Annotated in this window: 96 protein-coding genes, 3 tRNA genes and 1 pseudogene (1 of these 100 running past the window's edge); 58 read left to right on the plus strand and 42 right to left on the minus strand. The window is 70.1% G+C overall.

Going from position 1 to position 115343, the window contains the following annotated elements:
- Positions 1–1409 (minus strand): type I polyketide synthase (locus D457_RS32610; RefSeq protein WP_204367456.1); only part of this gene is annotated, 1409 nt, incomplete at its 3' end.
- A gap of 152 nt (positions 1410–1561) precedes the next feature.
- On the minus strand, positions 1562–2881 hold the full coding sequence (locus D457_RS32615; RefSeq protein WP_039831321.1) for an FAD-dependent oxidoreductase: 1320 nt from the start codon (positions 2879–2881) through the stop codon (positions 1562–1564).
- A 257-nt stretch (positions 2882–3138) separates the two neighbouring features.
- Here D457_RS32615 and D457_RS0115210 point away from each other — a divergent pair, with 257 nt between their 5' ends.
- Entirely contained in the window at positions 3139–4716 is a 1578-nt protein-coding gene (locus D457_RS0115210) for an aspartate aminotransferase family protein (RefSeq protein WP_017581527.1), read from the plus strand.
- A 255-nt stretch (positions 4717–4971) separates the two neighbouring features.
- On the opposite strand, the gene D457_RS0115215 is transcribed toward D457_RS0115210, so the two are convergent.
- Positions 4972–5742 carry an SDR family NAD(P)-dependent oxidoreductase gene (locus D457_RS0115215; RefSeq protein WP_017581528.1) on the minus strand — a complete coding sequence of 257 codons (771 nt, stop codon included), beginning with the start codon at positions 5740–5742 and terminating at the stop codon, positions 4972–4974.
- Positions 5743–5822: 80 nt separating this feature from the next.
- Positions 5823–6047 (minus strand): hypothetical protein, encoded by a 225-nt coding sequence (locus D457_RS0115220; protein ID WP_026116677.1) that lies wholly within the window; start codon positions 6045–6047, stop codon positions 5823–5825.
- A gap of 80 nt (positions 6048–6127) precedes the next feature.
- Between D457_RS0115220 and D457_RS34800 the strand changes: the two genes are divergently transcribed.
- Positions 6128–6628, plus strand: a complete 501-nt coding sequence (locus tag D457_RS34800) for a 3-deoxy-7-phosphoheptulonate synthase (RefSeq protein ID WP_239646117.1) — start codon at positions 6128–6130, stop codon at positions 6626–6628.
- Positions 6629–6722: 94 nt separating this feature from the next.
- On the opposite strand, the gene D457_RS0115230 is transcribed toward D457_RS34800, so the two are convergent.
- From D457_RS0115230 to D457_RS0115240, 3 genes are all read right to left on the minus strand, one after another.
- Positions 6723–6797 (minus strand) — tRNA-Cys (locus D457_RS0115230).
- Between the two features lie 47 nt (positions 6798–6844).
- Positions 6845–6917, minus strand: a tRNA-Gly gene (locus D457_RS0115235).
- 161 nt (positions 6918–7078) lie between these two features.
- Positions 7079–7510 (minus strand): roadblock/LC7 domain-containing protein, encoded by a 432-nt coding sequence (locus D457_RS0115240; RefSeq protein ID WP_017581531.1) that lies wholly within the window; start codon positions 7508–7510, stop codon positions 7079–7081.
- A gap of 399 nt (positions 7511–7909) precedes the next feature.
- On the opposite strand from D457_RS0115240, the gene D457_RS0115245 reads away from it, so the two are divergent.
- Complete coding sequence (locus tag D457_RS0115245) at positions 7910–8752, plus strand: aminotransferase class IV (RefSeq protein WP_017581532.1); 843 nt, start codon at positions 7910–7912, stop codon at positions 8750–8752.
- A 188-nt stretch (positions 8753–8940) separates the two neighbouring features.
- On the opposite strand, the gene D457_RS0115250 is transcribed toward D457_RS0115245, so the two are convergent.
- Positions 8941–9363: an SsgA family sporulation/cell division regulator gene (locus tag D457_RS0115250; protein WP_017581533.1), complete on the minus strand. Its 423-nt coding sequence runs from the start codon at positions 9361–9363 to the stop codon at positions 8941–8943.
- A gap of 480 nt (positions 9364–9843) precedes the next feature.
- Here D457_RS0115250 and D457_RS0115255 point away from each other — a divergent pair.
- A tRNA-Val gene (locus D457_RS0115255) sits at positions 9844–9917 on the plus strand.
- Positions 9918–10123: 206 nt separating this feature from the next.
- Here D457_RS0115255 and D457_RS0115260 read toward each other — a convergent pair.
- Positions 10124–10456 (minus strand): PGPGW domain-containing protein, encoded by a 333-nt coding sequence (locus D457_RS0115260; protein ID WP_017581534.1) that lies wholly within the window; start codon positions 10454–10456, stop codon positions 10124–10126.
- 602 nt (positions 10457–11058) lie between these two features.
- On the opposite strand from D457_RS0115260, the gene thrS reads away from it, so the two are divergent.
- Complete coding sequence (gene thrS, locus D457_RS0115265) at positions 11059–13035, plus strand: threonine--tRNA ligase (protein ID WP_017581535.1); 1977 nt, start codon at positions 11059–11061, stop codon at positions 13033–13035.
- Between the two features lie 93 nt (positions 13036–13128).
- Here the strand turns inward: thrS and D457_RS36465 are convergent, their stop codons facing one another.
- The 8 genes from D457_RS36465 to D457_RS0115305 all read right to left on the minus strand — a co-directional run bounded on the left by D457_RS36465 (position 13129) and on the right by D457_RS0115305 (position 21491).
- A complete protein-coding gene (locus D457_RS36465; protein ID WP_017581536.1) occupies positions 13129–13287 on the minus strand; it encodes a hypothetical protein in 159 nt (52 codons plus the stop codon).
- A 143-nt stretch (positions 13288–13430) separates the two neighbouring features.
- Positions 13431–14120, minus strand: coding sequence for a hypothetical protein (locus D457_RS0115275; protein WP_017581537.1), 690 nt, complete (start codon positions 14118–14120; stop codon positions 13431–13433).
- 355 nt (positions 14121–14475) lie between these two features.
- Positions 14476–15420 carry a serine/threonine-protein kinase gene (locus D457_RS0115280; protein ID WP_017581538.1) on the minus strand — a complete coding sequence of 315 codons (945 nt, stop codon included), beginning with the start codon at positions 15418–15420 and terminating at the stop codon, positions 14476–14478.
- 294 nt (positions 15421–15714) lie between these two features.
- A complete protein-coding gene (locus D457_RS32620; protein ID WP_017581540.1) occupies positions 15715–15984 on the minus strand; it encodes a PIN domain-containing protein in 270 nt (89 codons plus the stop codon).
- Positions 15985–16110: 126 nt separating this feature from the next.
- Positions 16111–16374: a type II toxin-antitoxin system Phd/YefM family antitoxin gene (locus tag D457_RS0115290; RefSeq protein WP_017581541.1), complete on the minus strand. Its 264-nt coding sequence runs from the start codon at positions 16372–16374 to the stop codon at positions 16111–16113.
- A 134-nt stretch (positions 16375–16508) separates the two neighbouring features.
- On the minus strand, positions 16509–17666 hold the full coding sequence (locus D457_RS0115295) for an acyl-CoA dehydrogenase family protein (protein WP_017581542.1): 1158 nt from the start codon (positions 17664–17666) through the stop codon (positions 16509–16511).
- Complete coding sequence (locus D457_RS0115300; RefSeq protein ID WP_394297047.1) at positions 17663–19873, minus strand: ATP-binding protein; 2211 nt, start codon at positions 19871–19873, stop codon at positions 17663–17665. Before D457_RS0115300 ends, D457_RS0115295 begins: the two co-directional genes overlap by 4 nt.
- Before the next feature lie 7 nt (positions 19874–19880).
- Positions 19881–21491 carry a carboxyl transferase domain-containing protein gene (locus D457_RS0115305; RefSeq protein WP_017581544.1) on the minus strand — a complete coding sequence of 537 codons (1611 nt, stop codon included), beginning with the start codon at positions 21489–21491 and terminating at the stop codon, positions 19881–19883.
- Between the two features lie 148 nt (positions 21492–21639).
- Between D457_RS0115305 and D457_RS32625 the strand changes: the two genes are divergently transcribed.
- Positions 21640–22323 (plus strand): SACE_7040 family transcriptional regulator, encoded by a 684-nt coding sequence (locus D457_RS32625; RefSeq protein ID WP_083926771.1) that lies wholly within the window; start codon positions 21640–21642, stop codon positions 22321–22323.
- A gap of 65 nt (positions 22324–22388) precedes the next feature.
- Positions 22389–23855, plus strand: a complete 1467-nt coding sequence (locus D457_RS0115315) for a catalase (protein ID WP_017581546.1) — start codon at positions 22389–22391, stop codon at positions 23853–23855.
- Positions 23856–23947: 92 nt separating this feature from the next.
- Here D457_RS0115315 and D457_RS0115320 read toward each other — a convergent pair whose 3' ends face one another.
- The gene (locus tag D457_RS0115320; protein WP_017581547.1) at positions 23948–24415 is read right to left on the minus strand and encodes a hypothetical protein; all 468 of its coding nucleotides are present in this window, start codon (positions 24413–24415) and stop codon (positions 23948–23950) included.
- A 303-nt stretch (positions 24416–24718) separates the two neighbouring features.
- Here D457_RS0115320 and D457_RS0115325 point away from each other — a divergent pair, with 303 nt between their 5' ends.
- Complete coding sequence (locus D457_RS0115325) at positions 24719–26095, plus strand: NAD(P)/FAD-dependent oxidoreductase (RefSeq protein WP_039831322.1); 1377 nt, start codon at positions 24719–24721, stop codon at positions 26093–26095.
- Here the strand turns inward: D457_RS0115325 and D457_RS32630 are convergent.
- Both D457_RS32630 and D457_RS0115335 read right to left on the minus strand, forming a co-directional pair.
- Positions 26080–26862, minus strand: coding sequence for a hypothetical protein (locus D457_RS32630; protein WP_017581549.1), 783 nt, complete (start codon positions 26860–26862; stop codon positions 26080–26082). The two genes, D457_RS0115325 and D457_RS32630, sit on opposite strands and share 16 nt — an antisense overlap.
- Before the next feature lie 127 nt (positions 26863–26989).
- Positions 26990–27280 (minus strand): metal-sensitive transcriptional regulator, encoded by a 291-nt coding sequence (locus D457_RS0115335; RefSeq protein WP_017581550.1) that lies wholly within the window; start codon positions 27278–27280, stop codon positions 26990–26992.
- Between the two features lie 1811 nt (positions 27281–29091).
- Here D457_RS0115335 and D457_RS36185 point away from each other — a divergent pair.
- From D457_RS36185 to D457_RS0115375, 6 genes are all read left to right on the plus strand, one after another.
- Entirely contained in the window at positions 29092–29280 is a 189-nt protein-coding gene (locus tag D457_RS36185; protein ID WP_160167405.1) for an LPXTG cell wall anchor domain-containing protein, read from the plus strand.
- A 61-nt stretch (positions 29281–29341) separates the two neighbouring features.
- Positions 29342–29587 (plus strand): DUF2630 family protein, encoded by a 246-nt coding sequence (locus D457_RS0115355; protein WP_017581553.1) that lies wholly within the window; start codon positions 29342–29344, stop codon positions 29585–29587.
- 125 nt (positions 29588–29712) lie between these two features.
- Positions 29713–30489 carry a DUF4126 domain-containing protein gene (locus D457_RS32640; RefSeq protein WP_017581554.1) on the plus strand — a complete coding sequence of 259 codons (777 nt, stop codon included), beginning with the start codon at positions 29713–29715 and terminating at the stop codon, positions 30487–30489.
- 204 nt (positions 30490–30693) lie between these two features.
- Entirely contained in the window at positions 30694–31371 is a 678-nt protein-coding gene (locus D457_RS0115365; protein WP_017581555.1) for an HAD family hydrolase, read from the plus strand.
- Between the two features lie 246 nt (positions 31372–31617).
- Positions 31618–33618, plus strand: coding sequence for an acetoacetate--CoA ligase (locus D457_RS0115370; protein ID WP_017581556.1), 2001 nt, complete (start codon positions 31618–31620; stop codon positions 33616–33618).
- Between the two features lie 156 nt (positions 33619–33774).
- Positions 33775–35040, plus strand: a complete 1266-nt coding sequence (locus D457_RS0115375) for a heparan-alpha-glucosaminide N-acetyltransferase domain-containing protein (protein ID WP_017581557.1) — start codon at positions 33775–33777, stop codon at positions 35038–35040.
- Between the two features lie 42 nt (positions 35041–35082).
- On the opposite strand, the gene D457_RS0115380 is transcribed toward D457_RS0115375, so the two are convergent.
- Positions 35083–35775: a hypothetical protein gene (locus D457_RS0115380; protein ID WP_017581558.1), complete on the minus strand. Its 693-nt coding sequence runs from the start codon at positions 35773–35775 to the stop codon at positions 35083–35085.
- 220 nt (positions 35776–35995) lie between these two features.
- On the opposite strand from D457_RS0115380, the gene D457_RS34805 reads away from it, so the two are divergent.
- The 8 genes from D457_RS34805 to D457_RS0115420 all read left to right on the plus strand — a co-directional run bounded on the left by D457_RS34805 (position 35996) and on the right by D457_RS0115420 (position 44334).
- Positions 35996–36547, plus strand: a complete 552-nt coding sequence (locus D457_RS34805) for a barstar family protein (RefSeq protein WP_017581559.1) — start codon at positions 35996–35998, stop codon at positions 36545–36547.
- 348 nt (positions 36548–36895) lie between these two features.
- Entirely contained in the window at positions 36896–37843 is a 948-nt protein-coding gene (gene deoC / locus D457_RS0115390; protein WP_026116679.1) for a deoxyribose-phosphate aldolase, read from the plus strand.
- Between the two features lie 3 nt (positions 37844–37846).
- Complete coding sequence (locus D457_RS0115395; protein ID WP_017581561.1) at positions 37847–39277, plus strand: aldehyde dehydrogenase family protein; 1431 nt, start codon at positions 37847–37849, stop codon at positions 39275–39277.
- Entirely contained in the window at positions 39270–40262 is a 993-nt protein-coding gene (locus D457_RS0115400; RefSeq protein ID WP_017581562.1) for an aldehyde dehydrogenase family protein, read from the plus strand. The genes D457_RS0115395 and D457_RS0115400 overlap by 8 nt, the downstream gene beginning before the upstream one ends.
- Before the next feature lie 66 nt (positions 40263–40328).
- Positions 40329–40994: a GNAT family N-acetyltransferase gene (locus tag D457_RS0115405; protein WP_017581563.1), complete on the plus strand. Its 666-nt coding sequence runs from the start codon at positions 40329–40331 to the stop codon at positions 40992–40994.
- On the plus strand, positions 40991–41665 hold the full coding sequence (locus tag D457_RS0115410; protein WP_017581564.1) for a GNAT family N-acetyltransferase: 675 nt from the start codon (positions 40991–40993) through the stop codon (positions 41663–41665). The genes D457_RS0115405 and D457_RS0115410 overlap by 4 nt, the downstream gene beginning before the upstream one ends.
- Positions 41662–42459 carry a purine-nucleoside phosphorylase gene (locus tag D457_RS0115415; protein ID WP_017581565.1) on the plus strand — a complete coding sequence of 266 codons (798 nt, stop codon included), beginning with the start codon at positions 41662–41664 and terminating at the stop codon, positions 42457–42459. Before D457_RS0115410 ends, D457_RS0115415 begins: the two co-directional genes overlap by 4 nt.
- Positions 42460–42660: 201 nt before the next feature.
- Entirely contained in the window at positions 42661–44334 is a 1674-nt protein-coding gene (locus D457_RS0115420; RefSeq protein WP_017581566.1) for a phospho-sugar mutase, read from the plus strand.
- Between the two features lie 18 nt (positions 44335–44352).
- Here the strand turns inward: D457_RS0115420 and D457_RS0115425 are convergent, their stop codons facing one another.
- Positions 44353–44847 (minus strand): Lrp/AsnC family transcriptional regulator, encoded by a 495-nt coding sequence (locus tag D457_RS0115425; protein WP_017581567.1) that lies wholly within the window; start codon positions 44845–44847, stop codon positions 44353–44355.
- A 704-nt stretch (positions 44848–45551) separates the two neighbouring features.
- Between D457_RS0115425 and D457_RS0115430 the strand changes: the two genes are divergently transcribed.
- The 10 genes from D457_RS0115430 (at position 45552) to D457_RS0115475 (ending at position 56793) form a co-directional block, all read left to right on the plus strand.
- Positions 45552–46589, plus strand: a complete 1038-nt coding sequence (locus D457_RS0115430; protein WP_017581568.1) for a thiamine pyrophosphate-dependent enzyme — start codon at positions 45552–45554, stop codon at positions 46587–46589.
- On the plus strand, positions 46586–47611 hold the full coding sequence (locus tag D457_RS0115435) for an alpha-ketoacid dehydrogenase subunit beta (protein WP_017581569.1): 1026 nt from the start codon (positions 46586–46588) through the stop codon (positions 47609–47611). Before D457_RS0115430 ends, D457_RS0115435 begins: the two co-directional genes overlap by 4 nt.
- 5 nt (positions 47612–47616) lie before the next feature.
- Positions 47617–47961 (plus strand): biotin/lipoyl-containing protein, encoded by a 345-nt coding sequence (locus D457_RS0115440; protein ID WP_017581570.1) that lies wholly within the window; start codon positions 47617–47619, stop codon positions 47959–47961.
- 203 nt (positions 47962–48164) lie between these two features.
- A complete protein-coding gene (locus D457_RS32650; protein ID WP_026116680.1) occupies positions 48165–48908 on the plus strand; it encodes an alpha/beta fold hydrolase in 744 nt (247 codons plus the stop codon).
- 376 nt (positions 48909–49284) lie between these two features.
- On the plus strand, positions 49285–50349 hold the full coding sequence (locus D457_RS0115450) for a BMP family lipoprotein (protein WP_017581572.1): 1065 nt from the start codon (positions 49285–49287) through the stop codon (positions 50347–50349).
- A 185-nt stretch (positions 50350–50534) separates the two neighbouring features.
- Entirely contained in the window at positions 50535–52142 is a 1608-nt protein-coding gene (locus tag D457_RS0115455) for an ABC transporter ATP-binding protein (protein WP_017581573.1), read from the plus strand.
- Positions 52139–53737, plus strand: a complete 1599-nt coding sequence (locus D457_RS0115460; protein ID WP_017581574.1) for an ABC transporter permease — start codon at positions 52139–52141, stop codon at positions 53735–53737. The genes D457_RS0115455 and D457_RS0115460 overlap by 4 nt, the downstream gene beginning before the upstream one ends.
- Positions 53734–54993, plus strand: a complete 1260-nt coding sequence (locus tag D457_RS0115465; protein WP_017581575.1) for an ABC transporter permease — start codon at positions 53734–53736, stop codon at positions 54991–54993. Before D457_RS0115460 ends, D457_RS0115465 begins: the two co-directional genes overlap by 4 nt.
- Positions 54972–55388 carry a cytidine deaminase gene (locus D457_RS0115470; RefSeq protein ID WP_017581576.1) on the plus strand — a complete coding sequence of 139 codons (417 nt, stop codon included), beginning with the start codon at positions 54972–54974 and terminating at the stop codon, positions 55386–55388. Before D457_RS0115465 ends, D457_RS0115470 begins: the two co-directional genes overlap by 22 nt.
- 115 nt (positions 55389–55503) lie before the next feature.
- Complete coding sequence (locus D457_RS0115475) at positions 55504–56793, plus strand: thymidine phosphorylase (RefSeq protein ID WP_017581577.1); 1290 nt, start codon at positions 55504–55506, stop codon at positions 56791–56793.
- A gap of 71 nt (positions 56794–56864) precedes the next feature.
- On the opposite strand, the gene D457_RS0115480 is transcribed toward D457_RS0115475, so the two are convergent.
- Positions 56865–57446: a hypothetical protein gene (locus tag D457_RS0115480; protein ID WP_017581578.1), complete on the minus strand. Its 582-nt coding sequence runs from the start codon at positions 57444–57446 to the stop codon at positions 56865–56867.
- 210 nt (positions 57447–57656) lie between these two features.
- Entirely contained in the window at positions 57657–58139 is a 483-nt protein-coding gene (locus D457_RS0115485) for a hypothetical protein (RefSeq protein WP_017581579.1), read from the minus strand.
- Between the two features lie 142 nt (positions 58140–58281).
- Here D457_RS0115485 and D457_RS32655 point away from each other — a divergent pair, with 142 nt between their 5' ends.
- The 6 genes from D457_RS32655 to D457_RS35360 all read left to right on the plus strand — a co-directional run bounded on the left by D457_RS32655 (position 58282) and on the right by D457_RS35360 (position 66367).
- Positions 58282–60063: an acyclic terpene utilization AtuA family protein gene (locus D457_RS32655; protein WP_039831323.1), complete on the plus strand. Its 1782-nt coding sequence runs from the start codon at positions 58282–58284 to the stop codon at positions 60061–60063.
- Positions 60060–61658, plus strand: coding sequence for an acyl-CoA carboxylase subunit beta (locus D457_RS0115495; RefSeq protein ID WP_017581581.1), 1599 nt, complete (start codon positions 60060–60062; stop codon positions 61656–61658). Before D457_RS32655 ends, D457_RS0115495 begins: the two co-directional genes overlap by 4 nt.
- 16 nt (positions 61659–61674) lie before the next feature.
- On the plus strand, positions 61675–63801 hold the full coding sequence (locus tag D457_RS32660) for an ATP-binding protein (RefSeq protein ID WP_017581582.1): 2127 nt from the start codon (positions 61675–61677) through the stop codon (positions 63799–63801).
- Positions 63798–64970 carry an acyl-CoA dehydrogenase family protein gene (locus tag D457_RS0115505; protein WP_017581583.1) on the plus strand — a complete coding sequence of 391 codons (1173 nt, stop codon included), beginning with the start codon at positions 63798–63800 and terminating at the stop codon, positions 64968–64970. The genes D457_RS32660 and D457_RS0115505 overlap by 4 nt, the downstream gene beginning before the upstream one ends.
- Positions 64971–65007: 37 nt before the next feature.
- Positions 65008–65628, plus strand: a complete 621-nt coding sequence (locus tag D457_RS0115510; protein ID WP_017581584.1) for a TetR/AcrR family transcriptional regulator — start codon at positions 65008–65010, stop codon at positions 65626–65628.
- 163 nt (positions 65629–65791) lie between these two features.
- Complete coding sequence (locus D457_RS35360; RefSeq protein WP_017581585.1) at positions 65792–66367, plus strand: hypothetical protein; 576 nt, start codon at positions 65792–65794, stop codon at positions 66365–66367.
- A 154-nt stretch (positions 66368–66521) separates the two neighbouring features.
- On the opposite strand, the gene D457_RS0115520 is transcribed toward D457_RS35360, so the two are convergent.
- Entirely contained in the window at positions 66522–66734 is a 213-nt protein-coding gene (locus D457_RS0115520; protein WP_017581586.1) for a hypothetical protein, read from the minus strand.
- Between the two features lie 153 nt (positions 66735–66887).
- Between D457_RS0115520 and D457_RS34120 the strand changes: the two genes are divergently transcribed.
- Together D457_RS34120 and D457_RS0115530 are read left to right on the plus strand one after the other, a co-directional pair.
- On the plus strand, positions 66888–67928 hold the full coding sequence (locus D457_RS34120) for a hypothetical protein (RefSeq protein WP_017581587.1): 1041 nt from the start codon (positions 66888–66890) through the stop codon (positions 67926–67928).
- Between the two features lie 5 nt (positions 67929–67933).
- Complete coding sequence (locus D457_RS0115530) at positions 67934–71539, plus strand: CHAT domain-containing protein (RefSeq protein WP_152514250.1); 3606 nt, start codon at positions 67934–67936, stop codon at positions 71537–71539.
- A 13-nt stretch (positions 71540–71552) separates the two neighbouring features.
- Here D457_RS0115530 and D457_RS0115535 read toward each other — a convergent pair whose 3' ends face one another.
- Both D457_RS0115535 and D457_RS0115540 read right to left on the minus strand, forming a co-directional pair.
- A complete protein-coding gene (locus D457_RS0115535; protein WP_017581589.1) occupies positions 71553–71957 on the minus strand; it encodes a hypothetical protein in 405 nt (134 codons plus the stop codon).
- Positions 71958–72018: 61 nt separating this feature from the next.
- On the minus strand, positions 72019–73299 hold the full coding sequence (locus tag D457_RS0115540) for an MFS transporter (protein WP_017581590.1): 1281 nt from the start codon (positions 73297–73299) through the stop codon (positions 72019–72021).
- A gap of 126 nt (positions 73300–73425) precedes the next feature.
- On the opposite strand from D457_RS0115540, the gene D457_RS0115545 reads away from it, so the two are divergent.
- Positions 73426–74169 carry a VOC family protein gene (locus D457_RS0115545; RefSeq protein ID WP_039831343.1) on the plus strand — a complete coding sequence of 248 codons (744 nt, stop codon included), beginning with the start codon at positions 73426–73428 and terminating at the stop codon, positions 74167–74169.
- 9 nt (positions 74170–74178) lie between these two features.
- Here D457_RS0115545 and D457_RS0115550 read toward each other — a convergent pair whose 3' ends face one another.
- From D457_RS0115550 to D457_RS0115560, 3 genes are all read right to left on the minus strand, one after another.
- Positions 74179–74796: a PadR family transcriptional regulator gene (locus D457_RS0115550; protein ID WP_017581592.1), complete on the minus strand. Its 618-nt coding sequence runs from the start codon at positions 74794–74796 to the stop codon at positions 74179–74181.
- Positions 74797–74865: 69 nt separating this feature from the next.
- Positions 74866–76881, minus strand: a complete 2016-nt coding sequence (locus D457_RS0115555) for an acyl-CoA dehydrogenase family protein (RefSeq protein WP_017581593.1) — start codon at positions 76879–76881, stop codon at positions 74866–74868.
- 167 nt (positions 76882–77048) lie between these two features.
- Positions 77049–77324 (minus strand): helix-turn-helix domain-containing protein, encoded by a 276-nt coding sequence (locus tag D457_RS0115560; RefSeq protein WP_017581594.1) that lies wholly within the window; start codon positions 77322–77324, stop codon positions 77049–77051.
- Between the two features lie 79 nt (positions 77325–77403).
- Between D457_RS0115560 and map (D457_RS0115565) the strand changes: the two genes are divergently transcribed.
- On the plus strand, positions 77404–78171 hold the full coding sequence (map, locus tag D457_RS0115565) for a type I methionyl aminopeptidase (protein WP_017581595.1): 768 nt from the start codon (positions 77404–77406) through the stop codon (positions 78169–78171).
- A gap of 240 nt (positions 78172–78411) precedes the next feature.
- Here map (D457_RS0115565) and D457_RS0115570 read toward each other — a convergent pair whose 3' ends face one another.
- The 4 genes from D457_RS0115570 to D457_RS0115585 form a co-directional block, all read right to left on the minus strand.
- Entirely contained in the window at positions 78412–78897 is a 486-nt protein-coding gene (locus tag D457_RS0115570) for an AAA family ATPase (RefSeq protein WP_039831344.1), read from the minus strand.
- 51 nt (positions 78898–78948) lie between these two features.
- The gene (locus D457_RS0115575) at positions 78949–79953 is read right to left on the minus strand and encodes a S66 peptidase family protein (RefSeq protein ID WP_083926781.1); all 1005 of its coding nucleotides are present in this window, start codon (positions 79951–79953) and stop codon (positions 78949–78951) included.
- 54 nt (positions 79954–80007) lie between these two features.
- A complete protein-coding gene (locus D457_RS0115580) occupies positions 80008–81399 on the minus strand; it encodes a M20/M25/M40 family metallo-hydrolase (protein WP_017581598.1) in 1392 nt (463 codons plus the stop codon).
- A 159-nt stretch (positions 81400–81558) separates the two neighbouring features.
- Entirely contained in the window at positions 81559–82392 is an 834-nt protein-coding gene (locus D457_RS0115585; RefSeq protein WP_017581599.1) for a M55 family metallopeptidase, read from the minus strand.
- A gap of 329 nt (positions 82393–82721) precedes the next feature.
- Between D457_RS0115585 and D457_RS37055 the strand changes: the two are divergent.
- Positions 82722–82976 (plus strand): annotated as a pseudogene (locus D457_RS37055) (HNH endonuclease signature motif containing protein); the annotation flags it as partial.
- A 453-nt stretch (positions 82977–83429) separates the two neighbouring features.
- Here D457_RS37055 and D457_RS0115590 read toward each other — a convergent pair.
- Both D457_RS0115590 and map (D457_RS0115595) read right to left on the minus strand, forming a co-directional pair.
- Positions 83430–84242 carry a HEAT repeat domain-containing protein gene (locus D457_RS0115590; RefSeq protein WP_017581600.1) on the minus strand — a complete coding sequence of 271 codons (813 nt, stop codon included), beginning with the start codon at positions 84240–84242 and terminating at the stop codon, positions 83430–83432.
- Between the two features lie 341 nt (positions 84243–84583).
- A complete protein-coding gene (gene map / locus D457_RS0115595; RefSeq protein ID WP_239646119.1) occupies positions 84584–85435 on the minus strand; it encodes a type I methionyl aminopeptidase in 852 nt (283 codons plus the stop codon).
- Positions 85436–85564: 129 nt separating this feature from the next.
- Here map (D457_RS0115595) and D457_RS0115600 point away from each other — a divergent pair, with 129 nt between their 5' ends.
- Positions 85565–85756, plus strand: a complete 192-nt coding sequence (locus D457_RS0115600; protein ID WP_017581602.1) for a hypothetical protein — start codon at positions 85565–85567, stop codon at positions 85754–85756.
- Positions 85757–85902: 146 nt separating this feature from the next.
- Positions 85903–86598: an NADPH-dependent F420 reductase gene (gene npdG, locus D457_RS0115605; protein WP_017581603.1), complete on the plus strand. Its 696-nt coding sequence runs from the start codon at positions 85903–85905 to the stop codon at positions 86596–86598.
- A gap of 110 nt (positions 86599–86708) precedes the next feature.
- On the opposite strand, the gene D457_RS0115610 is transcribed toward npdG, so the two are convergent.
- Positions 86709–87749 (minus strand): LLM class F420-dependent oxidoreductase, encoded by a 1041-nt coding sequence (locus D457_RS0115610; RefSeq protein WP_017581604.1) that lies wholly within the window; start codon positions 87747–87749, stop codon positions 86709–86711.
- A 184-nt stretch (positions 87750–87933) separates the two neighbouring features.
- Here D457_RS0115610 and D457_RS32670 point away from each other — a divergent pair, with 184 nt between their 5' ends.
- Positions 87934–88575 (plus strand): ArsR family transcriptional regulator, encoded by a 642-nt coding sequence (locus D457_RS32670; protein WP_017581605.1) that lies wholly within the window; start codon positions 87934–87936, stop codon positions 88573–88575.
- Positions 88572–89864, plus strand: coding sequence for an MFS transporter (locus D457_RS0115620; protein ID WP_017581606.1), 1293 nt, complete (start codon positions 88572–88574; stop codon positions 89862–89864). Before D457_RS32670 ends, D457_RS0115620 begins: the two co-directional genes overlap by 4 nt.
- Positions 89865–90006: 142 nt before the next feature.
- On the opposite strand, the gene panB is transcribed toward D457_RS0115620, so the two are convergent.
- Positions 90007–90861 (minus strand): 3-methyl-2-oxobutanoate hydroxymethyltransferase, encoded by an 855-nt coding sequence (panB, locus tag D457_RS0115625; protein ID WP_017581607.1) that lies wholly within the window; start codon positions 90859–90861, stop codon positions 90007–90009.
- A 439-nt stretch (positions 90862–91300) separates the two neighbouring features.
- On the opposite strand from panB, the gene D457_RS32675 reads away from it, so the two are divergent.
- From D457_RS32675 to D457_RS0115660, 7 genes are all read left to right on the plus strand, one after another.
- On the plus strand, positions 91301–92995 hold the full coding sequence (locus tag D457_RS32675; protein WP_152514251.1) for an MFS transporter: 1695 nt from the start codon (positions 91301–91303) through the stop codon (positions 92993–92995).
- Positions 92996–93067: 72 nt separating this feature from the next.
- A complete protein-coding gene (locus tag D457_RS0115635) occupies positions 93068–93514 on the plus strand; it encodes an RrF2 family transcriptional regulator (RefSeq protein WP_017581609.1) in 447 nt (148 codons plus the stop codon).
- A gap of 131 nt (positions 93515–93645) precedes the next feature.
- The gene (locus tag D457_RS0115640; RefSeq protein WP_017581610.1) at positions 93646–94842 is read left to right on the plus strand and encodes a globin domain-containing protein; all 1197 of its coding nucleotides are present in this window, start codon (positions 93646–93648) and stop codon (positions 94840–94842) included.
- A gap of 86 nt (positions 94843–94928) precedes the next feature.
- Positions 94929–97892, plus strand: a complete 2964-nt coding sequence (locus D457_RS0115645) for a helix-turn-helix transcriptional regulator (RefSeq protein ID WP_026116682.1) — start codon at positions 94929–94931, stop codon at positions 97890–97892.
- 40 nt (positions 97893–97932) lie between these two features.
- Entirely contained in the window at positions 97933–100869 is a 2937-nt protein-coding gene (locus D457_RS0115650) for a helix-turn-helix transcriptional regulator (protein ID WP_017581612.1), read from the plus strand.
- 104 nt (positions 100870–100973) lie between these two features.
- Positions 100974–103826 carry a helix-turn-helix transcriptional regulator gene (locus D457_RS0115655; RefSeq protein WP_026116683.1) on the plus strand — a complete coding sequence of 951 codons (2853 nt, stop codon included), beginning with the start codon at positions 100974–100976 and terminating at the stop codon, positions 103824–103826.
- 37 nt (positions 103827–103863) lie between these two features.
- Positions 103864–106728: an ATP-binding protein gene (locus tag D457_RS0115660; protein WP_017581614.1), complete on the plus strand. Its 2865-nt coding sequence runs from the start codon at positions 103864–103866 to the stop codon at positions 106726–106728.
- A gap of 67 nt (positions 106729–106795) precedes the next feature.
- Here the strand turns inward: D457_RS0115660 and D457_RS0115665 are convergent, their stop codons facing one another.
- Positions 106796–107374, minus strand: a complete 579-nt coding sequence (locus D457_RS0115665) for a rhodanese-like domain-containing protein (RefSeq protein WP_017581615.1) — start codon at positions 107372–107374, stop codon at positions 106796–106798.
- Positions 107375–107674: 300 nt separating this feature from the next.
- A complete protein-coding gene (glnA, locus tag D457_RS0115670) occupies positions 107675–109036 on the minus strand; it encodes a type I glutamate--ammonia ligase (protein ID WP_026116684.1) in 1362 nt (453 codons plus the stop codon).
- 255 nt (positions 109037–109291) lie between these two features.
- Between glnA and D457_RS0115675 the strand changes: the two genes are divergently transcribed.
- The gene (locus D457_RS0115675; RefSeq protein WP_017581617.1) at positions 109292–111067 is read left to right on the plus strand and encodes an NAD+ synthase; all 1776 of its coding nucleotides are present in this window, start codon (positions 109292–109294) and stop codon (positions 111065–111067) included.
- Between the two features lie 31 nt (positions 111068–111098).
- Here the strand turns inward: D457_RS0115675 and D457_RS0115680 are convergent, their stop codons facing one another.
- Positions 111099–111707 (minus strand): dihydrofolate reductase family protein, encoded by a 609-nt coding sequence (locus tag D457_RS0115680; RefSeq protein ID WP_017581618.1) that lies wholly within the window; start codon positions 111705–111707, stop codon positions 111099–111101.
- Positions 111708–111834: 127 nt separating this feature from the next.
- On the opposite strand from D457_RS0115680, the gene D457_RS0115685 reads away from it, so the two are divergent.
- The 3 genes from D457_RS0115685 (at position 111835) to D457_RS0115695 (ending at position 113830) form a co-directional block, all read left to right on the plus strand.
- A complete protein-coding gene (locus D457_RS0115685; RefSeq protein ID WP_017581619.1) occupies positions 111835–112413 on the plus strand; it encodes a TetR/AcrR family transcriptional regulator in 579 nt (192 codons plus the stop codon).
- Between the two features lie 269 nt (positions 112414–112682).
- Complete coding sequence (locus tag D457_RS34125) at positions 112683–113561, plus strand: DUF4258 domain-containing protein (protein WP_017581620.1); 879 nt, start codon at positions 112683–112685, stop codon at positions 113559–113561.
- A 35-nt stretch (positions 113562–113596) separates the two neighbouring features.
- The gene (locus tag D457_RS0115695) at positions 113597–113830 is read left to right on the plus strand and encodes a DUF2283 domain-containing protein (protein ID WP_039831353.1); all 234 of its coding nucleotides are present in this window, start codon (positions 113597–113599) and stop codon (positions 113828–113830) included.
- A gap of 81 nt (positions 113831–113911) precedes the next feature.
- On the opposite strand, the gene D457_RS0115700 is transcribed toward D457_RS0115695, so the two are convergent.
- Positions 113912–115343, minus strand: partial view of a helix-turn-helix transcriptional regulator gene (locus D457_RS0115700; protein ID WP_017581622.1) — the end only. It continues 1592 nt past the right edge of the window; the window shows 1432 of its 3024 coding nt (coding positions 1593–3024); its start codon lies off the right edge, out of view; it ends in the stop codon at positions 113912–113914.

The following is a 115343-nucleotide window of genomic DNA, read 5'->3' on the forward strand; positions in this document are numbered from 1 at the left end:
GTGGCTTGGGCGCGTAGGGCGTTGTGGGTGTGACCTGACACCACCCACGCCACGGCGGACTCGTCCGGCTGATCTGCTTTGGGCGGCACCTGGCAGTAGGGGGCTTCCTCCAGGACCACGTGGCAGTTGGTCCCACCCATCCCGAAGGAGGAGACACCGGCGACTAGGGGGCGATCGACGTAGGGCCAAGGGCCCGAGTCGGTGCGCACGTTCAGATTCAGGTCGTCCAGCGGGATGCCGGGGTTGGGGGTCTCGAAGTTCAGGCTGGGCGGTAGTTCCCGGTGGTGGAGGCTGAGCAGGACCTTGACCAGACCGGCGATGCCCGCCGCGCCTCCCAGGTGACCGATGTTGGTCTTGACCGAGCCGACGTAGAGCGGTTCGGTGGGGCTGCGCCGTCCCCCGATCGCGGTTCCTAGGGCTGCCGCCTCGATCGGGTCGCCGACCGGGGTTCCCGGCCCGTGGAGCTCGATGTACTGGACCGCCTCCGGGTCCACATCTGCCTGCTCGTGCGCCTGCTTGATCACCTCGGCCTGGGTGTGCTCGCCGGGTGTGGTCAGCCCGTCGGAGGCGCCGTCGTTGTTGACCGCGCTGCCCAGGATCACCCCGTAGATCCGCTTACCTTGGGCGAGTGCCTGGTCCAGGGGCTGGAGGGCCACCACAGCGCCGCCCTCACCCCGCACGAACCCATTGGCCCGGGTGTCGAAGGTGTAGCACCGGCCGTCGGGGGACAGCACGCCGAAGCGCTCCTCCGTGACCTCGCTCTCGGGGATGATGTTGAGGTGGATCCCGGCTGCCAGCGCCAGGGAGGACTCCCCGGACCGCAGGTTGGCGCAGGCCAGGTGCACGGCCACTAGGGACGAGGACTGGGCCGTGTCCACCGTCATGCTCGGTCCGGTCAGCCCCAGATGGTACGACACCCGGTTGGCGATGAGGGCGCGGCTGACGCCGGTCATGCTGTTCCGGTCGATCGCCTCGTCGCCGTGCTGGCCGAGCAGGACCGCGTAGTCGTCGCGAAGCGAGCCGACGAACACCCCGACCTTGGAGTCCTTGAGACTGCCGGGAACGACGGCGGCGTCCTCCAGGGCCTGCCAGGCCAGTTCCAGTATGATCCGCTGCTGCGGGTCCATCGCTGCCGCCTCGCGCGGTGAGATACCGAAGAAGCCGGCGTCGAAGTCGCCGATCCCGTCGATGAAACCGGCCCGGGTCGTGTCCCGGTCCGCGGTGCGCCGATCAGCCGGGGCCTCGGCCACGCCGTGCCGCCCGGAACGGAGCATTTCCCAGAAAGCTCCGGGATCGGAGGCATTGGGAAACCGACAGGAAATTCCGACGACCGCGATCGCCTCGTCGTTCCTGTTCTTCTCGAAGAAGAGGCCTTCGCGGCCGTCCAGAACGCCAGATTCAATCGACACAAGAATCCCCAATGGCAGGAAATTATTTGCTTCGCGAGGCAGGCATATAGGCCCACCGATATCTTCTGCTGTACCTTAGAAAGGGGCAGTAATGCTTCGGTAACCGAGCTTCCCCAACTCCGGGAACGGCTGTTCCGGTCCCTTGAAGCGCGTCAGACGGGTCCGCCGTGGCGTTCGACGGCCGCCATCACCGCGGGCTCCGCCAGGGACTCGAAGGGGACGACCAGCCCGCATGCCCGGATGACTTCCAGAGCCACGTCGGGGTCCTCGGCGGCGGCATCGATCACACGGCGGAAGAACTCGTGCATCCAGAGCACGTCGTCGGTTCGCTCGCCTTCCACTCCCGGGTAACTCAGGTCGGTGACGACGGTCGTGTTCCAGACGCCGTCGACCACGCGTGTGGCCAGATCACGGAAGAAGCCCCGCGGATCCGGGTCCGTGCCGTCCTCCAGGTGCTCACTCAGGAGCTCGACGCCCATCGCCGCTGCCGTCATGCCCTGGCCGTAGCGCGGGTTGGTGCTGCACACGGAGTCACCGAGCACGAGGAACCCCCGGGGGAAGTCCTCCATCAGCTCGTAGCGGCGGCGCAGGTTGGCGGGGAACCCGTACCTGGTCGCCTCGGAGACCGGAGTGGAGCCCTCGATCACCCGGTACACGTCGTCGGCGGGTAGTGACTTGGTGAAGTCCAGCAGCCCCGCCGGGTCGGTCGGGGGGCGGTCGTTCAGGAGCCCGTAGACGGTCAGGAGCGTGTTACCCCCTTCCACCCGCTGGCAGCTCGACCCGCGCGGCACCTCCGGGGTTGCCATCACGTTGATGGAGACGTCACCGTCGAACGCCTCCTCCGGGGCACGGTAGAGGCAGGTGACGTAGTTGACGTCGATCCTGCGTTTCTCCTCCTCCGGCCGGGCGTAACCCAGCTCGCGCAGCCATACCCCGGCCCGTGATGCCCGCCCACTGGCGTCCACGACCAGGTCGGCGCGGATGACCCGCTCCTGGCTCCGGCTCTGGCACACGGCACCGGCGACCCTGCGGTCGGGACCGGACACCAGACTGACGACACTGGTGCCGTCGAGGACCGTGACACCCGGGAGCGCGCGGACCTGCTCGCGGATCAGGGACTCGCGCAGGGGCCGAGTCGCCGGGGCCACGTTCATTCCGGTGTGGACTCTGCGGAGTGTCCGGCCGTTGATGATCCAGCGAGCCTGGGCCCCCGCGTCCCCGAGGGGGGCGCCCGCGGCCACCAGGCGGTTGGCCGTGCCCGGTAGGAGAGTCTCGACGATCTGGTGCCCGCGGGCCAAAAGGTCGTGGGCCTGCCGGTCCTGGGGAGAACCCCGTCGGGGGCCGTTCTCAGCGAGGGAGTCGCGCTCGACCACCGTCACGCGCTCGGCGTGTCGGGCGGCGGCTGCCGCTGTCAGCAGCCCGGCGATTCCCGCGCCCACCACGACGATATGCCTTGCGGGTCGACCACCCATAGTCATCCACTCCTCGTGGGACATGAAGAATTAGGATCTTCTGATGCTCCGAGACAATGATCAGGGAGAAATTACATCCCGGCATCCACTGAATGGCCACAGCGGAATAACTGGGTCCACATTCGGACTTCGTGGCCAGTTACCGGTCGGTGGTCGGTTTCGGGGATGATCTGGAACACCATTCTCTGAGGCGGCCGTCCGCGGCGGGGCGGTTGCCCCAGCGGGCCCGTCGGTCTGTCTCCTGACGAGAGGAAGCGATGAGTCCGACACCCGAGAGAGAACTCGCCGAGCCCTACATGCGCACGATGTTGGCCTCCGCCGGGCTGGACGTGGAGTATGTCCGTGCTGAGGGCGACACCCTGTACCGGTTGGACGACCAGGGAAGGGAGGTACCGGTCACCGACTTCGCCGGGGGCTACGGATCGCTCATCCTCGGGCACAACCCACCAGAGATCACCGACCTGGTCAGGGAGTTGCTGGACCGTCAGGTGCCGGTGTACGCGCAGACCGCTCACCACCCAGTGGCCAACCGGGCCGCCCAGTTGCTCAACGCCGCCATCACGCGCGAGACCGGCAGCGTCGAGCCCTACTTCGCCTTCTTCGCCAGCACCGGCGCCGAAGCTGTGGAGGCCGCCGTCAAGCACGCCGAGTTCGACCGGGCGCGGAAGGTCGCCGCGCTGCGCACCGAGATCGCCGAGCACGTCGACCTCGCGGGCTCCGCGATCGCCGAGGGCGCCACCCTCGGCGCCGCGGAACGCGAGCGCGCGGGGGCCGCTCCCTCCCACACCGCGGAACAGGTACTGAGCGCCCTGGTGGAGCGACTGCGGCGGCACAACGAGCAGGTACTCTCGCGCCCCCCGGCCTACCTCAGCCTGGAGGGGTCCTTCCACGGCAAACTCGTCGGAAGCGTGCAGCTCACCCACAACCACGGGTTCCGCGAGCCCTTCGCCGCCATGGCCGCGCAGGCGCGTTTCGTTCCTTTGAACCAGCCGGACGCCCTCACCAAGGCGGTGGACGAGCTGAGGGCGTGGGTGTGGGACCTGGAGGTCGAGGACGGAGCGATTCGTGTCGTCGAACGGCTCGCCCCGGTATTCGGGGCCTTCCTCTTGGAGCCGATCCAGGGCGAGGGGGGTATCCGCGAGGTCACCCGGGAGTTCGCCGAGCGGGTCCAGGACACCTGCGCGGAGATCGGGTGTCCGATCATCGTGGACGAGGTGCAGAGCGGGATGGGGCGTACCGGCTCCTTCCTGGCCAGCTCCTCCATCGGCCTGCGCGGTGACTACTACACGCTTTCCAAGAGCCTGGGCGGCGGGATTGCCAAATCCTCGGTCATGCTCGTCCGGGAGGAGCTGTACCGCGGCGAGTTCGAGATGCTGCACAGCTCCACCTTCGCCAAGGACGGCATCTCCACACCGATCGCCGTCCGCGTCCTGGAGACGCTGGAAGCGGAGGACGGCGCCGCGTACCGCCGCGCGGCCGAGCGGGGTGAGCGCCTGAAGTCCGTTCTGGAGTCGGTGCGCGCGGACTTCCCCGACGTCGTGGAGGACGTCCGCGGACGTGGCCTGATGCTGGGTCTGGAATTCCGCGACACCTCCGAGTCCCCTTCCGAGGTCTTCCGGTTCCTGGCCGAGGCCGACATCCTGGGGTACGTCCTGTCCGGCTACCTGCTTCGCACCCACGGTGTTCGGGTGCTGCCCACGGCGAGCGCGGTCAACACGCTGCGTTTCGCCCCGTCCATCGGGCTGACGGACGAGGCGATCGGCCAGCTGGAGACGGCGCTGCGCGACGTGGCGCGGATCCTGCGCGACAGGGACGAGCAGGCGCTCACCCCTTGAGAAACCGTTGGGCGCGCGTGAGGTCGCGGTTCGACCGGCAGGGAGATTGCGCACCAGCCAGCCGGAGCTTCTCGTGAGCTCGGTCCGGGATATCGCTGTCGTCCTCGCCTGACCACGCTTACGCCCGGCAGGCATCAGGGGAGGCAGGCAACCGCGGACCCGCCTCGGTGAGAACGGGTGCACATCCCCGAGGCGGGTTCCTGAACAACGGAAGGGGCCGCCGGTCACGGCGGCCCCTCGACGCGGTCTGTCGCCCTAGCGGATCTTCTCGGCGCCGCCGTCGATCAGATAGTCCTGACCGGTGATGAAACTGGCGGCGGGGGAGCCCAGGAAGACGATCAGGTTGGCGACCTCCTGGGGCGTGCCCCAGCGCCCCAGAGTGACGCCCGCCAACAGCGGGAGCCCGTCCAGGAATTCGTTCGCTTCGTTGTCCATGCCGAAGCTGTCGCGCAGCCGGGGCCCGTAATCGTCCCACAGGGGCGTGCGGATGAGCCCGGGGGAGACTGTGTTGACGCGGATGCCGCGTGCGCCGAGCTCGTCGGCCCAGGCCTTGCTCAGGGTGGTCAGCGCGGACTTGGGGGTGCTGTAGAAGGCCGGGCCGGTGTTGGGCCAGCGTGCCACACTGGTCGACACGTTGACGATAGCGCCCCGCAGTCCCTCCTGGAGCTCACGTGTGATGCGCAGCGGCGCGAAGAAGTTCAGGTCAAAGGCTTTCTCCCAGGTGGAGTCCTCGATCTCGCCGGACTTCTCGATCGGGTAGTTCGCCAGGCCGCCCACCGCGTTGACCAGGAGGTCGATCCCGTCGAACTCGGCCTCGACCGCATCCCTTAGGGCCCTCACGCCCTCAGGGGTGGTCAGGTCCGCCTCGACGGTCAGGGCGCCGCTCTCCTTCAGCTGGGCGGAGACGGTCAGGTCCGCGCCCAGGACCCGGGCCCCCTCCTCGACGAGGGTGCGCACCACCGCCCCGCCGATCCCGCCGGAGGCCGCCGTGACCACCGCGGTCTTTCCCGAGAGGCCCAATTCCATGTTCTGTCTCCTTCGACTCTCTACCGTCCTGACATGGGGAGAAGCTATCCTCGGGTGCGCACTGGCCGTCCACTGTCCGCTCACACCGCGGGTCCGCCCGCGCGGATACCCGCGAAAAAGACCGGCGCCCCCGCGACGTAGTACACGGTGCAACCCGCGGCGGTGAACGCCTCCTCATAGTGTTCGCGCTCGATAAGGGTCAGTACGTGCTGATCGGTGAAGCTCCGGATGCCGGAGACGGGTTCGGCGACGGTGTAGTGCACTTCGATCCTGTGCGAGCTGTCAGCCACCACCGCCCTGGACACACGGGAGATGGTCCGCGTGCTCGACGATGGGCCACCTCGGTTGGCTCGCTTCGGACGGTCCCGGGGATGACGACCCGCCGGTGCGGACCGCGCACGAGGCCCTGCTGCTCGACTACGAGATGCCCCTGCTGCGGCGGACCCCGGACGGCAGGCTTCTGCTCTCGTCCACGTACTGGCCGTGGGGCGGTGAGCGCACGGATGACCCGGAGGGAGCGTATATCGCGCTGCTGGGGGCGATCGCCAACCCGGTGGCCTGCAAGGTCGGCCCCTCCACGGGACGTGACGCCCTGCTCAAGCTCTGTGATCGGATCGACCCGGAACGCCGTCCAGGTCGTCTCACCCTCACAGTCCGGCTGGGCGCGGGGCGGGTCATCGACCGGCTACCGACTCTGGTGGAGGCTGTATGGGGAGGGGGCCATCCGCTGGTGCGGATGTGTGACACCGTGCGCGGCACTTGGAGGCGACGCACGGACAGGACGCCGAATGGTTCGCCGACCTTCGCCGCGAGCACGAGGTCACCGGAGAATGCACGTCCTGTTGCGATCTGGGGCTCAACATCGGCCAAGACCTGGACGCCGTGACCGCCTGAAGCCGATCGCATCCGGCCCCGAAGACCGGACGGAGCACAAAAACCACACGTCGGTCAGTGTATGAATCACTTGGTGGCAAGGAAAATGGAGCCGGAGACGGGAATCGAACCCGTGTGCAGGGATTTGCAGTCCCTTGCCTCAACCACTCGGCCACTCCGGCCTACGACAAACACAAGGAGCCTGCGGGCCCATGTTCGCCCTTCTGCGAGCGGACGACGGGATTCGAACCCGCGACCCTCACCTTGGCAAGGTGATGCTCTACCAGCTGAGCCACGTCCGCGCGGCGAGTTCCTGTGTGGCTCCGGTGTTCCCGGCGCCGCGTCCCTCGCTGCGTTAAGAACTCTAGCGGAAGGTTGGGGGAAGTGCGAAATCGGTTGTGTGCGGGGGGCGTGTACGCGCCCTGCCGGGGCAGGCCTGGCCGGCCCGCCGCGGCGACAGGAGCTACTTCTCCACGTGCGCGGGGGTGGACGGCATGTCCGGACGCGGAGGGGCGGACAGGTATTGGCCGACCCGCTCGATCACCTTGTTCATCTCGTAGGCAATCAGGCCCACGTCGCTGTCGGCGTCCGACATCAGGGCCATGCACGCACCCTCGCCGGCGGCGGCGACGAAGAGGAAAGCGCGGTCCATCTCGATGATGCTCTGCCGGATGGTCCCCGCGGAGAACTGCTTGCTCGCTCCTCCCGCGAGGCTGTGCAGACCGGAGGCGATGGCCGACAGGTGCTCGGCGGCGGGGCGGTCGAGTCCGCTGGAGGTGGCCATAAGGAGGCCGTCGGTGGACAGGACGATGGCGTGTTGTGTGCCCGAGGCGCGGGTGAGGAGGTCGTCCAGCAGCCAGCTGAGTTCGCCGCGGGCGGTGCTCGGTGGGGTCATGTCTCTCTTTGCTGTGTCTGGTGTGGTCGTGCGTGGCGGGACACGCGCGCTGCGGGGCGCTTCGCGTGCACCGGACTGCAGAGGCGGCTAGGGGAGGCTGCCACCGGTCCCGCATAAGCGTTGCCCAGATGATAGTCATTCGTAACTTATCTGTCCGGCTTCAGCCATCGACCCCGGGTGGGCCACCCCGGGTGGCCCACGGGTCTGACCAGTGATGACAGGGTCCTGCGCAGAGTTGGAAAACCGGACCAGCGGCCGGTGCCGGACAGGGGACTTGTCAAGGTCTCGCCCCAGCGGTACGGCTGGCTTGTCAGATCTCCAGGCGAGGGGAGGGCCCGAGGTGGGAGGATTCGAGGTGTCACCGGCCCGACCAGGGCCCTTGAGAACTTGGGGGTTGGAATGAGGGTGTGGATCGCCGGCGCCGGTTACGGTCGCGGCGCCGTGCTGGAGGAGAAGGAAGCGCGGATCCCGGTGCTCGACCACGGGATCACTGTGGGGGACGGCGTCTTCGAGACGGTGCGCGCGCAGAACGGCAGGCCGTTCGCGCTCACCCGGCACCTGAAGCGGCTGGCCCGCTCCGCGCGGGGGCTGGGTATGGACGAGCCCGACCTGGAACTGATCGCGGACGGGGTGGCCCAGGCGATCGCGGCCAACCCGGAGCTGACCGACGCCCGCGTGCGCATCACCGTCACGGACGGGGCCGGGCCGCTCGGTTCGGACCGCGGCACGGGTGAGCAGACCGCGATCGTGGCACTGGGCGCCTTCCCCAGCATCGCCCCGGCCACGGACGTGTCCCTGGCTCCCTGGCCGCGCAACGAGTTCGGAGCGCTGGCCGGGCTCAAGACCACCTCTTACGCGGACAACGTGCGCGCCCTGGCCTACGCCCGCGAGCGCGGGGGCAGTGAGGCGATCTTCCGCAACATCAGCGGGAACCTCTGCGAGGGAACCGGGAGCAACATCTTCGTGGTGCTCGACGGCAAACTCCTCACCCCGCCGCTGTCGGCAGGCCCGCTGGCCGGCATCACCCGGGAACTGGTCCTGGAGTGGTTCGGCGGAGAGGAGGAGGACGTTCCGATGGAGCGGCTTCCGGAGATCTCCGAGGCCTTCCTGACCTCCACCGGCCGTGACGTGCAGCCGATCCTCAACATCGACGACCAGCGCGTGTCGGCCGAGGCGGGGCCGATCACGGCGAAGGCGATGGCGGTGTTCGCCGAGCGCTCGGCGGCCGACATCGATCCGTGACGGGTTGACGGCGTACGGGAACACGTGCGGAAGACGACAGGAGAGGGGGACGGCGCCCAGGCGCCGTCCCCCTCTTCGCCTCCTGTGATCCCGCGGCTTCTCGGCTGTGCCCGCTCCTGGGGGAGAGGGGGCGTGTGCCCTCTGGCAGGTGTGTGCTCTTGAGGGCGGCTCAGGAGCGCGCGTGCCCCTCAGGAGTGGAGGTGCTGCTCGATCTCCTCGTCGAGGTCCACGAACTGGGCCTCCTGACCGGCCGGGACGATCTCGTAGGTGCGGTGGAGGAACTCCGCCAGCGGGGAGACCTGGGTGTCGAACTCGGCCTGGCCGAAGGGCGAGGAGAGCGCGATGCTGACCGAACGGTCGCCGCTCTCGTCCTTGGAGGGCCACACGCGGACGTCGCCCTCGCCGACGGGGCGCACGATGCCCACGGTGAGGAGTTCGCGCGCGAAGATCCACTCGACGGGGTTGTCCTCGCCGGTGTGGAACGCGACGCGGATCGCGTACGGGTCGTCAGCGCTGTAGTCGAGTCGTGCGATCAGGGGAACCGCGGTGCGCTCCGGGACCACGAGTCGCAGGCCCAGCTCGGCGGTGGCAGTCGTGTCACTACTGTTCATGTTCGCCAAACCTTTTCTCGTCCGGCCCAGAGTCCTGGGTCGCGGGCCGGGTTGCCGTCTCACTCGCTCCAACGCGGCTGGCCGCGGACTATGACGTGAGTACGGAGAATTTCTTGGTCGGTGGGACCGGAGGTCTCGCTGCCCGCCCAGCGGAGCCAGCGCGCCGCGTCGCAGCACCACGATCCTTCGTCACTGTAATGACCAGGGGAAACCAAAGATTTCCCCATGATGAGTGGCCCGTGTCACGCGGAGGTCAATCCGCGGTCGCTCCGGGAGGGTCCACGGGGGCGGGAACTCCTACTCATTACGGGGATCGTGGCCGGCAAAGGAATCCTGTGGGATCCCGCCGACCGGTAAATGTGACCTCGATCACACAACTCTGGGTTTGCTGGGCGGAGTCGGGTGCGTCGACCACTCTCAAACATGCGCTAGAGTTTTTCTTGTCAGGCCGACGAGGCCGGACGGGGCAGCAGCCCAAAGGGGCGATTAGCTCAGTTGGCTAGAGCGCATCGTTCACACCGATGAGGTCACTGGTTCGAGTCCAGTATCGCCCACATGACAGAGGGACCCACTCCGTATCGCACGGACTGGGTCCCTCTTTTTTGTTTTGGTCCGGTCAGCCCCGGGCAACGTGCGGGTATGCGGCCGGGGCCAGGTTTCGGAGTCGGATCGGAACGGGAAAAGTTCCCGCCCATAATTAGGTCCCCCGGGGCAGCGCCCGGGGGAGCCTCGTGGGAGAGCCCTCATCCCGCGGGGGCGCTCACTCGGTCGGAGTGTCCGGGGGAGGGGGGCCCGAGCCGGAGGCGCGTCCACGGCGTGCGGCCTTGGCGGCCCTGCGCTCGCGGCGGCGCTCCAGGTACTCGTCCTTGGTCTTGACCGCCCACTTCTCGCTCCGGCGCGCCCACACGCGCGCGGGGCGCAGCAGGCGGTGGGCCCAGCGGAACTCGGTGCTGAGGATGAGCAGGCCGAGGAGGACCGAGGCGACCCCGGGGCCGGGAAGGACCATCATGGCGATCCCGGCCAGCACGACGACGGTGCCCACCGTGCCGACCAGGACACGCCAGGGAATGTGCAGGACAGGGTGGGTGTGCATCCGTTTTCTGAACAGGCGGAGCCGTGCGCGCAGGCGCCTCCACCGTCGTACGCGGGCATGGCGAATGGGGGATGTCTCCGGGGCCGGGGGCCCGTTGGGTGGGCTCGGTGACATGCGCTCACAGTATTCGGTCGATGCGACGGATGCTTTCAGGTCGAGATTGATGGGCGTGATCGGATGTCTGCTGATTGTCACTGATCCCGCTGATCTGATCAATGGTTCCCGCAGGGGCTTCGGAGAACCCCCGGAAAAGGTGATGTTCTATGACAGAACCTTCCGGCATCGGTCGGTCCCACCTCTCCAGTGAGCTTCGCGGGTACGACGAAGAACCGGGCGACGATGCTCCCGCGCGGCCGAATCCCCCGGCCGAATCAGGACGGTTCGCCTCGCTGCCTGAAGCCCCGGGGGCGCTGCCACCGCCTCAGGGCCTCTCCCGCGCCGCTCGGGCAGCCCGGTCGCTCCCCTGTGGACAACCAGAAGCACCGCTACCCCGGAGCCGATAGCATCGGGGGAGCGAAACGCCTGGCCTTGAAGTGTCGGCCGCTGGCCCGGCCGTCGGCCGGTTCGCATCCACGACATCGACGTAATCCCTAGGAGTCACCGTGTCCGCCGCGTCTGAGCTGCACATCACCCTCGCCGGAACCCCGCGTGCGGTGGCGGCCACGACTACCGCGGGGCAGGCGCTGGAGGCGGACGGCAGGACCGTGATCGCCGCCCTGGTCAACGGTGAGCCCCGCGACCTGGCCTGGGAGCTCTCCGACGGCGACGCCGTCGAGCCCGTCGCGATCGACTCCGAGGAGGGCCGGGCGATCCTGCGCCACTCCACCGCGCACGTGCTCGCCCAGGCCGTCCAGGAGCTCTTCCCCGAGGCCAAGCTGGGCATCGGCCCGCCCGTCGACAACGGCTTCTACTACGACTTCGACGTCGCCGAGCCCTTCACCCCTGCCGATCTCAAGAGCATCGAGAAGAAGATGCAGCAGATCATCAAGCAGGGGCAGCGCTTCGACCGCCGCGCCGTCTCCGACGACGACGCCCGCGCCGAACTGGCCACCGAGCCCTACAAGCTGGAGCTGATCGGCCTCAAGGGCGGCGCCGCTGAGGCCGCCGAGGGCGCCTCCGCCGAGGTCGGCGCCGGTGAGCTCACCATCTACGACAACATCCACTCCCGCACCGGCGAGCTGTGCTGGAAGGACCTGTGCCGCGGTCCGCACATCCCCACCACCAAGGCGATCCCGGCCTTCAAGCTGATGCGCACCGCCGCCGCCTACTGGCGTGGCAAGGAGACCAACCCGCAGCTCCAGCGCGTCTACGGCACCGCCTGGGAGTCCAAGGACAAGCTCAAGGAGTACCTGGCCTTCCTGGAGGAAGCCGAGAAGCGCGACCACCGCAAGCTCGGCTCCGAGCTGGACCTGTTCTCCATTCCGGACGAGATCGGCTCCGGCCTGGCCGTCTTCCACCCCAGGGGCGGCATCATCCGCCGGGTGATGGAGGACTACTCCCGCAAGCGCCACGAGGAGGGCGGCTACGAGTTCGTCTACTCGCCGCACGCCACCAAGAGCGCCCTGTTCGAGAAGTCGGGGCACCTGGACTGGTACGCGGACGGCATGTACCCCCCCATGCAGCTCGACGGTGGTCAGGACTACTACCTGAAGCCGATGAACTGCCCGATGCACAACCTGATCTTCGACGCGCGCGGGCGCTCCTACCGTGAGCTGCCGCTGCGCATGTTCGAGTTCGGCACCGTGTACCGGTACGAGAAGTCCGGTGTGGTGCACGGCCTGACCCGCGCCCGCGGCTTCACCCAGGACGACGCGCACATCTACTGCACCAAGGAGCAGATGGCGGACGAGCTCGACTCGCTGCTCACCTTCGTGCTGGACCTGCTGCGCGACTACGGCCTGGAGGACTTCTACCTGGAGCTGTCCACCAAGGACCCGGAGAAGTACATCGGCGACGACGCCAACTGGGAGGAGGCCACCGACACCCTGCGTCGGGCGGCCGAGAAGCAGGGCCTGGAACTGGTCCTGGACCCGGGCGGCGCCGCCTTCTACGGCCCGAAGATCTCCGTTCAGGCCAAGGACGCCATCGGCCGGACCTGGCAGATGTCCACCATCCAGGTGGACTTCAACCTGCCCGAGCGCTTCGACCTGGAGTACACCGCTGCCGACGGCACCCGTCAGCGCCCGGTGATGATCCACCGCGCCCTGTTCGGTTCGATCGAGCGGTTCTTCGCCGTGCTGCTGGAGCACTACGCGGGCGCGTTCCCGGCCTGGCTGGCCCCGGTCCAGGCGGTGGGCATCCCGATCGCCGACGAGCACGTCCCCTACCTCCAGGAGGTCGCCGCCAAGCTGCGCGCGGAGGGGATCCGGGTCGAGGTCGACGCCAGCGACGACCGCATGCAGAAGAAGATCCGCAACGCCCAGAAGCAGAAGGTCCCCTTCATGCTGCTGGCCGGTGACGAGGACATCAGCAAGAACGCGGTGTCCTTCCGCTACCGCGACGGTTCGCAGAACAACGGTGTGCCGGTGGACGAGGCGGTGGCCGAGATCGTCGCCGCCGTCCGCGAGCGCCGCCCGTAGGGGCAGCCGAGGCGCGTTCGGCGTCCCCCTCCACGCGAAGAGCGCCCGTCCCCTGCCGGGGGCGGGCGCTCCGCCGCTTCGGGAAGGGCCGGATCAGCCGCGCTCACGCGGGCTCTTGTCGTCCTTGTCGTCCTTGAAGAGGTCCTCGCGGGAGATCTTCGCTGTGGCGTTGGGGTCCGGCGCGATCTCCTCCTCGTCGTCGCGGAACAGGTCCGCGCGCGAGATGCGGTGCGTGGCATTGGGGTCGCTCATGGGGTACTGCTCCTCGTGCGTTGGGGTATGCCGGATTTTATCCGCCTCGACTGACGGAACCGTACGCTCGGGGTCGGATACCCACGGTTGCGTTGTGTCCGTGGATGACGGGTCCGTACTCGCAGATCGCGCGGTGCTGTGATTCAGGACCCCGTGGTGTTGCGTTCCCAGGCTTGGTCGGGGACCCGGCTCACCAGGTCGATCAGGTAGTCCGCCGCGGTCAGGGCGCGGTCGGGGTCCAGGCGCATGGCCGCCCAGGTCATGACGTGGCCGCTGGTGAAGCGCACCGGCAGGGAGCGCGAGCGGCAGTCTGACAGCAGCCAGGAGACCGTGCCGTGGTCCAGGACGGCGCGGGCGAAGCGGTCGTCGGAGCTGACGGTGTGGAAGGCCTCGGCGAAGGCCCGGTCGACCTCCTCCGGGCCGCCCCGGCCGTCCAGGGAGACGGTACGTGCCAGGTCCCGGCGGCGGATCTCCAGTTCGCCTCCGGTACCCGGCGTGTGCACGGCCACGACGCGGTGGGTGTGCCGGGCCCGTCCGGTACCGCGCCGAGCGGCCGTCGGGGTGCTGTGGCTGAGTTCGTACATCGTGACCAGGTGTGCGCCGCGTCGTCCGGTGAGTACGTGCCGCACCCGCGGGTCGCGTCCGCGCAGGGCAAGGGGCAGGGTCGCCTCCTCCAGCGGCCGAGGGTGGTGCTCGGTGTAGTGCCAGCCGTGTTCGTCGGCCCAGTGCCGCAGCTCGCTGACCCGTTCCTTGCGAAAGTGCGCGGCGACCGTGATCACCCCGGCCGACACCACCACGGCGACCAGGGCGATCAGGGACAGAGCGCCTTCCATCCGGTCTCTCCTCCGGTGGGGAAATGTGAGGACCAGGGGCCCGTGGCTGTCCCGCGTCGCGGGCCGGGCGCCGTGAGCCCGAAAATCAGGGGGCCCGCACTGGCCGTATGGGTCCATTCTGTTCCGATAAGTGGTGCTTGTCACCCCTCGGTGTTGTCTCTCGGTGACACTGGGCAGGTGTGCACCCTGCGGCGGGCCCCTCTCCCCGGCTGTCCCACGGCCCTCCCCGACGGACCGCGGGCACCGGCCGGGACCAGCCCCCAGCAGCGCGAACGCTCGGCTTTCGGGGGCCTGGCGGGCGTCGGTTCCGAACGCATCGCCGGGGCGAACCACGCAGGGCGAATACTGAGAGTGATCAGGTGAATGCGGGCTTCCTGTTGTCCGGAAGTGGCCAGGGAGTCGCCGGATTCAGGTGGAGGTCGCGCAGGATCTGTTCCGGGGTGGGTCGGTAGGCGGCGGGTGCAGTCAGCGCGGCGTGGACCGGGGGGACCAACTCCGATGGGAGCTCGGCCAGGTCGGCCGCACCGCGCAGCACCCGACGGGTGACGGTGCCGACGCTCCCGCGCCCGAAGGGGTTGCGGCCGGTGGCGGCGTAGGCGGTCAGCTGCCCCCACGAGAACACGTCAGAGGCGGTGGTGGCGGGCGCGCCCAGGAGCCGCTCGGGGGCGATCCAGCCGGGGGTGCCCGCCACCCCGCCCGCCCGGGTGTTGGCGGCGACGTCCACGGAACGCCCGTCGCGGCCCGGGGCGTACACGTGACCCGCCGGGGAGCAGAGGGTGCTGTCCAGGGCACGGGCGATTCCGAAGTCCAGGATGCGGGGGCCGTCGGGGGAGATGATGACATTGCTGGGCTTGAGGTCGCGGTGCACGAGCCCGGCGCCGTGGATGTCGGCCAGCGCCGAGGCCACCCCGGCGGCCAGCCCGGTCAGGGAGCGGCCGATCAGCGGGCCGGTGCCCCTGACCCGTGCGTGCAGGGTCGGCCCGGGGATGAACTCGGTGGCCAACCAGGGACTCCGGGCCCGGGGCGCGGCGCCGATGAAGCGCGGCACGAAGCGGCTGCGGACGCGGCGCAGCGATCCGACCTCACGGGCGAAGCGGGCCCGGAACTCCGGCTCGTCGGCCAGCTCCGGGTGCACGGCCTTGACCGCGACCAAGCGCCCGAACCGGGAGCGGCCCAGATAGACGGTGCCCATCCCGCCGGACCCCAGGCGCCCCAGTAGCCGGTGCGGGCCCAACCGGGCGGGGTCGTGTGCGCCCAGGGGCGTGAACACGGGCAGGGAACGGCGTGGGGAGGTGAACACGGCGTCGGTACCTCGCGGGGGGTTAGGGGGTCGGAGGGGTACGGCCGCCCTGACCGGTGACGGAACCGTCACACAGCGAGAGGCTCTGGTGTGTGCGACGCGCCGGAACCCCGAGAAGTTCGGCGGTGCAGGGGGTCTCTGCCGGTTTTCGGGTGGTGGAGAGGCAGGTATTCCGTTCCCAGGAAGAGAAGGAGCGCGCGACCAGCTCCCGGTGCTCGGTGTCCCTGACGTGACAACCCCGGAGGTTTCGGTGGCCTCGACGCAGTCGCCCCGACCGTGCCGACGCAGGCGAGTTCAGATCGCGATGACCTCTAGGGCGCTTTCAAGTCCCTTGAAGTCCTCCGCGTTCCGTGTGTAGAGGGGCAGCGCGTGAACGGAGGCGATCGAGGCGATCATCAGATCCATCCTGCGCGGCTTCGGGCTGCGGTTCGCCGCGATGGTCCATGCCACCAGGGTGCCGTAGCGTGCGGCAGCTTCACCATCGAACGGCAGCGGCACGAAATCCACGGCCGCGGCCTGGAGCCGTTCTGTGCGCGCAGCTCTGGCCACGGGCTCCTTCGCCATGGCGACCCCTGATGGAGTTCAGCCATGGTGACGGAGGTGATCTCGGGAAAGTCCGGCAGGACCGCAGGGTCGAGATCAGGTAGATCAATGAAGGCGTAGGTGTCGAGGACCCCGGATGCGTGGCTTTCAGGCATGTTCGTCCTCGCCGACCCGATCTTCGTCGCCGAAGAACTCATCGGCTTCGTCCCTCATTTCGGCATGGTCGACCCTGGGTAGGCGCCGGTGACGCTCAACCAGTTCCTGTGCGCTGAGTTTGCGCCTGCGGGCGATGGGCCTCACTTCGGCGACCTCCACCCCGTTACGCGTGACATGGAAGGTTTCCCCGGCCTCCACTGCGTCCATGACAGCGGCGGCCTTGTTTCGGAACTCTCTCTGTGTGATCGTCTTCATACATCAAACGTAGCGCCGCGTGTCTCATCGTGTTACGGATTCCCTTGGGGCGCAGACACGAGAACGCGGCCCCGGGAACTCCATCTGGGTTTCGATGACGCTGTCCGGGGCCGCGGGTCTGTGGGGTGCGCGCGTCAGGCGGGCAGCCCGAGTTCCCTCGCGATGAGCATCTTCTGGACCTCGCTGGTGCCCTCGCCGATCTCGAGAATCTTGGCGTCGCGGTAGAAGCGGCCCACGGGGTAGTCGTTCATGAAGCCGTAGCCGCCGAAGATCTGCGTCGCGTCGCGGGCGTTGTCCATCGCGGCGTTGGAGGCGATGAGCTTGGCGATCGCCGCCTCCTTCTTGAAGGGCTCTCCGGCGAGCATCCGGGAGGCCGCGTCGTAGTAGGCCAGGCGGGCGCTGTAGGTGCGGGACTCCATTTCGGCGATCTTGAACTGGATCGCCTGGTAGGCGCCGATGCTGTGGCCGAAGGCCTGGCGCTCGTGGGCGTAGCGCACGCTCTCGTCCACACAGCCTTGGGCCAGGCCGACGGAGAGCGCGGCGATGGCGATGCGGCCCTCGTCGAGGATGCGCAGGAACTGGGCGTAGCCGCGGCCGCGCTCACCGACCAGGTTGGCCTCGGGGACGCGGCAGTCCTCGAAGACGAGCTCGTTGGTGTCCGAGGCGTTCCAGCCGACCTTGGAGTACTTCTGCCCCACGGAGAAGCCCGGGGTGCCCTTGGGGACCAGGATCGAGGAGATCTCCGGGCGCCCGTCCTCGCGCTTGCCGGTCACCGCGGTCACCGTGACCAGGGCGGTGATGTCGGTTCCCGAATTGGTGATGAACGACTTGGTCCCGTTGATCACCCACTCGCCGTTCTCCAGGCGCGCGGTGGTCTTGGTCGCCCCGGCGTCGGAGCCGCCGTCCGGCTCGGTCAGGCCGAACGCGCCGAGCGCCTCGCCGGAGGTCAGCTTGGGCAGGTAGGTCTTCTTCTGTTCCTCGGTACCGAAGCGGTGGATCGGCATCGCACCGAGGGACACCCCCGCTTCGAGGGTGATAGCCACGGAGGAGTCCACCCGGGCCAGCTCCTCCAGGGCCAGACACAGGGCGAAGTAGTCCCCGCCCATACCGCCGTGCTCCTCGGGGAAGGGCAGCCCGAACAACCCCATCTGGCCCATCTTGGCGACGAGGTTGTAGGGGAACGCGCCCCGCTCGTAGAAGTCGCCGATCACCGGCGCGACCTCGGTCTGGGCGAAGGTCTCCACGGCGGCCCGCAGGTCGGCGTGCTCGGTCGAGAGTTCGTGGCGGTTCATCGCTGCTGCTCCTCGGTGCTGGAGGTGGAAGGGGCGTCAGCCGGGTTCTCGGCCGACGCGGTGAGGGGTTCGACGGTGACCAGGACGGCGTCCATGGGCACGGAGGAACCGGGGCGGACCGCCACGGTGGTGACGGTTCCGTCCACGGGTGCGGCCACGGAGTGCTCCATCTTCATCGCCTCGACCACCACGAGGGTGGTCCCGGCGGTGACCTCCTGGCCCACCCGGACCGGGACGTCGAGCACGGTGCCGGGCATGGGGCTGCGCACCGTGCCGTCGGCGGCGGCGTCGTTCTCGCGCAGCGCGGCGGTGACGGGCTCCTCGTGCAGGGTCCAGGCCGAGCCGTCGGCGCCCAGCCAGCGATGGGCGGTGGCCGGGTCGTCGGCGCGCAGGTAGGTGTGTGTCCGGTCGGGGGTGGTAACGGTGAGCCGGGTGCCGTCGGCGGAGCGCCGGGCGTGTACCTGCACGGGCTTGCGGCCGGTTATCTCGTGCTCTCCGGTGACGGGTTCGGTTCCCGAACCGGGCTCGGAGCCGGGGCCGTCCACACTCACCAGGTAGCGCCCGGCGGCACCGTCGCGGCGGACTCGCACCACGGTCGCCTCGTGCCCGGGCGCGCGCAGCCGCCACAGCGTCCAGGCCGGGCCACCCATCCGCCAGCCGTCGGGCACCGCGAACCGGTCGGCGCTCGCCGCGCCTCGGGAACCGGGCGGGCCCTCCAGATCCAGCTGGTGGTCCACGGCCGCGGCCGCGTACACCTCCTCCGGCACGCCCTCGGGGGCGGCGGGCGGCGGGTCCTGGGCGATCAGGTCGGTGCTCAGGTCACCGGCCACCACCCGCGGGTGCAGCAACAGCCTGCGCAGGTAGGCGGTGTTGGTCACGCAGCCCAGCAGCGTGTAGGAGGCCAGCGCCGCGTCCATCCGGCGTAGTGCCCCGGCCCGGTCCGCACCCCAGGTGATCACCTTGGCCAGCATGGGGTCGAAGTCGGAGGTCACCGCGCCGCCCTCGGCCACCCCTGAGTCCACGCGCACGCCCGGGCCCGAGGGCTCGTGCAGCGCCAGGATCGGACCGCCCGAGGGTAGGAAGCCGCGGTCGGCGTCCTCGGCGTAGATCCGTGTCTCCACCGCGTGCCCGACCCACGAAACCTCGTCCTGGGTGAAGGGCAGCGGCTCACCGGCGGCCACGCGCAGCTGGAGCTCCACGAGGTCCACGCCGCGCTCGCCGCGCACCGCCACGACCTCCTCGGTCACCGGGTGCTCCACCTGTAGGCGGGTGTTCATCTCCAGGAAGGAGAACGACAGCTCGCCGTCGGCCCCGGTCTCGGCGATGAACTCCACCGTGCCCGCGCCCACGTAACCGCAGGAGCGGGCGGCGGCTACCGCGGCCTCGCCCATGGTGGCCCGCTGCTCCTCGCTGAGCAGGGGGGAGGGTGCCTCCTCCACCACCTTCTGGTGGCGGCGCTGCAGGCTGCACTCGCGCTCGCCCAGGTGCAGGACGTTGCCGTGGGCGTCGGCCAGGACCTGCACCTCGATGTGGCGCGGCCGCTGGACCAGCTTCTCCACCAGCAGGGTGGCGTCACCGAAGGAGGCCAGCGCCTCCCGGCGGGCGGACGCGGCGTCGGCGACCAGCGCTTCGGGTGCGTGCACGGCCCGCATGCCCTTGCCGCCGCCTCCGGCGGAGGGCTTGATGAGCAGCGGGTACCCGGTCTCGGCGGCCGCGCGCAGCAGCTCGTCGTCGGGCAAGGGCTGCCCGGGCTTCTCGGTGAACCCGCCCAGGACCGGTACGCCCGCGGCGGCCACGGTGTCCTTGGCGCGGATCTTGTCGCCCATCGCCTCGATCGCGGCTGCGGGCGGGCCGACGAAGATCAGCCCGGCGTCGGTGCAGGCTCGTGCGAAGTCGGCGTTCTCGGACAGGAAGCCGTAACCGGGGTGGATCATGCTGGCCCCGCCGGCCAGGGCCGCGGCGACGATGGCGTCGGCGTCCAGGTAACGCTCCACCCGGTAGGCCTCGTCGGCGGCCAGGGTGTGCGGGGATGCGGCGTCGGCGTCGGTGTACACCGCGACCGAACGCAGTCCGGTGCGGCGCAGGGTGCGCATCACCCGGAGCGCGATCTCGCCCCGGTTGGCGACCAGCACGGTGGTCGGGCCGAGACCGTCGGCTGTACCGGCTGTGCCGGGTTCGGTCGAAGTTCTGCTTGGCGTCGTGGTCAAGGGTTCCTCACATCCGGAAGACGCCGTAGCCGACCGGCTCAAGGGGCGCGTGGCGGGCGGCGGACAGGGCCATGGCGAGCACGTCGCGGGTGTCGGCGGGGTCGATGATGCCGTCGTCCCACAGGCGGGCGGTGGAGTAGTACGGGCTGCCCTGTTCCTCGTACTGGTCGCGGATGGGCGCCTTGAAGGCCTCCTCGTCCTCGGCCGACCACTCCTCGCCGCGAATCTCCTTCTGGTCGCGGCGCACGGTGGACAGCACCGAGGCGGCCTGTTCTCCGCCCATCACGGAGATGCGGGCGTTGGGCCACATCCACAGGAAGCGGGGTGAGTACGCGCGGCCGCACATCGAGTAGTTGCCCGCGCCGAAGGACCCGCCGATCACCACGGTGAACTTGGGTACGCGCGCGCAGGCCACGGCGGTGACCATCTTCGCGCCGTGCTTGGCGATACCGCCCGCCTCGTAGTCGCGGCCAACCATGAACCCGGAGATGTTCTGCAGGAACAGCAGCGGGACGGAGCGGCGGTCGCAGAGTTCGATGAAGTGCGCGCCCTTGAGCGCGGACTCGGCGAACAGGATGCCGTTGTTGGCGATGATCCCCACCGGGTGGCCGTTGATGCGCGCGAACCCGGTGACCAGGGTGGTGCCGTACTCGGACTTGAACTCAGTGAACTCGCTGCCGTCGACGATCCGGCCGATGACCTCGCGCACGTCGTAGGGGGTGCGGGTGTCCGCGGGGACCACCCCGTACAGCTCTTTGGGATCGAGCTCGGGCGGGCGCGGCTCACGCGTCTCCCAAGCCGGAGGGTCCAGTGGGCCGAGGGTGTCGGCGATCTGGCGCACCTTGGTCAGGGCGTCGGCGTCGTCGTCGGCCAGGTGGTCGGTGACCCCGGAGACCCTGGAGTGCAGGTCGCCGCCGCCCAGTTCCTCGGCGGTGACGACCTCGCCGGTGGCGGCCTTCACCAGGGGCGGACCGCCCAGGAAGATCGTGCCCTGCTCGCGGACAATCACGGCTTCGTCGCTCATCGCCGGGACGTACGCGCCGCCAGCGGTGCATGAACCCAGGACCGCGGCGATTTGCGGGATGCCCGCCCGCGACATGGTGGCCTGGTTGTAGAAGATGCGGCCGAAGTGCTCGCGGTCGGGGAACACGTCGTCCTGCATGGGTAGGAACGCGCCGCCGGAGTCGGCCAGGTACACGCAGGGGAGGCGGTTGTGCAGCGCCACCTCCTGGGCGCGCAGGTGCTTCTTGACCGTCATCGGGTAGTAGCTGCCGCCCTTGACGGTGGCGTCGTTGGCGACCACGACCGTCGGCCGTCCGGCCACGCGGCCGATGCCGGCGATCATCCCGGCTCCGGGGGCGTCCTGGCCGTCCTTGCCGTAAAGGCCGTAGGCAGCCAGCGGGGCGATCTCCAGGAACGGCGAACCGGGGTCGAGGAGGAGATCGACGCGGTCGCGGGGAAGGAGCTTGCCGCGTTCGACGTGGCGCGCCCGGGTCTTCTCGGGGCCGCCGAGGGCCGCGGTCGCGATCCGCTCCCGCAGCTCCAGCGCGAGCGCGCGGTTCGCGGCGTCGTTGGCGGCGAACGCGGGACCGGCGGTGTCGACCGCCGATCCGAGCACAGGTGCCCTGCTCATGGTGTCCTCTCGTGGAGGGATGTTAATGCTCACTAACAAGAGTGATGTTAGTAACTACTAACATGGGTGTCCAGAGCCGGGGTGGCGCGGGTCACGGAGAGCGCTCTGCGGCAAGGCGGCGGAAGGTGCACGGATGGGGACAAGACCGAGCGGCAGGGCCACGGACGAGCGGTCCTCGGGTCAGAGATCGACGAGCCAGCGGCCCACGGGTGAGCGGCGGACGGCGATCCTGGGGGCGGCCGCCCGGCTCTTCGCCGCGCGCGGGTACCGGGGCGTGACCATCGATGACCTCGGCCGGGCCGTGGGTACCACCGGGCCTGCCCTGTACCGGCACTTCCCCGGTAAGGAGGCGCTGCTCGGCGAGGTCCTGGTGGACATCAGCGAACGCCTCGCCCGGCGCGGGCGCGAGCTCGTCGCCGGGGCGGACGGACCGGAGACGGCTCTCGAGGCGCTGCTGCGCGGGCACATCGAGTTCTCTCTGGACGAACCCGACCTGATCACCGTGCACGACCGCGAACTGGGAAACCTCACCGACCAGGACCGCCGCCGGGTCCGCCGTCTCCAGCGCGGCTACGTCGAGGAGTGGGTCAACGTCTTGGTCGAACTGCGCCCCCGGGACTCGCACGCCACCCTGCGGGCCTCGGTGCACGCCGCGTTCGGACTACTCAACTCCACCCCGCACAGTCGCAGAGCGCTCTCCCGTGACGAGATGGCCGAACTACTCCTGAGGATGGGCTCGGCCGCACTGCTCGCCGGCGACCCCGTGCCAACCCGAGATAAGGCTGCGTTGAACGTGCCTTTAGCTCCCCACGGGTAGACAGCGCACGAGTCCCGGACCCGACATCCGGGACGCGCGCGTCTACCTCTAAGGGGAGATCCTTCATGGTCGACTACCGGCCAGAATCCCAGGGCACCACCACCAACGCAGGAATCCCGGCACCCAGCGACGAGCAGTCCCTGAGCGTGGGCCGGGACGGGCCCGTCGTCCTGCATGACGCCTACCTCATCGAGAAGATGGCGCAGTTCAACCGGGAACGGGTGCCCGAGCGGGTGGTGCACGCCAAGGGCAGCGGAGCCTACGGCACCTTCCGGGTGACCAACGACGTCAGCCAGTACACCTGTGCGGACCTTTTCCAGCCCGGGCGTGAGACCCCGATGCTGGCCCGGTTCTCCACGGTGGCGGGGGAGATGGGCAGCCCGGACACCTGGCGCGACCCGCGCGGCTTCGCTTTGAAGTTCTACACGCAACAGGGCAACTACGACATGGTCGGCAACAACACGCCGGTCTTCTTCATGAAGGACCCGCAGAAGTTCCAGGACTTCATCCGGTCCCAGAAGCGAGACCCGCGCACCGGCCTGCGCGACAACACCATGCAATGGGACTACTGGTCCCTCTCGCCGGAGTCCGCGCACCAGGTCACCTGGCTCATGGGTGACCGGGGTATCCCGAGGACCTGGCGCAACATGGACGGGTTCAGCTCGCACACCTACCAGTGGATCAACGCCAAGGGGCAGCGCTTCTGGGTCAAGTACCACTTCCGGACCGACCAGGGCAACGACTTCCTCACCCAGGAGGAGTCGGACCGGATCGCCGGTGAGGACGCCGACCACCACCGCCGCGACTTGTTCGAGGCGATCGAGCGCGGCGACCACCCTTCGTGGACGCTGAGCATGCAGATCATGCCGCTCGACGAGGCCGCGGACTACCGGTTCAACCCGTTCGACCTGACGAAGGTGTGGCCCAAGGGCGACTACCCGCTGATCGAGGTCGGGCGGATGACGCTCAACGAGAACCCGGGGAACCACTTCATCCACATCGAGCAGGCCGCGTTCGAGCCCTCGAACCTGGTGCCGGGCATCGGCCCTTCGCCGGACAAGATGCTGCTGGGCCGCCTGTTCTCCTACCCCGACACCCACCGCTACCGGATCGGGGTCAACTACACCGAGCTGCCGCCGAACCGGCCGCATGTGCGGGTGCGCTCCTACGCCAAGGACGGACACATGCGTCAGTTCGCACCCGACACCGCGGCGGTCTACCACCCCAACTCCTTCGGTGGTCCCGACGCGGGCCGCCAGGAGGGTGTGGAGCAGGCGACCTGGCAGGTGGAGGCGGCCGAACTGGTGCGCGAGGCCTACACCCAGCACCGTGACGACGATGACTTCGTCCAGCCCCGCGCACTGATCCGCGACGTCATGGACGACGCGGCCCGCGACCGGCTCGTGCGCAACGTGGTCGGTCACATCTCCGCCGTCACCGACGACGGCGTGCGCTCACGGGCGGTCAAGTACTGGACCGACATCGACAGCGAGATCGGTTCCCGTGTCTCCCAGGGCCTCAACGGGGGCTGATCCGGAAGCCGGGAGGCGTACACGGCTGGGGCGGGTGGTCGTGACCACCCGCCCCTCACTGTTTACCGGGAACCATCCCGGCCTGCCCGCCCCTACCGGAGGTTGAGGCCGAGACCGCCCACGACGTCCTCCACCGGCTGGGTGACATCGCCGGTGTCGACGTCCTCGACCGGCAGGTCCCCGGTGACGTCGTCGGTGTCGATCGGGAGTTCCCCGGTCACGTCGTCGGTGGAGAGCGGCAGGTCGAGCGCCTCGAGAGCGCCCAGCGGGTCTTCAAGTTCCAGCAGCGCCTGGAGCGCTGCCAGGGCGTCGGGATCGCTGAGCAACTCGACGGCGTCCTCGTTGGCCAGGATCTCCTGGACCTGCGGGTCCTCGAGCAGGGCCTCCGCCTCGGGTGAGAGGCCCTCGAGCTCGCCGGTCACGTCGTCCGCGACTTCGGTGACCTCGTCCACGGTGTCGGTGACCTCCTCCGGCGGGTCGGCGAAGGCCGCTCCCACGCCGAACACGGTCAGTCCTCCGGCCAGTACGGCCGTGGTGGCGATCCTGGTGAACGCACGCATACGCGTTCTTGCCCCTCTCTGAGACACGGGTCAGCACGTTCTGTTTGTGCATGACCACATACAGTCACCCAGTCTTGACTCCATGAAACCAATAGCGGGTTTTGTCCCGGTGAAGGCCCCGTATGCCTTTGCGGAGGCGAGCCAACGGCCGACAAAGACCCGGGAACGACTCGCGTGGGAACCCGTCGAATCGAACCCCGCAGCCGTACATTCGGCAGCGGTGAAGTGGGTACGCCCGCATCCGACGGCCCACAGACGCGAAGGACGTCCCGCCCCCCGATACGAAGAAGGAGCGGTGAACACATGTCTCGGCCTCGGATCGTGGTGGTCGGCGCAGGTTTCGGTGGCCTGCACACCCTGCGCCACCTGGAACGACGTATCCCCAACGGTGCGGCTGACATCGCGCTCGTCGCGCCGCACGACTACATGCTTTACAGCCCGCTGCTGCCCCAGGTGGCCTCGGGGCTGCTCACCCCGCAGTCGGTGGCCATGTCGGTGCACCGGCTCACCCGCAAGACCCGGCTGGTTCCCGGGCACGCGATCGGGGTGGACACCCAGGACCGCACGGTGGTGGTGCGCAGGCCCACCGGGGAGCTCCTGCCCTGCAAGTATGACCGGCTCGTCCTGGCGCCCGGCGCGCTCACCAGGGAGTTCGACATCCCCGGGCTCACCCAGCACGCCTACGGCGCCAAGACCCTGGCCGAAGCGGTCCTGCTGCGGGATCACGTGCTCGCCCAGCTGGAGCTGGCCAACGACTCCAGGGACCCGGTCGAACGCGAGGAGCGCTGCCGGTTCATCGTGGTCGGTGGCGGTTACACCGGCGTGGAGACCGCGGCCTCGCTGATGAGATTGTGCGAGGAGGCTGCCCGGCGCTACCCCGAGTTGCGCTCGGTCATCCGCTGGCACCTGGTGGACATCGCGCCCAAGGTGCTGCCCGAACTCGGCGACCGGCTTGGCCGTAAGGCCCTCGACCTGCTCCGTAACCTCGGCATCGAGGTCAAGCTCAAGGTGACGGTGCGGGAGGTGACCGCGGACAAGGTGGTCCTCACCGACGGGCGCGCACTGCCCTGCCGCACCCTCATCTGGACCGCCGGGGTCACGCCCAGCCCGCTGATGGAGACCCTCGGCAAACCGACCCAACGCGGCCGCCTGGAGGTCGGCGCGGACCTGGCGGTGCCCGGGCAGTCCGACGTGTTTGCGATCGGCGATGCCGCGGCGGTGCCTAACCTCTCGCACGCCGAGAGCGCCTACTGCCCGCCCACGGCCCAGTACGCCACCAGGCAGGCCGCCACCGTCGCCCAGAACGTGGTCAACTCGGTTCTGGGCCGACCGCTGCGGGAGTTCAAGCACAAGGACATGGGCCTGGTGGTGGACCTGAGCGGCAAGGACGCACTGGCCAGGATCCTGCAGTTCGACCTGAGCGGGCTGCCGGCGCTGGCGGCCACTCGCGGCTACCACCTGATTTCGGTACCGTCCCCAACTGCGCGGGCGCGCATCGCCGCCAACTGGAGCATCCGCGCCTTCACCGGGGGAGAGGTCTCCCGGCTGGGGTTCGCCGACGAGGGCCGCCCCTCGTCGTTCGTGGCCAACGAGAGCGTTCAGTACCTGGACGAGACGGCCTCCCGTTCGGAGGGCGCCCGACTGCTCGACAACGAGCGCGAGCGTTACGGCGAGGACTGAGGCGGAGCCTGGGGGTCGAACTCGGATCCGGTCGCGGTCACTGGCCCGGATCCGGATGCCGGTTCGGGCTCGGCTGCGGGCTTGGGAGAAGCCTCGGGCCCGGGGCCGGACCCGCGGAGCAGGGCGCGGGCCCGGCGCCAGCGGTGGACGACCACCACGGCGGTGGCGCCCGAGAGGAGCACGGCGGCCAGGGCGACCGGCCAGACCCCGACGCTCTCCAGCAGGGACTCGGCGTACCGGCGGCTGGTGGAGGTCGGGTCGGCGAGGACCGCCGTGACGAAGACCGCGGACAGGACGGTGGTGGCCACGGCCACCACCGTTCCGCCTCTGCCGGTCATCCCCATCCGGCGGCGCAGGACCCCGCCGGCCTCGATGATGCGGGTGACGCGCAGGAGCCGCAGGGTCCCGGCGACCCGGAGGAGCCGCAGCACCTGGGTCGGGCCGAGCGCGAAGAAGACCGCGGGCAGGGTCACCGCCGCCACGAATGTGCTCCACTTGTGGGTGCGCAGCCAGCCCAGCTTGTTCTCGGCCAGCGCGATGAGCAGGATCCACTCCACCCACAGGACAAGCCCGGCCAGCCAGTTGACCCGGTGCCCGAACTCGGCCCACCAGCCGTCCCCCCACATGCCGAGGAAGACGGCGGGGACGGAGACCACCGCGCAGATCAGCACCGGCAGGGCCAGCCGACGCTCCAGTGTGCGGGCGCGGCTGTTCTCCGCGGGGCCGTCTTCGGGCGCTTCGGCGACAGGCGGAAGTTCGGGGGACATGACCGGTACGTTAACCCTGGTGCTTGGCCCTCGGCGCGGGTTGGCCGGGTCCGGCCGAGGGCTCGTGGAGGTGCGGGGGAGAGAACGGCGCCGAGGGACGGTGTCGGCGGGCCGGTGGTGGGAACGGTCAGGAACGGACCAGGCGGGCGATCGCGTCCGAGGCCTCACGGACCTTCTCGTCGGCCTCGTCGCCGCCGTTGGCGACGGCGTGTGCCACGCAGTGCTTGAGGTGCTCGTCGAGCATGGACAGTGCGAAGGAGCGCAGGGCCTTGTTGACCGCGGAGGTCTGGGTGAGGATGTCGATGCAGTACTGGTCGTCCTCGACCATCCGCTGAAGGCCGCGGATTTGTCCCTCGATCCGACGGAGCCGGTTGATGTGGCTCTGCTTGTCGTTGCTGTAACCGTGGTTCGCCGCCATGCCACCGTTTCCGTGTTGTTCCTGCTCAGCTGCCATAACAATACCCCCTCAAGGTATTCAAGTGAGGAGCTTCGCGGTCTATTCCGCCCTCCCGGCCGCCGTCGGGGGAACCATTTGTCACCAACCTGGCCGTACGAGAAGTTTCCCAGACGGGAGGGGTTCTAGGGCCAGTGAGGGCTGGGTGTCCCGTCGGTGCGGCACAAGGGGCGGCCGTGCCTCCGGGGTGGGGGCGGCCGAAAACCATACTATTGCTCAGAGTAGTTACATAATTACTTTGAGTGGAGGCAGTGGTGGCGGCACGGACAGTGGAAGAACGGTCCACATCGGTCAGGCGGGTGGGGGTGGCCGTGGTGGCCTCGGTTCTGCTCGCCTCGGGGGGCATCGCGGCCGGTGCGACCTTCAGCGCCCGCGATGCGATCGCCCAACCGGCCACACCCTACGCGTCCAGCACCTGGGGTCAGCTCGTCCTGGACCCCACGGTCTACGGTGACGGCGCGGTCTCCGGCACTCTCACAGAGCTGGAGGTGAGCGGTGACGGCAACCAGCAGTGGGACATCAACACCGGTCCCGGCTCCGACATCTCCGACAACCTCACCTCCGCGACCGGTACCGCCGAGGTCAACGTGGTCAGCGGGCCGGAGTCGGCGATGACCAACGCCAACGGCGCCTTCACCAATCTGGACGTGCCTCCCCCCACCGCTGGCGGGGCGGCCTCCCTCATCACCCAGGGGGCGCAACAGCCCGACGGCCAGTACCGCATCTTCACCGTCTCCACCTGGAACAACCGGGTGCAGTGCGCCCCACCCGCCGGGGTCATCATCCAGGATTCCACCACCGCGCCGATGTTCATGGGGCGGTTGGTGGACGCGCCTTTGCCCAACGCCCCCGGAACCGCCGTCACGGAGCTCGACTTTCCGGGGGACTACGGGGACGGGATCACCAACGCGCACGTCACCGTGACCATCACGCACGTCTACGAGATCGACGACCCCTACATCGGTCACGCGCGCACCGACTACACCGCCGTGGTGCAGGGACAGGACGCCGAAGGCAACCCGGTCGGCGCCCCGGTGACCCTGTTCGACATGATCCTGGGCGATGTCCGCGCCGACTGCCACCCGCTCCAGCCCTCGCCCAGCCCGACCCCGACTCCCACGCCGTCGCCGACCGAATCGCCCAGCCCGACCCCGAGCCCTACTCCGACTCCGACCCCGAGCCCGACCCCTACTCCGACTCCGACCCCGAGCCCTACTCCGACTCCGACCCCGAGCCCGACCCCGAGCCCGACCCCGAGCCCTACTCCGACTCCGAGCCCGAGCCCGAGTCCGTCGCCGGATCCGACGCCGCCGGAGTCACCTAGTCCTGATCCGACCCCGTCTCCGACACCGAGCCCGACGCCGAGTCCGACCGAGTCGCCGAGTCCGTCGCCGGATCCGACGCCGCCGGAGTCACCTAGTCCTGATCCGACCCCGTCTCCGACACCGAGCCCGACGCCGAGTCCGACCGAGTCGCCGAGTCCGTCGCCGGATCCGACGCCGCCGGAGTCACCTAGTCCTGATCCGACCCCGTCTCCCACACCGAGCCCGACGCCGAGTCCGACCGAGTCGCCGAGTCCGTCGCCGGATCCGACGCCGACGGAGTCACCTAGTCCTGATCCGACCCCGTCTCCCACACCGAGCCCGACGCCGAGTCCGACCGAGTCGCCGAGTCCGTCGCCGGATCCGACGCCGACGGAGTCACCCAGTCCTGATCCGACCCCGTCTCCGTCGCCCACCGAATCTCCGAGTCCGAGTCCGTCACCGTCGCCCACGGTGTCGCCGAGTCCGTCTGACCCGCCCACCTACCCCACCGACCCCGTGCCGCCCAAGCCCGAAACTCCGGCCGACAAGCCCAGGCTGCCGGTGACCGGCGCCAGTGTCACAGCCCTGGTGATCGGCGGCCTGATGGCCATCGGCGCCGCGGTCCTCGCGTTCGTGGTCTCGCGCAAACGTTCCGTCTAGACCGGGCAATCCCGGGACCGGAGCCCTTGCCCCGGTCCCGGGCCGTGCTGACCATGGCGGTATGAGCGACAGCGACGAGCAAGACATCATGACGACCATCCGCGGTCTGATGGACGAGGAGCACACGCTCCGCTCTACTCCGGGAGGGCTGGACCCGAAGGAGCGCGGCCGGATGAAGGAGGTCGAGGAGTCACTCGACCAGTGCTGGGACCTCCTCCGTCAGCGCCGGGCCCGCCGCGAGTTCGGTCAGGACCCGGACGAGGCCGAGGTCCGACCCGTCTCCGAGGTCGAGAATTACCGCCAATAAAGGCGTGTAGGCGAAACCACCCGCCATCCACGAGCATCTACGACAGGTGACTGGTGCCGGTCCGCGCCCTCGGCCCGGCACCCGGTCCTGTTCGGCCCCCTGTCCGGCGCGCACGAAGGAACCGCATGTTCGCCTCCCTCACCGGTATCGGCCTGGCCTCGGCCGCCGGGCTGAACGCCTACATACCCCTCCTCGTCCTCGGTCTGCTCGCCCGTTACACCGACCTCCTCCCGCTGAGCCCGACCTGGACGTGGCTGGAGCACCCCGTCACCCTGATCATCCTCGGGGTGCTGCTCGTCGTGGAGTTCGTGGCCGACAAGGTGCCCGCCATCGACACCATCAACGACGTCCTACAGACCTTCATCCGACCCACCTCGGGCGGTATCACCTTCGGTGCCGGGGCCTCCACCTTCACGCTCACCGAAATCACCGGTGAGGCCTCCGGGATGTCGGCCGTCACGGGCGGGGTCGTCTGGGGAGCGGTGATCGCGGGGGCGACGATCGCCCTGTTCTTCCACCTGGCCAAGGCAATCGCCCGGCCGGTGATCAACGTCCTCACCTTCGGTCTCGGCGCGCCCGTGGTCTCCTTCCTGGAGGACGTCGCCAGCTTCTTCGTGGCGCTCCTGGCCGTGCTGCTGCCCCTGCTGATCGTGATCGTGTTCCCGCTGATGCTCATCCTCGGGGTGTGGGCGATCCGCAAGGGCCGTAAGGTTCGCGCCGAGAAGCGCGCTCAGAAGCAGGACCAGCGCGCGGCCAGCCGACCCGCTCAGGACCCCGGCCCCGGCGCCTGGCAGGCTCCCCCGCGCGGTCACACTCCCCAGGGGCACGATCACGGCCAGGGCCATGGCACTTGGCAGGGTCCTGGCCCCGGGGCCGCGCAGAGCCCTCCTCCCGGAACCTGACCGGGGTACGCCCCGGGGAACCGGCAGGGGCCGGGCCAGCATGGATCCTGGGACGGCCGGTAAACAGTAGGGCGCTTCCGGCGGACCTACCCTGGCCACCGGAGTCGGCCCCACCGCCAGAGCACCGCCTGGCCAGGGCAAACCCCCATGGGGTGGCGGAAAACGCATATCGGAGGCGGTCCCTCTGGTCGTAAAGTTCTCCCAATGGCTGAGATGACTTCCCTGAAAACCAACACCCACCACATCGTCTGGGACTGGAACGGCACCCTCCTGGACGACAACCACGCCAACCTCGCCGCGGTCAACGCGGTCTGTGCCCAGTTCGGCCGCGCGCCGGTCGAGATGGACTACTGGCGCTCCGTCTTCCGCCGCCCCCTCATTCCCTGCTACGAGGAGCTCCTCGGCCGGAGCTTCGCCGAGGACGAGTGGGAGCGCGCCGAGAAGATCTACGACTCCAGCTACCTGGAGCAGCTGCACACCTGCGAGCTGGCCTCGGGTGTACCCGACGTCCTCCACGAGTGGGCCAGCGCGGGCGGTACCCAGTCCCTGCTGTCCATGGCCTCGCACGGGCACCTGGTGCCCCTCATCACCGAGCGCGGGCTGACCCCGCACTTCACGCGGGTGGACGGCCGCAAGTTCGAGACCGAGCACGACTCCAAGGCCGAGCACCTGGTCTACCACCTGGAGCACCAGGAGTTGGACCCGTCGAAGGTGGTGCTCATCGGCGACATCGACGACGACGCCCGCGCCGCCCGCGAGGCCGGGGCCCAGCCGATCCTGGTCGCCAGCGGCCTGATGGCCCGCGAGCGCCTGGAAGCCACCGGCGCCCTGGTCGTGGACACCCCGCTGGACGCGGTCGCCGCCGTCCGCCAGCTCGTCTGATGGTCGGATCTTTGGCCTGGGTGTCGCACGGAACCTGACTCCCCATCGCGGTCAACGTGGCCCGCCCACCCTTCGAATCCTCTTCGGGGGTGGGCGTTCCACGTTTCGGTGGCCCCCGCCATGACCTGCGTACTTCGCCGCTGTCGCGGGTATCCGTTAGGCCGGACCGGGCCGTGTCCCCGATCATGGGGTGTTGTTAGATGGGTCTCACAGCAACACACAGCCACGCTATTGGGAAGGCCTGCAATGACGGAGAGCAGCGTGCCCCGTGTGCTCTGGGAGCCCGACGAGGACCGGATCGAGTCGTCCAACATCGTCGCGTTCGCCCGATGGGCCGCACAGGAAAAGGGGGTCAAGGCCTTCGGTGAGAGCGGGTCCACCGCCGCCGCGGACTTCGACTACGACGCCCTGTGGCGCTGGTCGGTGACGGACGTCGACGGCTTCTGGGCATCGATCTGGGAGTTCTACGGGGTCAGCTCCAAGACCCCCTACGAGCGGGTCCTGGCCGACCGGAGCATGCCGGGCGCCCAGTGGTTCCCCGGCGCCACCCTCAACTACGCCGAGCACGTCTTCGAGGGACGTGCCGCCGACGAGGTGGCCATCCGGCACGCCACCGAGCTCCGCGCGCTCGACTCCTGGACGTGGGGCGACCTGCGCGAGCGCACCGCCGCGATCGCCGCGGGCCTGCGGGAGCTCGGGGTCGGCGAGGGCGACAGGGTCGCCGCCTACCTGCCCAACCTCCCTGAGACCGCCGCCGCGTTCTACGCCGTGGCCTCCCTCGGCGCGATCTGGTCCTCCTGCTCGCCCGACTTCGGGGTGCGCAGCGTGATCGACCGCTTCGCCCAGATCGAACCCAAGGTCCTGCTGGCCGTGGACGGGTACCGCTACGGCGGCAAGGACTTCGACCGCCGCCCGGTGGTGGAGGAGCTGCGCGCCGCGCTGCCCACCGTCGAGCACACGGTCCTGCTCGACTACCTCACCCCCGGTGCCGCCCTCGAGGGGAGCCTGCCCTGGGCCGAGCTCACCGAGCGCGGGGCGGGTGCCGAACTCACCTTCACCCCGGTCCCCTTCGACCACCCCCTGTGGGTGCTCTACTCCTCGGGCACCACCGGCCTGCCCAAGGCGATCGTCCAGGGCCACGGCGGCATCCTCCTCGAGCAGCTCAAGAACCTGAACCTGCACCTGGACGCCCAGGCGCACGACCGGGTCTTCTGGTTCACCACCACCGGCTGGATGATGTGGAACTTCCTGGTCAGCGTGCTGCTGACCAAGGCCTCCATCGTGCTGTACGACGGCAGCCCGGCGTCTCCCGACCTGGGTGCCCTCTGGGACCTGGCCGCCGAGGCCGGGGTGACGGTCTTCGGGACCAGCGCCGGCTACCTGTCCTCCTGCATGAAGGAGGGCGTCCACCCGCGCCAGGGCCGCGACCTGTCCGCGCTCAAGGCGATCGGCTCCACCGGCTCCCCGCTCAGCCCCGAAGCCTTCTCCTGGGTGTACGAGGAGTTCGGCGACGACCTGTGGCTGTTCTCCACCAGCGGCGGCACCGACATCTGCAGCTGCCTGGTCGGCGGCACCCCCACCCTGCCCGTCCACGAGGGCGAGATCCAGTCGCGCGGCCTGGGCATGGCCGTGGCCTCCTGGGACCCCGACGGCAACGAGCTCATCGGTGAGGTCGGCGAGCTCGTGGTCACCGAACCCGCGCCGTCCATGCCGGTCTTCCTGTGGGGCGACACCGACGGGGAGCGGCTCAAGGACAGCTACTTCGCCGTCTACCCCGGCATCTGGCGGCACGGCGACTGGATCGAGATCACCGAGCGCGGCACCGCGATCATCTACGGCCGCTCGGACTCCACCATCAACCGCGGCGGCGTGCGCATGGGCACCAGCGAGATCTACCGCGCCGTCCTGGCCCTGGAGGACGTTGTGGATGCCCTGGTCGTGGACGTACCCCAGCAGGACGGGTCCTCCCGGATCGAGCTCTTCACGGTGCTGCGCGAGGGCGCGGACCTGGAGGGCGGCCTGCCCAAGGAGATCGCCCGCCGGATCCGCACGGACTGCTCGCCGCGCCACGTCCCGGACCGGGTGCGCGTCATCGAGTCAGTGCCGCGCACCCTGTCCGGCAAGGTGCTGGAGGTCCCGGTCAAGCGCATCCTGATGGGCGAGAGCCCGGAGAAGGTCGCCAGCCGCGACTCGCTGGCCAACCCGGAGGCGCTGGACTACTTCAGCGACCTGGCCGCCGACGACTGAGTCCGGGCACGATCCCGCTCGCGGTTCACCCGCAGCTGAGGGGCCTCGGGGCAGCAGCCCCGGGGCCCCGGGCGTCTTCGGGTGTGGCCGGCTGTGGCCGTCAGGGGAGCGTCAGGACTTTGGATACCCGCGCGAACGCGGCATAGCCTGGCGGATGTGGCACAGAATCAGTCAGAGGACACCGGCGCGGTCCCCGACGCCCGGCCTCCAGCCAAACGACGTATCGACGGCATCGACGCCGCTCGGGCGCTGGCGGTGTTCGGGATGTTCGCCGTACACCTCGGCGTGGTCTCCTTCGGGCTGCTGCCGGAAGAGCAGGGCTGGGAGCTGCACAGCCTCGTGCGCGGCAACTCCTCCGCCCTGTTCGCCTTCCTCGCCGGGGTGTCCCTGGCCCTGATGACCGGCCGGACCCGGCCGGTCGAGGGGGACTCCCTGCGCCGGGCCGGTGTGCGCATCCTGGCCCGCGCGCTGCTGATCGGGCTGCTCGGGTTCGTCCTGGACGCCTTCGCTGTCCCGGTCGCGATCATCCTCACCTACTACGCCGGTTTTTTCGTGCTGGCGCTTCCACTGCTCCGGGCGCGCGCCGCCCTGCTGTGGACGGCTGCCGGGATCCTCACCCTGCTGGGACCTGTCGTGTCGTTCCTGCTGCGCCAGGACCTGTTCCCGGGCGGCCTGCGCACGGCCGCGCTCACCTCCTTCACCGAGTTCTTCCTGACCGGCTACTACCCGGCGATCACCTTCATGGCTTTCGTCATCGCCGGTATGGCGGTGGGGCGGACCGACCTGACCGCCACTGCTGTGCGGATCCGGATGGCGGTCGCCGGCGTGCTCATGGCGGCCACCGGCTACCTGGGGTCCTGGGTCCTGCTCAACCCGCTGGGCGGATGGGACCGGTTGACCGAGGCGCACATCCTCAACGGCGGCTCGCTGAGCTCGGTCGACCCCGGGACGGCCGAGGAGGCGCGGTACGCCGCGACCGACGCCGCGCACAGCATCAGCGGGCAGGTGCCCACGGACTCCTGGTGGTGGCTGGCGGTGAACACCCCGCACACCGGCACCACCTTCGAGATCTTCGAGGCGGTCGGCCAGGCGCTGGTCGTACTGGTCGTGTGCATGCTGCTCGCCGAGCGGCTGCCGCGCCTGATGTACCCGCTGACCTCCGTGGGCCGGATGCCGCTGACCGTTTACTCCGGGCACATCCTGGTCCTGGCGGTGATCGTGGCCCTGCACCCGCAGAACGCCGCGGGCGGCCCCTGGTACCTGGAGATGTTCATTCTGGGCTCGTTCGTCTTCGCCTGCCTGTGGCGCTGGGCCGTGGGCCGGGGCCCGTTCGAACTGCTCCTGGGCAACTTCGCCGACGGCGCGGTCAACGTCGTGGAGAGCGCCCGAGCCGACCGCGAACGGAACCGCGGCACGGGCTGAACCCACACGGGTCGAAGCCCCATCGGCTGACCGGCGTGCGCGTCAGTCGGTGCGGTCCCCGGCGCGCTTGATGTGCGCCGAGGTGCGGTCCTGGTGCGCCAGGGTGTCCGTGGTGGTGCGCGTGTTCTGCCGGATGAGGCGGCGGGCGTCGTCGGCGGCCGAACGCGCCACCGCCGGGCTGGCCACCGGCCGCGCCGACAGTTCGGTCTCCTCGGGCAGGCCGATGTCCATGGGCAGCCCGGCCCTGCTGATCACCCGCAGTTGTGCCGACTCCTGCGACTGCGAGGGCCGGATATCGCCGTCCGGGGTCTTCCAGGCCGCCAGCCGGTGGGCGAACCACCGGGTGCCCCGGTACTCGGGGCCCCGTTCCCAGTCCACTCCGTCCGGCCGGTGGGCCAGGGCGTGCTGGAGGTCGGCCAGGGTCCACCCGGCGGAGAAGAACCGGGCGCTCTCGGCCTTGAGGTAGCGGAAGTCCACCCCGCGCAGCGAGGCGTCCTCCCGGCGCAGCAGCTCACAGGCGTCGTGCACCGCGTGCGGGGTGTGCCGGGGGCGGTGCAGCGGGTCGGCCTCGGGCTTGCGCAGGAGGGAGTCGTTGATCGTCACGATCACCTCGCCCCGGCGGTTGTCCCAGATATCCACGTCCTCGCGCGCCCACCCCTGCGACTCGGCCAACGCCGTGGCCAGTCTGCGCAGGTCGACCTGACTGTCGTCACTACTGATCCGGAACTCCGCCATGGGTCCAGGGTAGGCCCTGCGGACGAGACCGAGCCCGCGAGCGCCCCGTCCGGTGGGCACGGTCTGACAGAGCATCCCTACCCGCGGGTAAGAGGTCATGGGCGCCGCCGAAAACTCCAACGAGTTGATCGCGGGCCTTCGCAACAGCGGCCATTTGCCGTCGCACTGTGTCACGAAGAGCGAGGCGGCCGAGTCCGGCCCCTGTGGAAAAGGAGTAGTAGTGCTGATCGATATCTCGGGGGAATCCACCGAGAGTGGAATTCGTTCCGCTTTCGTCCGCGCTCTGGGCCTTCCGTCCGAGGCCGGGCGGGATTGGTCCGAGCTGACCGATGCCCTCGTTGAGGCGAGCGGGCGGTTCGGTGGGATCCGCGTGGTCGGCTGGAACAGGGCCAACGAGGTCTGCCCGGAGGGGGCGGCCGCGGTGACGTGCCTGTCCCGGGAGCTCGGCCGCCTGTCCGACCCGGTCGTGCTCACCCTTGACGGCTCCGTCGTCCCGGACGAGGTGACGGTGGATCTGGGCAGCGTGTCCACCCCGTGGGAGCTCCACCGGGTGCTCAAGGCCGAGTTGGGCTTCCCCGGCTTCTACGGGATGAACTGGGACGCTTTCTGGGACGCGATCACCGGCTTGGTGGATCTGCCTACAACCCTGCGGTTCACGGGGTGGCGGCACCTGGAGGAGACCTGTCCACGGGACGCCGGGATCATGCGGGAGATGCTGGAGGAAGACCTAGCGGCGGACCGCAGGCGCCGCAGCCTCTCCTTCGACGACTGAGCGGTTCCTGCGGCCGGGGGCCGACCTCCGCACGGCCGGACTCCGCCTCCGCAGAGGCCGAGTCCGGTCTAGACCGCAGGTGGCTCTGCTGTGCCGACCGGGAGAGCCGAAACCGCGATTTTTGGGCTTTCTTTGCGCAGGATTGGATGAAAGGACGATTCCACCAGCGGTGTCGCCTTGGAGCCTTCTCCAACCTTGCGAGGTGCATACCCGCGGGGGCCTGACGGCGACCCGGCCCGGGGTTATGGTGACTGCCTGACGGCGGGGGACACCCACCCCGCGTCGAGCGAGGACACGCCGTTTGCGCTGGCAGCAGCGCGCGGCCCCAGTTGAACCGACGAGCTGTAGGTGCCCGTGCCCCACACCGCATTCGCGCCCGAGGCGACGACCAACCACGCGCTCCGGGCCTATCTGCACGGCCTTCCGGGGGTCGACGAGGTCGGCGCCCGCGCCCGTGCCCAGGACCTGTCCACCCGGTCGATCAAGACCACCGCCAAGGCGAAGGCCATCGACCTGGCCATTTCCATGGTGGACCTGACCACCCTCGAGGGCGCCGACACACCCGGCAAGGTCCGGTCCCTGTGCGCCAAGGCCGCCCTGCCCGATCCGACCGACCGCACCGTGCCGCACGTGGGCGCCGTGTGCGTCTACCCGGACATGGTCGCCACCGCCGTCGAGGCGCTGCGCGGCACCGGGATCGGCGTGGCCTCGGTGGCCACCGCCTTCCCCGCCGGGCGCGCGCCCTTGGAGGTCAAACTGGCCGACACCCGGCAGGCGGTCGCCGACGGTGCGAGCGAGATCGACATGGTGATCGACCGCGGCGCCTTCCTGTCCGGCGACTACCTGAAGGTCCACGAGGAGATCGTCGCGGTCAAGGAGGCCTGCGGTGACGCCCACCTGAAGGTCATCCTGGAGACCGGTGAACTGGTCACCTACGACAACGTGCGCCGCGCCTCCTACTTGGCGATGCGCGCGGGCGGTGACTTCATCAAGACCTCCACAGGCAAGGTCGCCCCAGCCGCGACGCTGCCGGTCACGCTGATCATGTTGGAGGCCGTGCGCGACCACTTCGCCGCCACCGGCCGCCGGATCGGCGTTAAGCCCGCGGGCGGCATCCGCACCACCAAGGACGCCATCCGCAACCTGGTGCTAGTCAACGAGACCGCCGGGCCGGAGTGGCTGACCCCGGACCTGTTCCGGATCGGCGCCTCCAGCCTGCTGAACGACCTGCTCATGCAGCGCACCAGGCTGTCCACCGGCACCTACCCGGGCCCCGACTACTACACGCAGGACTGAGCCGTGATCTTCGAGTACGCGCCCGCACCGGAGTCCCGCTCCGTCGTCAGCCTGCGCGAGACCTACGACCTGTTCATCGACGGCGAGTTCGCCCCGGCGCAGAGCGGTGAGTACCTCACCTCGCTCAACCCGGCCGACGAGGAGAAGCTCGCCCAGGTGGCCGTGGCCGACCCGGCCGACGTCGACCGCGCCGTCGCCGCCGCCCGACGCGCCTACGACACCGTGTGGAGCCGCATGAGCGGTGCCGAACGCGGCAAGTACCTGTTCCGCATCGCCCGGATCATCCAGGAGCGCTCGCGCGAGCTGGCCGTCCTAGAGTCGATGGACAACGGCAAACCCATCAAGGAAACCCGCGACGTCGACCTCCCGCTGGTCGCCGCGCACTTCTTCTACTACGCCGGCTGGGCCGACAAGCTCGCCCACGCCGGGCTGGGCCCCGACCCGAAGCCGCTCGGCGTGGCCGCACAGGTCATCCCGTGGAACTTCCCGTTGCTCATGCTCGCGTGGAAGATCGCCCCGGCCCTGGCCACCGGCAACACCGTGGTGCTCAAGCCCGCCGAGACCACCCCGCTGACCGCTTTGGTCTTCGCGCAGATCTGTCAGGAGGCGGAGCTGCCCCCGGGTGTGGTCAACATCCTGACCGGCGCCGGGGAGACCGGCCGGGCCCTGGTCGAGCACCCGGGCACCGACAAGGTCGCCTTCACCGGTTCCACCGAGGTCGGCCGCCAGATCGCCCGCGCCGTGGCTGGGACCGACAAGCGCGTCACCCTGGAGCTGGGCGGCAAGGGCGCCAACATCGTCTACGACGACGCTGCCCTGGACCAGGCCGTGGAGGGCGTGGTCTCCGGCATCTTCTTCAACCAGGGCCACGTGTGCTGCGCCGGTTCGCGCCTGCTCGTCCAGGAGTCCGTCGCCGAGGAGTTCCTGCCCCGGCTCAAGGCACGGATCGAAAAGCTGCGCCTGGGTGACCCACTGGACAAGAACACCGACATCGGCGCGATCAACTCCGCCGCCCAGCTGGAGCGGGTCCGCGAGCTCACCGCCACCGCCGACGAGGAGAACGTCGAGCGCTGGTCGCCCGCCTGCGACCTGCCCGAGCGCGGCTACTGGTTCGCGCCCACCGTGCTCACTGGCGTCAGCCAGGCGCACCGGGTGGCGCGCGAGGAGATCTTCGGCCCCGTGCTGTCGGTGCTGACCTTCCGCACCCCGGAGGAGGCCGTGACCAAGGCCAACAACACCCCCTACGGGCTGTCCGCGGGGGTGTGGACCGAGAAGGGCTCCCGCATGCTGTGGACCGCCGAGCGCCTGCGCGCCGGTGTGATCTGGTCAAACACGTTCAACAAGTTCGACCCGACCAGCCCCTTCGGCGGCTACAAGGAGTCGGGATACGGCCGCGAGGGCGGGCGACACGGTTTGGAGGCCTACCTTGGCTGAGCGGCGCGAGAACAAGAAGAAGGGCGCTGCTAAGGGCGGCGCCAAGGCCAAGGCCGCCAAGTCGGCTGAGACCGAGACGGCGGCCCAGCCGGCTGAGTCGGCTGCCGTTCCGGCGCGCCTGGCCGTGAAGAAGACCTACAAGCTCTACCTCGGCGGGGCCTTCCCGCGTTCGGAGTCGGGCAGGAGTTACCCCGTGACCTCAGCGGACGGCACCCACCTGGCCAACGCCTCGCTGGCCTCCCGCAAGGACGCGCGCGACGCCGTCGGCGCGGCCCGCAAGGCCTTCGGCGGCTGGTCCGGGCGCACCGCCTACAACCGCGGCCAGATCCTGTACCGGGTCGCCGAGGTCATGGAGGGGCGCCGCGCCCAGTTCGCCGCCCGGCTCGTGGACGCCCAGGGGCTGTCCGCGGCCGAGGCCGACCGGATCGTGTCCGCGGCCGTGGACCGCTGGGTGTACTACGCGGGCTGGACCGACAAGTTCGCCCAGGTCCTGGGCGGGGCCAACCCGGTCTCTGGGCCGTTCTACAACCACTCCGCACCCGAACCCACCGGGGTGGTCGCGGTGTTCGCACCGCAGGACGCCCCGCTGCTCGGGCTGACTTCGGTGCTCGCCCCGGTCATCGCCACCGGCAACACCGCCGTGGTGGTCACCTCCGAGACGGCGCCGCTGACCGCGATCGAGCTGGCCGAGGTGCTCGCCACCTCCGACCTGCCCGGTGGTGTGGTCAACCTGCTCACCGGCAAGGCCGCGGAGATTGGTCCGCACCTGGCCTCGCACGCCGACGTCAACGCCCTGGACCTGACCGGGGCCGGGGACTCGGTGGTGGAGTTCGAGCGGGACGCGGCGACCACCCTCACTCGGGTGCTGCGCCCCGGACCCGAGGCCGACGGCGGCGAGGACGCCTGGCTCGACACCGACCCCGGAACCTCCAGGTTGACGCCCTTCCTGGAGACCAAGACGGTCTGGCACCCGGTCGGGGTGTAAGACTGGCGGCCCGGCCCGTCCCCACTTTCCGGGGCGGGCCCGGTCCGACAGCCGAGTGGAGGAACGGTGTCAGCGAACACCCCCGAGCAGGCCGAAACCAGCACTCCCGATCCTTTCGTCCCACAGGTCGAGGTGCCCGAACCCCAGCGTGTCCCCGGGCTGCGCCTGGTCCGCCTGGACCGCACCACCCCCGAGGTGGCCCTGCTGCGCGAGGTCCTGCCCCGCCAACGGGTGGCCCCCGACCAGCGCCGCTTCGTCGACGAGGCGGTGCACACCCTGCCGCGTGCCGACGAGGACCCGGAACGCTTTCCGTACGCGATCGTCCTCAACTCTGGGACCCTGACAGAGCGGAGTGCTGTCCTGGACGCCTGTGTGGGCTTCGGCATCATCGACCGGGTCGGCCAGCTACGCGATCTGGTCGACGATCCGGCCGACGCCGTACAGCTGAGGGCCTTCTACATCGCTCTCGAACACCAGGGTCGGGGGATCGGCCGGGCCGCCTGTGCCGCCCCGCTGCTCGACCTGTTCGTCGCTGCCGTGGATCCGCGGGCCACCCAGATCGTGCTGTGCCTCAACGACGGAAACGAGCTGGGGGAACGTACGTACAGCGCCGCCGGGTTCACGCCCACCGGGCGCCGCTACGACGCGGGCGAACACGGCATGCAGAGGGTGCTCTCCCGGCCGGTGCAGACCGGCTACCACCCCGTCCCCCAGCTCCCGGAGCCCCGATGACGCGTTGGCGGGGTTCACGCAAGAGGGCGGCCGGGCGCTGGGACACCACCCAGGTGCGCCTGGTCCGGCTGGACACAGGGTCCGCCGAGGCCGTCCTGCTGCGCGAGGCCGTGCTCGAGCATGACCTCCCGCCCGAGCAGCTGCGCTTCACCGGCCTGCCCGTGAGGACCCTGCCCGATGCCGACCAGGACCCCGAACGCGTCCCGTACGCGATCGTGGCCCTGGACGGCGCGCTGACCGGCCCGGACTCGGCGCGGGTCGCCTGCGCCGGGTTCGGGGTCCTGGACCGCGTGATCGGCTCGGAACTGGTCGACGCGCCGGAGCGCGCCGTACTGATGCGCGCTTACTACGTCACGCCACAATGGCAGGGCCGGGGGGTCGGTCGGGCCTCGTGCTCCGCGCCCCTGCTGGACCGGCTGGTCGCCGAGGTCGCACCGCACGCCGAACGGATCGTGCTGTGTGTCAATCAGGCCAACCAGCCAGCGCAGCGCGCCTACCGGGCCGCGGGATTCGACTTCACCGGCAAGGTCGTCCCCGGCAGTGCGGGCCCCCAGGACGTGATGGTGCGCCCCCTCAGCTCGCCTGCCAGAACCCGGGCTCACACAACCCCGGAACCCGCAACCCACCCCGAACCGCGCACGCGGTACCGACGAACGGAGAATGCGCAGTGACTCGCACACCCCAGGCCGTGGCCGAGGAAGCCGCAACCGAGCTGCGTTCGCGCACCGGTGTGGACAGTTACGACGTGGCCCTGGTGATGGGGTCCGGTTGGGCGACCGCCGCCGACCTGATCGGCGACTCCAAGGACGAGTTCGCCTCGGCCGAACTGCCCGGCTTCCTGCCCCCGGCCGTGGACGGCCACAGCGGTACCATCCGCAGCATCGCCGACGGCGACCGCAACGTGCTCGCCTTCCTGGGCCGCACCCACCTGTACGAGGGCCACGGCACCGACGTGGTCGTGCACAACGTCCGCACCGCCGCCGCGGCGGGAGCCAAGACCATCGTGCTCACCAACGCGGCGGGCGGCATCAACACCGACTACGCCGTGGGCTCGCCGGTGCTCATCGCCGACCACATCAACATGACCGCGCAGTCACCGCTGGCCGGTGCGAACTTCGTGGACCTCACCGAGACCTACACGTCCGAGCTGCGCGCCATCGCCCGCCAGGTCGACCCCGACCTGTCCGAGGGCGTCTACGCGGCCATGCCCGGCCCGCACTTCGAGACCCCTGCCGAGATCCGGATGCTCCGCGCGATGGGCGCCGATCTGGTCGGCATGTCCACCGTCCTGGAGGCCATCGCCGCCCGCGAGGCCGGCGCACGCGTCCTGGGCATGTCCCTGGTCACCAACATCGCCGCTGGGCTGGAGGGCGCCAACCTCGACCACGAGGACGTCCTGGCCACCGGCCGCGACTCCGCCGCCACCGTGGGCCGACTGCTCGCCGACATCGTGGCCAAGATCTGAGAGATCTGATTTTGGGCCTCCGCTTCGCTTTGGCCCGTGTTCTCCGCCTTTGCGGAGGGATGCTTCATCCTCGACGGCGCCTGACGCTCGTTCCTCGCTAGCGGCTTGTCTCGTCTTGCAGCACCCTCCCCGGCGGTCGAACGGGAAAGAACACCCCCGGTGGCTCGCCATCCGGACTCGTCATTCGGAAAGGACCTCCCCATGCTCGACTCCGCCCTTCTCCTCCAGGCCAGGGAATGGCTGGACCAGGACCCCGACCCCGTGACCAGGGGAGAACTGGGCGCCCTGCTGGCCAGGGTGGAGGTCGGGGACGGGCAGGCCCTGGCCGATCTCACCGATCGCTTCGCCGCCCGGCTGGAGTTCGGTACGGCGGGGTTGCGCGGTGCGCTGGGGGCCGGGCCCAACCGGATGAACCGGGTGGTGGTCATGCGCGCCGCCGCGGGGATCGGGGCGTGGCTGGGCGAAGGCGGCAGGCACGTGGTGATCGGTTATGACGCCCGGCACCGGTCGGCGGACTTCGCGCGGGACAGCGCGGCGGTGCTGACCGGGGCCGGGCACCGGGTGTCCCTGCTGCCCGAACCACTGCCCACACCGGTGCTGGCGCACACCCTGCGCGCGCTGGGCGCGGACGCCGGGATCGTGGTGACCGCCAGCCATAACCCGCCCCAGGACAACGGCTACAAGGTCTACGTGGGCGGGTCCGGTGACGACGCGGGATCCCAGATCGTCTCCCCGGTGGATACCGAGATCTCCGCTGCCATCGATGCGGTGGGGCCGGTCGGCGCGCTCCCGCTGGGCGAGGATTGGACGGTGCTGGGGCCCGAGGCGGTCGCCGGGTACCTGGACGCGGTGACCGCGCTGGTGCCGGAGGGGCCCCGGAACCTCTCGGTGGTCTACACGCCCATGCACGGGGTAGGCGGCCGGGTGCTGATGGAGGCGGTCGAAAGGGCCGGTTTCGCGGCTCCGGCGGTGGTGGCCGAGCAGTTCGAGCCGGACCCGGACTTCCCCACGGTCGCCTTCCCCAACCCGGAGGAGCCGGGGGCGATGGACCTGGCCCTCGCTGCGGGCCGGACTCGCGGGGCCGACCTGGTGGTGGCCAACGACCCCGACGCCGACCGGTTGGCGCTGGCGGTTCCCGGGCACGGTCTGCTCACCGGGAACGAGGTAGGCGGTCTGCTTGCCCAGTACGTGCTCGACCACACGAGCGGCGACGACCGGGTGGTGGCCACCTCGATCGTCTCCTCCAGTCTGCTCGGCAAGATCGCCCGGGACCGGGGCGTGCACTACGAGGAGACCCTGACCGGGTTCAAGTGGCTGGCCCGCGCGGGCGCTCCCGGGCACAAGCGGGTGTTCTCCTACGAGGAGGCGCTGGGCTACTGCGCGGGCGGTGACCGGGGCCGTCCGGTGGCCGACAAGGACGGGATCAGCGCGGCGCTGCTGGCGCTGTCGATGGCGGCCGAGGCCAAGAGCCACGGGCGCACCCTGGTGGACCTGCTCGACGACCAGGCCCGTAAGTACGGCCTGCACCTGAGCGACCAGCTGTCGGTGCGGGTGGAGGACCTTTCGGAGATCTCCGCGGCGATGCGGCGGTTGCGCGCCGAACCGCCCGCCGCGTTCGGCCCCCTGAAGGTGACGGGGGTCGTCGACTTCGCCGACGGTCGCGAAGGGCTGCCGCCGACCGACGCGCTGCGCTTCGAGCTGGGGGGCGGGGTGTGGGGGCGGGTGACGCTGCGCCCCTCGGGGACCGAACCCAAACTGAAGGCCTACGCCGAGGTGGTGTTGGGGGTTGACGACGACGTCGCTGCCATCCGCGCGCGCGGTTCGGAACTGCTGGCCGAACTGATGGCGTCGGTCGCCGAGGCGGTCAGGGGATGATCCGGGGGAGGGGCGGGGTCACTCGCTCCCCTCGGACGGCTCGACGACAGGTCGGTGCACGACCTCGTCGATGACGGTGAGCGTCTGGGTGGACGTTACACCGGGGAGGGACTGGAGGCGGCTCAGGATCAGGTCGCGCAGCTGGTTGGTGTTGGCGACGCGGACCAGCAGGACGATGTCGGCCGATCCCACGACGTACCAGCAGTACTCGATCTCGGGGTAGGAGGAGAGGATCTCCCGGTTGGCCCGCCAGTCAGGCTGACTGCCCGAGATGAGCACGAGCGCGGTGACGCCCAGCCCCATCTTGGAGTGGTCGGTCACCACGGAGTAGCCGCGGATGACCCCCTCGTCAGTGAGCCGCTTGATCCGGTTGTAGGCGGTGGCCCGGGAGACGTTGGCCAGTGCGGCGATCTCCGTGATGCCGGTCCGAGCGTCCTTGGCGAGCGCGCTCAGAATGGTCTGGTCGGTCGAGTCCGGCCGCCGGCCGCTCCTGCGCTGTTCGCCCATGGCCATGTGCGTGCTCCTCGTGTGCTCTTGTCGCAGTGCTCAGCTCCTTGCTGTCATCTTTGACAGGGAGCTAAGGAAGTACCAGGTAAACGTTGTTTTCGTCCATTGAAATCTCAGTCGGCGAGATGCTGGGCGCACGTTCGTCGGATGTGGGGGGCCGGGGTGGGGGATCGGGGGATGGTGCGCCCGTACTTCTTGTGTGAACCGCCAAACGGGTGTGTGGCGGAGGGGTTCCGACTGTACTCATGGTTGACGCACGGGATGGAGCGTGAGTTTCCCCGACTGGCCAGTAACTACACCGAACTGTCCTGATTCAGTCAGAAATTCTCGCTTGAGGGCCCATTCCGGTCATATTTGTCGTATCTGTAAGGACATACAACGACTCCTGTGGGCGGGGCTGGCGAAGGTGCTCGCTCTCGCCTGTCGGGCACACCCCTCGTGCTCGGATCGCAACGCTCGGGTGGCTTCCGGTGGTCAAGGTGTTGATGGCGATTCGTGATGTTTGGCGCTGTGTGTCGTTTTCCCTCGCGTGAGATGTCCAAGCCTAGACATTTGGGGACGAAACGAGGTTCTTCGTCCGCTGATGTATCGACTGTTCGGACATATCTAGCGTAACTGTCCAGTTAGCCGGAGAATCAAGGCATACCGTGACCACCCCGAGCCCCGACCGCGCCACGACGCGCGCAGGGCCACGTTGGGAGCCGCTCGACATGCCACCCGAAGAGTCGACGGGCCAGGGCGCCATCACCGTGGCGCACCTGGCACCCGAACTGACCCGCAGCCTCTACCGCGACATGCGCACCGCGCGCGACCTGGACACCGAGGCCATCGCTCTGCAACGCCAGGGCGTCTTCCCCGCCTACGTCTCCGTCCGGGGGCAGGAGGCCGCGCAGGTCGCCAGCGCCACCGCGCTCGACCCCGCCCGCGACTTCGTCTTCCCCACCTACCGTGAGATGGCCGTCGCCCTGGCCTACGGCGTCGAGATGGTCGGCTACATGGCCACCCACCGCGCCCTGTGGCACGGCGGCCTCTACGACGTCATGGGCTCCCGCTTCGGTGCCATCAACGCCGTGGTCGGCGGACCCGTCCCGCACGCCGTGGGTTGGGCGGTCGGTGAGAGACTGCGCGGCGACCAGGGTGTGGCCATGGCCTACTTCGGTGACGGTGCCAGCTCCGAGGGCGATGTACACGAGGCCATGAACTTCGCCGGGGTCTTCACGACACCGGTCGTCTTCTTCTGCCAGAACAACCAGTGGGCCCTGTCCGTGCCCAACGAACGCCAGGTCGCGGGCGGCTCCATCGCCGCGCGCGCCGAGGGCTACGGCATGCCCGGCGTCCTCGTCGACGGCAACGACGCCGGAGCGGTCTACGCGGCCACCGCCGAGGCCGTCCAGCGCGCCCGCGAGGGCGGCGGACCCACCGTCATCGAGGCGCTCACCTACCGCGTCGAACCCCACTCCACCTCCGACGACCCCGGCCGCTACCGCGACGAGGCCGTCGCCGAACGCTGGCGCCAACGCGACCCCATCGACCTGCTGCGTACCGCGATGCTCCAGGCCGGGCACGCCGACGAGGCCTTCTTCGCCACCGTCGCCACCGAGGCCGCCCAGCGCGCCGAGCAGATCCGGGACGGGGTCGCCAGCGCCCCCGAACCCGACGGTTCCGAACTGTTCACGCACGTCTTCCGGGAGACCACCGAGGAGCTGACCCGGCAGCACCGCACCTGGCAGGAAGAGGTCGAGCTGTGACAGAGCTGATCGAGCACGAGCACACCGACGCCGCGGTCGGGCCCCGCACGGTCGAGCTGTCCATGCAGCAGGCGATCAACCGGGCCCTGCACACCCTGCTCACCGAGGACCCCGACGTCCTGGTCTTCGGTGAGGACGTCGGCGCCCTCGGCGGGGTCTTCCGCGTCACCGACGGACTCCAGAAGGAGTTCGGTGACCAGCGCGTCTTCGACACCCCGCTGGCCGAGTCCGCCATCATGGGCATGGCGGTCGGCCTGGCCATGAACGGCTGGCGGCCGGTCCCCGAGCTCCAGTTCGACGGCTTCGCGTATCCGGCCATCGACCAGATCGTCAACCAGGTGGCGCGCATGAACTACCGCACCCGCGGCGCCGCACCCATGCCGATCACCCTGCGCCTGCCCTCCTTCGGCGGTATCCAGGCCCCCGAACACCACGGCGAGAGCCTCGAGGCCCTCTTCGCGCACACCCCCGGGCTGAAGGTCGCCGCCCCCTCCGACCCCGCCGAGGCCTACAGCCTGCTGTTGCAGTCGGTGCGCTCCGACGACCCGGTCGTGTTCATGGAGCCCAAGGCCCGCTACTGGGACCGCCGCCCGGTCCAGCTCAGCGAGCCCACGGACCCCATCGGCACCAGCCGGATCGTGCGCACCGGCCGCCACGCCACCCTCGTCGCCTGGGGCGCGATGGTGCACAAGTGCCTCCAGGTCGCCGAGCTCGCCGCCGAGGACGGGGTCGAGCTGGAGGTCCTGGACCTGCGCTGGCTCAAGCCCATCGACGCCGCCGGGCTGGCCGCCTCGGTCGCCCGCACCAAGCGCGCCGTGGTCGTCCACGAGGCCCCGCTCACTGCCGGGCTGGGTGCCGAGGTGTCCACCCTCATCACCGAGAACTGCTTCCGTGACCTGGCTGCCCCGGTCCAGCGCGTCACCGGATTCGACGTCCCCTACCCGGCGGGGCCGCTCGAGCCCCAGTACCTGCCGACGATCGACCGCGTCCTGCTCGCGGTCCAGCGAACCCTGGAGTACTAGCCGACATGGCAGAAGAGAACATCACCTTCACCCTCCCCGACCTGGGGGAAGGGCTGGTCGAGGCCACCGTCCTGGAGTGGCAGGTCTCGGTCGGGGACACCATCGGCCGCAACGACCCGCTGGTCGAGGTGGAGACCACCAAGTCGGCCGTGGTCATCCCCTCGCCCAAGGCCGGGCGCGTGGTGGAGCTGCACGCCGAGGAGGAGCAGGTGGTTCCGGTCGGTGACCCGCTGGTGACCTTCGCAGTCCAGGTCGAGGAGAGCGCCCCGCAGGCCGGGATCGTCGGCCGGGTCCCGACCGAGGACACCAAGCCCAAGCGCCGGGTCCGGCTCAAGCCACCGACGGACTGATCCGGTCAGCCGGTTGTGCTCACTCCGGGCCGCTGACACGGAGTGTCAACCGATGCGCCAAAGGTCCCACCAATGATGAGGGTCCGTTCGGATGTCGACACAAGCGGAACACGCCAAACAGGCCAACCGTTTATAGAAACATCTGAATGGGCCTTCGTCTGTTCGATCAAATCCCACCCCCGGCATAAGAAACGGAAGGATTCATGACCGCGAATCTCGTCGGAGACGTGACAATGCGCTATACGGATTTGCCTTCACCCGCTCCGACGGACTCCGTACCGGTGCTTCTGTTGCACGGTTTCGGCACCGACTTCGACATGAATTGGCGCGCCGCGGGCTGGCCGCGCGCGCTGGAGGCGGCCGGGCGCCGGGTGATCGGCCCGGACCTGCGTGGCCACGGGGCCAGTGACAAGCCCACCGACAGCGGGCTCTACCTGCCCGAACACTTCGTCGCCGACATCCTGGCGATGCTCGATGAACTGGGTGTGACCAGCGTCGACGTGGTCGGCTACTCCATGGGGTCCCGGCTGGCCTGGGAGCTCGCGCTCACCGCGCCCGACCGGGTCCGCCGCCTGGTCCTGGGCGGTTTCGGCCCGGCCAATGCCCTGGCCGGTCTGGACACGGCCGAGCCCGGCGCGGGCGACAGCCCGTTCGACCACGTCTACCGCACCGTCGCCGCCCTGCCTGGCAACGACGCCGCGGCGCTGGCCGCTTGTGTGCGGGGGCAGGCCTCCCGCCCCTTCCAGGAGGAGCCGCGCCCCCAGGGCATCCCGATGCTCCTGGTCTCGGGCGTCAAGGACACCGTGGCCGAGGGTGCGGCGGAGCTCGCCGAACGCTGCGGGGCCTCCTTTGTGGAGATTCCCGGCCGGGACCACGCCAACGCGGTCTCCTCCAGGGTCTTCAAGCAGGCCGTGGCTGCCTTCCTCGAGGAGGGGCAAGAGCGGTAGGAGGGGCCGGGGAGGGCGCTGTGAAGGGGTCCGGACCCGAGGGCGCCGGGGTCGAAGTGGGTTAGCCCGGTCTAGACCGGTTGGGGCGATGTGGGGCCCGTTGGGAGTAGTGAAGATCACGATACGGACGGTCACGGCGCTGGTTTTCCGCGTGGAGGGCGAGGTCAATAACAGCGAATAGCCCGCTAGTTGCCCAGATTCGGTGTGCTCTTGGTAACTTCCAAGTAAGGCCCCGTGTCACTCTGCTCTCGCCTTCATAACAACTCCGTCCGTTGGTTAGGTGTACTTTCGGCCAGCGGATATCGTCCGGCAACAGAACTCAGGTCGGTTCCGCGCGGAATGCGGACCGCTGAGAGGGCGAAGGGGAGACTTTCTAGTGAAGCGCAGCAACGCAGCCAAGTTCGCCGCGGTCGCAGCGGCGGGTGTGCTGGCACTGACCGCGTGTGACAACGCCACAGACGACGGTGCCGCCGGTGGCGGCAACGGCGGAGGCGACGGAGAAACCGCCTCCGAGCTCCAGGTCGGTCTGGCCTACGACGTCGGCGGCCGTGGTGACCGCTCCTTCAACGACTCCGCCTACCGGGGCCTGGAGCAGGCCGCCGAGGAACTGGGCGTGCAGACCCAGGACTTTGAGCCCGCCGACGGTGAGGCCGAGTCCGCCAAGGAAGAGCGCCTGGCCACCATGGCCGAGGAGGGCTACGACCTCGTCATCGCGGTTGGGTTCGCCTACGACGCGGCCGTTCAGTCGGTCGCCCCCGACTACCCGGAGGTCGACTTCGCGATCGTCGACTCCGAGATCGAGGGCATCGACAACGTCACCAGCCTGGTCTTCGCCGAGGAGCAGGCCTCCTTCCTGGCCGGTGCCGCCGCGGCGCTGACCACCGAGGAGGACCACGTCGGCTTCATCGGCGGTGTCGAGACCCCGCTGATCCGTAAGTTCGAGGCCGGGTTCCTCGCGGGCGTCGAGCACGTCAACGAGGACATCGACGTCGAGATCAACTACCTCAGCCAGCCGCCGGACTTCGCCGGCTTCAACGACCCGGCCCAGGGCCGTGAGGCCGCCCAGGCACAGTACGACCGCGGCGCGGACGTCATCTACCACGCCGCCGGCGCCTCCGGTAACGGCATCCTCCAGTCCGCCGTCGAGAACGAGTTCACCTTCATCGGTGTCGACAGCGACCAGTACGAGAACGCCGAGGACGAGCAGAAGCCGTACGTCCTGACCTCCGCGATCAAGCAGGTCGACGTGTCGGTCTTCGAGCTGATCAGCGCGGCCGTCGACGGCAACGTCGAGGGCGGCATCCAGCGCTTCGACCTCAGCGACGGCGGCGTCGACTACACCACCTCCAACGGGGAGGCCATCGAGCCGATCCAGGAGGAGCTGGACGAGCTCAAGCAGCAGATCATCGATGGTGACATCGAGGTTCCCACTCAGCCGTAACGGGCACGGGACACAGCACAGGAGCGGGCGCCGGGCCCGCGTCGTGACCTGACGTCACGAAAACGGAGCCGAAGGGGCGAGCCCTCTTCGGCTCCACCCGGTAGCCGCACCGCGACGAAGGCGTCCCGGCCGTGGCCGATTACAGGCCCGCCGCGCCCCGCCGCAAGTTCCCACAGAGGAGTCTGATGAGCAGCACGCCATCGGGCGGCGGGTCGAACGGACCCGCTGCCGTTGAGCTGCGCGGGATCACCAAGCGTTTTCCCGGCGTCGTGGCCAACCACGACATCGACATCACCGTGGCTCCCGGTACCGTGCACGCCATCGTCGGCGAGAACGGGGCGGGTAAGTCCACGCTGATGAAGACCCTGTACGGCATGCACAAGCCGGACGAGGGCCACATCTACATCCGCGGCCAAGAGGTGCGCTTCAACTCGCCCTCCGACGCCATCAAGCACGGCATCGGCATGGTGCACCAGCACTTCATGCTGGCCGACAACCTCACCGTGCTCGAGAACGTGGTCCTGGGCGCCGAGCGCAAGCACGGCATCGGCCGCAGGGCTCGGGCCCGCATCCTGGAGTTGTCCGGACAGTACGGGCTCGGCATCGACCCCGACCGCCTCATGGAGGACCTGGGCGTGGGCGACCGCCAGCGCGTGGAGATCCTCAAGGTGCTCTACCGCGGCGCCGAGACCATCATCCTGGACGAGCCCACCGCCGTCCTGGTCCCGCAGGAGGTCGACGAACTCTTCGACAACTTGCGCGAGCTCAAGCGCGAGGGCCTCACGGTCATCTTCATCTCGCACAAGCTCGACGAGGTCCTGTCTGTGGCCGACGAGATCACCGTGATCCGGCGCGGGACCACGGTGGCCACCGCCGACCCGAACAGCACCACCGCCCGTCAGCTGGCCACGCTCATGGTCGGCGGCGAACTCCCGGTGCCCGAGCTGCGCGAGTCCACCGTCACCGACCACGTCGTCCTGTCCATGACCGGGGTCACCGTACTCTCCCCCGAGGGGCGTCCCGTCGTCGACGACGTCACCCTGGACATCCGTCAGGGCGAGATCGTCGGCATCGCCGGGGTCGAGGGCAACGGTCAGTCCGAGCTGATCGAGGCCATCATGGGCATGCGCCGGATCGCCTCCGGCGCCATCTCCCTCGAGGGCCGGGACACCACCGGCTGGACCACGCTGCACCTCCGAGAGGCCGGGGTCGGCTACATCCCCGAGGACCGTCACCGGCACGGCATCCTGCTGGAATCGCCGCTGTGGGAGAACCGCATCCTCGGCCACCAGACCCGCCGGCCCAGCGTCAACGGATCCCTGATCAACCGGAGCGGCGCCCGCGCCGACTCCGAGCGCATCGTCGCCGAGTACGACGTGCGCACCCCCAACATCGACGTCATCGCCGACGCGCTGTCCGGGGGCAACCAGCAGAAGTTCATCATCGGTCGGGAGATGAGCGGATCCCCGCGCTTCCTGGTCGCCGCCCACCCCACCCGAGGCGTGGACGTGGGCGCGCAGTCGGCCATCTGGGCGCAGCTGCGCGAGGCGCGCGCCGCGGGCCTGGCGGTCCTGCTGATCTCCGCCGACCTCGACGAGCTCATCGGCATGTCCGACACACTCCACGTCATCCTGCGCGGCCGTATGGTCGCGGAGGCCGACCCGACCAGCGTCACCCCCGAACAGCTCGGCTCCGCCATGACCGGTGCCGGGCTGGAGGGCTCGCAGACGCACACAGAAGGTGACAGCGGTGCTGAGGGTGCCCACCGGAACGAGAGCGAGGGCGGGGCATGAGTAACACCGCAGGCCGCACCATCGCGGCACCGATCGTGATGCTCCTGGCTGTCGTCTTGGGTGTCGTGACCACCGTCGCCCTGGACCTGTTCCTGCTGCACTGGGCGGCGCTGATCATCGGAGTCACGCTCGCCTTCGCGCTCGTGGCGGTACTGGCGCCGATGACCCCGGACGAGAGCCGGGTCGGGGCCGACGGGACCAAGGAGGAGGGCACACCCCTCCATAACGTCCTGGTCGTCCCGATGGCCCTGATCCTGGCGGTCGTGGCCGGTCTGGTCTCCTCCTGGGTACTGGACCTCCAGCTGCTCGAACCCGTCGCGGCCGCGCTCGGCGCGCTCGTCGGTTCCGTTCTGGCGTTCGTGCTCTTCCACCGCCTTGCGGCGATGATGGCGCTGTCCTTCGCCGCGGTCCTGGTGGCCGGTGCGATCGCGATCGGCGTCACCGCGGCCGTGCTGTACTTCAGCGGCATCCCGCCGCTGGCCACCTTCGACCGCATGCTGGAGTACGGCACCCGGCCCAACAGCCTGGTGCAGATCATCAACGACAGCACCACCTACTACCTGGCCGCCGTGGCCGTGGCGATCGGCTTCAAGATGAAGCTGTTCAACATCGGCGTGGATGGCCAGTACCGGCTGGCCGCGCTGATGGCCGCCGCGGTGGGCGGTTACCTCGTGCTGCCCCCGGTGCTCAGCCAGTTCGTCGTCATCCTCACTGCCATCGCGGTCGGCGGCGCGTGGGCGGCCATCGCCGGTTACCTCAAGGTGGCCCGCGGCGTGTCCGAGGTGATCTCCACGATCATGCTCAACGCGATCGCCACGGGTATCACCGCCTACCTGCTGACCGAGGGCCGCCTCGCGGTCGAGATCAGCACCAACAACATCGGTACCCCGCCCATCCCCGAGTCCGGTTGGGTCCCCGGTATCCCGGCGACCTTCCTCGGTTCGGAGCGGGAGATCTTCGGTCTGATCTTCCTCTCCATCGCGGTGGGTATCGGTTACTGGTTCATGCTCAACCGCACCCGGTTCGGCTTCGAGCTGCGCGCCACCGGCCAGTCCAAGACGGCGGCCGAGGCCAGCGGTGTGAACGTCAAGAAGATGGTCTTCCTGTCCATGCTCTTCTCGGGCATGGTCGCCGGACTCGTGGGCCTGCCGCAGTTGCTGGGCAGCTCCCACTACTACGCGCTGGACTTCCCGGTCGGGATCGGCTTCATCGGCATCGCGATCGCGCTGCTGGGCCGCAACCACCCCGTGGGTATCGTGTTCGCCTCCCTGTTCTGGGCGTTCCTGACCCAGGCGTCGGGCATCCTGCCCTTCGACGGCATTCCGCAGGAGATCGCGGTCATCGCGCAGGCCACCATCGTCCTCACGGTCGTCGTGGTCTACGAGATCGTCCACCGCTGGGGCCGCCGCTACCAGCAGCAGCAGATCGGCAAGCAGCTCGGTCGTACGACCGAGACCACCCCGGAGCCCGCGGCCGTGTCCCACGGCAGCGGCCCGGACCACGGTTCCGCCGAGGACTCCGAGGGTGAGAACGGCACCTCCGGTGGTTCCGACACTGACGGCACCGACGACAAGCGCGGCGGGGAGGCACAGTGAGCCAGGAACTCAACGTGATGGAGCCGGTGGCCAAGCCGTCCCGGCCCAAGGGGTGGGCGCGCTGGCGCATTCTCACCCTGCTGATGGCGGTCTTCGTGTCCCTGGCGGGCCTGCGGGTCATCACCGGCCAGGACATGCTGACCGACGCGGGAACCGTCCGCACCACGCTGACCTTCGCGGTCCCGATCGGTCTGGCCGCCCTCGGTGGTCTGTGGGCCGAACGCGCGGGCATCATCAACATCGGCCTCGAAGGCATGATGATCTTCGGGACCTGGTTCGGCGCCTACTTCGCGTGGAGCTTCAACGACCCGTGGATCGGCCTGCTGGCCGGGACCCTGGGCGGTATGTTCGGCGGCCTGATCCACGCGGTGGCCACCGTGACCTTCGCGGTGGACCACATCGTGTCCGGTGTGGCGATCAATATCCTCGCCCTGGGCGCCATGCGCTACCTGTCGATCCTGGTCTACGCCGACATCCCCGGTGCCGGCGCGGCCCAGTCCCCGTCGGCCCCGTCGTTCCCGACTCTGACGGTGCCGTGGTTGCCGGAGGCGCTCGCGCCGGTGGCCGAGAGCGGGATCTTCCTGGTCAGTGACTTCGCGGCGCTGATCATCGGTCTCACCACCCGCATGTCGGCGCTGACCCTCATCGCCATCCTGCTGGTTCCGATCAGCTACCTGGTGCTGTGGAAGACCACCTTTGGCCTGCGACTGCGCTCGGTGGGTGAGAACCCCGACGCCGCCGAGTCGCTCGGTGTGCCGGTGTACACGCTCAAGTACATCGCCGTGGTCATCTCCGGTGGTCTGGCGGGGATGGGCGGAGTCTTCCTCGCGATCGTCGCCTCGCAGATCTACCAGGAGGGTCAGACCGGCGGCCGCGGCTACATCGGTCTGGCCGCGATGATCTTCGGTAACTGGCGACCGGGCGGACTGGCCATGGGTGCGACCCTGTTCGGCTACACCGACGCCCTCCAGCTGCGCGGCGGCGGCGCGGCCATCCACGCGCTGCTGCTGCTTCTGGCCGTGGTGTTGCTGGTAGTGGCCGTGTGGCAGGTGCGCAAGGACCGCAAGGGCATCGCGGTGGCCGGCTTCCTCGCCGCGATCGTCCTGCTGTTCTGGTACTTCAGCACCGACTCGCTGCCGCGTGAGCTGGCCACCTACAGTCCGCACATCGCCACCCTGCTGGTGCTCTCGCTGGCTTCCCAGAAGCTGCGCGCACCCGCTGGCATCGGTAAGCAGTGGAGGGCGAGCAGGTCATGACCGCACCTGTCGACGTGGACTGGGCGGCCTTGCGTACGGCTGCCCGTGAGGCCATGGCCAACGCCTACGCGCCCTACTCGAAGTACCCGGTGGGCGCGGCGGCGCTGGTCGACGACGGCCGGACCGTGAGCGGCTGCAACGTGGAGAACGCCTCCTACGGTCTGGCCCTGTGCGCCGAGTGCGGGCTGGTCAGCGCGTTGCACGCCACCGGGGGCGGGCGCCTGGTCGCCTTCGCCTGCGTGGACGGTCAGGGTGAGACCCTGATGCCGTGCGGGCGCTGTCGTCAGCTGCTGTACGAACACGGTGGACCGGAGCTGCTGGTGGACACACCCGAGGGCATCTGGCCCATGGACCGGGTGCTGCCCCAGGCCTTCGGCCCACACAACCTGGCCTGACCTGCTGGCTGGCCTGACCCGACGGGCGTCTCCCCGGTCGTCGAACCACGGCGGCCGGGGAGACGCCTTTCTCGCACCACCCCGTAGTACTTCTTCACCACGGAAGGAACATGACATGGACGTCATCGAGATCATCCGAGCCAAGCGCGACGGGGGAAAGCTCACCCCGGAGCAGATCGACTGGGTGATCGGGGCCTACACCCGTGGTGATGTGGCCGAGGAACAGATGGCCGCGCTGGCGATGGCGATCTTCCTGCGCGGCATGGACCGCGCCGAGGTGAGCCGCTGGACCGAGGCGATGCTCTCCTCGGGGGAGCGGCTGGACTTCTCCGATCTGGCCCGGCCCACCACCGACAAGCACTCCACCGGCGGCGTCGGCGACAAGATCACCCTGCCGCTCACCCCCACCGTCGCCGCCTGCGGCGCGGCCGTCCCGCAGCTGTCCGGGCGCGGGCTCGGCCACACCGGCGGCACCCTCGACAAACTGGAGTCCATCCCCGGCTGGCGGGCTTCGCTGTCCACCGAGGAGATGCGGCAGGTCATCACCGGCACCGGCGGCGTGATCTGCGCGGCCGGATCCGGGCTGGCCCCGGCCGACCGCAAGCTCTACGCGCTGCGCGACGTCACCGGCACCGTGGAGTCCATCCCGCTGATCGCCGCGTCCATCATGAGCAAGAAGCTCGCGGAGGGGACCGCAGCCCTGGTCCTGGACGTCAAGGTGGGCTCGGGCGCGTTCATGAAGGACGCCGACTCCGCCCGTGAACTGGCCCGCACCATGGTGGACATCGGCAACGACCACGGCGTGCGCACGGTCGCCCTGCTCACCGACATGGCCACACCCCTGGGGCGCCAGGTCGGCAACGCCCTGGAGGTCGCCGAGGCCGTGGAGGTGCTCTCCGGCGGCGGCCCAGCCGACGTCGTGGAGCTGACCGTGGCCCTGGCCCGGGAGATGCTGATCGCGACCGGGCTGACCCCGGGCGAGAACGGCGTGAAGGACCCGGCCGAGGCCCTGCGCGACGGCAGCGCCCTGCAGGCCTGGAAGGACCTCATCCGGGCCCAGGGCGGCGATCCGGACGCGCCCCTGCCCGAGGCCGCCGAGCGCCGCGTGGTGCTGGCTCCGGCGGACGGCGTACTGACCAGGCTGGACGCCTACCAGGTCGGCCTGGCCGCCTGGCGCCTGGGCGCGGGCCGCGCCCGTAAGGAGGACGCGGTCTCCTTCGGCGCCGGAGTCACCCTGCACGCCAAGCCGGGTGAGGAGGTCAAGACGGGGGAGCCGCTGTTCACCCTGCACGCCGACGAGCCAGAGCGCTTCGACCGCGCCGCCCAGGCCCTGGAGGGCGCCTTCGACATCGAGGACGTGGTGGCGCAGAAGGTCCAGCCGCTGGTCATCGACCGCGTGTCCTGACCGTTCACACACGGGTGCGGAGGGGCTGGCGTGGTGCCAGCCCCTCCCATGCACTTCTGCGGGCCCTGCCGTCAGTCCATGATGGGCGGCAGCATCTGCTGCGGAGCGGCCTCCGGGATCAGCAGGAACGAGGCGGCGGCCACCAGGACGAACAGGAAGCCCACGATCGTCGTCGCGGTGGCCGTCCAGCGGGCCCAGTGGCGGGTGCCGCTGTTGAGCAGGGCCAGTGCCAGGGTCGAGGAGAGCACGGTGAGCAGGGCCACCGCGCCGCCCATCCAGATCTGCATCTCGATCTGCCGGATCTGGTTCGGGTCGATGGCCTGGCCGCCGACCAGGATCATGCTGGTGAGGATCTCCAGCAGCTGCCCGGACAGGACGGTCACGGCGAGCAGCGCCGCGCCGACGATGCTCAGGGTCTCCGAGGAGAACGCACCGCCGGTACGGGGCTCGGCCGGAGCGACCGCGAACTCGTGCTCGTGGTCGTACTCCTGACCGTGCTCCGCACCGTCGAGGCCGCCCTCCGCGGGCTCGGTGCCCTGAGCCGCGACGGGGGGCTCCGTGGCGAACCCCGGTTCGAACTTCGGCTGCGGGGTACCTGCTGCGGGGCTGTTGGTGTTCTCGGGCCTGGTGTTGTCTTCCGGTGCGGTACTCACGCGGCCAACGTACCCGCGGGTCCGGATAAGCGGGACCTAAGAATCGCCTGTTCAGACCCGGAAAAGCACCAAGTTCCGGTCAGTGCCCCCCACGCGGGTAGAAGAGCCGGGCCGCGGTTCCTGGCGGGCACGGGTAGAGGCCGGAGGCTGTGCCTCCGTCCTCTTGGGGTCCTGTGTCCGGGGTGGTTCGTGTGTGGGTTGTGGGACGAATCAGGGGTTCGGGTACACCGGGGTCGGCATCAGGACGAAGGTCAGCACGGCCAGGATCACGCACAGGATGCCCGCCAGTATCGTCGCCGAGGCCAGCTGTCGGGCCCACGCGCGGGTGGTGGTGCCGGCGCGGAACAGGGCGATGGCAGCGCAGATCACGGCCAGTCCGGCGAGGACCGCCGAACCGGTGAGCGAGCCCTGGACAACGACACTCGGTGCGTCGCTCTCCGAGATCGAGGGGGTGAGGACCCATCGGCTGAAGATCGCGATGAGCTCGGTGGCGAACAGGGTGGTAGCCAGCATGAGGAAGCCCGCGACGCTGAAGGTCTCGGCGCCGAAGAGGCTGGGGCGGGGAACGGTGTGCTGACCGGAGAGGAAGGCCTCGGGAGTGGAGTCGGCCTCGGGGGTGGAGGCGACCTCGGAGCTCTCAGGCTTGTCGTCGGTGGGGGCGGTGGTGCTGGTGTCTTCGGAGGAGGTACTCACGCGCGCCAAAATACCGGGCGCATATCCCGTTTTCGCCATCTGTAACAGGGCAATCGCGGCCGGTTTCGGCCATGGGCCCGATTGAGGGAAAAACAATCATGGGTGCTTGTTTTTTTCTGTGTCCGGTGTCACTCTCTTTGCCATGACCGCTACATCTCTGTGGGTCGGGAACGCCTCGGGTTTCTACGGTGACCGGCTCTCGGCCGTTCACGAGATGCTCACCGAAGGCTCCGTGGACGTCCTGACCGGCGATTACCTGGCCGAACTCACCATGGCCATCCTCGGCCGCGATCAGCTGGCCGATCCGAGCCGGGGCTACGCCAGAACCTTCCTGAAGCAGATGCGCGAGTGCCTGGCGATCGTCATGGAACGCCGCGTCCGCGTGGTCACCAACGCGGGCGGCCTCAACCCCCGAGGCCTGGCCGACAAGCTCACCGAGCTGGCCGACAACCTCGGCTTCGAACCCCGCATCGCCTGTGTCACCGGGGACGACCTGCTGGACCGGGCTGAGGAACTCAATCTGGGCGGGCCCCTGACCGCCAACGCCTACCTGGGCGCCTTCGGGATCGCGCGCTGCCTGGACGCGGGGGCCGACATCGTCGTGACCGGTCGTGTCACCGACGCCTCACTTGCGGTGGGCCCGGCGATCTCGCACTTCGGTTGGACCCGCGACGACCTCGACGCCCTTGCCGGGGCGACCGCCGCCGGGCACGTCATCGAGTGCGGAACCCAGGCCACCGGCGGTAACTACGCTTTGGCCCGCGAACTCGCCGACAGACGTCTGGACCACCCCGGTTTCCCGATCGCCGAGATCGCTCATGACGGTTCCTCGGTGATCACCAAGCACGCCCGCTCCGGCGGCGCGGTCACCGTGGGAACCGTGACGGCTCAGCTCGTCTACGAGATCGCGGGCGCGCGTTATCCGGGCCCCGACGTCACCACGCGCCTGGACACCGTGCACCTGGTTCAAGAGGCCGACGACCGGGTGCGGATCAGCGGGGTGCGCGGTGAGGCGCCGCCGCCCGAGTTGAAGGTCGGGCTGACCGGGATCAGTGGCTTCCGCAACGAGGTCGACTTCCTGATCACCGGTCTGGACGCCCGGGCCAAGGCGGACCAGGCCGAACGCCAGATGCGTGCCGCCCTGGCCCACAACAGGCCCGGTGAGCTGAGCTTCGAGTTCACCCCGGCCCGCGACCCGCACGGGGACACCCAGGACGAGGCCACCGCCCGGCTGCGCGTGGTCGCCCGCGACCACGACCCCGCCGTCATCGGACGCCGCTTCGGCGCCGCCGCCGTGGAGCTGGCCCTGGCCAGCTACGCCGGGTTCCACCTCACCGCGCCGCCACGCGAGGCCCGCCCCGACGGGGTGGCGGTCACCCACGCGCTGGTCCCCGCGGCCGAGGTCGAGCACACCGTCATCACCCCCGAAGGCAACCGCGAGAGCGTCCCGCACCCCGAACACACCAAGGAACTGACCGAGCTCCCCGAACCCCCGCTGCCGGAACCGCTTTCAGGTCCGGTGATCGACGGGCCCACCCGGCTGGTCCCCCTCGGCCTGCTCCTGGGTGCGCGCAGCGGAGACAAGGGTGCCGACGCCAACGTGGGCGTGTGGGCCACCTCGGACGAGGGTTGGCGCTGGCTGGCGCACACCCTCACCGTCGAGGCGCTGCGCGAACTCCTCCCGGAGACCGCCGACCTCAAGGTCACCCGCCACCTCTTGCCGAGTCTGCGCGCCGCGAACTTCTGGATCGAGGGGATGCTCGCCCCCGGTACGGCCCGCCGCGAGGGTCAGGACCCCCAGGCCAAGGGGGTCGGTGAGTGGCTGCGCGCCCGGCGCTTCCCCATCCCCGAGTCCCTGCTGGCCGACTCACCGCTGCCCCCGAACCCGCTGACCCAGTCCCCGCTGCCCGAGGAGGGCCCGTGAGCGTCCTGACCTCCAGACTCGACACCCGGGGTCCGGCCTACGCCGAGGCCCGGGACACCATGCTCGCCAAACTCGCCGAGCTCGACACCGAACACGCCAAGGCCCTGGCCGGGGGCGGTGAACGCTACGTCGAACGCCACCGCTCCCGGGGCGGACTGCTGGCCCGCGAACGCATCGAACTCCTCCTGGACGAGGGCAGCCCCTTCCTCGAACTCTCACCCCTGGCCGCCTGGGGCAGCGACTTCCACGTGGGTGCCAGCGTGGTCACCGGCGTGGGCGTGGTCTCGGGCGTGGAATGCGTGATCGTCGCCAACGACCCCACCGTGCGCGGCGGCTCCAGCAACCCCTGGACCCTCAAGAAGTCCCAGCGGGCCGGCGAGGTCGCCGAACGCAACCGGATGCCGATGATCAGCCTGGTGGAGTCGGGCGGCGCCGACCTGCCCACCCAGAAGGAGATCTTCATCCCGGGCGGCGGCACCTTCCGCCACCTCACCCAGCTCTCGGCCGCCGGGATCCCCACCATCGCCCTGGTCTTCGGAAACTCCACCGCGGGCGGCGCCTACGTCCCCGGGATGAGCGACCACGTGGTCATGGTCCGGGACCGCTCCAAGGTCTTCCTCGGCGGCCCGCCGCTGGTCAAGGCAGCCACCGGGGAGGAGAGCGACGACGAGTCCCTGGGCGGCGCGCGCATGCACGCCGAGGTCTCCGGGCTCGCTGACCACCTGGCCGAGGACGAGCAGGACGCCATCCGCATCGGCCGCCGCATCGTGGCCCGCCTCAACCACACCAAGGCCGGGCCCGCCCCGGCCGGCCAGGTCCGCGAACCCCTCCTGCCCGCCGAGGAGCTCCTCGGGATCATGCCGCCCGACCTCAAGGTCCCCGTAGACCCCCGCGAGGTCATCGCGCGCGTGGTGGACGGCTCGGAGTTCGACGAGTTCAAACCCTCCTACGGCCCCGGCCTGGTCACCGGCTGGGCCACCCTGCACGGCTACCCCGTGGGCGTCCTGGCCAACGACAACGGCGTGCTGTTCAGCGCAGAGGCGCAGAAGGCCACCCAGTTCATCCAGCTGGCCAACCGCTCGAACACCCCGCTGATCTTCCTGCACAACACCACCGGCTACATGGTCGGCGCCGAGTACGAGCAGGGCGGCATCATCAAGCACGGCTCGATGATGATCAACGCCGTCTCCAACAGCACCGTCCCGCACTTCTCCGTGCTGATCGGCGCCTCCTACGGGGCCGGGCACTACGGCATGTGCGGCCGCGCCTACGACCCCCGCTTCCTGTTCTCCTGGCCCAGCGCTCGCTCCGCCGTCATGGGCCCCAAGCAGCTCGCCGAGGTCATCTCGATCGTCTCGCGTGCCTCGGCCGCGAAGAAGGGCCAGCCCTACGACGACGACCAGGACGCCGCCATGCGCGAACTGGTCGAGAACCAGATCGAGGCGGAGTCCCTGCCGATGTTCCTGTCCGGCCGGGTCTACGACGACGGCGTCATCGACCCCCGCGACACCCGCACCGTCCTCGGGCTGTGCCTGTCCTTCGCTAGCAACGCACCGGTACGCGGCACCGACCGCTTCGGTGTCTTCCGAATGTGAGAAGGGGAGGACCGACATGACCCCCACCACCTCCGTCAGCCCCGACGGCGCCCGGCCCATCGGCACGCTGCTGGTCGCCAACCGGGGCGAGATCGCCCGCCGGATCATCCGCACCTGCAAGGCCCTCGGTGTGGCCACCGTCGCCGTGCACGCCCCCGGCGAGGAGAACGCCGCGCACGTCCGCGAGGCCGACACCGCCGTGCGCCTGACTGTCCCCGAGGGGCGCGGCCCCGTGGACGCCTACCTCGGCCCCGAAGCGCTGGTCGCCGCCGCCCGCACCGCAGGGGCCGACGCCGTCCACCCCGGCTACGGCTTCCTGTCCGAGAACGCCGCCTTCGCCCGCGCCGTCACCGGCGCCGGGCTGACCTGGGTGGGCCCCGCCGCCGAAGCAGTCGAACAGATGGGCTCCAAGACCCTCGCCAAGAAGGTCGCCCGCGACGCCGGGGTGCCGGTCGCCGACGCCCTCGACCCCGAGGACGTGCGTGCCGAACACCTTCCCGTCCTGGTCAAGGCGGTGTCCGGCGGCGGCGGACGCGGCATGCGCGTGGTCCGTGAACTCGACGCACTCGCCGCCCAGGCCCGGGCCGCGCGCACCGAGGCCGCCTCCGCCTTCGGCGACCCCACGGTGTTCTGCGAGCCCTACGTGGAACGCGGCCGCCACGTGGAGGTCCAGGTCCTGGCCGACCTCCACGGCACCGTCTGGGCACTGGGGGAACGCGACTGCTCGGCGCAGCGCCGCCACCAGAAGGTCCTGGAGGAGGCACCCGCGCCCGGACTGCCTGAGGAGACCCGCCAACGGCTGCACCGGGCCGCCCGCGACCTCGCCGCGGCCATCGGCTACACCGGCGCCGGAACCGCCGAGTTCCTCGTGCCCGTCACGGAGGAGGGGCTAGGGGAGCCCGTCTTCCTGGAGATGAACACCCGCCTTCAGGTCGAGCACCCCGTCACCGAGTGCGTCACCGGCCTGGACCTGGTGGAGTGGCAGCTGCGGATCGCGGAGGGTGAACCCCTGCCCGGTACCGAACCGCCCTCCCCGCGCGGCCACGCCGTCGAGGCCCGCCTGTACGCCGAGGACCCTCGTAACGACTGGCGGCCCCGGACCGGGCTCCTGCACGCCTTCGACGTCCCCGCCGCCACCGTCAGCTTCACCCCCCTCACCACCCCCGGGGTGCGCCTGGACCACGGGGTGGAGGCGGGCGACGCCGTCGGCACCGACTTCGACCCCATGCTCGCCAAGGTCATCGCCTACGGCACCGACCGCCGCGACGCCCTGCGCCGCCTAGCCGCCGCCCTGGCCGCCGCCCGCCTGCACGGGGTGGGCACCAACCGCGACCTGCTCGTGCGGGCCCTGCGCCACCCCGACTTCGCCCGGGCCCACCACCGGCCCGAACGGCTGCACACCGGGTTCCTGACCGGCGACCGCCTCACCGCGCTGGCCCAGCCCCTGGCCGAACCCGCCACCGAGGAACTGGCCGCGCTCGCCGCGTCCCTGGCCTCGGTCGAGGCCACCAGGGGGCAGAGCGCTCTCCCGGCCGGGATCCCCGCGGGCTGGCGCAACCTGCCCTCGGCCCCGCACCGGCGCCGCCACACCACCGCAGAGGGCCGCGAGATCACCTCGGCCTTCCGGTCGGTGCGCGGTGCCCACCTGCCCGAGCGGGAGGGCGTACGGGTGCTCTCGGCCGCCCCCGACCAGGTGGTCCTGGAGGTGGACGGGCTGCGTCGCGCCTTCGCTGTTCATTCGGGTGAGCGCGACGTGTACGTCGAGTCCGCGCTGGGCCCGGTCACCCTGACCCCCGTCGACCCCCTCCCCGAACCCGAGGCCACCGTCGACCCCGGCGCTCTGCCCGCGCCCATGCCCGGCACGGTCACCGCGGTGGACGTCACCGTGGGGGAGAAGGTCCGCGAGGGGCAGACCCTGCTGCGCATGGAGGCGATGAAGATGGAGCACCGCGTCACCGCCCCCGCCGCCGGAGCCGTCCGCGAACTCCCGGTCGCCGCCGGGGAACGCGTCCCCGCCGGGGCGCCGCTGGCCGTGCTCGACTACGCCGACCCCGAGAACCCCACCGAGGACCCCACCGACAGCGACGACTACGGCTCCCCGGGCGCGAGGACCACCCCCCACAACGAAGGGCTCGACCAATGACCGGTGCCATGACCTTCAACGAACCCGTCGAACGCGTCGAACTCCGCGCCGCCGTCGCCGACCTCGGCGCCAAATACGGACCCGAGTACTACAGAACCAAGGCCAAGGAGGGCGCCTACCTCACCGAGCTGTGGCGCGAGGCGGGCGAGCTCGGCTACCTGGGCGTCAACATCCCCGAGGAGTACGGTGGCGGAGGCGGCGGCATCGGCGACCTGGCCGCCGTCCTGGAGGAGCTCAGCGCCGCGGGCTGCCCCACCCTGATGATGGTGGTCTCCCCGGCCATCTGCGGCACTGTCCTGGCCCGCTTCGGCACCCCCGAACAGCGCCGGCGCTGGCTGCCCGGCCTGGCCAACGGCGAGTCCATCATGGCCTTCGCCATCACCGAACCCGACGCCGGCTCCAACGCCCACCGCATCACCACCACCGCCCGCCGCGACGGTGAGGGCTGGGTGCTCAACGGCCGCAAGACCTACATCTCCGGGGTGGATGTCGCCGACGCCGTGCTGGTGGTCGGCCGCATCGAAGACGAGGACACAGGGCGCCTGGCCGCCGCGCTGTTCGCCGTCCCCACCGGCACCCCCGGGTTCGAGGCGCGGCAGATCGAGATGGACATCGTCAGCCCGGACCACCAGTTCCAGCTGTTCATGGACGACGTCCGCCTACCCGCCGACGCCCTGGTCGGCGACCCCGACGCCGGACTCCTCCAGCTTTTCGCCGGACTCAACCCCGAACGCATCATGGCTGCCTCCCTGGCCACCGGCAGCGCCCGCCATGCCCTGGACAAGGCGGTCGCCTACGCCAAGGAGCGGGTGGTGTGGCGGGACACACCTATCGGCGCCCACCAGGGGCTGGCCCACCCGCTCGCGCAGGTCAAGATCGAGACCGAACAGGCCCGCATGATGACCCAGTACGCGGCGCTCCGCTACGATTCCGGCGACGACACGGGCGCCGGGGAGGCGGCCAACATGGCCAAGTACGCCGCCGCAGAGGCGTGTGTGCGGTCCGTCGACCAGGCCGTGCAGACTCTCGGCGGCAACGGTCTGGCCAGCGAGTACGGGCTAGGCGCGGCGATCGCCGCCTCTCGGCTGGCCCGGATCGCTCCCGTGAGCCGGGAGATGGTCCTCAACTACGTGGCCCAGCAGTCCCTCGGCCTGCCCAAGTCGTACTGACCGCGGGGGCGGCACACCAGGGGAGAAGAGGCGCGCAGTGGACACGGCATCGGGGGTCTCCGACCGGGAGCCGAGACAGGAGCGCAGCCGGGCCACCCGGGCCCGGCTGCTGGACGCGGCGGTGGGATGCCTGTCCGAACGCGGAGTGGCCGGGGCCACGGTGGGCGCGGTCGCCGAACGCGCCGGGGTGTCCCGGGGCGCCGCGCAGCACCACTTCCCCACCCGCGAGGACCTGCTGCTGGCAGCGCTGCGGCACATCGTGGACAGCCGCGCCAGCGACCTGCGCCGCCGGGTGGAGTCGGTTCCCGAGGGGCCCGGCCGCACCGAGGCCGTGGTGCAAATGGTGGTGGACGCCTTCAGCGGTACCGGTTTCAACGCTGCCCTCCAGCTGTGGGCCGGTGCGGCCAGCGACCCCGCCCTGCGCGAACGCGTCATCCCGCTGGAGGAACAGGTGGGTCGGGAGGTGCACCGCGCCGTGGTCGACCTGCTGGGTGCCGACGAGTCGGTCCCCGGCACGCGGGAGGCCGTCCAGGCCACCCTCGACCTGGCCCGGGGGCTGGGCCTGGCCAACCTCCTCACCGACGACGGACCGCGCCGCCGCCACATCGTCCGTCAGTGGGCCCGCATGCTCGACCAGGCTTTGGCGGCGGGAGACTGACCTGCGGTCGGGGCCGGCTGCCGGGGTCAGCGGTGTTTACTGGTGAGTGAGTTCTATCGTCGGCCGCCTACCACCTCCGGGCGGTGGGCGCTTATGATCGAAAAGGCCGGGCAAAGCAGCGGCCACAACAGTTCTTCACAACGGTTTTTCTGGACAAGGCGGTGTGCCGGTGGGTGCGGATTCGGGCAGGGACCTTCCCGGCCTGGCCAGGCGGGCAGTGGAGGCGTTCGAGGAGAGTGCCACACGGGGCAGGGACCGTGACGCCCTCATGGACACCGCGTTCGCGCGGCTCTTCGAGCTCTACCAGGCCACCTCCCAGGCCGAACGGCAGTCCCCGGCGGGACAGAACTTCAACGCCAGGCTTGCCGAGGTCCTGGTGAGCGGGAACAACCCGGTCCGGATCAGCCTGTACGTGGTGCGCACCCAGACCGCCGCCGAGAACGGCCGGCACGAGGGCTACCGCCCGGCCTGCTGGCGCCGCTCCATGCTCCAGCTCCTGGGCGACGAGTTCGTGCCCCTGGAGAGCTTCCTGCGCCCGGTCGACCTGGACGCCCTGCCGCGCATCGACGACGCCCTGGAAGCGGTGGCGGCCGACGCCAGCCCGGCCACCGTCGAGGCGGTCCCGGCCTGGGTGCCCGAGACCCACTGGTGGTGGTGGGAACCGGCCCGCCAGCGCGGCGAGGAGACCCCCTCGCACACCCGCGCCGACAGCGGAACCCTGGACGCCGTCACGGATTGACCCGGGTGGGAATTTCCCCTTGGCGGGAGGCCGGTTTGGGCTAGGCTTTTGCCAGGTTCCGTTCCGGAAAGGCGGAAGTGTGCCGCACCCCCCTGACAGTGCACTCGAAGACTTGGCCGTTGTCTGCGCCAACGAATCAGAGATCCGTGAGTTCCTACGCGGGCACAATATGGAGTCGGACGCGCTGGACCCGGTGCTCGCTGCGGCCAGCGGCGACGGCGACCTCCGGGAGAGCCTCGACGATCTTGACGAAGTGCTCCGGCACTTTCGGAAAGATCCGCGAGGGCTCCAGGGATATCCGGGTGGACAGGACTCCGTACGGGGCCTCGACGAGCAACCGGTCAACGGCCAGCTCCAAGGTGCCCAACCGCTGGGAGTACCGACCACCCCCGTCACGGGGGTGGAGTTCCACTGCCCGGGAGGCCAGTGCCCCCGGACGTGGAAGCGGGTCCCCAGCCAGCTGATCCCCTTTTGCGTGGTCCATGGGAAGCAGCTCGCCTCACGCGAGACGGCGTGATCGATGGGCGACCTGCTGAGCGGTATCGGTCAGAAGGCGTCCAAGGCGTGGTTGGGTCTGTTCGTCTTGCCCGGGGCGGTCTATGTGTTCCTGGTCCTGGCCGGGCTCCAGCTGGGACACCGCGAGGCCCTCGACCTTAGGTCTCTGGCGGGGGACGTCGCATCGTCCGTCGGGGGCCTGGATGTCACCCTTACTGCGCAGGTGCTGCTGGTGCTCGGGGCGCTGATCCTGGTGGGACTGAGCTCGGTGGTCGGTCAGGCGGCGCGGTTCGCGGGCGTGGCGGTGGAACGGGTCTGGTTCACGACCGCCTGGGGACACTGGCCCTTCCCTCTGCGGGACTGGGCCGATCGCCGGACCCGCAAGCGCGAGGAGCGCTGGCGGGAGTTGGCAAAGGCGGTACTTCGGGCACGGGCCGAAAAGAAGGACGTGGGGAAGAGCGACGGCGCCGATCCCTCCGGTGGGCCCGCCTCCATTGAGCCCGCTGCCGATCCGGTATCCGCCGTCCCCGCAGCCACAGCCGTTCCCACTGATCACGCCGCCGCACGCGCGGCCATGGCGCGGATCTGCGCCGAGCAGCCGAGCCGTCCCACCTGGTTCGGCGACCGCATGAGCGCCGTCGCCCAACGATTGAAAAGAGACGGTGCACTCGACCTCGGCACCGTCTGGCCGCACCTGTGGCTCCTCATGCCGACCGAGTCCCGGGACATGGTCGTTCAAGCTCGCCAGGCCCTGGGCAAGGCCACCACCCTGACCGGCTGGGGACTGCTCTACTTCCCGCTCGCCCTGTGGTGGTGGCCCGCGGCGCTGATCGGCACGGCGCTGGTGTTCGCGGGATGGCTGCGGGCCCGCTCCGCAACCGAGACGTATGCGGTCCTGGTCGAGGCCATCGTCCGACTGCACCTGGGCGTCCTGGCTCAGCATTTCGACCTCAAAGCCAAAGGCCTGATCACCCCAAATCTGGGCGCGAACCTCAGCAACGTGCTCAGAGCCAGTGACCCCTTGGACTCCCCGCTCGGTCCACCGTCCCACCACCCCCGGAGGTAGACGTAGTGCGAGACCAGTTATTGGTCCGGGTTCAGGCCAGGATCTCCGCGGCTCTGGCCGCGCAGGAGTACTCCGAGTTCCTCGACAAGACTGCACAGCGCGAGGAGCGCGACCTGCGCGCCTGGCTGAAGAGGATGCCCCATGACGACGGTGTGCGCAGCGGCCTGGGCTGGTGGCACTGGCTCCGCCACCTCGCTGAGGACTCCGCTCGGAGCAGGCACCGTGAGACCGCCCTGGAGTACTTCGGTCCCGCCTTCGTTCGAGGGGTCGGCCCCTTCCCGGAACCTCTGCTGCCCGAACTGGCCTACCGGGCCTTCGGCAAGGCGATGGAGCTGCTGGGCCGGGTGACCATGATGCCGGTCTCCGGAGATGACGTGATCGCGGTGGCTGACCTGTGGCAGCGCATCGTGGACGCCACACCCCGGGACGATCCGAACCGGGGAGCCCGGAACGGAAATCTCACTGTGGTTCTCAACAGGCTTTACGAACTCACTGGAGACCCTTCTGATCTGGACCGGATGGTGGCCGCGGCCCGGAAAACGCTGGAGGCCTTTCCCCGGGGGGACGAGGAACGGCTTGCCGTCGCGAGCAACCTTGCCTTGGCTTTTCTCCAGCGCGCGTCTCGCCACGGCGGTGTCCAGGACCTGACCGAGGCCGTCAGCCTCCTCAAGGGCGAACTGTCCGAAGCCGCTCCGGATGACGTAGGCCGCACCAGGTGTCTAGCGGTTCTGGGCCAGGCCTCGGCTTCGCTCTTCGAGTTCAGCGCGGACTTGGCGGACCTGAACGAGGGTATCGACTGGCAGAGGGAAGCCCTCGACGCCCTGTCCGCGGACGACCCCTTGTACACCGCCTGTGCCACGCACCTCTCCCGGACCCACCTCCTGCGTGCCCGGTGGGGAGGGGGCCGTCCCGACCTTGACGAGGCGGTGCGTCTCGCCCGCCTGGGGCTGACCGGTTTCCCGGAGGCCACTCCGGACCGGGCCAAGGCCCTGACCGAACTGGTGTCGGTCCTGACCGTCCGTTTCGAGGCCACCGGGGAGTCCGACGCCCTGGAGGAGGCCTTGACGCACAACGACGAGTTGGCGTCCCTGGTGCCGGAGGGCTCTCCCCACTGGTGGGCGTACCTGCTCGACGCGGTCACTCTGCACCGGCTCAGATTCACGGTCACGGCTGACCCCGCCGACCTGAACCGGGCGGTGGCCCTCGGCCGCCGGGCCCGGGACTCGGTAGGGAAGGACTTCCACGAGCTCCCGGCCGTTCTGCACGCTCTTCTCCTGGCGCTCAAGACCAGGGCGGAGCAGACCGGCGACAGCGAGGACCTGACGGAAGCGGTCCTGATCGGGCATCTCATGCAGCCGATGACCGAGCATTACCCCGACGCGGGTTTCGTGATGGCCGAGATCTCCAGCATGCTCTCCCTCCGGTATCACCGCTTTCACCGGGACCAGGACCTGGATGAGGCCATCAGATGGTTGGAGGAGGGGCTGGCCAGGCTTCCCACCGCCCACCATGACGTCCCTGCCAAGACCGTCGGCCTCAGCCGACTCCTCCGGGACCGGTACCGTCGCGACCGCGACCCGGAAGACCTGAACCGCGCTGTCGAGAAGAGCCGGGAGGCCTTCACCCTGGCGGCGTCGGAGAGCGGCCTGGTCACACTCCCCATGTTCGTCAGCGACCTCGCTGACGCGCTGCGTGACCGCTTCGAGGCGACCGGTGACCGGGCGGACCTGGAAGAGGCGATCAGCCTCTCGCGTGAGAGCGTGAACACGGAGTGCGCCACGGTGGCGGAACGGGCCCACGCGTTCATGACCCTGGCCCTTCACCTGGAAGCCCGGGCGGCCCTCCCGGGTGCGGCTCCGCGGGACGCGGAGGAAGCCATCGAACTCTACGAACGGGCCTGGGAGACGGAAACGGCGTCCACCTCCCTGCGCGTGAGCGCGGCGGCCCGAGGGGCGCGGGCGGCTCAGGCCGCCGACCCGGCGCGGGCGTTGCGTCTGTTCGAGGGAGCGGTCGGACTTCTCCCCAGGACCGCTCCGTACCAGACCTTCCAGGAGGATCAACAGGTCTCCCTGGTCGGGTCCGCCGGGATCGCGGCCGATGCCGCCGCGCTCACCCTGGACGACACCACGCGTGATGAGGAGGAGCGTGCCTGGCGTGCGCTGGAACTCCTGGAAGCCGGGCGGGCCGTCACCCTCGGCCACGGTCTCACCATGCGCGCTGACCTCTCGGAACTATGGAAATACCACCCTGAATCCGCGCTGCGGTTCTGGTGGCTGAGCGACACCCTGAACACCTTCGAGCAGGGCACCTCGAAGGTGGTCGCGCCCGACCGGCACGAACTGGCGGCCGAGTTCGACGAACTGATCGCGCACGTGCGAACCCTGCCCGGGCTCAGCCGCTTCTGCCTGCCGCCGAATCGGGAGGACCTCCTCAGCCAGGCCGCACCAGGGCCGGTGGTCGTGGTTAACAGCAGTGCCCGGCGGTGCGACGCGCTCGTCCTCACCGCCGACGGACTGATCCACGTGCCGCTCATTTCACTTCTTTGGGAGGAGCTCGCGGACAGGGCCTTCCGGTTCGACCACAGCCTCAGCGTGATCCGCCACCCGAGGACGGAGCCGGAACAACGTGCGGCCGCACAGAAGGACATCGCCGAGACCCTGGGCTGGGTCTGGGACCACGTCACCGGACCGGTCCTCGACGCGTTGGGCTGTGACCGCCAGATCACCTCGCCCGAACAGGCCGACTGGCCGCGGGTGTGGTGGGTCCCGGTGGGGCTGATGGGGATGCTGCCCCTGCACGCGAGCGGTCACCACGGTGACGCCACCGACGACCCGCACCGGCGTACGGTTCTCGACCGGGTGGTCTCCTCCTACACGCCCACGGTCCGGGCGCTGGGCCACACCCGCGCCCGACGGGCCAGGGGTACCAACGTGGATGCCGCTTCCACGCTGATCGTGGGGATGCCGACCACCCCGGGGCTGTCGGAGAGAGCCGATCTGCACTATGTCCCGGAAGAGGTGGCCAGGGTCAAGGGCCACATCCCCGGAGCCACCGTGCTCTGCGCCCCGGACAGTGACGGTTCCGATGTGCCAGGCTCACTTGGCGCGCCCACCGGGGACGCGGTGATGGAGCTGCTGTCCGGGGCGCAGATCGCGCACTTCGCCTGCCACGGAACCAGCCACCCCACCAACCCGGCGCTGAGCCAGCTCCACCTGGCTGATCGTGCCGAGAACCCCCTCACCAGCCAGAGGTTGGCAGGTGCCCAGCTCGACCGTGCCCAACTGGCCTACCTGTCGGCCTGCCGGACCTCGGCGATCGAGAACGTCCGGCTGCTCGACGAGGTGGTCCACCTGTCCTCCTCACTCCAGCTCGCCGGGTTCCGGCACGTGGTAGGCGCCCTGTGGGAGATCGACGACCGACTGGCCGTGACCCTCGCGGACCGGTTCTACGCCGGGCTGCGCATCGAGGGAACGGTGGTGCTGGACACTGAGCGCTCGGCCTGGGCCCTGCACCAGGCGGTCCGGTACGTGCGCGATGCCCAGGACCGAAGGGTGCGCCTCGGCCCGCGGGATCCGTTCTTCTGGGCCGCTTTGGTGCACACCGGGGCCTGAGCGGACCGGCGGCTCAGGACGGGGGTTCGCGCAGGGAGTCGAAGCCGCCCCGGGCCGGGACCAGATGGACCTCGCCCGGTCTGGCGGTCTCCACGGTCTCCTCCAGATGGACCATGAACAGCGCACGGGCCTCCACCAGGCCGCCCTCGCGCCTGGTGCCGAACGCCGCCACCGCGTCCTCCACCAGGTCCCGCAACCGCGCGGCCAGCGTGGGCGGGTCCAGGTGCAGGACCATCGGTTCCTCCAGTTCCAGGCCCTTGAAACAGCTGATCCGGATGCCGCGTTCCCTGGGCAGGACCTCGGCCCGGCTGGTGGCCCGGTAGGTGACCGGGGTGCCGATCCCGCCGGTGTCGACGGTCATCTCCGTGCCCTCGGCCAGCTCCCTGACCAGCCGGTCCCACTCCTGCCGTTCGTCCATGAACCCATCCTCACCCCGGTGGCACGGGCGTACCAGGGGCCACACGGAGTTCAGGCCGTGATCAGCGCACCCCCTTGATCTTCCAGACCACGACCGCGCCCAGCAGGGAGATCAGCCCGCAGGCCGTGTACAGGACCGGGTAGCCGCCCAGGTGGACCACGATGGGTCCGGCCAGGGCCGGGGCGATCACCTGCGGGCCCGAGCTGGCGATGTTGACGATGCCCAGGTCCTTGGCGCGGCCCTCGGCGGTCGGCAGTACCTCGGTGACCAGTGCGTTGTCCACCGACAGGAAGACACCGAACCCCACGCCTAGCACCACCGCGCAGATCACCGCCGCGGTCCAGGTGGGGTACAGGGCCAATCCGAACGCGGGCAGGCCCATCACCACCCCGGCGAAGGCCACCATGCCGCGCCGTCTGCTGATCCGGTCCGAGACCACACCCGCCAGCACGGTGGTGGCCACGACCGCCGCCGTGTAGACGAGGATCAGGGTGAGCAGTCCGTCCGTGGCCGAGGAGCCGGGGAAGAGTTCCTCGTAGCCCACCGCGTCACGCAGGAAGTACAGCAGGTAGAGGACGAACATCGCGTTCCCGGTGCCGATGAGGAACCGGGTGAGGAAGGCCCAGGCGAAGTCCGGGTGGCGGCGGGGCGAGACCCACAGGCTCCGGGCGAAGTCGCGCCAGGGCGGGCGGGCCTCGGGGGGCAGCGGCGGGTCCGGGGAGAGCAGCGTGAACGGCAGGGCGCACGCGATGGTCAGGACGCCGATGAGCGTGTAGCCGGGGGAGATCTCGGTGACGACCACGGTGACCAGGACGACCGCCGCCACGACCCCGGCCGACTGGGGAATGCCGATCCAACCCGAGACCGCCCCGCGCTGGCTCCGGGGCACGTGGTCCGGGACGGCGGCGAGCAGGGTGGCGTTCAGGCAGGACAGCGCGGTCTGCACGAAGGACCAGCCCAGCAGGATCCCCGTGACGCTCTCCTGGGTGCCCAGGACGATCAGTCCCGCGCCGCCGAGCAGTGCCCCGGCCAGGACCCAGGGTCTGCGGCGGCCGAGCGGGCCGGTGGTGCGGTCCGACAGTGCTCCGGCCAGCGGGGTGGCGATCATGGCCATGGCCGCCCCGATCCCGGTGACCCAGGCCAGGACGGTCTCCTTGTCGGCAGGGGAGACCCGGCCGATCTGCTCGGGCAACAGGACCTGGAGGGGGCCGAAGAAGGCCATCCACATACCGAGGTTGGCCAGGCTGATCCCGGCCACCCACAGGGCGCTTACGTTGCGGGTGGGTTCGGCCAGGGCCGGGGGGAGCTCGTTCGGGGGGCGCGCCGCGGGGGGTGTGCGCACAGTGTGACCTACCTAACATGAGAAGGGTTCATGTTAGGCCAGGCGGGTCGATCCGGGGAAGGGCCCGGCGGGTTCGGGGGAGAATTCATGTGCATCTAATCAACTTTGACTAGTAGGGTGGCCGGCATGAGCCAGTCGCAGACGATCCGAGCCAACGAGACCACGGTGCCGCTGCTGCACACCCACAACCCCCAAGTCACGCTGGACTTCTATCAGTCACTCGGTTTCGAGGTCACCTGGAAGCAGCTCAAGCCCTACCTCTACCTGGCCTTGGAGTGGAGCGGGTTCGAGCTGCACTTCGGCACCGCGCCCAAAGGCCTGGACCCCGCCGAGGAGAACACCGGCGGCGCCCTGATCATGGTCGACGCGGTGGCGCCCTACCACGAGGCCTTCACCGCGGCCATGCGTGCCGCCCACGGCAAGGTCCTGGCCCGCGGCCTGCCGCGCATCACCCGCTACCGGCCCGGCGCCACCCGCTTCACTCTGATGGACCCATCCGGGAACTGCCTCATCTTCATCCAGCGCGACGAGCCCGAGAGCCTAGACTACGGGGGCTCTCCGGAGTTGGAGGGCATCGCCAAGGCCCTGGACCAGGCCCGCAACTTCCGCGATTTCAAGAACGACGATCTCGCCGCCTACCGAAACCTGAAATCCGCCCTGCGCAGGCACGCGGACACCGCTTCGGCCGTCGAGCGCGCCCTGGCCCACGCGACCCTGGTCGAACTGTCCATCGCTCTGGACGACCCGGAACAGGCGAAGACCTGGCGCGCCGAGCTGGAGGCGGTGGAGCTCACCGAGAAGGAGCGCCGGCTGGTCGAGCGGGAGCTGGACCACGCCACCGGCCTCCAGGAGTGGCGCGGAGACGCGTAGGGAGCGGGGTCAGTCTCGGGAGCCCCCGGTGTCGGGGGCCAGCACCCCCTCGTAGGGGGCGGCGCCCTCCTCGTCCGCGAAGGTGTACGCGCCGCCCTCGATCCGCCCGATCAGCCCGCGGGTCCAGGCGGCCTCGGAATCCGAGGTGTGCACCCACAGGTCCATGACCTCGCCGATGTGGCCCTGCTGCTCGGGCCCCTGTTCGGGGTCGTAGTACTTGACCACCTCGGCCCGCCAGGCCTCCAGCCCAGCCAACCGCTGCCGCAGCAGGGTGAGGGCCTCCTGACGGGGCAGGTCCACGGCGAAGCCGAGCCCGGCGGCGAGCACGTCCGGCTTGGTCTCGTGTCCGCACAGCGCCGAGCGCAGCAGCGAGAAGTACTCCTCGTTGCCGCGCTCGGTGGCCTCGTACTCGATCCGGGGCGGCCCGCCGACAGTTGACGGCGCCACCTCGTGCGCGACCAGCAGGCCCTGCCTGGCCATCTGCTTCAGCGCGTGGTAGATCGACCCGGGTTTGGCGTTGGACCACTGGTGCGCGCCCCAGCCCTCCAGGTCGTTGCGGACCTGGTAGCCGTGCGCCCGACCGTGCAGTCGGACCGCCCCCAGGACCAGCAAGCGGATGGCCGGCATCCCCGCACCCCTCACCCCGTGTGTCTGGTCAATTTTGACTAGCATACGGGTGCGGGGTGTCGGGTGAGGTCAGGCCTTCTGGCCCTGTGCCTGCCGCTCCGCCCGCTCGTCCGCCTGCTGCACCTCCTGGCGCCGCTCCTCCGCGCCCAGGGCGATTGGCGCGCCTAGCCACTCGTCACGCAGACCGAAGGCGTCGGCCAGCTGCACCGCGTACGGACGTAGACCCCGGCACAGGTCGTTCACGGCCGCCGAGACTGCCTTGGTCCGGGCGGTGGAGAGCCGCTCGTGCTCCAGGAACCAGGCCCGGTCCTCCTCGATCACCGACAGCACGTACAGGTCGCACAGGCGGTTGAGCAGCTTGGCTGTGGACTTGTCGCCGCAGCGGTCGATACCCGCCACGAACGCCTCCAGCACCACCCGGTCCATGTGTGCCCGACCAGCCGCGAGCACGTGGTCCTGGGCCCGGTTGAACACCTCGAAGGCGTCGCTGCCGTCCTTCTTGGCCCGGCGTAGCCGCCCGGCCAGCCCTTCGGTGATGTGCTTCTCGCGGTCCTCGAACAGTTCCAGGTGCCAGCCCCGGTTGTACAGGCTGGCCTCGTCGCGGCCCGGGGCGGCGGCGATGAGCCGGTCGATCAGCGGGATGGCGGCGGTGCGCTCGATGACGGTCTCGAACACCTTGCCCGCCATGAACCGAGCCAGGCCCAGCTGGTCAAGGTCGCCGAAGGAGTCCTTGAAATTGGTCAGCAGACCCTTGGTGAGCTGCTGCAACAGGACGGTGTTGTCGCCCTCGAACGTGGTGAAGATGTCCGAGTCCGCCTTGAGCTGCGGGATCCGGTTCTCCGCCAGGTAACCGGAGCCGCCGCAGGCCTCGCGGCAGGTCTGGATGGTCTCGGTGGCGTGCCAGGTCGCGACCGCCTTCAGCCCGGCCGCGCGCGACTCCAGCTCCCGCTGGGCGTGCTCGTCGCGCTCCTCGGCCTTGGACAGCTCGTGCAGGCGGGTGACCAGCTCCTCCTGGGCGAAGTGCAGCCCGTAGGTGCGGGCCAGTGCGGGCAGGAGCTTGCGCTGGTGGGCGAGGTAGTCCAGGATCCGCACCTCCTGCTCCGGCCGGGAGTCCGTGGCCGGGCGGGTGAACTGGCGGCGGGTGTCCGCGTACCGGATCGCGATGGCCAGCGAGGCCTTGGTGGCGGTGCCCGCGCCCCCGGCCACGCTGATGCGGCCGCGGATCAGCGTGCCCAGCATGGTGAAGAACCGCCGGTTCTGGTTCTCGATCGGGCTGGAGTAGGTGCCGTCGGCGGCCACGTCGCCGTACCGGTTGAGCAGACTGGTGCGCGGCACCCGCACGCCGTCGAACCACAGGCGGCCGTTGTCGACCCCGTTCAGTCCGGCCTTGGGGCCGCAGTCCTCGATGGTCACCCCGGGCATCGGCTTGCCCTTCTTGCTCCGGATGGGCACCATCAGCGCGTGCACGCCGTGCTCGATGAGGCCGCCCTCGCCGTCCGGGGTGCGCAGCTGGGCGAAGACCACCGCCATACGTCCGTCCCGGGCGGCATTGCCGATGTAGTCCTTGCGCGCGGACTCGTCCGGGGTGTGCACCACGAATTCACCGGATTCGGCGTCGTAGGTGGCGGTGGTGCGCAGGCGCTGCACGTCCGAGCCGTGCCCGGTCTCGGTCATCGCGAAGCAGCCGGGCAGTGCCACGGTCATGACGTCGGGCAGGTACTTCTGATGGTGCTCGTCGGTGCCCAGGGCCTTGATGGCCCCGCCGAACAGTCCGAACTGCACACCCATCTTCACCATGAGCGACATGTCGGCGACGAGCATCTCGAAGGCCACCACTGAGGCGCCGATGTCGTCGGTTCCGCCCACGGACTCGGGGAACCCGTAGGCGGGCATGCCGGTCTCGGTCAGCGCCATGAGCTGCTTGAGGGTGCGGGCGCGATGGTCCTCCATAGACAGCCCGTGCACGGGGGCGAACTGTTCGCCCTGGATGACGTCGCGGGCGCGTTCGCGGATATTGGCCCATCGCCCGTCGAGCAGACCGCGCAGCTCGGCCTCGTCCAGTTTCAACAGTGCCTGTTCGCTCATGTGCTCCCCCTGTGGTCGTCGTTGACGCGATGTCCACGTGGTTACCACCCCGCGCCTGTGGGCGGCCGTGAACACGCCCGGGTCGCGGGTGTGTGAGTCCCAACGTTAGGGGGTGCCCGGCCAGGGTCGCGGTCGGGGACGGGGCCGGGGACGGGGAGAGTTGCCGGTCAGACGGCGACGGCGGGGGAGGAGGGCGCGACGGCGGTGTCGATCCGGGCGAGGAGGGCGTCCATGGACAGGCCCAGGGTGGCGGCGACGGCCGCGACGGTGAAGAAGGCCGGGGTGGGGATGCGGCCGCCCTCGATCTTGCGGAGGGTCTCCACGGAGATCCCGGAGGCGCGGGCGACGTCCACCATCGTGCGGTCAGCTCGGGCCTGGCGCAGGAGGGTGCCCAGGGCGCGGCCGCGTTCGATCTGCTCTTCGGTCAGCGGTTCTCGAACCATGGGGCGAGTGTATCCCGGACACCTGGGATCGTATAGTAATACCGGTATAGTTATCCTCGCTCTCTCTGGAAGGATCCCCGTGGTCGAGATCAAGACCCCCGAAGAAATCGCCCTGATGAGGGAGGCGGGCCGTGTGGTCGCCCACGCGCTGGCCGCCGCACGCGACCTCACCGAGCCCGGCCGCACCACCGCCGACCTGGACCGTGCGGCCGCCGAGGTCATCGCCGACGCGGGCGCCGATCCTCTCTTCCTGGGCTACCAGCCGGCCTGGGCGCCGACCCCCTTCCCCGGGGTGACCTGTATCAGCGTCAACGACGAGATCGTGCACGGCCCGCCCGGGCAGAGGGTCCTGGCTGACGGGGACCTGGTCAGCGTCGACTGCGGAGCCCGGTTGCGCGGCTGGTCCGGCGACGCCGCGATCAGCTTCGTGGTGGGCGAGGCCTACCCCGCCGACCTCGCCCTGATCGCCGCCACCGAGGCCGCACTTGCCCGGGGTATCGCGGCGGCCCGCCCTGGGAGCCGTCTGGGCGACGTGGGGCACGCCATTGCCGCCGAGGCCCGCGCGGCCGGGTACGGGCTCACCGCCGACCACGGCGGGCACGGCATCGGCCGTACCATGCACGAGGCCCCGGACGTGGCCAACGACGGCCGCCCGGGGCGGGGGTACAAGCTCCGTCCGGGGCTGGCCCTGGCCATCGAACCCATGCTGGTACGCGGCGGCTCGGACGGCTACGCCCACAGTGAGGACGGCTGGACGGTGATCAGCGACGACGGCAGCCGGGCCGCCCACTGCGAGCACACGATCGCGGTCACCGAGGACGGTCCCGTGGTGCTCACCCTCCCCTGAAGGGAGGATCGGGACGATACGGACGCACTTGCTCCGCGCCGGAATTGGGTTCAGGAAAAAACATGCCGCCTGATGTCCGAAACTCCGAGCGGGGGCGTGTCGGTTGCGCGACAATGAGTCATGAGACGGCGTCGCGAAAGCGGTGCTGGCGGGCCTACCTGGTACTCCAGTACCGGCCGGGGTCCGGAGCGGTGTCCCGCCCGTGGAGCGTGCGGGCGGGCCACCGCTCATTTACTGCATCTACTGTGTCCGAAACTCCTGAGCGATGGCCACCAGCTCATCGACCACCTTGGTGAGGGGCCGACGGGTGTCGATCTCATGGGTGGCCCCCGCACGCAGCAGCGGCTCGACCTCGGCCAGGTCCCGCCGGATCTTCTCCCGCTCGCCCGGACGCTTGCCGAAATCGTGCTCCGTGCGGGCCGCGACGCGCTCCAGAACGACCTCCTCCGGGGCGCTCAGCAGCACCACCGCGTCGAATCGGTCGTAGAACCGGCCCTGGTTGGGCACGGTGCCCGAGACGAACAGCGTCCGCTCGTTCTCCTCGGCGAGCAGAGCTGCGATCCGGTCCTCACGCCAGAAGCGGTCGTACTCCGTGCCGTCGAAGCGCGGCTCCCACCAGCCGGCCCCGTCCGTCTCCACCACCCGGTGGCCGAGCTCACCCAGAGCGACCAGTGCCGAGCTCTTGCCGTTGCCCGACATCCCCGTCACCAGCACACGTACCGCCATCACCACCCCCAGACCTCGGCGCTCGCTACCCCGGTGTCCGCTCCTCGGTGGTCACTCCAGACCGGGGACCTGCAGCACCAGACTGCCGTTCTCGCTGTCCAGCGCCGCCGGGACGCCCAACGGGACGGTGAGCTGCGCGGCGCAGTGGCCGAACTCCAGCCCCCACAGCACCGGGACCCCCAGGGGCCCGAGACGGTCGCGCATCAGCTCGGCGATCACCCCGAGATCCGGCGGACAGTCGGTCCACGTGCCCAACGCAACCCCCGCCACACCGTCCATCCAACCGGTGCGCAGCAGATGGGTCAGCATCCGGTCGATCCGCGCCGCGTCCTCGTTGATGTCCTCCAGGATCAGGATTCCGCCCGCCGCCGAAAGCCGACTGTGCGGAGTGGCCAGGCCGTTGTTGAGCAGACTCAGGTTCCCACCGAAGGTCACCCCCTCGGCCCGGCCCGGCACCAGGGCGTGCGCGCCCGGAGAGGTGAGCACCAACCGCTGTTCGGGGGCGAAGAGCGTCGTGTGCAGCTCCCGCTGGGCCGCCTCGTCACCCACGAAGTAGCGTGTTCCCACCACCGGCCCGTGCACGGTCGCCATGCCCAGCTCTACCGCGAACGCCTCGTGCAGCGCAGTGATGTCGCTGAACCCGATCAGCGCTTTGGGCTCGGCCAGCCGCATCTCGTCGAAGTCCAGCAGGTCCAGCATCCGGTGCGCCCCGTCCCCGCCGCGCGCGCAGAACACCGCACGCACATCCGGGTCGCACCAGGCCTCCTGGAGGTCGACGGCCCGGTCCCGGTCGGTCCCGGCCAGGTAGGGCAGCAGCGGGTGGCGGTCGCGCACGTGTGGGGCCAGCTCGACCTCCAGACCCCACCCCCGGAGCACCTCCACCGCGGTGTCCAGCTGCGCGGCCGGAACCGGGCTGCACGGGGCGACCAGGCGCACCCGGTCACCCTCCCGGAGCCGGGGCGGGCGGGTCAGCGCCCGCGCCGCCCGGGGGCTCGGGCGCTGATCCGGGCGCGGGCCCGTCACCGGCCCGGGGGCCCCGTCCCGATCGCCGCGCACCTCGGTCACCGACTCACCCACGTTTGTCCCCGTCCCTCTTCGTTGTCCGTTCCGTCAGGCGCGCAGGAAACTGTCCAGCACCCGCACCCCGAAGCGCAGCCCCTCCAGCGGCACTCGCTCGTCCACCCCGTGCAGCAGGCTCGGGTAGTTGAGCCCCGCTGGCATACGCAGGGGGGAGAAGCCGTAACAGTCGATCCCCAGCCGCGCGAAGACCTTCGCGTCCGTTCCGCCGCCCAGGCACACCGGGACCACCAGACCCTCGGGGTCGTGCGCCAGGACCGCGGCGCGCAGCGCCTCGAAGGCCGCGGAGTCCACCGGCGCGGCCACCGGCGGCGAACTGTGCGCGTACTCCCACTCCACACGGTCACCGGTCAGCGCGTCCATGGTTTCGATGAACTGCTCCTCGGCGCCGGGCAGTACCCGGCCGTCCACGCCCGCCGTGGCGTCGCCCGGCACCACGTTCACCTTGTACCCGGCCGAGAGCATCGTGGGCGCGGTGCTGTTGCGCACCGTCGCCGAGACCAGCGGCGCAGCGGTGCCGAACTTCGCCACCAGGGCGTCCACGGCCTCGTTGCTGTCCAGGTCACCGGAGGTACGGCCGACCTCCAGCGCCTCGGCGATGGCGTCGATGGCGGCACGGGTGACCGGGGTCAGATGCAGCGGCCAGCGGTGCTGGTCGATCCGGGCCACGGCGGCGGCGAGCGCGCCCACGGCGTTGTCCCGGGGCGGCCGGGAGCCGTGCCCGGCGGTGCCGTAGGAGCGCAGCGTCAACCACGCGCTGCCGCGCTCAGCGGACCCGATCGGGTACAGACGCCGCACGTCACCCCCGACGCTTTCGGCGTGCACGGTGTGGCCGCCGCCCTCGCCGATCGCCATCGTGCAGCCCTCGAACAGGTCCGCGTGGCCGCGCACGAGGTAGTCGGCCCCGTAGGCCGCGCTGTCCTCCTCGTCGGCCACGAACGCCAGCACGATGTCCCTCCGCGGCCGCAGGCCCAGCTTCGACCAGTACCGGACCACGGCGATGACCATGCCGATGGTGTTCTTCATGTCTACGGCACCACGGCCCCACAGCGAGGGGACCCCGGTGACCGGGCAGTCGGCGATCTCGCCTGCGAAGGGCGGGAAGGTCCAGTCGTGGGCGTCGGCGGGTACCACGTCCAGGTGGCCGTGGACCAGGAGCGCGTCCGCGTCCGGATCGGTGCCGGGGATGCGCACGACCACGTTGGCGCGTCGGTCCGCCGACTCCAGGACCACCGGCGAAAGCCCGGCGGCCCCGAGTGCCTCGGCCGCGAACTCGGCGGCGGCGCGCTCGTCGCCCACGCCCTTGCCGTGGTTGGTGGAGTCCCGCCGGATCAGCTCTCGGGTGAGGCGGATGGCGTCCTCACCGGCCTCGACGAGGGCGTCCTCTCGGACGCTGTCGGGCAGGGAGGTATTCGTGTGGCCCACGGGCTCGGCCTCGCTCTCAGCAGGGGTTCAGGGGTCTTGCTCAAGTCGGACACACGGATCACCCGTGTGGTTCGATGCCGGCCCCGCCACAGTTCTACCGGTTTCGACGGGGGAGTGTCCCGGCGTTCGGCCAGAACTTCGGCCAGTCGACCGGAAGAATCAACCGTAGTTATTCTCCATGGAACTGGAGATGAGGGTGCAGACCGCCTTGAACGCGCGGATCATCTCGTAGGCGTCCGGCGACGTGTACCGGACCCGCCGCGTACCCGTACGCGTCACCCCCGGCACCATCGCCGCGGCCTGCGCCAGCTGCGCGGAGTCGACCTCGATCTCCATGGCCTTCTCCGCGGTCGAGGCCGGCTCCAACCGCCCCGCCAACAGCATGGCCTTCTCCGCGGCCTCCCGAATGTCCGCCGCCGTCCGCGCGGGCGGTCGGCACCGGGCGGCGTACCGGCTCACGTGGTCCTTCACCGCGACCGTTCGCGCGAAGGGAGCGTAGGACTCGGCGTCCTCACAGGCCCGGTCGTCCCCGGTGACCAGGATCACCGGTGTCCCGTACTCGGCGACCACCGCCGCGTTCAGGTAGCCCTCACTCGCAGGTTGGCCGTCCAGCCACACCCCGGTGATCGCGTTCGGCAGATAGGTATGGGCGAGCACCCCGTCCTCCCCGGCACCGCAGTGGTACCCGAGAAAGACGATCCCGTCCACGTCCCCGGCCTGGACGCCTTCCACCATGGAGAGCTCCTTGTGCCGCCCGGTGATCATCGTGGCCCGCTCGTCCAGCTCCTCCAGAAGAAGATTGCGCATCGTCGAGTGCGCCTCGTTGACCAGTACCTCGGTGGCACCACCCTCGAAAAGCCCACCGATCGCGGCATTGACGTCACTGGTGAACATTCCCCGGCACCGCTGCCACTGCTCGGTCCCGGGCTCGCAGTCAGCGGGCCAGGTGACGCCGGTGGCGCCTTCCATGTCCGCGGAGATGAGGATCTTCATCCAGATGACCCTAGTCCCGCAAGCCTCCGCCTATCCAGAGTCACCCGCAGTCCGAGCCACTTCTCCACAGTTGCCCCACCCCGGAGCGGAACGCCTGGCCGTGTCGCGGCCTATCGAGGCGGGCGACGGAAAAGCGGTAGCGAGGGCGGCAGGGTCCCCAGCTCTGCGGGGACCGGGTCGCGTGTCGCGGCCGTTCACCCGTACCGGCGAACACCAACAGCGGCCCGCGAGACCCCTGAGCACGGTTTCGGCCCCCTGTTTCGAAGATGATCTTGCTACCAGAAGCGAAATCAGCGCCGAACTTGCCTCTGGTAGCAAGATCATCCGAGATGAGGGGGTTTCGGAAGCAGCGGACAGCCCCGGACAGCGTCCTGCGCCGCGTCATTTTGGACCCCGAGTCGGGCAAGCCGCTGGATGTGGGGCACGGGGTGAGGAACGCTCCGGAGCAGATCCGCACCGTTGCCCACCACGGACACTCCACTTGTGCCTGGCCTGAGGCGTGTGATGTGCCGATCAGTGACACCGAGGCTGACCACATCCACTCCCATTCCAAGGGCGGGAGTGCCAGCGCGGAGAATATTCAGCCGTTGTGTTCTTTCCATAACCGGCTCAAATACCTGCGGGAGAAGAACCCGCACCGGGCCCGGTGGAAGGGCCGCCCCCACCACCCCCGCCCCTGCGACACGAGGCCCGGTGGGCTCCGGGCCTGGCCCCTTGCCCGCCCTCGCTGCCGCTTTTCCGTCGCCGGTCTTGACCGGCCGCGACACGGGGACCGGTGCGCGCAGGGCTGGGGAGACTGCTTCTTTCGCTGCCGCTTTTCCGATGGCACGCGTGACCGGCCGCGATACGCGACCCGTTTCCCACCGGCCTGGGGAGAATGGGCGTCTCGCTGTTATGGGTGGTCTGTGTTGTGGGTTGTCTGTTGTGAAGGGCCCTCACCGTTAAAGGGGCTTCGCGGCCCTCACCCGCCAGAGGGCTCTTCGCCTTCGAGAGTTCTTCTCCTCACCCTCAGGATCCTCAAGGGCTGTTGGAAAGGCTCAGCCGCTGGAGTTTGTCGAGCGGATTTCGATGGCCAGGGTTGCGGCTTCGCGGACCTTGGGGTCGGGGTCCTCGGCCAGGTGGGCCAGGAGGGTGTCCACGCCCGGGGTGCCCCAGGGGGTGATCGCTTCGGCCAGGGTGGCGCGTACCAGGGGTTCGGGGTGGCCGGACAGGGCGGTCACCCGGTCGAGGGGGCCGCGGCGGCGGTGGCCGAGCCAGGACAGGGCCTCGCGCAGGGCAATGGTGTCGCCCCGGTTGGAGGCCTCGGCGATGCGCTCCAGCAGGATCCGGGGCGGGGGCGGCGGGCCGTCCAGTGGGTGCGGGTTCCGCTCCAGCAGGTGCCTGGAGCCGTAACCGCCGGGTTCGACGCAGCTCTGGCAGGTGTACGGGGCGGTGCCGTGGGCGTCGGGGAAGTAGCGCCAGCCGGTGATCTGGCGGACCTCGCGGATGCGGTGCACCTCGCTCCTGGTCACCTTGCGGGGTATGAACACCTCCCAGCCGCGCGGGTCCTCCAGCCCGGCGACCACGCGCACGGCCTCGGCGGCGGCCACCCGGTTGGGGCCGTCGCTGTCGCCGTAGTGGCCGACGGTGACCGGTTCGTCGTCGGGCAGCCTCAAGTACACCCCGACGAGCCCGCGGGGCCCGTGGTGCCGGGCCAGCTCGCGCAGCCACTGGTGGGTCACCGTGTAGGAGGGAAGGACGGGGAAGCAGAACACCCCGTGGACGCCCTCGTTTCCCATGGTGGTGCGTACACCGGACCTTCGGACGCGAGAGATGTTGGCGCGGGGGGTCAGGTGGACGAACATCGCCATGGCTTGGTTCCTGTGTGTCGATCGGTCGTGACGGTGGGTCGGTAGTACAAGGATCAGTCAATCCGGAAGTGAGGCCTTGGTGCAGGGGTTTTCCCAACCTGTCTCAACCCGCTTCGTGCTGACCGCACGGATGAGGGCCTCGGCGCCTACCGGCGGCCGAGGCCCTGGTGCTCTGGTCCTGCAAGCGGTCAACCGGCTCACCCCGGACCTGAATGCGGTCCACTCGGGGTTGCCGAAGGAAAAGTACCCCGGTTCGCGGTTATTCGAACCCCTGGACAGGCGAAGGACCCCGGGCCTGGCGGCGTCCGGGGTCCTTGCGGGGTCTTTCGGGAGGCGAGCGTCTACGGCAGGGTGAGGATCTCCGCGCCGGAGTCGGTGATCACCAGGGTGTGCTCGAACTGGGCCGTCCACTTGCGGTCGGCGGTGACGGCGGTCCAGCCGTCGTCCCACATGTCGTACTCCACGCCGCCCAGAGTGATCATGGGCTCGATCGTGAAGGTCATGCCCGGCTCCATCACGGTGGTGGCGCGCGGGTCGTCGTAGTGCGGGACGACCAGACCGGAGTGGAACTCCGGACCCACGCCGTGGCCGGTGAAGTCGCGGACGACTCCGTAGCCGAAGCGCTTGGCGTACGACTCGATGACACGGCCGATCACGTTGATCTGGCGCCCCGGGCGGCAGGCCTTGATGGCGCGCATGGTGGCCTCGCGGGTGCGCTCGACGAGGAGGCGGTTCTCCTCGGAGACCTCACCCGAAAGGAACGTGGCGTTGGTGTCGCCGTGCACGCCGTCCTTGTAGGCGGTGATGTCGATGTTGACGATGTCGCCGTCGCGCACCACCGTGTCGTCGGGGATGCCGTGGCAGATGACCTCGTTGAGCGAGGAGCACAGCGACTTCGGGTAGCCCTTGTACCCCAGGGTGCTCGGGTAGGCGCCGTGGTCGAGCAGGAACTCGTGGCCGATCCGGTCCAGCTCGTCCGTGGTCACCCCGGGCTGGATGTTCTTGCCGACCTCCTCGAGCGCCTGGGCGGCGATGCGCCCCGCCACCCGGATCTTCTCGATGGTCTCCGGGGTCTGGATGTCCCCCAGGACTCCCTCCACCGGGTGCTTCTGCCCCACGTACTCCGGCCGGATGATGTGCGAGGGGACCGAACGTTGTGGCGAGATGCGCCCAGGAACCAGCGGAGTAGTCATGGACACTGATTGTAGTTCGTGGGCACACCCTCCGGGCCGGGCGACGGCTTCGGCCGGACGGGTGTGAGGAGCGCCCCAGCTGCGGGTAGATCCCCACGTACCCGCCAAACGACGAGAGGTGGTCCGGCAGTGAACGACGCACAGGACGACGGCTGGTGGTACTGCCTACGGCACAACAAGGTCGAACACGGCGCAGGCTGCCCGAACAGCCAGAGGATGGGCCCCTACGAGGACGAGGCCACAGCGGCCCGGGCCCTGAGCATCGCTGCCGAACGCAACGAGGCCTGGGAAGAGCAGGACGAGGACGAGGGCAACAGCTAGCGAACAAGGGCGACAACCACCAGTGGGGGCGACAGCCGGCGGGAGGGCAGCTGACGGTGTCCCCAGGGATTCCCGGGGCCGGGCGGAACGCTCTCCGACCGGCCCTGTGCGTTCCCCGCCTCACCCCGTTCTGACAGGATCGCCCCATGAGTGAACAGAACGCGTCGCAGGGCACGGACATCTCCGAGCTGACCATCGCCGTCCTGGGCGGTACGGGTGACCAGGGGCGCGGGCTCGCCCGCCGGTTCGCCCTGGCCGGACACACCGTCTACATCGGTTCCCGCAACGCCGAGCGCGCCGCCAAGGCCGCGGGCGAACTCGTGGAGGCCGAGTCCGCCACCCTCCAGGTGCACGGGTTGGCCAACGCCGACGCCGCCGCGCAGGGGGATATCGTCATCGTCGCCGTCCCGTGGGACGGCCACCGCGAGTTGCTGGTCTCGCTGGCCGACCGCCTCGCCGGCAAGATCGTGGTGGACTGCGTCAACCCGCTGGGCTTCGACAAGAAGGGCCCCTTCGCCCTGGACGTCGCCGAGGGCAGCGCAGCCCAGCAGGCCGCCGAGGTCCTGCCGGGCAGCCGGGTCACCGCCGCCTTCCACCACGTCTCCGCCGTGATCCTGCTGGACCCCGAGGTCGAGCAGGTCGACCTGGACGTGCTGGTGCTGGGAGAGGACCGCGACGCCACCGACGTCGTACGCGCCCTGGCCGAGCAGATCCCCGGGGTCCGGGGCGTCTTCGGCGGGCGGCTGCGCAACGCCCACCAGGTCGAGGCGTTCACCGCCAACCTCATCGCGGTCAACCGCCGCTACAAGACCCACGCGGGCATTCGGATCACCGGCCTCTAGACCGGTCTCCGGGCCCGCAGTACCCCCACCCCCCAACACGCGCGAACGGCGCCGCTTCCCGTCCTCTCCGGAGGCGGCGCCGTCGGCGTGCCAGAGGCAGCCGAGTCAGCCTAGGAGGCCCACTCCTTGACCTTCTCGATGAGCTTGGCCGGGTTCTCGCCCACCGGTGTCACGTTGAGCTGCGTGACCCCGGCGGCGCGGAAGGCCTCCACCCGCTCGCGCACGTAGGACTCGGGGCCGACCAGGTTGGTCAGCTCCACGAACTCGTCCGGGACCGCCGCCGCGGCCTCTTCCTTCTTCCCTGCCAGGTAGAGGTCCTGGATCTTCTCCGCGGCTTCCTCGTACCCGTAGCGCTGGGCCACCGTGTTGTAGAAGTTCTTGCCCTTGGCGCCCATGCCGCCCACGTACAGGGCGATCATCGGGCGGGTGAAGTCGGCGAGCTTCCTGGTGTCCTCGCCTTCCCCGATGGCCAGCAGCCCGCCCGCGGAGATCTCCAGCTCACCCAGCTCGGGGTTGCGCTTGGCTTTGCCCTTGGCCAGGAAGGAGCCCCACACGCTCTCGGCCTTCTCCGGGATGAACAGGTGCGGCAGCCAGCCGTCGGCGATCTCGGCGGTCATCTCGACGTTCTTCTCGCCTAGGGAGGCCACGAAGATCGGGATTGCCGGGCGCACCGGGTGGTTGATGATCTTGAGCGGCTTGCCCAGGCCGGTGCCCCGCTCGGCGGGGAGCGGTAGCTGGAACACCTTGCCGTCGTGGGTCAGGTGCTCCTCGCGGGCCCAGACCTTGCGGCAGATCTCGATGGTCTCGCGGGTGCGGCCGAGCGGTTTGGTGTAGGGGATGCCGTGGAAGCCCTCGATGACCTGCGGGCCGCTGGCACCCAGGCCGAGAATGGCGCGCCCGTCGGAGAGGTAGTCCAGCCCGGCGGCGGTCATCGCGATCAGGGTGGGGGTGCGGCTGTACATCGGCAGGATGGCCGAGCCGATCGTCACCCGCTCGGTGCGTGCGGCGAGGTAGCCCATCAGGGTGGGGCTGTCGTAGCCGTAGGCCTCGGCCACCCACACGGTGTCCAGCCCGGCCTTCTCCAGCTCGACGACCTGTTCGACGGCGTCCTTGGGCTCGCCCGCGTACTGGAGCGGCATCGAGATGCGCATGTGCTGTCCTCCCGGTGGGCCGGACCCCCGGCCCGCGTAGGTGCTCGGTGTGCCGTCACTGTACTACCGAGTCATATTCGGTTTGTTGTCTGGCTCACCTCTGTCCGGAGTCTGTCACACCGTGCCCAAGATTTGTTGGCCAAGAAGTCTTGGCCAAGACTCCTTGGGTATCTATGGTCGAGGTATGAGCACACCCTTCGAAGACCGCCCGGCCGTCCCCGACCCCTTCGAGAGCGCCGCCGTCCTGGACGCCCGGTCCCTGCGCGGTCTGGCCCACCCCCTGCGCATGCGCGTGTACCAGCTGCTCCAGAAGGCCCCGGCCACCGGCAAGGTCGTCGCCGAGAAGCTGGGCATTTCCTCGGCCTCGGCCAGCTACCACCTGCGTCAGCTGGAGACCTACGGGTTCATCCGGGAGGATCCGGACCTGGGTACCAGCCGGGATCGCTGGTGGCGGGCGGCCGCCGACGGCTTCCGCCTGCCCGAGCACCTGGACACCGAGGCTCCCGAACTCACCACCGCGCTGCGCCACGCCATCGCCGCGGGCTGGTCCGAACGCCTGGGCGCGGCGGTCAACCAGTGGTCGGCCCAGCCCGAGGGCTGGCGCGAGGCCCAGTTCATGTCCGACCGCACGCTCTCCCTGACCCTGGAGCAGGCGCAGAGCCTGCGCGCGGAGCTCATCGAGGTACTCAACCGGTACACCGCCGAGGGAAACGCGGGTACCCCGGGCGAGCGCACGGTGCACGTCCAGCTGGCCGCCTTCCCCCAGCCCGGCCCCGACCCAGCCCCGGACCTCGCTGTCGACACCGGCCCCGAGGACTCCCCATGAGACCGGTCATCGGCCTGGTCACCTCCGAGGCGCTCGCCTACACGGGTACCCGGCTGGCCATGATCGCCATCCCCTGGTTCGTCCTGGAGACCACCGGCAGCCCCGCCCTGATGGGGCTGGTCACCCTCTTCGAACTGGGCTCCTACACCCTGGCCCGGCTGTTCGTCGGCCCGGTCCTGGACCGGGTGGGCCAGCGGGCCGTGAGCATCCGGGTGGACCTGCTGGCCGCCGTCGCTCTTCTCGCCGTCCCGCTGCTGTTCTCCGCCGGGCTGCTCCCGTTCCCGGTACTACTCGTCCTGGTCACCGTGATCGGCCTGGCCACAGGCCCTTCGGAAGCGGCCAAGGTGTCGCTCTCCCCGTTCGTGGCCGCCGCGGCCAACGTGCGCCTGGAACGGGTCACCGGCCTGACCGGGACCGTCGACCGCCTCTCCATGACGGTGGGCCCGATCGCGGCCGGCGCGGTGGTCGCCGCCCTGGGGGCACTCACCGCGCTCTACGTGAACGCCGCGCTCATGGTGCTGGCCGCCCTGGTGATGACACTCCTGCTGCGCCGCGACACCGAAACGGCGGGCCGGGCCGAGGCCGACCCGGAGGCCGACGACGGTTACCTGGCCCGCCTGTACGCGGGCTGGCGGGTGGTCTGGGGCGACCTGCCGCTGCGGATGCTGGTCGCGATGATCCTGGTGACCAACATCGTGGACGTCGCCGTGATGAGCCTGGCCCTACCGATCTGGGCGCACGAGGGCGGCTGGGGTCCCCAGGCGGTGGGACTGGTCGCGGGCGCGCTCGGCGGCGCCTCCGTGGCGGGTTCACTGCTCGCGGTGTGGGTCGGCCACCGGCTGCCCCGCCGGTCCACCTTCTTCGCCGCCATGCTGATCGCCGGTCCGCCGCGCATCCTCGTGCTGACCCTCGACCTTCCGCTGTGGGTGGTCCTGGCGGTCTGGGCGGTGTCCGGGCTCGGCGGCGGACTGATCAACCCGATCCTGTCCGCGGTGATCTTCGAGCGCCTGCCCAACCACATGGTCGGCCGGGGGACGTCCATGGTGGGGTCGTTGGCCCGGCTGGGCGCACCGATCGCGGCCCCGGGCATCGGCGTGGCGATCGGCCTGCTCGGGGTCGCCCCGGTCCTGGTGGCCGGAGCGTTCGTGTACCTGGCGGCGGTGACCCTGCCCGCCTTCGGCCGCGCCGCGAAGGGGTTGGAGCGGCCCCCGGAGGAACCGGAGGCCGCCCCGCACGAAGCGCGGAGTCGAGGAGTAGGAGACGGGGGCGCCCGGGCTCGTCGCTGGTGACCAGCGGGCGCGGCTCGTCCGCCGCCCATACGGCTGCCGAACCGTCGTAGACCGCCAACCGGGTGCCCGTGCCGGGTCCCGCTCCACACGAAGAAACCGCCGGCCGGGGCGGGGCCCGGCCGACGGTGTCAGTCAGCTGGGGTCAGCTGGCGTAGGTGTGCTCTTCGGCCGGGAAGCTGCCCTTGACGACCTCGTCCGCGTAGTCGGAGGCGGCCTCGCGCAGGGTCTCGGCCAGGTTGGCGTAGGTCTTGACGAACTTCGCCACCCGCGGGCTCAGCCCGGCCATGTCCTGCCACACCAGCACCTGGGCGTCGGTGGACGGACCGGCGCCGATCCCGATGGTCGGGACGCTCAGCTGTTCGGTGACTTCGGCGGCCAGGTCGGCCGGGACCGCCTCCAGCACCACCGAGAACGCGCCCGCGCGCTCCAGCTCCTTGGCGTCCTTGAGCAGACCGGCGGCGGCCTCGCCCCGGCCCTGCACGCGGTAGCCGCCCAGGGTGTTCACCGACTGCGGGGTCAGGCCGACGTGGCCCATGACCGGGATGCCCGCCGAGGTCAGCAGCTCGACCTGGGGCGCGACCGCGTGGCCGCCCTCCAACTTCACAGCCTGGGCGTTGCCCTCCTTCATGAACCGGGAGGCCGCCTCCAGCGCCTGCTGGGGAGAGCCCTGGTAGGAGCCGAAGGGAAGGTCGGCCACGACCAGCGCCCGCTTGGTGGAGCGGGCGACGGCCGCGGTCAGCGGGACGAGCTCGTCCACCGTCACCGGGACGGTGGAGTCGTATCCATAGACCACGTTGGCGGCGGAGTCGCCTACGAGGAGGACGGGGATGCCCGCCTCGTCGAAGATCCGCGAGGTCAGGGCGTCGTAGGCGGTCAGCATCGGCCAGCGCTCGCCGCGCTGCTTGGCCAGGGCCAGATCGCGGATGGTGACGCGTCGGCTGGTGACCCCGCCGTAAAGGGCATTCCCGGCGGAAGGGGTCTTGGCTGTGGTGCTCATGATGGGTTCTTCCTCCGTCGTCTCGAAGCACCCGCGTGGGGTGTCCCCGGACCTGTGGACGAAAACAGTTGTCATGCGTGCTCGCGCACGCGGGTTCCCCTGCAGGGGAGGGGTTCCCCGAAAGGAACGGTATGCCGGTGCGGCTTGTTCCCCGCCACCTGTCCCGATCCACCCGGACGCGCCGGTGCGGGGGAAACAGGTGTGCGGGGCCCGCACAGGAGCATCATCGCACGGAGCGGTCCCGCAGCGCTCCCCCGGGAGGCCGCCTTTTTCGCGTTCCCGAACACCGTTCGCACCACCTGCGGGAAAGTGAATCCGGGCGGGCGTGAAGGCGGGGAGTGGGACTCCGGGTGAAGGTCTGTGAGGTCTTTCCCGCCCCTGGGTGCGCGCCCGGCTCCTCCGGCGGGATCACGGCCCGTCCGTTGCCCAGATGGTTAGCATGACAGCGGCACCGACCCGCGCCAGGGGCGGGAGCCGTGGACCGAAGGGCGGGCCCGTGGATCAGCAGACAGTGTATCGACGCAGGTGGGGCGGGCTGGCGGTGCTCATTATCTGCCTGCTGGTGATCGTGGCCGACAACACCATCCTCAACGTCGCGCTGCGCACCCTCTCCGACCCGGTCATCGGGGTGGGCGCCAGCCAGTCGCAGCTGGCCTGGGCGATCAACTCCTACACCCTGGTCTTCGCGGGCCTGCTGTTCCCCTTCGGGGTGCTCGGTGACCGCTGGGGCAGGCGGCGGCTGCTCGTGGCCGGGCTGGCGGTGTTCGGTGCGGCCTCGGCGCTGTCGGCCTACTCCCAGAACCCTGAACAGCTCATCGCGGCCCGCGCCGTGATGGGGCTCGGCGCCTCCATGGTGATGCCGCAGACCCTTTCGGTGATCACCAACGTCTTCCCGGCGGAGGAGCGCGGTCGGGCGATCGGGCTGTGGGCGGGCGCGGTCGGCTTGGCCATGGCGATCGGACCGTCGGCGGGCGGACTTCTCCTGGAGAACTTCTGGTGGGGCTCAATCTTCCTGGTGAACGTTCCCTTCGTGATTGTCGGACTGGCGCTGATGTACCTGCTCATCCCCGAGTCCAGGGACGAGAACCCCGGGCGTCCGGACGTGATCGGTGTGCTGTTGTCCGTCCCGGGCCTGGTGCTGCTCGTCTACGGCATCATCACGGCGGGGGAGCGGGCCTCGCTGGCCGACTGGGACGTGTTCGGTTCGCTGCTGCTGGGCGCGGCGGTGCTCGTGCTGTTCCTTCTCCACGAGTCGCGCACTTCCGAACCCTCGCTGGACGTGCGCTTCTTCCGCAATCCCCGGTTCAGTGTGTCCATCGCCATGATCATGGTGCTGTTCTTTAGCATGGCCGGGATCATCTTCTTCCTGAGCTTCTACTGGCAGAGCGTGCGCGAGTTCTCGCCGTTCATCGCGGGCCTGCTGGTGCTCCCGGCCGCGCTGGGCCAGATGATCTTCGCCCCGCTGAGCCCCACCCTGGTGCGCTGGGTCGGTCCGCGCACGCTCGCCGCGGTGGGGATCGTGATCGTGTGCTGCAGCTTCGTCTTCTATACCCAGATCGAGGCGGACACCCCGCTGGTGCTGATCATCGGGTTCTTCTTCCTCCAGGCCTCGGCGATGGCGGTGGTGCTCACCCCGGCCACCGACGCGATCATGTCGTCGGTTCCGCCGGGCAAGGCGGGGGCCGCATCGGCGGTGCAGAACACGGTGCGCCAGGTCGCCACCGCCATGGGTGTGGCGGTCCTGGGTGCGGTGATCTCCTTCAACTACCGGGCGCGGATCGCGCCGGAGCTGGACGCGGTGGCCGGGAGGTCCGACGAGGTGGGCCCGGGTGCGCTGCATACGGCCGGCGAGTCCATCGAGGGCACCATGGCGCTGTCCCGGAGCCTGGGCGCGCAGGGTGAGGCGCTGGTCGCCCCGGCCAAGGAGGCCTTCCTGGCAGGGCTGCACGTGGCGGCGCTGGTCTCGCTGTGCTTCGGGCTGATCGGGCTGGTGGTGGTGCTGGTGTGGATGCCCAGGGACGCTGTCGGCCACCAGCGCGACGCCCCGTCCCGAGAGCCCGAGGGGGCGGAAGGCACGGCGGGGACAGAGGAGGAACGCCCCCACGGCTCCGCGGAGGAACACCCCAGGAGTTAGGGCCAGGAGGACGAAAGTCCCCGAGGCCCGGAGGGCGAACGTCCCACTGCCCACGCGGCCTAGCATGGGCGCATGCGCCTGACCGCCTTCACCGACGTCTCCCTGCGCCTGGTCATGCGGCTCGCGGTGGCCGGGGAGGGTGAGCTTCTCACCACCCGCACCGCGGCCGCGATGCTCGCCGTGCCCTACACCCACATGGCCAAGGCCGTGGCGCGCCTGGCCGAGATGGGGCTGGTGGAGACGCGGCGCGGGCGCGGCGGCGGGTTGCTGCTGACCGCGGCCGGGCGGCGGTCCTCGGTGGGCGCGATCGTCCGTGAGCTCGAGGGGGCGGGTGACCTGGCCGGATGCGAGGACGACCCGCCCTGTCCGCTGCGCGCTGCCTGCCGACTGCGCGGCGCCCTGGCCCAGGCCCGCGAGGCCTTCTACGCCTCCCTGGACGAGGTGACCGTGGAGTCCCTGGTGTCCCCGCCCACGCGCCAGGTCCTCAGGGTGCTCCGCGAGGACGGCTCCCCGGCCTGAACTGAGCTGGCCTGAACTGGGATTTCGCTGGTTCACCCACCCCGCTGCGGGGTGTCCGCGCAGTGGTTTTAATATGCATTTCAGATGCCAATTATCTGAACAGGGGCTCCGGCCCCGCCAAAGGAGGACGCGTGCTCTCCACCGAGTCCGCAGCCACGGTCCGCGCCACCATCCCCGCCGTCGCCGGGGCACTGGACACCATCACCGCGCGGTTCTACGAGACCATGCTGGGCGAGCGCCCCGAGCTCCTGGACGGCCTGTTCAACCGCGGCAACCAGGCCAGCGGTCAGCAGCGCCAGGCCCTGGCCGGTTCCGTGGCGGCCTTCGCCACCAGCCTCCTCGACCACCCGGGCGAGCGCCCCGACGCCCTGCTCTCGCGCATCGCGCACAAGCACGTCTCCCTCGGCATCACCGAGGACCAGTACGTCATCGTGCACAAGTACCTGTTCGCCGCGATCGCCGAGACCCTCGGTGAAGCCGCCACCCCCGACGTCGTCGCCGCCTGGGACGAGGTCTACTGGCTCATGGCCGGGAGCCTCATCGCCCTGGAGGCCCGCCTCTACCAGGAGGCCGGGACCACCGGCCGCGACGTGTGGCGCCCCTGGCGGGTGGCCGACCGCGTCGCCCAGACCGCCGACACCGTCGCCCTCACCCTGGAGCCCGAGGGCGAGGAGCCCCCGCCCGGCTTCCGGCCCGGCCAGTACGTGAGCGTGCGCGTCCAGCTGCCCGACGGCCTGCACCAGGCCCGCCAGTACTCGCTCTCCGGCTGGGACGGCAGCAGCCGCCGCATCACGGTCAAGCGCCTGCGCGCGGGCGAGCACCCGGCCGGGGAGGTCTCCACCCTCCTGCACGACTCCGCCGCTCCCGGCGACACGCTGATGGTTTCCACCCCGGCGGGCGACGTCACCCTGCCCGGCGGTGACCACCCCCTCGTCCTGGCCTCCGCCGGGATCGGCTGCACCCCGATGGTCGCCATGCTCCAGCACCTGGCCGAACAGGGCAGCACCCGCCCGGTCCTGGTACTGCACGCGGACCGGTCGCCGCAGGCGCACGCCCACCGCGAGGAGATCTCGGCCCTGGTCGGGGCGCTGCCCGGCGCCACCGCCCACACCTGGTACGAGAGCGGCGCGGAGGCCGCCCCGGGTTCGCGTTCGGGAACGATGGACCTGGCCGGGGTCGAGGTGCCCGAAGGCGCCGAGGTGTACCTGTGCGGCCCGCTCCCGTTCATGCGCGAGCTCCGGTCCCGGTTCCTGCGCGCGGGGGTGCCCGCCCGCTCGGTGCGCTACGAGGTCTTCGGCCCCGACCTCTGGCTCGGTGCCGACGACTGACTGATCGCCCGGCTGGCCGCTTCCGGACGGACGGACGGCCCCGAAGCCCGGTGGCACGGCCGCTCCGAGCCGACATACTGGGCAGCATGCAGGTCCACGAAACCTCCGCTCTCTTCGTCGGTCGCCACACCCAGCTGTCCCTCCTCGCCGCGGACGCGCGCCGGACCGGCTCGGAGGGCGCCCGGGCCGTCCTGGTCTGCGGCGGGGCGGGGGTCGGCAAGTCCCGCCTGCTCGACGAACACCTGCGGAGACTCCCCGGCACCCCCGCCGCCGTGGGCGGCTGCCTGGAACTGGGCGCGGAGGGCATCCCCTTCGCGCCCTTCACCGCCCTGCTGCGCGAACTCGTCCGCTCCGGCGGGCACACCACGGACCCCACCGGTGATCTGGGCCGGCTCCTCCCCGAACTCGGCGGCGCCGCCGGTGCCGCCGACCAGGGGCGGGCCCGGCTCTTCGAGTCCGTCCTCACCTACCTGGAGGAACGGGCCGGACCCGACGGCCTCACCCTGGTCATCGAGGACCTGCACTGGGCCGACGCCTCCACCCGGGACCTGCTCGTCTTCCTGCTGCGCAACCTCGGGCCCGCCCCCATCCACCTGCTGATCAGCGTTCGCACCGACGACCTGCACCGCGCCCACCCGCTGCGCCGCCTGCTCCCCGAAATCGAACGCCTGCCCCGGGTCCGTCGCCTGGACCTGGAACCGCTCTCCCGGGACGAGGTCGGCGCCCAGGCGATGGCCCTGCGCGGCAGCGAGCTGGACCCGGCCGACCTGGACCTGCTCTACGAGCGCAGCGGCGGCAACCCGCTCTTCGTGGAGTCGTTCCTGGCCGTGGACCACGACCCCGCCGGGGCGCCCCTGCCGGACGGCCCCCGCGACCTCCTCCTCGCCGCCGTCGAACCCCTCCCCGAACCCACCCGCCGCGTCCTCGGCCTGGTCGCCACCGCGGGGACCCGTGTCCGGCACACCCTCCTGACCGACGTCGCCCGCCGCGCCGGGATCACCGAGGACGCCCTCGACTCCGCCCTGCGCCCGGCCATCGACGCGCAGATCCTGCGCACCACCGAGGACGGCTACGTGTTTCGGCACGCCCTGCTCGCCGAGGCCGTCCAGTCCGACCTCATGCCGGGCGAACGCGTACGCGCCCACCGTAGGTACGCCGAGGCCCTCCAGAAGGGCGTGGACCGGATACCCGAGGGGGAGCGGTCCATCCAACTCGCCCACCACGCCCACTCCTCGCACGACCAGCCCCTGGCCCTGGCCGCCGCCTGGCAGGCCGCCGAACACGCCGCCGCAGTGGACGCCTACCCCGAGCACCTGGCGCTGATTGAACGCGTCCTGGAACTGTGGGACCAGGTACCCGACGCCGCCGAACGGGTCGGACTGCCCCGCGACCAGGTCCTGGTGCGCGCCTCCGTGGTCTCCCTGGTCGCGGGTTCGCTGCGCCGCGCGGTCAGCTACGCCACCGACGGCCTGGCCGAACTCGGCATCACCGGTGTCCACGATCCCGGAACCGACCCGCCGGTCCATGCCGAACGCATCTCCCGGCTCCGCCACGCCCGCGCGCGGGCGCTCAAGGAGATGGGCCGTGACGGTGCGCTGGAGGACCTGGCGGACGCCTCCATCCTGCTCCCCCACGACCACCCCGACTCCCCGGCGATCGGGGCGACCCTGGCCGCCACCTTCATGATGCGCGGCCACCACGATCAGGCGGCTACCGTCGCCCGACGCGTCCTCAACAGCGCCCGTGAGCTCGGTGACCGGCGCAGCGAGGCCGACGCCCTCATCACCCTGGCCGGCCTGACGGACTCCACCGAGAGCGAGGAGGGGTTGGAGCTGTTCGGTGAGGGCATCGCCCTGGCCCGGGAGACCGGCAACGTTGCGGCTGAGATCCGCGGCATGAGCAACCTCAGCGGCTTCCTCAAGAACCTGAACCGCCTTGAGGAGAGCGCCCAGGTGTCCCTGGAAGGGCTGCGCCGCTGCCGCGAACTCGGCCTGACCCGCACCCAGAGCGGGGCGTTCGCCTACGGTCTGGCGGTCACCCGGTTCAGTCAGGGCCGGTTCGCCGAGAGCGAGGAACTGCTGTCCGGTATCCGTGACGGCGGCGTGACCTCGGCGCGGGCGCTGACCCTGCGCATGCACCTGGACCTGTACCGGTGGCGGCCGGACGCGGTGCGCGCCGCCGTGGAGGAGTTCCGCCGCGTGCTGCCCGAGCGGGTCAGCTCCCCGGTGGAGCACCTGCCGGTCCACATGGTCCTCCAGCAGTTGGCCCTGTACGAGGGGCGTCGGATCGACGCCGGACGGATGGTCCGGGACCTGCTGGCCAAGGCGGTCGCCAACGGAGCCCTGGCCACGATGGTGCACGGCCTGTACCGCTCCACCCTGGCCTGGCACACCTCGATCGCCGCCCTGCTCGCGGAGGAACCGGGGGAGGAGGCCCGGGAACTGGTGGAGCAGATCCGCCAGCTCCTGGCCGAACTGCCCACCACCTCCGGCCATGCGGACGCCACCCCGGCACGGATGGCCGCCGACGCCTGGCTGTCCCCGGACCCCCGGGACGCTCTGGCCCGGTTCGAGGCGGCCCTGGCCGAGGTGGGGCCCGCCGGACACGTCATCGTCCAGGCCGAGTACGGACTGGCCGCGGCGCACGCCGCCCTGCGGGCCGGGGACCGGCACAGGGCGGTCAAGCATGTGGACGGGGTCCACCGGCTGGCGGTCCGGCACGGCATGGTGTTGTTCGAGCGCCAGACGCGGGTCCTGCGTGCCCGCCACGGGTTGCCCGACGAGGAGGAACGGGTCGCACTCACGGCCGGGGACACCCCGGCTTCGCACCCGACTGCTCCCGCTTCCACGGCTCTGCCGATGGGCCTGACCCGCCGCGAGCTGGAGGTGCTGACCGAGGTCGCCAAGGGGCTGAGCAACCGGGAGATCGGCCAGACCCTGTTCATCTCCGCCAAGACGGTGAGCGTGCACGTCACCAACCTCATGGGCAAGCTCGGAGTGAACAACCGCACCGCCGCCGCGGCCAAGGCGCGGGAGCTCGGTCTGCTCTGAGCCCCGGGACGATCGGGTCCGGGCCGGCATACTGTCTCGTATGCCCCCCAGCGAATCCGTCTCCGCGTTCGTCGGCCGCCGCCCGCATCTGGAGCACCTGCTGGATGCGGCCTCGGCCGTCGCGTCCGGTAGTGCGCGTACGAGTCTGGTGGTGGGGGACGCCGGGATCGGCAAGACCCGGCTGATCAGTGAGTACCTGGCCCGGAGCCCCTTGGCGCGGACGGTGGTCGGTGGGTGTCTGGAGCTGGGGACGGAGGGCATCGCCTTCGCTCCTTTCGCCACCGTGCTGCGTCAGCTGGTGAAAGACACCGAAGCTCCGATTGCCGGAGGAGAGCTGGCTCGGCTGGTTCCCGGATTGGGCCCGGTTCCGGAGGCCACCGAGGAGAGCCGTGCGCGGTTGTTCGAGGCGGCGCTGACCTTCCTGGAGGAGAGCGCTCTCCCGGGCGGGCTGGTCGTGGTGGTGGAGGACCTGCACTGGGCCGATGCTTCCACCCGGGACCTGCTGGTGTTCCTGTTGCGCAACCTGGACGCCGTTCCGGTGCACCTGGTGCTCTCGGTGCGTTCGGACGACCTGCACCGTACCCATCCGCTGCGCCGCCTGCTCCCCGAAATCGAGCGCCTGCCGGGCGTCGCGCGACTGGACGTGGAAGCGCTCTCCCAGGAGGAGGTCGTCGAACAGGTCGCCTACCTCGGGGGCAGCACCGATCCTGATCTGCTGTACCTGCGCAGTGGCGGGAACCCGTTGTTCGTCGAGTCCCTGGTCGCCGACCCCGCGCCGTTGGAGAGCGCCCTCCCGGACGGTCCCCGTGAACTCCTGCTGCGTACGGTCGAAGCCCTGCCCGAGACCACCCGCGCGGTGCTGGGTCTGGCCTCGGCCTCCGGCGACCGGGTCGACCACGCCCTGCTCGCCGAGGTGGCCGCGGGCTCGGGAATCAGTGAGCTGGAACTGGACGCCGCCCTGCGCCCGGCCGTGGACGCCCAGGTGCTGCGCGCCACCGAGGACGGCTACGTCTTCCGGCACGCGCTGCTGGCCGAGGCGGTCTATGCGGACCTGCTGCCCGGGGAGCGGATCCGCGCCCACCGCCGCTACGTGGACGCCCTCGACCACGACAGTCCTGGACGGTTGCCCGGTGAGACCGCAGCCCAGCTGGCCCGGCACGCACACATCGTGCACGACCATCCGCGTGCTCTCGTCGCGGCCTGGGCCGCCGCGGAGCACGCCGAGGCCTCCGCCGCCCATCCGGAGCGCCTGGGCCTGCTCGAACGGGTGCTGGAGTTGTGGGAGATGGTGCCCGAGGCCGAGCACCTGGCCGGGGCGCCGCACGGAGAGGCGCTGCGCCGGGCCTGTCAGGCCGCCCACGTCTACGGCAGTACCCGCCGTGCCGTCGCGCACGCTACCTCCGGACTGGGCGCCACCGACCCGTCTATTCACCCCGAGCTCACCGGAGAACTCCTCATGGCCCGGGGGAGAGCTCGCAGCGACCAGGGCCGGGCCGACGCGCTGGAGGACCTCGATGCGGCCGCCGAGTACCTGGACCGTGACCATCCCCGGCGGCCCGCCCTGGACGCGGCCAGCGCCACCGCACTCATGCGGCTGGGCCTGGACAAGGAGTCCGAGCGGGCGGCCCGGGCGGCCCTCGACTGCGCCCAAAGGGTCGGTGACCGGGTCAGTGAGGTGGATGCGCTGATGACCCTGACCAACCTGCTCGGCGAGGTCAGAGGGATCGCAGGAGAGCCGGTCGGTCCTCGGAGTTCCGGAGAGGAGAGTGAAGCCGACGCCAGGAAGGGCCCCGAGGGGGAAACAGTTACTGCCATGCTGCACCGGGCGATCGACCTCGCTCAGCGCACTGGGCAAGTACGCATGGAGGTGCGGGCCTGGCGCAATCTGGCCATCCACCTCGACCAGGAGCTGCGGTTGGAGGAGGCTTACCGCGCCGCCGAGCGCGGGTGGCAGCGCTGCACCGAACTGGGAGTCTCTCGAAGCCAGGGGGTCGGTTGCGCCACAACGATGGCATCCCTGCTCAACGACATGGGACGCCTGGACGAGGCGGAGGAACTACTCGACCGGCTCCCGTACGGACAGTCACGCCAGGAGGCCTACCGGCTGAACCTGACGGCCATGTTCCACGCCTTCCAAGGCCGCTGGGAGCAGGCTGAGGAAGCGCTGACGGCCTTCACCCGGATCATGCCCCGGGACATCTCCTCTCCGATGGAGTACCTCAACCAGTACTACGCCCGGCTCTACCTGCTGATGTACCGGGGCGACCTGGTCGAGGCGGCCCGCTCGGTCGGACTCGCCACCGCCGACATCGGCACGATGGCTCCCGGACGGTTTCCCCATTATGGGCTCACCGTGATGGGGGATCTGGTCCTTCGGCTCCGACAGCACGGAGGTGCCGAGGAGCGGTACTGGGCACAGAACCTCGTCGACCATCTGAGGACCGACCTGGTCCACCGCCGGAGGCCCGTCTCCCCGTTGGGGCGCCTGGGGCACCGGATCATGGAGGGGTTCCTGACGGATAAGCCCACGACGGCACTGGAGCACTTCACCGAAGCGGTACGCATCTGCGAGGAAAACGGATACCGGGGAATTCAGTTCCGATCCCTCATGGGAGCCTTCCACGCAGCCCTGGGCCTGGGCGACCACGATCGGGCCAGGGTGCTGCTGGAACGCTTCGGCTCCCTCCAAGGGCAGGGGACGGCGTGGATCCTGCGCCAGGACGCGGCGCGGATGCGTGCGGCCCTGGCGGCGGCCGAGCCGGTTCGAGTGCCCGCGGGGCGGCCTGCCGGGTTGACGCCGCGGGAGGTGGAGGTTTTGGTGGAGGTGGCCAAGGGGTCGTCCAACCGGGAGGTGGGCCAGGCGCTGTTCATCTCGGCCAAGACGGTGAGCGTGCACCTGAGCAACGTGATGGGCAAACTGGGTGCGGGCAACCGTACGGCAGCGGTGGCCAGGGCACGGGAGCTCGGCCTGCTCTGACCGTTCGCCTCGGGCCCTGGGCAGCGCACGCGGGCGGCCAACGGATACGGAACCGAGTCCCGGAGGGCCTCCTGATCCGGTTCCCCTTGGGCATACTGGCCCGTATGCCTCCCTCCGCCCTCGTCGGCCGCCAGCAGCAACTCGACCACCTCCTCTCCGACTCCGCACGGGCGCGTGCGGGCGAGTCCAGGGCGGTCCTGCTCTGCGGCGACGCCGGGATCGGCAAGTCCCGGCTGTTGGAGGAGTACCTGGAACGCACACCCATGCGGTACTCGGCACTGGGCGGCTGTCTGGAACTGGGTGCCGAGGGCATCGCCTTCGCCCCCTTCACCGCCCTCCTGCGCCAGCTGGTCCGGGTGGTCGGCGAGGGCGGTGAGACCGCTGGTGGAGAGCTGGCCCGGCTGGTTCCCGGACTGGGGCCGGTACGGGAGAACAGCGACGACAACGGCCGGGCCCGGCTGTTCGAGGCGGTGCTGACCTTCCTGGAGGAGAGCGCTCTCCCCGGGGGACTCAGCCTGGTGATCGAGGACCTGCACTGGTCGGACGCCTCTACCCGCGATCTGTTGGTCTTCCTGCTGCGCAACCTGGACTCGGCGCCGGTTCACCTGGTGGTCTCGGTCCGTTCCGATGATCTGCACCGCACCCACCCGCTGCGCCGGGTGCTCCCGGAACTGGAGCGGTTGCCCCGGGTGCGGCGGATCGACCTCGAACCGTTGACCAGGGACGCCGTGGCCGAGCAGGCCACCGCGCTGCGCGGGACGGCTCTGGACTCGGCCGCGCTGGAGCTGTTGGTGGAGCGCAGCGGCGGGAACCCGCTGTTCGTGGAGTCCTTCCTGGCGGCGCCGGAGGGCGGGAGCGTGCCGGACGGGCCGCGTGAACTGCTGATGCGCCGTGTGGAGCCTCTCGCGGCGGGTACCCGCAAGGTTCTGGGACTGGCCTCGATGGCCGGTGACCGGGTCGACCACGGACTGCTCGCGGAGGTGGCCGAGGCCTCGGGGATCGGTGAGGACGACCTGGACGAGGCGCTGCGCGAGGCCGTGGACGCGCAGGTGCTGCGGGCCACGGACACCGGTTACGTGTTCCGGCACGCGCTGCTGGCTGAGGCGGTCAAGGGCGACCTGTTGCCGGGCCAGCGGGTGCGGGCCCACCGGCGGTACGGACAGGCTCTGGAGGGCGGGGTGCCGGGGCTGCCGCGAGCGGAAGCCGTCGCGCAGTTGGCCCACCACGCCTATGCCGCGCACGACCACCCGCGGGCGCTGACCGCCGCGTGGGAGGCCGCCGGCCTGGCACGGGACACGAGTGCCTACCCCGAGCACCTGGAACTCCTCGAACGTCTGCTGGAGCTGTGGGAGCTGGTTCCCGACGCTGGGGAACGGCTCGGGTTCCCTTACGGGGAACTCCTGTTGGAGGTGTGCCGGGCCGCGCAGATCGCGGGCAGTATGCGCCGGGCGGTGGAGCACGCCACCGAGGCCCTGGCCGATCTCGACCCCCGGACCGAACCCGAGTTGGCGGCGCGGTTGCTGGTCGCGCGCGGCCTGGCCTTCAAGGAGCTGGGCAGACTCGATGCCTTGGACGACCTGTGCGCGGCCGCCGCGCTGCTGCCCGAAGGACATCCGGAACGGGCCGCGGTGAGCGCCAGCACCGGCGCGGTGCTCATGATGCAGGGCGGCACCACTGAGGCGGAGAAGGTCACCCGGGCCGCTATCGAGGAGGCGCGCGCGTGCGGGGACCGGGCCAGCGAGGCCGACGCGCTCATCACCTTGGGCAGCCTGCTGGACGCCACCGGTTCGGAGGAGGCGTTGGACCTGCTGCGCGAGGGGATCCGCATCGCTCGGGACATGGGCCAGGACCAGGTGGAGTTGCGTGGCCTGAACAACCTCGGCAGCGGCCACAACTACCGGTTCGAGTACGAGGAATGGCTGGTCTGCGCGGAAGAGGCCCTGGCCCGCTGCGTCGAACTGGGGGTGCTGCGAACCCAGGGGGTCATGTACGTCAACGGGGTGGCCAGCGCCCTCATCGTTTTGGGCCGGTTCGCCGAGGCCAGGGAGAGGCTGAACACGAGCCCGACGTCGGACGACCTGGCCGGAGGGCGTCGGCAGGCCGTCATCGCCCACCTCGCCGCTCTGGAAGGGGACTGGGAGACCAGCCACCGTGCCCTGGCGGAGTTCGCCCGCCTGCTGCCATGGGACACCACGACGACCGTTGAGTACATGGCGGATCACTACACCCGGCTTCTCCTGCTGTTGTACGGGCCGCAGGAGCAGCTGGCGGAGGCGGCCCGGCGGGCCCTGGAGGGGGAACGCGACTTCGGTCTGCTCTCCCAGACCCGCTTCAGCGTGTCCGGCCTGTCCACCACCGCCTCGGTGGTCTGGCGGCTGCGGCGCCGGAACGGCCCCGGGGACCGCGAACTCGCCGGTGAACTGGCCGGGGTGCTGCTGGAGGTGCTGGCTGGCGAGGACTGGCCGGGCGCGCCGGTGGGGGAGATGACCCGCCATGCCTGCCTGGGCTTCCTGGAGGAGGATCCGGCGCGGGCGCTGGAGCACTGGGAACTGGCGCTGCCCCTGTCCGAGCGGGCCAGGGGCATTTTCCGGGGCGAATGCCTGTACGGAGCCTTCTGGGCCATGCTGGAGTCCGGTGCGCCGGATCGGGCCAGGGAGCTGTTGGGTCAGGCTGAGGCGTTGCTGGCCGAGCTGGGTACCCACGACATCCGTCAGTTGTCGGGGGAGATGCGTGCGGCCCTGGCGGAGACGTCGAAGGTGCTGCCCGCCGGGCTCACCCCGCGGGAGGCGGAGGTGCTGGTGGAGGTGGCCAAGGGGCTGAGCAACCGGGAGGTGGGGGAGAGGCTGTTCATCTCGGCCAAGACGGTGAGCGTGCACGTCACCAACCTGATGGGCAAGCTCGGGGTGAACAACCGTACGGCGGCGGTCGCGAGGGCCCGGGAGCTCGGGCTGGGGTAGCCGGCGAAGTGAACGGGACTTGGGCATACTGGCCCGTATGTCCCCCTCAGCCCTTGTCGGCCGCCAGCGGCAACTCGACCACCTTCTCTCCGACGCCGCCCGGGTGGGCGGTGGCGAGCCCAGGACGGTCCTGCTGTGCGGTGATGCCGGGATCGGCAAGACCCGACTCATCACGGAGTACCTGGCCCGTACCCCGCTGACCCGTACCGCCACCGGGGCCTGTCTGGAACTGGGGGCCGAGGGCATCGCCTTCGCGCCGTTCACGGCCGTGCTGCGTCAGCTGGTCCGTGACGGCGGCGGGGCGGGCGGGGTCGGTAACAGGGCAGTCGGGAGCGACCTGGCCCGACTCGTTCCCGCGCTGGGGGAGGCGCCCGAGGTCACCCAGGAGAGCCGGGCCCGGTTGTTCGAGGCGGTGCTGGCCTTCCTGGGGGAGAGCGCTCTTCCCGGTGGGTTGGTGGTGGTGCTGGAGGATCTGCACTGGGCCGATGCCTCCACCCGTGACCTGCTGGTCTTCCTGCTGCGCAACCTGGAGGCTGTTCCGGTGCACCTGGTGGTTTCGGTGCGCTCGGACGACCTGCACCGCACGCATCCGCTGCGGCGGCTGCTCCCGGAGCTGGAACGGCTGCCGGGGGCGGGGCGGCTGGACCTGGAACCGCTCTCCCGGGCGGAGGTCGCCGAACAGGCCTCGTCCCTCGGCCGTCAGGCCGACCCCGACCTCCTGCACGAACGCAGCGGCGGGAACCCGCTGTTCGTCGAGTCCTTCCTCGCTGACCCCGCCCCGTTGGAGAGCGCCCTTCCGGACGGGCCGCGTGAGTTGCTCCTGCGTGCCGTGGAACCCCTGCCCGAGGGCGCCCGTCAGGTTCTGGGGCTGGCCTCGGTGGCCGGGGACCGGGTCGAACACGAACTGCTCGCCGAGGTGGCCGAGGCCTCGGGGATCAGTGAGGGAGCACTGGAGTCCGCCCTGCGCCAGGCGGTCGACGCCCGGGTGCTGCGGGCCACCGACACCGGTTACGTGTTCCGGCACGCGCTGCTCGCGGAGGCGGTCAAGGAGGATCTGCTGCCGGGGCAACGGGTGCGGGCCCACCGCCGTTACGCGGAGGTCCTGGACAGCGGGGCGCCGGGTCTGTCGCGCGCCGAGACCGTCGCCCAGTTGGCGCACCACGCCTACGCCGCGCACGATCATCCGAGGGCGCTGAGCGCCGCGTGGGCCGCGGCCGGGCACGCCGCGGCTTCCGCCGCCCATCCCGAACACCTGGTACTGCTCGAACGCGTGCTGGAGCTGTGGGAAATGGTTCCGGACGCCGCCGAACGGCTGGGCCTGGCACACGGGGAACTCATGCTGGGGGTCTGCCGGGCCGCGCAGGTCGCGGGCAGCCTGCGCCGGTCGGTCCGGCACGCCACCGACGGGCTCACCAGCCTCGACCCGGCGGCCGCCCCCGAGACCGCGGCCCGCCTGCTGGTGGCCCGGGCCCGGGCCTACAAGGACCTGGGTCGGACCGAATCCCTGGACGACCTGCGCGCCGCGGCCGCACTGCTGCCCGAGGGGCACCCCGAGCGGGCCGCGGTGAGCGCGGCCACCGGGTCGGTGCTGTTGGTCTGGGGTTGGGACACCGAGGCGGAAGAGGTCACCCGGGCCGCTATCGAGGAGGCGCGCGCGTGCGGTGACCGGACCAGTGAGGCCGACGCGCTCATCACCCTGGGCAGCCTGTTGGACTCCACCGGCTCGTCGGAGGCCCTGGAACTGCTGCGTGAGGGCGTGCGGATCGCACGGGAGCTGGGTGACGTCCGGGTGGAGATGCGCGGACTCAACAACCTGGGCAACAACCACGCGAGCCGGTTCGAGTTCGAGGAGTGGCTGGTCTGCGCCCGGCAGGTGCAGGAGCGGCGCGCCGAGCTGGGGGTGCTGTGCGCCCCGGACACCAGCTACGTGAACGGGATGCCCGAAGCGCTCATGGCACTGGGGCGGTTCGAGGAGGCCCGGGCCGAACTGCGGGCCAACCCCGCCACGGAAGGCAGGGTCGGGGCCCTGCACCAGGCGGCCCTCGGCCAGATGGCCGTCCTGGAGGGCGACTGGACCGCGGTCCAGAGCGCCGTGGACGAGATCGACCGGCTGCTGCCCTGGGACACCACCCCGCCGGTGGAGCACGTCCTGCGCTACAACCTGCGGATCCTGCTGCTGGTGCACGGGCCCGAGGAGCGGCCGGCCGAGGCGGCCCGGCTGATCCTGGACGGGGAGGCCGACACCGGTCTGCTGTCCCGGGTCCGGGTCATCGCCCACGGCCTGTCCACCATGGCGGGGGTGGCCTGGCGGCTGCGTCGCCGGGCCGAGCCCGGGGATCGCGAACTCGCCGACGAGCTGGCCGGGCGCCTGCTGGCGACCCTGGCCCGGGAGGACTGGCCGACCTCACCGGCGGGTGAGCTCACCCGGAACGCCTGCGCGGGCTTTCTGGAGCCGGACCCCGCCCGGGCCCTGGAGCACTGGAAGCGGGCGCTGCCGCTGGCCGCTCGGGTCCGCTGGACCCTGCGCGTCGAGTACCTGCACGGGGCGTTCTGGGCGGCCCACGAGGCGGGAGAGGCGGAACTCGCCAGGGAGCTGTCGGACCGGGCCGAGGGGATGCTGGCCGAGTTCGATGCCCGGCTCGTGCACCAGCACGTGGCGGAGATGAGAGTGGCTCTGGGCGGGGCCCTGAACCGGTCGGTGGTCCTGCCCGCCGGACTGACCAGGCGTGAGGCGGAGGTGCTGGTGGAGGTGGCCAAGGGGCTGAGTAATCAGGAGGTCGGTGCGGCGCTGTTCATCTCCGCCAAGACGGTGAGCGCGCACCTGAGCAACCTCATGGCCAAACTCGGTGCGAAGAACCGCACCACGGCCGTCGCCCGGGCCCGCGATCTGGGCCTGGTCTAAGTCGCGGGGCCCGGTGACGAGGGTGGCCGGGCTCGGAGGGGCAGCTTCGGACAGTCGGGCTCCTTGGTCATGCCCGAGAACCGGCCCGGCTGATCCGGGCCAGTGAGGACTCGATGTCCACCTTGTTGACCGGCTGGTTGTAGGGCAGCTTGGCGAGCATGAGGGCCATGCCGCAGGTGTTGGTCAGCCCGGCGAAGGTCAGCCCGGCGCCGATGAAGGCGGCGACGAACACGGCCGGGGTCCACCACAGGCTCAGCAGGGCGGTGACCAGCACGATCGAACCGGCGATCAGGCGCACCTGGCGCTCCAGGGCCCAGCGTTCCCGGCCGTGCACGGCCGGGGCGTCGGCGGCGGCCCAGGCGTTCATGCCGCCGGAGAGGACGACGGAGTCGGTCAGGCCCGCGGCGGTCAGCCTGGTCTGTGCCTGCTCGGCGCGGGGGCCGGACTGGCAGATGAGGACGACCTGCTCGGAGGCGTCCCGGGCCACCCGCCCGGCGTGCTGGTCGAGCTGGCCCAGGGGGAGGTTGACGGCGCCGGGGATGTGCGAGCTCTCGAACTCGGCGGGGGTGCGCACGTCCACCAGGAGCGGCGCGGAGTTGCTGTCGACCCGGGCGTGGACGGTCGCTACGTCGACGTACTTGCTCATGTGTGTCTGGCTCCTGAAGGGAGTCGGGCAAGGGCGGGGGTGGATGGTACGGGGTAGTCGACCACCTCAGTAGGAATACTACCCCCGGGGGTATGTGACGTGCTGGTCAACGGAATCGGGAATACTCGCGTGAGGCCATGTAAATCGCTGTATCCGCCGTGATCTTGCTACCAGGAGCGAAATCGGCGCCGATTTCGCTCCTGGTAGCAAGATCACGGCTGGGCGGGGTGGACACGGCGAGGCCCGTCCCCGTGTGGGACGGGCCTCGCCGCTGGTTCGCCCGGAGGGACCTGGGCGGTCCTAGAGAGTCGGCAGGTAGCGCTGGAGCTCGTAGGGCGTTACCTGGCGGCGGTAGGAGTTCCACTCCGCCTTCTTGTTGCGCAGGAAGAAGTCGAAGACGTGCTCACCGAGGGTTTCGGCGACCAGTTCGCTGTTCTCCATGAGGCGAAGGGCCTCGTCGAGGCTCTGCGGGAGGGGCTTGATGCCCAGGGCGCGGCGCTCGGAGTCGGTTAGCGCCCAGACGTCGTCCTCGGCGCCCGGGGGCAGTTCGTAGCCCTCTTCGATGCCCTTGAGGCCCGCGGCCAGGATGACGGCGTAGGCGAGGTACGGGTTGGCCGAGCTGTCCAGGGAGCGGATCTCGATGCGGCTGGAGTTCGACTTGCCCGGCTTGTACATCGGCACGCGGACCAGAGCGGAGCGGTTGTTGTGGCCCCAACAGATGTAGGCCGGGGCTTCGCCGCCCATGCCGGCGGAGGCCGCGGGGTCGTCCCAGATGCGCTTGTAGGAGTTCACCCACTGGTTGGTGACGGCCGCGATCTCGTCGGCGTGGCGGAGCAGGCCCGCGATGAACCCGCGGCCCACCTTGGACAGTTGGAAGTCCGCGCCGGGCTCGTAGAAGGCGTTGCGGTCGCCCTCGAACAGCGACAGGTGGGTGTGCATGCCCGAACCCGGGTACTGGGTGAAGGGCTTGGGCATGAAGGTGGCGTACACGCCCTGTTCCATGGCCACCTCCTTCATCACGAGCCGGAAGGTCATGATGTTGTCGGCGGTGGTCAGCGCGTCCGCGTAGCGCAGGTCGATCTCCTGCTGGCCCGGGCCGCCCTCGTGGTGACTGAACTCCACCGAGATGCCCATGGCCTCGAGCATGTTGATCGCGTTGCGCCGGAAGTCGTGCGCGCTGTTGTGCGGCGTGTGGTCGAAGTAGCCGCCGGAGTCGTTGGGCTCGGGGAACTCGCCGTGCTCGGGGAACTTCTTCAGGAGGTAGAACTCGATCTCGGGGTGCGTGTAGAACGTGAACCCGAGGTCGGAGGCCTTGCCGAGCTGCCGCTTGAGCACGTGCCGCGGGTCGGCCGGGGACGGCGAGCCGTCGGGCATGAGGATGTCGCAGTACATGCGCGCGGTGCCGTGCGGTTCGTTGCGCCAGGGCAGCACCTGGAAAGTGGAGGGGTCGGGTTGGGCGAGCATGTCGGCCTCGTACACCCGGGCGAAGCCCTCGATGGCCGAACCGTCGAACCCGATGCCCTCGGAGAAGGCCGCCTCCAGTTCGGCGGGTGCCACCGCCACGGACTTGAGGTACCCGAGCACGTCGGTGAACCACAGCCTCACGAACCGGATGTCGCGCTCCTCCAACGTGCGGAGCACGAATTCCTGCTGTCGATTCACGATCAACCTTCCTCGATGCCGGTCGGTCCCGGTCCACCTGAGTGGAACCAAGCCGGACGCGTTGTCCCAGGACCAGTGTGCCGTGCGGATATTTCCGGGGTATTTCCGCACACGCCAGCCAGCCTGCCCGGTCCGTCCCCCGCACACGCATTATGACCTCTGGCGCAGGGGTTTCGGGCCATCCCGGGCCGGATTCGTCGTGCCGGATCGGTGATGTAACACGCCCCGGAAACAATCGGTGGATACGCTCGGCCCGTGGCACAGCTGAGAATCGCACTGGCCCAGGTCAACCCCACCGTGGGTGACCTGGAGGGAAACAGTCGGCTCGTGGTGGACTCCGCCCGGCGAGCCGCGGCGGCCGGCGCCCATCTGGTGGTGCTGCCGGAGATGATCGTCACCGGTTACCCGGTCGAGGACCTGGCCCTGCGCGACTCGTTCGTGTCGGCGTCAGTGCGGGCCACCCGGGCACTGGCCACCGACCTGGCCGAAGTGGGGCTGGGCGAGCTGCCGGTGGTGGTGGGATTCCTCTCCCGGAGAGAAGGCCCGGGGGAGCGGTACGGCCAGCCTTCCGGGGCGCCGCAGAACGCGGTCGCCGTGTTGCACGGGGGTCGTGTCGAGCTCACCTCCGCCAAGCACCATCTGCCCAACTACGGGGTCTTCGACGAGTACCGCAACTTCGTGCCCGGTGACACCCTGCCGGTGATCCGGGTGCGCGGGGTGGACGTGGCCCTGGCCGTCTGCGAGGACCTGTGGCAGGACGGCGGTCCGGTTACCGCGGTGCGTGCGGCGAGGGCCGGTCTGCTGGTCACGCTGAACGGCTCGCCCTATGAGCGGCACAAGGACGACGTGCGCCTCGAACTCTGCTCGCGCCGTGCCCGCGAGACCGGCGCGGCCGTGGCCTACGTGAACATGGTCGGCGGTCAGGACGACCTGGTCTTCGAGGGCGACTCCCTGGTGGTGGACGCCGAGGGCGAGCTGGTGGCGCGTGCTCCGCAATTCGAGGACGCTTTGCTGGTCGCCGACCTGGACCTGGCGGAGGCCGCGCAGACCAGGGACGGCGCCGGTGACGGCGAGGTGGTGGACGGTCTGCGGATCGTCCGGCGCACGTTGTCCGCCGCGCCCGCGGAGCCCTGTGCACCGGTGCGCAACACCGTCACCCCGCGCCCGGATCCGCTTTCCGACGTCGGGGAGGTCTACCGTGCGCTGGTGGTGGGCCTGCGCGACTATGCGGCCAAGAACGGGTTCGCCTCGGCGGTCCTGGGGATCTCCGGGGGTATCGACTCGGCCCTGGTCGCGACCGTCGCCGTGGACGCTCTGGGCCCGGAGCGGGTGCACGGGATCCTGCTGCCCAGCGCCTACTCCAGTGGGCACTCGGTCGCTGACGCGGAGGACCTGGCCCAACGCCAGGGTTTCGCGGCCCGCACGGTGCCGATCGCCCCGGTGGTCGAGGCCTTCGAGCAGGCGGCGGGTGCTGACGCTCCGTTGAGCGGGCTCGCCGCGGAGAACCTCCAGGCACGGGTGCGCGGCACGCTGCTCATGGCGCTGTCCAACCAGGAGGGCCATCTGGTGCTGGCCACCGGCAACAAGAGCGAGGCCGCCACCGGCTACTCCACGCTGTACGGCGACTCGGTGGGCGGGTTCGCCCCGATCAAGGACTGCTGGAAGACGCTGGTGTGGGAGCTGGCGCTGTGGCGCAACGCCGAGGCGGCCCGGCAGGGGCACACCCCGCCGATCCCGGAGAACTCGATCACCAAACCGCCCAGCGCGGAGCTGCGCCCCGATCAGCTCGACGCGGATTCCCTGCCCGACTACGCGTTGCTGGACGCGGTCCTGGACGCCTACGTGGGCACCGATCGGGGTGAGGCGGAGCTGGTCTTCGCCGGGTACGACCCCGAGCTGGTGCGTCGGGTGATCCGGCTGGTGGACCGGGCCGAGTACAAGCGCCGCCAGACTGCGCCCGGCACCAAGATCAGTTCCCGCAACCTCAGCCGGGACCGCCGTCTGCCCATCACCAACCGCTGGACGGTGTGAGCGCGCACGACGGCCCCCGGCGCGTTCCGGGTCACGTCGCGACGGCGTTGCGCCGGCGGAAGAGGGTGTAGTCGGCACCCTTTTCGAAGACGCGGCTCTCCACCCGCTCGAACTCGGCGGGGTCGAAGGCCGCGCCCTCGAAGAAGGGCTTTCCGTGCCCAGCCACGACCGGGTAGCGCTTGATCATGAGCTCGTCGATCTCCGGCAGCAGGAGTCCGGCGATGCTGGGCCCGCCGACCATGCAGATGCCCAGCGGCCCGTCCTCCTTCTTGAGTTCACGAACCGTCTCCAGCGGGTCGGTGGCCACCACCGTGACGTTCGGGTCGATGCCCCGGGGCAGGGTGCGGGAGAAGACGTACTCGCGCATGTGCCCGTAGGGGCTGGTCATCCCCTCGTCGAGGCCGACCTGGTAGGAGCCCCGGCCTTGCAGCATGGTGTCGAAGTGCTTGTTGGGCACGTCCACCCCGAGGGCGTTCCGCGCCGGTGTGGGGAGCAGTTCCGGGTACTCGTTCACGTGGAACTCGCCGTTGTCCCCGAGGTCTCCGTTGGCGTCGCCGACGGGAAAGAAGTCGAAGGATCCGTCGGGCGCGCAGACGTAGCCGTCGAGCGAGACCGCGACGAAGTAGGTGAGGGTTCGCATGCGTCTCCTTGCGAGAGTGTCTTCGTGGCCAGATCACCACTATGCTTGAAGTACTTCAAGTAAAGTACTTCGTATGTAGTGGTTTGCCAAGGGGTTTTCAGAGCTTCTCGTAGAGAGGGAGAAACACGTGGTCAAGAACCCGGAGCGGCGCGCGGCGCTGCTGGACGCCGCCATCGAGACACTCGCAGCGGAGGGCGCACGTGGACTCACCTTCCGCGCCGTCGACTCCCGCGCGGGGGTGCCGGTCGGCACCGCCTCCAACTACTTCGCCAACCGCGAGGACCTGCTGGCCCAGACCGGTGCGCGCACCTACGAGCGCTTCATGCCCGAGCAGCAGGAGTGGGCCGCCGTCATCAGCGGCCCCCGTGACCGGGCCGCCCTGACCGAGGCCATGCGCGCCACGGTCACGCGCCTGACCGCCGAACCCCACGTGTACCTGGCCACCCTGGAACTCCAACTGGAGGCCACCCGGCGCCCCGAACTGCGCGCGGACCTCACCGCCCGCGTCCGCGCGGACCTGGACGCCAACATCGCCTTCCATGAGAAGGCCGGTATGCCTGGCGGCCGTGACACCGTCCTGGTGCTGTATCTGGCCCTGAACTGGCTGGTGACCGAATACCTCACCCTGCCCGGGGTGCTCGCCTCCGAGGGCGGCTTGGAAGAGCTGGTCACCCGGGTGGTCAACCGCATCGACCTCGAAGGCTGACGTCCCGCTCGTGGCGGCATTGCTAGGGGCAGCCCCGAGCGAGCCCTGCCGCTCCACCCCGGACCTGACCAAAGTCAGGGACCGGGAGGCCGCCTACGCAACGAAGGTCATGTCCGGCTTCCTTCCTCGGTAGGAGGTTTGTGGCCTTCTGTTCCCGAGAGGATATTCACCTCCCCGGCCGCGCTCCCGATCCCTACGGCCACGAACCGTAGTGATCGGGGGCGCTGCCGTGTTCCTGGAGAATCCATAGATATAGACGGGACAGCCCGGTGAAGAAGCAGTATCCCCTGGCCCTCGGAGTCGTAGCCGCGCTCCTTCTGTCGGAGACGGCGGTGGTCGCCGACGAGCGGCCCGATCACACGCGCGACACTCTTGACCGTATCGACGAGGTCGCCGACGGTGTCGCCGCGGAGGATTCCACGGGCTACCCCGAGGCGCTCTTCGCCTCTGGTCGGCCGGATGACATGACCATCGGCTCCGAGCCGAACTCTGCCCTGCGCATCCCCCTCTCAGGCGGGGAGGAGATCCTCATCGGGATGCCCGCACCGGACCGGGCCCGCGCGTCCGTGGGCGCGTCGGGCACGATGCTGTTCACCGGGGACTCCGCCGACTTCTCTTCGGCGGTTCGGACGGAAGACGGTGGCACAGCGCGCCTGCTGCTGCACATCGACTCCCCGTCCGCCCCGGACGAGTACCGCTTCGACCTCGACCTGCCTGAGGGCGGTGAGCTCGTGGAGCTCGAGGACGGCGGCGCGTTCGTCCTCGACGGGAACGGCGACATGGTCGGGACCGTCGCCCCGCCGTGGGCGGTGGACGCCGACGGCTCCCCCTTGCCCACCGAGCTGACCGTCCAGGGCGACTCCCTCGTACAGCGGGTGGAGTTCGGCGAGGACACGGTCTACCCCGTGGTCGCCGATCCGTTCTGGATCCCCGCGCTGATGGTGGGAGCGAGGATCACCGCCCATGCCGCCGGCCAGATGGCCAAGCGAAAGGTTAGCCAGAAGGTGGTCCAGCAGGTCGTCCAGAATGGGAAGAAGACCGCGGGGAAGGGCAATACCAGTGTTTTCATCCAGGGCAAGGGCAAGAACAAGATCCGCGTGGTCGTGAACAACAAGAACGGCAACATTGTCACCGTCACCAAGGGCTGACGGGGATGTCCCGGACCGCGCACGAGGAGCAGAGCATGCGGATCACGTACGACAGTGAGGCGGGGGCCGCCTATATCTACGTCGTCGACCCCATCGGAGCGGGGGAGGCCGTAACCCAGCAGCACTCGATCACCACCCCCGACCCGGACGGGGAGATCATCCTGGACTTCGACGCCGACGGGAAGCTGCTCGGCATCGAGGTCCTGAACGCGGAGCAGGTGTTGCGCACCGACATCTTGAAGGCAGCGGGCCCGCCCACGGAGGGCTAGCGGCTGCCTGCTGGGCCGTAGCCGATCGGGTACGGCCCAGCACGTTTCCCACCGCTTCCGTTCTCAGCGGTCCCCTGCTCGTCAGACGAGGCCGAGTTCGCGGGCGCGGGCCCCGGCGGTGGCGCGGTTGGGGACGTCCAGCTTGCCGAGGATGTTGGACACGTGCACGCTGGCCGTCTTGGGGCTGATGAACAGCTCGGCGGCGATGTCGGCGTTGGTGGCGCCCGAGGCCAACAGCCGCAGCACCTCCGTCTCGCGGCCGGTCAGCCCGGCGGGGGCGGGCGGGGGCACCGACTCCTCGGACAGCCCCGTGCCCAGTCGGCGGGCCAGGTCCTCGGCGGCCCGGGCCAGCGGGGCCGCGCCGCACTCGGTGGCCGTCTCGTACACCTGGCGGGTGAGCAGCACGGCCGCTCCCCGCTCACCGGCGGCGACCCGCGCCTCGGCCTCGCGCAGCTGTGCGCGGGCCAGGTGCAGCCGCATTGGGGTGCGCTCCCAGGCCCTTACCGCCGCGGCCCACAGCTCGGCCAGTTCCGCCGGGGCGGTCCCCTCACCCTCGGCGAGCAGGGCGGTGACCGAGGCCGCGTGCGCCGGGTGGACCAGCCCGGTGACGGGTGTCTTCCCTGCGGTCCGGGCGATCAGCGCGCGGACCCGGCGGGCGGTCTCGGCGTTCTCCGTTCCGTTGCCCCGTTCCGTACGCCCCTGTTCCGAACCCAACCGGGTGGCCTCGGCCATCTGGTCCAGCAGCGGCCACGTGTACCCGGGGGAGCACTCCAGCGCCACCTGTTCCAGCACCTCCCAGGACAGGGAGAGGACCTCGGCGAGATCGCCCTCGGCCAGGCCGGCGTCCAGCGCGCCCATGGCCCGCAACTGGAGGATGTTCATCCGGTGCGAGTCCAGCATGGAACGGTCGCCCACGGGCCCCGCCGCGTCCCGTGCCGCTGCCGTGTCCCCCATGGCCGCGGCGGCCCGCGCTTCCACGGCCTGGATGTAGAACTGGTGCTTGTCGTTCCGCTGTCCACTGCGCAGATAGAGCCGGAAGATCTCCCGCGCCTGGCGGAGGTCGCCCAGCTCCAGGTAGATCTCGGCGCGGTTCTGGTGGTTGAAGGACTTGTGCGCCGGGGCCCAGCCCAGGGACTCGTGTCGGGCCAGGGACTCGTCCAGCACCCGGAGTCCCTCCTCGTGGTGGCCCAGCTCGCGCAGGAAGTGGCCCAGGTTCCCGGCCCCGCGTGCCTCCATGTGGGGCTGGCGCAGCTTCTTGGCTTCGGCCAGGCCCCGTTCCATGAGCGGGCGCCCGCGCTCCATATCGCCCTCCTGCATGTACGCCCCGCCCAGGGTGATGCGGGCGTCGGCGGCCGCGCAGGCGTCGGAGAGGCTGCCGGTGTCGGCCGCCTCTATCGCCATCTCGGCCAGTGAGCGTGGTCCGCGGCCGGACTCGGCGAGCTCCCGGAGGATCCTCTGTTCGAGGGTCTGCGCGCGGTCCTCGCGCAGCAGGGCGCACTCGCGGGCCAGGATC

This window comes from Nocardiopsis valliformis DSM 45023 (assembly GCF_000340985.1).
GTDB lineage: Bacteria > Actinomycetota > Actinomycetes > Streptosporangiales > Streptosporangiaceae > Nocardiopsis > Nocardiopsis exhalans.

Bases quoted from the DNA above. Each gene is read 5' to 3' on its own strand.
- D457_RS0115420 (WP_017581566.1), top strand. From the start codon at position 42,661: ATGCTCGACTCCGCCCTTCTCCTCCAGGCCAGGGAATGGCTGGACCAG.
- D457_RS0115380 (WP_017581558.1), bottom strand. From the start codon at position 35,775: ATGGCGGAGTTCCGGATCAGTAGTGACGACAGTCAGGTCGACCTGCGC.
- D457_RS0115620 (WP_017581606.1), top strand. From the start codon at position 88,572: ATGAGACCGGTCATCGGCCTGGTCACCTCCGAGGCGCTCGCCTACACG.
- D457_RS0115290 (WP_017581541.1), bottom strand. From the start codon at position 16,374: ATGAAGACGATCACACAGAGAGAGTTCCGAAACAAGGCCGCCGCTGTC.
- D457_RS0115655 (WP_026116683.1), top strand. From the start codon at position 100,974: ATGCCTCCCTCCGCCCTCGTCGGCCGCCAGCAGCAACTCGACCACCTC.
- D457_RS0115650 (WP_017581612.1), top strand. From the start codon at position 97,933: ATGCCCCCCAGCGAATCCGTCTCCGCGTTCGTCGGCCGCCGCCCGCAT.
- D457_RS0115250 (WP_017581533.1), bottom strand. From the start codon at position 9,363: ATGAACAGTAGTGACACGACTGCCACCGCCGAGCTGGGCCTGCGACTC.
- D457_RS0115335 (WP_017581550.1), bottom strand. From the start codon at position 27,280: ATGGCGGCGAACCACGGTTACAGCAACGACAAGCAGAGCCACATCAAC.
- D457_RS0115430 (WP_017581568.1), top strand. From the start codon at position 45,552: ATGCCACCCGAAGAGTCGACGGGCCAGGGCGCCATCACCGTGGCGCAC.
- D457_RS0115635 (WP_017581609.1), top strand. From the start codon at position 93,068: ATGCGCCTGACCGCCTTCACCGACGTCTCCCTGCGCCTGGTCATGCGG.
- D457_RS0115680 (WP_017581618.1), bottom strand. From the start codon at position 111,707: ATGCGAACCCTCACCTACTTCGTCGCGGTCTCGCTCGACGGCTACGTC.
- D457_RS34120 (WP_017581587.1), top strand. From the start codon at position 66,888: ATGGGCGACCTGCTGAGCGGTATCGGTCAGAAGGCGTCCAAGGCGTGG.
- D457_RS32650 (WP_026116680.1), top strand. From the start codon at position 48,165: ATGACCGCGAATCTCGTCGGAGACGTGACAATGCGCTATACGGATTTG.
- D457_RS0115660 (WP_017581614.1), top strand. From the start codon at position 103,864: ATGTCCCCCTCAGCCCTTGTCGGCCGCCAGCGGCAACTCGACCACCTT.
- D457_RS32625 (WP_083926771.1), top strand. From the start codon at position 21,640: ATGGGGACAAGACCGAGCGGCAGGGCCACGGACGAGCGGTCCTCGGGT.
- D457_RS0115560 (WP_017581594.1), bottom strand. From the start codon at position 77,324: ATGGTTCGAGAACCGCTGACCGAAGAGCAGATCGAACGCGGCCGCGCC.
- D457_RS0115610 (WP_017581604.1), bottom strand. From the start codon at position 87,749: ATGCGCATCTCGATGCCGCTCCAGTACGCGGGCGAGCCCAAGGACGCC.
- D457_RS0115555 (WP_017581593.1), bottom strand. From the start codon at position 76,881: ATGAGCGAACAGGCACTGTTGAAACTGGACGAGGCCGAGCTGCGCGGT.
- D457_RS0115475 (WP_017581577.1), top strand. From the start codon at position 55,504: ATGGACGTCATCGAGATCATCCGAGCCAAGCGCGACGGGGGAAAGCTC.
- npdG (WP_017581603.1), top strand. From the start codon at position 85,903: ATGAGTGAACAGAACGCGTCGCAGGGCACGGACATCTCCGAGCTGACC.
- D457_RS0115325 (WP_039831322.1), top strand. From the start codon at position 24,719: ATGTCTCGGCCTCGGATCGTGGTGGTCGGCGCAGGTTTCGGTGGCCTG.
- D457_RS0115460 (WP_017581574.1), top strand. From the start codon at position 52,139: ATGAGTAACACCGCAGGCCGCACCATCGCGGCACCGATCGTGATGCTC.
- D457_RS32620 (WP_017581540.1), bottom strand. From the start codon at position 15,984: ATGGCGAAGGAGCCCGTGGCCAGAGCTGCGCGCACAGAACGGCTCCAG.
- D457_RS0115260 (WP_017581534.1), bottom strand. From the start codon at position 10,456: ATGCACACCCACCCTGTCCTGCACATTCCCTGGCGTGTCCTGGTCGGC.
- D457_RS32640 (WP_017581554.1), top strand. From the start codon at position 29,713: ATGTTCGCCTCCCTCACCGGTATCGGCCTGGCCTCGGCCGCCGGGCTG.
- panB (WP_017581607.1), bottom strand. From the start codon at position 90,861: ATGAGCACCACAGCCAAGACCCCTTCCGCCGGGAATGCCCTTTACGGC.
- D457_RS0115645 (WP_026116682.1), top strand. From the start codon at position 94,929: ATGCAGGTCCACGAAACCTCCGCTCTCTTCGTCGGTCGCCACACCCAG.
- D457_RS0115245 (WP_017581532.1), top strand. From the start codon at position 7,910: ATGAGGGTGTGGATCGCCGGCGCCGGTTACGGTCGCGGCGCCGTGCTG.
- D457_RS0115210 (WP_017581527.1), top strand. From the start codon at position 3,139: ATGAGTCCGACACCCGAGAGAGAACTCGCCGAGCCCTACATGCGCACG.
- D457_RS0115585 (WP_017581599.1), bottom strand. From the start codon at position 82,392: ATGAAGATCCTCATCTCCGCGGACATGGAAGGCGCCACCGGCGTCACC.
- map (WP_239646119.1), bottom strand. From the start codon at position 85,435: ATGACTACTCCGCTGGTTCCTGGGCGCATCTCGCCACAACGTTCGGTC.
- D457_RS0115440 (WP_017581570.1), top strand. From the start codon at position 47,617: ATGGCAGAAGAGAACATCACCTTCACCCTCCCCGACCTGGGGGAAGGG.
- D457_RS0115590 (WP_017581600.1), bottom strand. From the start codon at position 84,242: ATGGCGATGTTCGTCCACCTGACCCCCCGCGCCAACATCTCTCGCGTC.
- D457_RS0115365 (WP_017581555.1), top strand. From the start codon at position 30,694: ATGGCTGAGATGACTTCCCTGAAAACCAACACCCACCACATCGTCTGG.
- D457_RS0115315 (WP_017581546.1), top strand. From the start codon at position 22,389: ATGGTCGACTACCGGCCAGAATCCCAGGGCACCACCACCAACGCAGGA.
- D457_RS0115410 (WP_017581564.1), top strand. From the start codon at position 40,991: ATGACGCGTTGGCGGGGTTCACGCAAGAGGGCGGCCGGGCGCTGGGAC.
- D457_RS0115295 (WP_017581542.1), bottom strand. From the start codon at position 17,666: ATGAACCGCCACGAACTCTCGACCGAGCACGCCGACCTGCGGGCCGCC.
- D457_RS0115455 (WP_017581573.1), top strand. From the start codon at position 50,535: ATGAGCAGCACGCCATCGGGCGGCGGGTCGAACGGACCCGCTGCCGTT.
- D457_RS0115215 (WP_017581528.1), bottom strand. From the start codon at position 5,742: ATGGAATTGGGCCTCTCGGGAAAGACCGCGGTGGTCACGGCGGCCTCC.
- D457_RS0115425 (WP_017581567.1), bottom strand. From the start codon at position 44,847: ATGGCCATGGGCGAACAGCGCAGGAGCGGCCGGCGGCCGGACTCGACC.
- D457_RS0115505 (WP_017581583.1), top strand. From the start codon at position 63,798: ATGACCGGTGCCATGACCTTCAACGAACCCGTCGAACGCGTCGAACTC.
- D457_RS0115695 (WP_039831353.1), top strand. From the start codon at position 113,597: ATGCGGATCACGTACGACAGTGAGGCGGGGGCCGCCTATATCTACGTC.
- D457_RS0115355 (WP_017581553.1), top strand. From the start codon at position 29,342: ATGAGCGACAGCGACGAGCAAGACATCATGACGACCATCCGCGGTCTG.
- D457_RS0115370 (WP_017581556.1), top strand. From the start codon at position 31,618: ATGACGGAGAGCAGCGTGCCCCGTGTGCTCTGGGAGCCCGACGAGGAC.
- D457_RS32660 (WP_017581582.1), top strand. From the start codon at position 61,675: ATGACCCCCACCACCTCCGTCAGCCCCGACGGCGCCCGGCCCATCGGC.
- D457_RS36465 (WP_017581536.1), bottom strand. From the start codon at position 13,287: ATGAGCGACCCCAATGCCACGCACCGCATCTCGCGCGCGGACCTGTTC.
- D457_RS32615 (WP_039831321.1), bottom strand. From the start codon at position 2,881: ATGGGTGGTCGACCCGCAAGGCATATCGTCGTGGTGGGCGCGGGAATC.
- D457_RS32655 (WP_039831323.1), top strand. From the start codon at position 58,282: ATGACCGCTACATCTCTGTGGGTCGGGAACGCCTCGGGTTTCTACGGT.
- D457_RS0115545 (WP_039831343.1), top strand. From the start codon at position 73,426: ATGAGCCAGTCGCAGACGATCCGAGCCAACGAGACCACGGTGCCGCTG.
- D457_RS0115535 (WP_017581589.1), bottom strand. From the start codon at position 71,957: ATGGACGAACGGCAGGAGTGGGACCGGCTGGTCAGGGAGCTGGCCGAG.
- D457_RS32670 (WP_017581605.1), top strand. From the start codon at position 87,934: ATGAGCACACCCTTCGAAGACCGCCCGGCCGTCCCCGACCCCTTCGAG.
- D457_RS0115275 (WP_017581537.1), bottom strand. From the start codon at position 14,120: ATGGAAGGCGCTCTGTCCCTGATCGCCCTGGTCGCCGTGGTGGTGTCG.
- D457_RS0115320 (WP_017581547.1), bottom strand. From the start codon at position 24,415: ATGCGTGCGTTCACCAGGATCGCCACCACGGCCGTACTGGCCGGAGGA.
- D457_RS32630 (WP_017581549.1), bottom strand. From the start codon at position 26,862: ATGTCCCCCGAACTTCCGCCTGTCGCCGAAGCGCCCGAAGACGGCCCC.
- D457_RS0115240 (WP_017581531.1), bottom strand. From the start codon at position 7,510: ATGACCCCACCGAGCACCGCCCGCGGCGAACTCAGCTGGCTGCTGGAC.
- D457_RS32675 (WP_152514251.1), top strand. From the start codon at position 91,301: ATGACAGCGGCACCGACCCGCGCCAGGGGCGGGAGCCGTGGACCGAAG.
- D457_RS0115570 (WP_039831344.1), bottom strand. From the start codon at position 78,897: ATGGCGGTACGTGTGCTGGTGACGGGGATGTCGGGCAACGGCAAGAGC.
- D457_RS0115550 (WP_017581592.1), bottom strand. From the start codon at position 74,796: ATGCCGGCCATCCGCTTGCTGGTCCTGGGGGCGGTCCGACTGCACGGT.
- D457_RS0115665 (WP_017581615.1), bottom strand. From the start codon at position 107,374: ATGAGCAAGTACGTCGACGTAGCGACCGTCCACGCCCGGGTCGACAGC.